This window comes from Guyparkeria sp. WRN-7 (assembly GCF_001641825.1).
GTDB lineage: Bacteria > Pseudomonadota > Gammaproteobacteria > Halothiobacillales > Halothiobacillaceae > Guyparkeria.
Genome location: NZ_LRFH01000003.1, coordinates 1 through 115,343 on the forward strand (window position 1 = coordinate 1; position 115,343 = coordinate 115,343).

General features: G+C 65.4%; 96 protein-coding genes (1 of these 96 running past the window's edge). 39 read left to right on the forward strand and 57 right to left on the reverse strand.

The window, feature by feature from the left end; all coding sequences use genetic code 11:
• Nucleotides 1-175: 175 nt before the first annotated feature.
• The gene (locus AWR35_RS01460; RefSeq protein ID WP_058574197.1) at nucleotides 176-2,182 is read right to left on the reverse strand and encodes a protein-L-isoaspartate(D-aspartate) O-methyltransferase; all 2,007 of its coding nucleotides are present in this window, start codon (nucleotides 2,180-2,182) and stop codon (nucleotides 176-178) included.
• Between the two features lie 225 nt (nucleotides 2,183-2,407).
• Here AWR35_RS01460 and AWR35_RS01465 point away from each other — a divergent pair, with 225 nt between their 5' ends.
• Nucleotides 2,408-3,604 carry an ammonium transporter gene (locus AWR35_RS01465; protein WP_058574198.1) on the forward strand — a complete coding sequence of 399 codons (1,197 nt, stop codon included), beginning with the start codon at nucleotides 2,408-2,410 and terminating at the stop codon, nucleotides 3,602-3,604.
• A gap of 147 nt (nucleotides 3,605-3,751) precedes the next feature.
• Nucleotides 3,752-6,457 (forward strand): cation-transporting P-type ATPase, encoded by a 2,706-nt coding sequence (locus AWR35_RS01470; RefSeq protein ID WP_058574199.1) that lies wholly within the window; start codon nucleotides 3,752-3,754, stop codon nucleotides 6,455-6,457.
• On the opposite strand, the gene AWR35_RS01475 is transcribed toward AWR35_RS01470, so the two are convergent.
• The 4 genes from AWR35_RS01475 to AWR35_RS10980 all read right to left on the reverse strand — a co-directional run bounded on the left by AWR35_RS01475 (nucleotide 6,454) and on the right by AWR35_RS10980 (nucleotide 13,754).
• Nucleotides 6,454-8,490, reverse strand: coding sequence for a CocE/NonD family hydrolase (locus AWR35_RS01475; RefSeq protein ID WP_058574200.1), 2,037 nt, complete (start codon nucleotides 8,488-8,490; stop codon nucleotides 6,454-6,456). The two genes, AWR35_RS01470 and AWR35_RS01475, sit on opposite strands and share 4 nt — an antisense overlap.
• Nucleotides 8,491-8,536: 46 nt before the next feature.
• Nucleotides 8,537-9,826 carry an ATP-grasp domain-containing protein gene (locus AWR35_RS01480; protein ID WP_058574201.1) on the reverse strand — a complete coding sequence of 430 codons (1,290 nt, stop codon included), beginning with the start codon at nucleotides 9,824-9,826 and terminating at the stop codon, nucleotides 8,537-8,539.
• Between the two features lie 108 nt (nucleotides 9,827-9,934).
• The gene (locus tag AWR35_RS01485; RefSeq protein WP_058574202.1) at nucleotides 9,935-12,298 is read right to left on the reverse strand and encodes a diguanylate cyclase; all 2,364 of its coding nucleotides are present in this window, start codon (nucleotides 12,296-12,298) and stop codon (nucleotides 9,935-9,937) included.
• Nucleotides 12,299-12,452: 154 nt separating this feature from the next.
• Nucleotides 12,453-13,754, reverse strand: a complete 1,302-nt coding sequence (locus AWR35_RS10980; RefSeq protein WP_082663835.1) for a methyl-accepting chemotaxis protein — start codon at nucleotides 13,752-13,754, stop codon at nucleotides 12,453-12,455.
• Nucleotides 13,755-13,971: 217 nt separating this feature from the next.
• On the opposite strand from AWR35_RS10980, the gene trpB reads away from it, so the two are divergent.
• From trpB to AWR35_RS01505, 3 genes are read left to right on the forward strand one after another with little or no spacing between them, the layout of a single operon-like run.
• Nucleotides 13,972-15,165, forward strand: a complete 1,194-nt coding sequence (gene trpB / locus AWR35_RS01495; protein ID WP_058574203.1) for a tryptophan synthase subunit beta — start codon at nucleotides 13,972-13,974, stop codon at nucleotides 15,163-15,165.
• Entirely contained in the window at nucleotides 15,158-16,369 is a 1,212-nt protein-coding gene (gene purT, locus AWR35_RS01500) for a formate-dependent phosphoribosylglycinamide formyltransferase (protein ID WP_058574204.1), read from the forward strand. The genes trpB and purT overlap by 8 nt, the downstream gene beginning before the upstream one ends.
• A gap of 58 nt (nucleotides 16,370-16,427) precedes the next feature.
• Nucleotides 16,428-17,366, forward strand: a complete 939-nt coding sequence (locus AWR35_RS01505; protein WP_058574205.1) for a zinc transporter ZntB — start codon at nucleotides 16,428-16,430, stop codon at nucleotides 17,364-17,366.
• 9 nt (nucleotides 17,367-17,375) lie between these two features.
• Here AWR35_RS01505 and AWR35_RS01510 read toward each other — a convergent pair whose 3' ends face one another.
• A complete protein-coding gene (locus AWR35_RS01510; RefSeq protein WP_058574206.1) occupies nucleotides 17,376-18,209 on the reverse strand; it encodes a ZIP family metal transporter in 834 nt (277 codons plus the stop codon).
• A 243-nt stretch (nucleotides 18,210-18,452) separates the two neighbouring features.
• Between AWR35_RS01510 and AWR35_RS01515 the strand changes: the two genes are divergently transcribed.
• Together AWR35_RS01515 and AWR35_RS01520 are read left to right on the forward strand one after the other, a co-directional pair.
• Nucleotides 18,453-20,651, forward strand: a complete 2,199-nt coding sequence (locus tag AWR35_RS01515) for an EAL domain-containing protein (protein WP_058574207.1) — start codon at nucleotides 18,453-18,455, stop codon at nucleotides 20,649-20,651.
• A 116-nt stretch (nucleotides 20,652-20,767) separates the two neighbouring features.
• Nucleotides 20,768-20,974 carry a dodecin family protein gene (locus tag AWR35_RS01520; protein WP_058574406.1) on the forward strand — a complete coding sequence of 69 codons (207 nt, stop codon included), beginning with the start codon at nucleotides 20,768-20,770 and terminating at the stop codon, nucleotides 20,972-20,974.
• 99 nt (nucleotides 20,975-21,073) lie between these two features.
• On the opposite strand, the gene AWR35_RS01525 is transcribed toward AWR35_RS01520, so the two are convergent.
• The 5 genes from AWR35_RS01525 to AWR35_RS01545 all read right to left on the reverse strand — a co-directional run bounded on the left by AWR35_RS01525 (nucleotide 21,074) and on the right by AWR35_RS01545 (nucleotide 26,034).
• Nucleotides 21,074-21,421, reverse strand: a complete 348-nt coding sequence (locus AWR35_RS01525) for a 4a-hydroxytetrahydrobiopterin dehydratase (protein ID WP_058574208.1) — start codon at nucleotides 21,419-21,421, stop codon at nucleotides 21,074-21,076.
• 288 nt (nucleotides 21,422-21,709) lie between these two features.
• Nucleotides 21,710-22,756, reverse strand: coding sequence for a class I fructose-bisphosphate aldolase (locus tag AWR35_RS01530; RefSeq protein ID WP_058574209.1), 1,047 nt, complete (start codon nucleotides 22,754-22,756; stop codon nucleotides 21,710-21,712).
• Nucleotides 22,757-22,951: 195 nt separating this feature from the next.
• The gene (locus tag AWR35_RS01535) at nucleotides 22,952-23,404 is read right to left on the reverse strand and encodes a CopD family protein (RefSeq protein WP_058574210.1); all 453 of its coding nucleotides are present in this window, start codon (nucleotides 23,402-23,404) and stop codon (nucleotides 22,952-22,954) included.
• Nucleotides 23,405-23,425: 21 nt separating this feature from the next.
• Nucleotides 23,426-24,208 (reverse strand): co-chaperone DjlA, encoded by a 783-nt coding sequence (djlA, locus tag AWR35_RS01540; RefSeq protein WP_058574211.1) that lies wholly within the window; start codon nucleotides 24,206-24,208, stop codon nucleotides 23,426-23,428.
• 65 nt (nucleotides 24,209-24,273) lie between these two features.
• The gene (locus AWR35_RS01545) at nucleotides 24,274-26,034 is read right to left on the reverse strand and encodes an L-lactate permease (RefSeq protein WP_058574212.1); all 1,761 of its coding nucleotides are present in this window, start codon (nucleotides 26,032-26,034) and stop codon (nucleotides 24,274-24,276) included.
• Between the two features lie 123 nt (nucleotides 26,035-26,157).
• Here AWR35_RS01545 and AWR35_RS01550 point away from each other — a divergent pair, with 123 nt between their 5' ends.
• Entirely contained in the window at nucleotides 26,158-27,474 is a 1,317-nt protein-coding gene (locus tag AWR35_RS01550) for an APC family permease (RefSeq protein WP_058574213.1), read from the forward strand.
• Between the two features lie 64 nt (nucleotides 27,475-27,538).
• Here AWR35_RS01550 and AWR35_RS01555 read toward each other — a convergent pair whose 3' ends face one another.
• From AWR35_RS01555 to AWR35_RS01575, 5 genes are all read right to left on the reverse strand, one after another.
• Nucleotides 27,539-28,489 carry a hypothetical protein gene (locus AWR35_RS01555; RefSeq protein WP_058574214.1) on the reverse strand — a complete coding sequence of 317 codons (951 nt, stop codon included), beginning with the start codon at nucleotides 28,487-28,489 and terminating at the stop codon, nucleotides 27,539-27,541.
• 310 nt (nucleotides 28,490-28,799) lie between these two features.
• Nucleotides 28,800-29,972 (reverse strand): hypothetical protein, encoded by a 1,173-nt coding sequence (locus tag AWR35_RS01560; RefSeq protein ID WP_058574215.1) that lies wholly within the window; start codon nucleotides 29,970-29,972, stop codon nucleotides 28,800-28,802.
• Between the two features lie 243 nt (nucleotides 29,973-30,215).
• The gene (locus AWR35_RS01565; RefSeq protein WP_058574216.1) at nucleotides 30,216-32,888 is read right to left on the reverse strand and encodes an outer membrane beta-barrel protein; all 2,673 of its coding nucleotides are present in this window, start codon (nucleotides 32,886-32,888) and stop codon (nucleotides 30,216-30,218) included.
• 156 nt (nucleotides 32,889-33,044) lie between these two features.
• Nucleotides 33,045-33,347 (reverse strand): hypothetical protein, encoded by a 303-nt coding sequence (locus AWR35_RS01570; RefSeq protein ID WP_156413896.1) that lies wholly within the window; start codon nucleotides 33,345-33,347, stop codon nucleotides 33,045-33,047.
• Entirely contained in the window at nucleotides 33,344-34,705 is a 1,362-nt protein-coding gene (locus tag AWR35_RS01575; protein WP_058574218.1) for a sodium:alanine symporter family protein, read from the reverse strand. Before AWR35_RS01575 ends, AWR35_RS01570 begins: the two co-directional genes overlap by 4 nt.
• 171 nt (nucleotides 34,706-34,876) lie before the next feature.
• Between AWR35_RS01575 and AWR35_RS01580 the strand changes: the two genes are divergently transcribed.
• Together AWR35_RS01580 and AWR35_RS01585 are read left to right on the forward strand one after the other, a co-directional pair.
• Nucleotides 34,877-37,267 carry an ATP-binding protein gene (locus AWR35_RS01580; protein ID WP_058574219.1) on the forward strand — a complete coding sequence of 797 codons (2,391 nt, stop codon included), beginning with the start codon at nucleotides 34,877-34,879 and terminating at the stop codon, nucleotides 37,265-37,267.
• Nucleotides 37,251-38,090 carry a universal stress protein gene (locus AWR35_RS01585; RefSeq protein ID WP_197408100.1) on the forward strand — a complete coding sequence of 280 codons (840 nt, stop codon included), beginning with the start codon at nucleotides 37,251-37,253 and terminating at the stop codon, nucleotides 38,088-38,090. The genes AWR35_RS01580 and AWR35_RS01585 overlap by 17 nt, the downstream gene beginning before the upstream one ends.
• Nucleotides 38,091-38,130: 40 nt before the next feature.
• Here AWR35_RS01585 and AWR35_RS01590 read toward each other — a convergent pair whose 3' ends face one another.
• From AWR35_RS01590 to AWR35_RS01615, 6 genes are all read right to left on the reverse strand, one after another.
• Complete coding sequence (locus AWR35_RS01590; RefSeq protein ID WP_058574221.1) at nucleotides 38,131-38,469, reverse strand: DUF2173 family protein; 339 nt, start codon at nucleotides 38,467-38,469, stop codon at nucleotides 38,131-38,133.
• 10 nt (nucleotides 38,470-38,479) lie between these two features.
• Nucleotides 38,480-38,818, reverse strand: a complete 339-nt coding sequence (locus tag AWR35_RS01595; RefSeq protein WP_058574222.1) for a DUF2173 family protein — start codon at nucleotides 38,816-38,818, stop codon at nucleotides 38,480-38,482.
• A gap of 40 nt (nucleotides 38,819-38,858) precedes the next feature.
• A complete protein-coding gene (locus AWR35_RS01600; protein WP_058574223.1) occupies nucleotides 38,859-39,236 on the reverse strand; it encodes a DUF2173 family protein in 378 nt (125 codons plus the stop codon).
• Between the two features lie 347 nt (nucleotides 39,237-39,583).
• Complete coding sequence (locus AWR35_RS01605; RefSeq protein WP_058574224.1) at nucleotides 39,584-40,024, reverse strand: DsrE family protein; 441 nt, start codon at nucleotides 40,022-40,024, stop codon at nucleotides 39,584-39,586.
• Between the two features lie 61 nt (nucleotides 40,025-40,085).
• Nucleotides 40,086-41,840 (reverse strand): diguanylate cyclase, encoded by a 1,755-nt coding sequence (locus AWR35_RS01610; protein WP_066185021.1) that lies wholly within the window; start codon nucleotides 41,838-41,840, stop codon nucleotides 40,086-40,088.
• 121 nt (nucleotides 41,841-41,961) lie between these two features.
• Complete coding sequence (locus AWR35_RS01615) at nucleotides 41,962-42,684, reverse strand: DUF72 domain-containing protein (protein ID WP_058574225.1); 723 nt, start codon at nucleotides 42,682-42,684, stop codon at nucleotides 41,962-41,964.
• Between the two features lie 158 nt (nucleotides 42,685-42,842).
• On the opposite strand from AWR35_RS01615, the gene AWR35_RS01620 reads away from it, so the two are divergent.
• On the forward strand, nucleotides 42,843-43,385 hold the full coding sequence (locus AWR35_RS01620; RefSeq protein WP_066185022.1) for a phosphate-starvation-inducible PsiE family protein: 543 nt from the start codon (nucleotides 42,843-42,845) through the stop codon (nucleotides 43,383-43,385).
• A gap of 19 nt (nucleotides 43,386-43,404) precedes the next feature.
• Here the strand turns inward: AWR35_RS01620 and AWR35_RS01625 are convergent, their stop codons facing one another.
• The 5 genes from AWR35_RS01625 to AWR35_RS01645 all read right to left on the reverse strand — a co-directional run bounded on the left by AWR35_RS01625 (nucleotide 43,405) and on the right by AWR35_RS01645 (nucleotide 51,220).
• Nucleotides 43,405-44,784 (reverse strand): diguanylate cyclase, encoded by a 1,380-nt coding sequence (locus tag AWR35_RS01625; RefSeq protein ID WP_058574226.1) that lies wholly within the window; start codon nucleotides 44,782-44,784, stop codon nucleotides 43,405-43,407.
• Nucleotides 44,785-44,963: 179 nt separating this feature from the next.
• Complete coding sequence (locus AWR35_RS01630; RefSeq protein ID WP_058574227.1) at nucleotides 44,964-47,015, reverse strand: CocE/NonD family hydrolase; 2,052 nt, start codon at nucleotides 47,013-47,015, stop codon at nucleotides 44,964-44,966.
• On the reverse strand, nucleotides 47,015-48,340 hold the full coding sequence (locus AWR35_RS01635; protein WP_058574228.1) for an ATP-grasp domain-containing protein: 1,326 nt from the start codon (nucleotides 48,338-48,340) through the stop codon (nucleotides 47,015-47,017). Before AWR35_RS01635 ends, AWR35_RS01630 begins: the two co-directional genes overlap by 1 nt.
• Nucleotides 48,341-48,807: 467 nt before the next feature.
• The gene (locus AWR35_RS01640) at nucleotides 48,808-50,181 is read right to left on the reverse strand and encodes a sodium:alanine symporter family protein (RefSeq protein ID WP_058574229.1); all 1,374 of its coding nucleotides are present in this window, start codon (nucleotides 50,179-50,181) and stop codon (nucleotides 48,808-48,810) included.
• Between the two features lie 31 nt (nucleotides 50,182-50,212).
• Nucleotides 50,213-51,220 (reverse strand): nitroreductase family protein, encoded by a 1,008-nt coding sequence (locus AWR35_RS01645; protein WP_058574230.1) that lies wholly within the window; start codon nucleotides 51,218-51,220, stop codon nucleotides 50,213-50,215.
• 144 nt (nucleotides 51,221-51,364) lie between these two features.
• On the opposite strand from AWR35_RS01645, the gene wrbA reads away from it, so the two are divergent.
• Nucleotides 51,365-51,964 (forward strand): NAD(P)H:quinone oxidoreductase, encoded by a 600-nt coding sequence (gene wrbA, locus AWR35_RS01650; protein WP_058574231.1) that lies wholly within the window; start codon nucleotides 51,365-51,367, stop codon nucleotides 51,962-51,964.
• 10 nt (nucleotides 51,965-51,974) lie between these two features.
• Here wrbA and AWR35_RS01655 read toward each other — a convergent pair whose 3' ends face one another.
• Nucleotides 51,975-52,682, reverse strand: a complete 708-nt coding sequence (locus AWR35_RS01655) for a hypothetical protein (RefSeq protein ID WP_058574232.1) — start codon at nucleotides 52,680-52,682, stop codon at nucleotides 51,975-51,977.
• Nucleotides 52,683-52,825: 143 nt separating this feature from the next.
• On the opposite strand from AWR35_RS01655, the gene AWR35_RS01660 reads away from it, so the two are divergent.
• Nucleotides 52,826-53,911 (forward strand): CapA family protein, encoded by a 1,086-nt coding sequence (locus AWR35_RS01660; protein ID WP_282096945.1) that lies wholly within the window; start codon nucleotides 52,826-52,828, stop codon nucleotides 53,909-53,911.
• Between the two features lie 7 nt (nucleotides 53,912-53,918).
• Here the strand turns inward: AWR35_RS01660 and AWR35_RS01665 are convergent, their stop codons facing one another.
• The 3 genes from AWR35_RS01665 to AWR35_RS01675 are packed head-to-tail and all read right to left on the reverse strand — an operon-like array spanning nucleotide 53,919 to nucleotide 57,022.
• Nucleotides 53,919-55,727: an adenosylcobalamin-dependent ribonucleoside-diphosphate reductase gene (locus AWR35_RS01665; protein WP_058574234.1), complete on the reverse strand. Its 1,809-nt coding sequence runs from the start codon at nucleotides 55,725-55,727 to the stop codon at nucleotides 53,919-53,921.
• A gap of 7 nt (nucleotides 55,728-55,734) precedes the next feature.
• The gene (locus AWR35_RS01670; RefSeq protein ID WP_058574407.1) at nucleotides 55,735-56,379 is read right to left on the reverse strand and encodes an alpha/beta family hydrolase; all 645 of its coding nucleotides are present in this window, start codon (nucleotides 56,377-56,379) and stop codon (nucleotides 55,735-55,737) included.
• A 4-nt stretch (nucleotides 56,380-56,383) separates the two neighbouring features.
• Entirely contained in the window at nucleotides 56,384-57,022 is a 639-nt protein-coding gene (locus AWR35_RS01675) for a phosphoribosyltransferase family protein (protein WP_058574235.1), read from the reverse strand.
• Nucleotides 57,023-57,303: 281 nt separating this feature from the next.
• Here AWR35_RS01675 and AWR35_RS01680 point away from each other — a divergent pair, with 281 nt between their 5' ends.
• Entirely contained in the window at nucleotides 57,304-57,945 is a 642-nt protein-coding gene (locus AWR35_RS01680; protein WP_058574236.1) for a periplasmic heavy metal sensor, read from the forward strand.
• A gap of 133 nt (nucleotides 57,946-58,078) precedes the next feature.
• Here AWR35_RS01680 and AWR35_RS01685 read toward each other — a convergent pair whose 3' ends face one another.
• From AWR35_RS01685 to AWR35_RS01690, 3 genes are all read right to left on the reverse strand, one after another.
• A complete protein-coding gene (locus tag AWR35_RS01685; RefSeq protein ID WP_058574237.1) occupies nucleotides 58,079-58,348 on the reverse strand; it encodes an SHOCT domain-containing protein in 270 nt (89 codons plus the stop codon).
• Between the two features lie 121 nt (nucleotides 58,349-58,469).
• Nucleotides 58,470-58,613: a DUF3096 domain-containing protein gene (locus AWR35_RS10555; protein ID WP_082663842.1), complete on the reverse strand. Its 144-nt coding sequence runs from the start codon at nucleotides 58,611-58,613 to the stop codon at nucleotides 58,470-58,472.
• 97 nt (nucleotides 58,614-58,710) lie between these two features.
• Entirely contained in the window at nucleotides 58,711-59,334 is a 624-nt protein-coding gene (locus tag AWR35_RS01690) for an arylesterase (protein WP_058574238.1), read from the reverse strand.
• A gap of 320 nt (nucleotides 59,335-59,654) precedes the next feature.
• Here AWR35_RS01690 and AWR35_RS01695 point away from each other — a divergent pair, with 320 nt between their 5' ends.
• The 6 genes from AWR35_RS01695 to AWR35_RS01720 all read left to right on the forward strand — a co-directional run bounded on the left by AWR35_RS01695 (nucleotide 59,655) and on the right by AWR35_RS01720 (nucleotide 69,161).
• A complete protein-coding gene (locus tag AWR35_RS01695; protein WP_058574239.1) occupies nucleotides 59,655-60,269 on the forward strand; it encodes a BMC domain-containing protein in 615 nt (204 codons plus the stop codon).
• Nucleotides 60,270-60,273: 4 nt separating this feature from the next.
• Nucleotides 60,274-60,825 carry an NUDIX hydrolase gene (locus tag AWR35_RS01700; RefSeq protein WP_058574240.1) on the forward strand — a complete coding sequence of 184 codons (552 nt, stop codon included), beginning with the start codon at nucleotides 60,274-60,276 and terminating at the stop codon, nucleotides 60,823-60,825.
• A 158-nt stretch (nucleotides 60,826-60,983) separates the two neighbouring features.
• Nucleotides 60,984-61,772 carry a gamma-glutamylcyclotransferase family protein gene (locus AWR35_RS01705; RefSeq protein WP_058574241.1) on the forward strand — a complete coding sequence of 263 codons (789 nt, stop codon included), beginning with the start codon at nucleotides 60,984-60,986 and terminating at the stop codon, nucleotides 61,770-61,772.
• A gap of 32 nt (nucleotides 61,773-61,804) precedes the next feature.
• Nucleotides 61,805-62,548: a hypothetical protein gene (locus AWR35_RS01710; protein WP_058574242.1), complete on the forward strand. Its 744-nt coding sequence runs from the start codon at nucleotides 61,805-61,807 to the stop codon at nucleotides 62,546-62,548.
• Nucleotides 62,549-62,664: 116 nt separating this feature from the next.
• Nucleotides 62,665-67,758 (forward strand): diguanylate cyclase, encoded by a 5,094-nt coding sequence (locus AWR35_RS01715; RefSeq protein ID WP_058574243.1) that lies wholly within the window; start codon nucleotides 62,665-62,667, stop codon nucleotides 67,756-67,758.
• A 47-nt stretch (nucleotides 67,759-67,805) separates the two neighbouring features.
• Nucleotides 67,806-69,161, forward strand: coding sequence for a hypothetical protein (locus tag AWR35_RS01720; protein WP_231723534.1), 1,356 nt, complete (start codon nucleotides 67,806-67,808; stop codon nucleotides 69,159-69,161).
• A 26-nt stretch (nucleotides 69,162-69,187) separates the two neighbouring features.
• Here AWR35_RS01720 and AWR35_RS01725 read toward each other — a convergent pair whose 3' ends face one another.
• The 6 genes from AWR35_RS01725 to AWR35_RS01750 all read right to left on the reverse strand — a co-directional run bounded on the left by AWR35_RS01725 (nucleotide 69,188) and on the right by AWR35_RS01750 (nucleotide 75,334).
• Nucleotides 69,188-71,200 carry an alkaline phosphatase family protein gene (locus AWR35_RS01725; RefSeq protein WP_231723535.1) on the reverse strand — a complete coding sequence of 671 codons (2,013 nt, stop codon included), beginning with the start codon at nucleotides 71,198-71,200 and terminating at the stop codon, nucleotides 69,188-69,190.
• 398 nt (nucleotides 71,201-71,598) lie between these two features.
• Nucleotides 71,599-71,823 (reverse strand): hypothetical protein, encoded by a 225-nt coding sequence (locus tag AWR35_RS01730; RefSeq protein WP_156413897.1) that lies wholly within the window; start codon nucleotides 71,821-71,823, stop codon nucleotides 71,599-71,601.
• Between the two features lie 262 nt (nucleotides 71,824-72,085).
• Nucleotides 72,086-73,012, reverse strand: coding sequence for a DUF808 domain-containing protein (locus AWR35_RS01735; protein ID WP_058574246.1), 927 nt, complete (start codon nucleotides 73,010-73,012; stop codon nucleotides 72,086-72,088).
• Between the two features lie 308 nt (nucleotides 73,013-73,320).
• On the reverse strand, nucleotides 73,321-74,517 hold the full coding sequence (locus tag AWR35_RS01740) for a PqqD family peptide modification chaperone (protein ID WP_058574247.1): 1,197 nt from the start codon (nucleotides 74,515-74,517) through the stop codon (nucleotides 73,321-73,323).
• Nucleotides 74,517-74,831, reverse strand: coding sequence for a hypothetical protein (locus tag AWR35_RS01745; protein WP_058574248.1), 315 nt, complete (start codon nucleotides 74,829-74,831; stop codon nucleotides 74,517-74,519). Before AWR35_RS01745 ends, AWR35_RS01740 begins: the two co-directional genes overlap by 1 nt.
• A 185-nt stretch (nucleotides 74,832-75,016) precedes the next feature.
• Entirely contained in the window at nucleotides 75,017-75,334 is a 318-nt protein-coding gene (locus tag AWR35_RS01750) for a cupin domain-containing protein (RefSeq protein WP_058574249.1), read from the reverse strand.
• A gap of 573 nt (nucleotides 75,335-75,907) precedes the next feature.
• On the opposite strand from AWR35_RS01750, the gene coxB reads away from it, so the two are divergent.
• From coxB to AWR35_RS01790, 8 genes are read left to right on the forward strand one after another with little or no spacing between them, the layout of a single operon-like run.
• Nucleotides 75,908-77,047, forward strand: coding sequence for a cytochrome c oxidase subunit II (gene coxB, locus AWR35_RS01755; protein ID WP_231723536.1), 1,140 nt, complete (start codon nucleotides 75,908-75,910; stop codon nucleotides 77,045-77,047).
• Nucleotides 77,044-78,675: a cytochrome c oxidase subunit I gene (gene ctaD, locus AWR35_RS01760; protein ID WP_058574250.1), complete on the forward strand. Its 1,632-nt coding sequence runs from the start codon at nucleotides 77,044-77,046 to the stop codon at nucleotides 78,673-78,675. The genes coxB and ctaD overlap by 4 nt, the downstream gene beginning before the upstream one ends.
• Nucleotides 78,676-78,728: 53 nt before the next feature.
• On the forward strand, nucleotides 78,729-79,565 hold the full coding sequence (locus AWR35_RS01765) for an SURF1 family protein (protein WP_082663843.1): 837 nt from the start codon (nucleotides 78,729-78,731) through the stop codon (nucleotides 79,563-79,565).
• A complete protein-coding gene (locus AWR35_RS01770) occupies nucleotides 79,553-80,125 on the forward strand; it encodes a hypothetical protein (RefSeq protein WP_156413898.1) in 573 nt (190 codons plus the stop codon). Before AWR35_RS01765 ends, AWR35_RS01770 begins: the two co-directional genes overlap by 13 nt.
• Before the next feature lie 4 nt (nucleotides 80,126-80,129).
• Nucleotides 80,130-81,182 (forward strand): COX15/CtaA family protein, encoded by a 1,053-nt coding sequence (locus AWR35_RS01775; RefSeq protein ID WP_058574253.1) that lies wholly within the window; start codon nucleotides 80,130-80,132, stop codon nucleotides 81,180-81,182.
• Nucleotides 81,179-82,105: a heme o synthase gene (cyoE, locus tag AWR35_RS01780; RefSeq protein WP_058574254.1), complete on the forward strand. Its 927-nt coding sequence runs from the start codon at nucleotides 81,179-81,181 to the stop codon at nucleotides 82,103-82,105. The genes AWR35_RS01775 and cyoE overlap by 4 nt, the downstream gene beginning before the upstream one ends.
• Before the next feature lie 26 nt (nucleotides 82,106-82,131).
• Nucleotides 82,132-82,995 (forward strand): cytochrome c oxidase assembly protein, encoded by an 864-nt coding sequence (locus tag AWR35_RS01785; RefSeq protein ID WP_058574255.1) that lies wholly within the window; start codon nucleotides 82,132-82,134, stop codon nucleotides 82,993-82,995.
• Nucleotides 82,996-82,999: 4 nt separating this feature from the next.
• Complete coding sequence (locus AWR35_RS01790) at nucleotides 83,000-83,596, forward strand: SCO family protein (RefSeq protein ID WP_231723537.1); 597 nt, start codon at nucleotides 83,000-83,002, stop codon at nucleotides 83,594-83,596.
• Between the two features lie 81 nt (nucleotides 83,597-83,677).
• Here AWR35_RS01790 and AWR35_RS01795 read toward each other — a convergent pair whose 3' ends face one another.
• The 3 genes from AWR35_RS01795 to AWR35_RS01805 form a co-directional block, all read right to left on the reverse strand.
• The gene (locus AWR35_RS01795; RefSeq protein WP_156413899.1) at nucleotides 83,678-84,424 is read right to left on the reverse strand and encodes a hypothetical protein; all 747 of its coding nucleotides are present in this window, start codon (nucleotides 84,422-84,424) and stop codon (nucleotides 83,678-83,680) included.
• A gap of 266 nt (nucleotides 84,425-84,690) precedes the next feature.
• Nucleotides 84,691-86,403 (reverse strand): SulP family inorganic anion transporter, encoded by a 1,713-nt coding sequence (locus AWR35_RS01800; protein WP_058574257.1) that lies wholly within the window; start codon nucleotides 86,401-86,403, stop codon nucleotides 84,691-84,693.
• Nucleotides 86,404-86,627: 224 nt separating this feature from the next.
• Nucleotides 86,628-87,278 (reverse strand): hypothetical protein, encoded by a 651-nt coding sequence (locus AWR35_RS01805; RefSeq protein WP_058574258.1) that lies wholly within the window; start codon nucleotides 87,276-87,278, stop codon nucleotides 86,628-86,630.
• A 243-nt stretch (nucleotides 87,279-87,521) separates the two neighbouring features.
• Between AWR35_RS01805 and AWR35_RS01810 the strand changes: the two genes are divergently transcribed.
• The 3 genes from AWR35_RS01810 to AWR35_RS01820 all read left to right on the forward strand — a co-directional run bounded on the left by AWR35_RS01810 (nucleotide 87,522) and on the right by AWR35_RS01820 (nucleotide 90,253).
• Nucleotides 87,522-88,577, forward strand: a complete 1,056-nt coding sequence (locus AWR35_RS01810) for a mechanosensitive ion channel family protein (protein ID WP_058574259.1) — start codon at nucleotides 87,522-87,524, stop codon at nucleotides 88,575-88,577.
• 43 nt (nucleotides 88,578-88,620) lie between these two features.
• Nucleotides 88,621-89,907 carry an MFS transporter gene (locus AWR35_RS01815; RefSeq protein WP_058574260.1) on the forward strand — a complete coding sequence of 429 codons (1,287 nt, stop codon included), beginning with the start codon at nucleotides 88,621-88,623 and terminating at the stop codon, nucleotides 89,905-89,907.
• A gap of 148 nt (nucleotides 89,908-90,055) precedes the next feature.
• The gene (locus tag AWR35_RS01820; RefSeq protein ID WP_058574261.1) at nucleotides 90,056-90,253 is read left to right on the forward strand and encodes a CsbD family protein; all 198 of its coding nucleotides are present in this window, start codon (nucleotides 90,056-90,058) and stop codon (nucleotides 90,251-90,253) included.
• A gap of 23 nt (nucleotides 90,254-90,276) precedes the next feature.
• Here the strand turns inward: AWR35_RS01820 and AWR35_RS01825 are convergent, their stop codons facing one another.
• The 7 genes from AWR35_RS01825 to prfB form a co-directional block, all read right to left on the reverse strand.
• On the reverse strand, nucleotides 90,277-90,798 hold the full coding sequence (locus AWR35_RS01825) for an N-acetyltransferase (protein WP_058574262.1): 522 nt from the start codon (nucleotides 90,796-90,798) through the stop codon (nucleotides 90,277-90,279).
• A gap of 27 nt (nucleotides 90,799-90,825) precedes the next feature.
• Complete coding sequence (locus AWR35_RS01830) at nucleotides 90,826-92,124, reverse strand: VTT domain-containing protein (RefSeq protein WP_058574263.1); 1,299 nt, start codon at nucleotides 92,122-92,124, stop codon at nucleotides 90,826-90,828.
• A 302-nt stretch (nucleotides 92,125-92,426) separates the two neighbouring features.
• The gene (locus tag AWR35_RS01835; protein WP_058574264.1) at nucleotides 92,427-93,185 is read right to left on the reverse strand and encodes an ATP-binding protein; all 759 of its coding nucleotides are present in this window, start codon (nucleotides 93,183-93,185) and stop codon (nucleotides 92,427-92,429) included.
• A gap of 101 nt (nucleotides 93,186-93,286) precedes the next feature.
• Complete coding sequence (locus tag AWR35_RS01840; RefSeq protein ID WP_058574265.1) at nucleotides 93,287-94,198, reverse strand: M23 family metallopeptidase; 912 nt, start codon at nucleotides 94,196-94,198, stop codon at nucleotides 93,287-93,289.
• A gap of 611 nt (nucleotides 94,199-94,809) precedes the next feature.
• Complete coding sequence (locus AWR35_RS10560; RefSeq protein ID WP_082663844.1) at nucleotides 94,810-95,835, reverse strand: hypothetical protein; 1,026 nt, start codon at nucleotides 95,833-95,835, stop codon at nucleotides 94,810-94,812.
• A gap of 100 nt (nucleotides 95,836-95,935) precedes the next feature.
• Complete coding sequence (gene lysS, locus AWR35_RS01850) at nucleotides 95,936-97,432, reverse strand: lysine--tRNA ligase (RefSeq protein WP_058574267.1); 1,497 nt, start codon at nucleotides 97,430-97,432, stop codon at nucleotides 95,936-95,938.
• Nucleotides 97,433-97,505: 73 nt separating this feature from the next.
• Nucleotides 97,506-98,604 (reverse strand): peptide chain release factor 2 gene (prfB, locus tag AWR35_RS01855; RefSeq protein ID WP_156413901.1). Its coding sequence is split into 2 segments (ribosomal slippage): nucleotides 97,506-98,528 and nucleotides 98,530-98,604, totalling 1,098 coding nucleotides; the frame shifts between segments, so codons are not numbered across the junction.
• A gap of 295 nt (nucleotides 98,605-98,899) precedes the next feature.
• Between prfB and dacB the strand changes: the two genes are divergently transcribed.
• Both dacB and AWR35_RS01865 read left to right on the forward strand, forming a co-directional pair.
• The gene (dacB, locus tag AWR35_RS01860; RefSeq protein WP_058574269.1) at nucleotides 98,900-100,363 is read left to right on the forward strand and encodes a D-alanyl-D-alanine carboxypeptidase/D-alanyl-D-alanine-endopeptidase; all 1,464 of its coding nucleotides are present in this window, start codon (nucleotides 98,900-98,902) and stop codon (nucleotides 100,361-100,363) included.
• Between the two features lie 115 nt (nucleotides 100,364-100,478).
• Nucleotides 100,479-100,976, forward strand: coding sequence for an Hsp20/alpha crystallin family protein (locus AWR35_RS01865; RefSeq protein ID WP_058574270.1), 498 nt, complete (start codon nucleotides 100,479-100,481; stop codon nucleotides 100,974-100,976).
• Nucleotides 100,977-100,997: 21 nt separating this feature from the next.
• Here the strand turns inward: AWR35_RS01865 and tilS are convergent, their stop codons facing one another.
• The 6 genes from tilS to pcnB all read right to left on the reverse strand — a co-directional run bounded on the left by tilS (nucleotide 100,998) and on the right by pcnB (nucleotide 107,116).
• Nucleotides 100,998-102,320, reverse strand: coding sequence for a tRNA lysidine(34) synthetase TilS (gene tilS, locus AWR35_RS01870; protein WP_058574271.1), 1,323 nt, complete (start codon nucleotides 102,318-102,320; stop codon nucleotides 100,998-101,000).
• A 67-nt stretch (nucleotides 102,321-102,387) separates the two neighbouring features.
• Nucleotides 102,388-103,347 (reverse strand): acetyl-CoA carboxylase carboxyltransferase subunit alpha, encoded by a 960-nt coding sequence (locus AWR35_RS01875; RefSeq protein WP_058574272.1) that lies wholly within the window; start codon nucleotides 103,345-103,347, stop codon nucleotides 102,388-102,390.
• A gap of 158 nt (nucleotides 103,348-103,505) precedes the next feature.
• The gene (panC, locus tag AWR35_RS01880) at nucleotides 103,506-104,381 is read right to left on the reverse strand and encodes a pantoate--beta-alanine ligase (protein WP_058574273.1); all 876 of its coding nucleotides are present in this window, start codon (nucleotides 104,379-104,381) and stop codon (nucleotides 103,506-103,508) included.
• Complete coding sequence (gene panB, locus AWR35_RS01885) at nucleotides 104,381-105,163, reverse strand: 3-methyl-2-oxobutanoate hydroxymethyltransferase (protein ID WP_058574274.1); 783 nt, start codon at nucleotides 105,161-105,163, stop codon at nucleotides 104,381-104,383. Before panB ends, panC begins: the two co-directional genes overlap by 1 nt.
• Nucleotides 105,160-105,753: a 2-amino-4-hydroxy-6-hydroxymethyldihydropteridine diphosphokinase gene (gene folK / locus AWR35_RS01890; protein WP_066185024.1), complete on the reverse strand. Its 594-nt coding sequence runs from the start codon at nucleotides 105,751-105,753 to the stop codon at nucleotides 105,160-105,162. The genes panB and folK overlap by 4 nt, the downstream gene beginning before the upstream one ends.
• A 25-nt stretch (nucleotides 105,754-105,778) precedes the next feature.
• Nucleotides 105,779-107,116 carry a polynucleotide adenylyltransferase PcnB gene (gene pcnB, locus AWR35_RS01895; RefSeq protein ID WP_058574275.1) on the reverse strand — a complete coding sequence of 446 codons (1,338 nt, stop codon included), beginning with the start codon at nucleotides 107,114-107,116 and terminating at the stop codon, nucleotides 105,779-105,781.
• A 411-nt stretch (nucleotides 107,117-107,527) separates the two neighbouring features.
• Here pcnB and AWR35_RS01900 point away from each other — a divergent pair, with 411 nt between their 5' ends.
• Genes AWR35_RS01900 through AWR35_RS01925 form a run of 6 tightly spaced genes read left to right on the forward strand, consistent with a single transcriptional unit; the run spans nucleotide 107,528 to nucleotide 113,520 of the window.
• Complete coding sequence (locus tag AWR35_RS01900; protein WP_231723539.1) at nucleotides 107,528-110,407, forward strand: monovalent cation/H+ antiporter subunit A; 2,880 nt, start codon at nucleotides 107,528-107,530, stop codon at nucleotides 110,405-110,407.
• Nucleotides 110,404-110,775, forward strand: coding sequence for a Na+/H+ antiporter subunit C (locus AWR35_RS01905; RefSeq protein WP_058574277.1), 372 nt, complete (start codon nucleotides 110,404-110,406; stop codon nucleotides 110,773-110,775). The genes AWR35_RS01900 and AWR35_RS01905 overlap by 4 nt, the downstream gene beginning before the upstream one ends.
• Entirely contained in the window at nucleotides 110,772-112,382 is a 1,611-nt protein-coding gene (locus tag AWR35_RS01910; protein ID WP_066185026.1) for a monovalent cation/H+ antiporter subunit D, read from the forward strand. The genes AWR35_RS01905 and AWR35_RS01910 overlap by 4 nt, the downstream gene beginning before the upstream one ends.
• A gap of 1 nt (nucleotide 112,383) precedes the next feature.
• Nucleotides 112,384-112,920 (forward strand): Na+/H+ antiporter subunit E, encoded by a 537-nt coding sequence (locus AWR35_RS01915; RefSeq protein WP_058574278.1) that lies wholly within the window; start codon nucleotides 112,384-112,386, stop codon nucleotides 112,918-112,920.
• Nucleotides 112,917-113,186, forward strand: coding sequence for a K+/H+ antiporter subunit F (locus AWR35_RS01920; RefSeq protein ID WP_058574279.1), 270 nt, complete (start codon nucleotides 112,917-112,919; stop codon nucleotides 113,184-113,186). The genes AWR35_RS01915 and AWR35_RS01920 overlap by 4 nt, the downstream gene beginning before the upstream one ends.
• 13 nt (nucleotides 113,187-113,199) lie before the next feature.
• On the forward strand, nucleotides 113,200-113,520 hold the full coding sequence (locus AWR35_RS01925) for a Na+/H+ antiporter subunit G (RefSeq protein ID WP_058574280.1): 321 nt from the start codon (nucleotides 113,200-113,202) through the stop codon (nucleotides 113,518-113,520).
• A 65-nt stretch (nucleotides 113,521-113,585) separates the two neighbouring features.
• Here the strand turns inward: AWR35_RS01925 and AWR35_RS01930 are convergent, their stop codons facing one another.
• Nucleotides 113,586-115,343, reverse strand: the 3' portion of a protein-coding gene (locus AWR35_RS01930) for a PAS domain-containing protein (RefSeq protein ID WP_058574281.1). It continues 375 nt past the right edge of the window; 1,758 of the gene's 2,133 nt are visible here — the last part of the coding sequence; its start codon lies off the right edge, out of view; the stop codon is at nucleotides 113,586-113,588.

Consider the following 115,343-nt stretch of genomic DNA (forward strand, 5'->3'; position numbering starts at 1 on the left):
CCGGCCGGCCACCCGGCACTGGCGGCGGCAACCGACTACTTCACCCTGCGCTGGGGCAACGGTCACGGCGAGCGCCACAGCCTCCCCTTCGCCGAATACGCCGACGATTCCTGGTGGCGCTACTGGCGCTACCGGCTGATGGAGGCCACCGGCCTGTCGACGTTCTGATCGGGCCTCACAACCCGAAGGGATAGGTATCGGCCGCCCCCGCCAGTGCCCGGCTGTCCAGTGGCGTCACCGCCCGGCTGCGATCAACCCAGATGTACTCGTCGAACTGGCGCGGCAACTCGGCGTGGAAGTAGTGGCTGACCCGCTCGGTCTCCGGGCGGTAGATGACGCCGACAGCGCGCTCCAGGCGCTGCTCGCTCAGCCCGGTACGCACCTCCGGATCGGCAGTCGCCGCGTTCAGCGGCAGGAGGAAGCCGGCCCGACCGGTCTCGTGGCAGAGGCGCTCGTAGCTGTCGGGCAGCGCCGGACGCAGGTTCTTGACCTCCATCGGCTCGTCCCAGTTCGAAGCGGCCGCCACCGTGCCGGTATCCGTGCCGAAACCGATCGAATAGACGGCCTCGCCAAAGCGCGCCCGGCACAGCTGGCCGATATTGAACTCGCCGCGTCGCGACATGTCGGTCGCCCGCGCGTCACCGACGTGCGAATTGTGCGCCCAGATCACGCCGCGACTTCCCTCGCCGTGGTGGCCCAGCAGCGCCTCGAGGGTCTCGAACATGTGCGTGTCGCGCAGGTTCCAGGAGCTGCGCGAGCCGTAGAACATCGAGCGGTAATACTCCTCGGCATTGGCGACCAGGCGGGCGTTCTGCACCGCATCAAGGAAGCGGTCGCCGTCCTTCTCGGCGTAGACGCGGTGGCGCTGCTGCAGGTCGCGCAGCATCTCGACCACCGGCGCCTCGCAACCGGCATAGCCCGGACTCAGGGCCATGCGGGCGTAGGTCGCCGGGTCAGGCTCGAACGGGGTCAGACAGCTGTAGCGCTCACGGGCGACGGCCGCCGCCTCGGGGTCGACCTCGTCGAGGTACTCGAGCACCGCCGCGATCGAGTTGTAGAGGCTGTACAGATCCAACCCGTGAAAGGCGACACGATCGGCCGCCGCCCGCTCGGCGTTGTGCCCGCGCAGCCAGTCGACGAAACCGCGCACCTCCTCGTTGCGCCACATCCAGGTGGGAAACCGCGCGAAGGCCGTCCACTCCGAGGGCGGATACTCGGCATGCCGCACGTAGTGATCGATACGCGCGGCATCCGGCCAGTCCCCCTCGATGGCGACGAAATCGAAGCCCTTCTCCTCGATCAGGGCGCGCGTGATGCGCTGGCGGGCGCGGTAGAACTCCGAGGTGCCGTGAGAGGCCTCGCCGATCAGCACCAGGCGCGCATCGCCGATGCGCTCGAGCAGGCCGTCCAACGGGAGATCGTCGACCGAATCGAACGGCTCGGACACCGTGGCGATGCGTTCGATCAGGCGCTGATCCGCCTCGGATACGGTCCGGCGACCGAAACCCCGCCGCGGCCGCGGACGGCCCTCGGCCCACCCCGCCTCACCGACCAGCGGCACGAAGCGGACATCGGCAATGTCCTCGGTGCGGAAGTCGTTCTCGCCCACCCGGGTGATGCGCACCAGTTCCTGGACCTCGTCCTCCGAGCCGACCGGCACCACCAGACGCCCGCCGATCGCCAGCTGGTGCTTGAGCGCCTCGGGCACGGCCGGCGCGCCGGCCGCCACCATGATCGCATCGAAGGGCGCGGCCTCCGGCCAGCCGAGCGAACCGTCACCGGTACGCACCTCGACATTGTGGAAACCGCCCGAAGCCAGGGCCTGCCCGGCCAGATCCGCCAACTCGCCGATGCGCTCGATGGAATAGACCCGTTCGGCAATGCAGGCCAGCACCGCGGCGGCATAGCCCGACCCCGTACCCACGTCGAGCACCCGCTCGCCCCCCTCGAGGGCAAGCGCCTCGACCATCATCGCGACGATCGCCGGCTGGGTGATGGTCTGTCCGGCGGCGATCGGCAGCGCCGTGTCCTCGTAGGCAAACTCGCGCATGTCGACCGGCACGAACATCTCTCGTGGCACGCGCCGCATCGCGTCGAGCACTCGTGGGGCGCGCACGCCCCGCGCCTGCACCTGGTAGTCCACCATCGCCTCGCGACGGCTGGCCTGATCCCGATCGGGCATGGATCACCTCCCGATGTGCTCCTTCTCCAGTGGCCTCTGGTCGAAGCATAGCCGTTCGGTGGCCACGAGTCGGACAAGCGACGAAAGCACATCTATAGTGCAGTTGATACACCAAATGCACCTTTGTGGGGCGCCCAAGGGCCGTTTCATGCCCTCAGATGCGGCACTCAGGCATGGAACGATTCCTGCTTTTGGTGCAGCCAGCAATTCAGACAGGAGACTTCGATGGAAACCTTTCAGGATGGTGCAAACACCTTCTTCCTCTTGATCGGCGCGGCCATGGTGCTGGCCATGCACGCCGGCTTCGCCTTTCTCGAGGTGGGCACCGTGCGCGAGAAGAACCAGGTGAATGCCCTGGTAAAGATCATCGGTGACTTTGCGGTGGCGACGATCGCCTACTTCTTCATCGGCTACTCGATCGCCTACGGCATGGACTTCTACGCCGCAGCCGCCGAGCTCAGCGTCGGCAACGGTTACGAGCTGGTCAAGTTCTTCTTCCTGCTGACCTTCGCGGCGGCCATCCCGGCCATCGTGTCCGGTGGCATTGCCGAGCGGGCCAAGTTCTACCCGGTACTCGCCGCCACCTTCCTGCTGGTCGCCTTCGTCTACCCGGTCTACGAAGGGATGATCTGGAACGGTCGTTTCGGCCTGCAGGGCTGGCTGGAGTCGACGTTCGGCGCCGGTTTCCACGACTTCGCCGGCTCGATGGTGGTGCATGGCATGGGTGGATGGATCGCGCTGGCCGCCGTACTGCTGCTCGGCGCCCGTCGCGGTCGCTACAACAAGAACGGCATGGCCGCGCACCCGCCGTCGAGCATCCCGTTCCTCGCGCTGGGCGCCTGGATCCTCACTGTCGGCTGGTTCGGCTTCAACGTCATGTCCGCCCAGTCGGTCGAAGCCGTCTCCGGCCTCGTGGCCCTCAACTCGCTGATGGCGATGGTCGGCGGGGTACTCGCGGCACTGTTCGTCGGTCGCAATGACCCGGGCTTCGTGCACAACGGCCCGCTGGCCGGCCTGGTGGCCATCTGTGCCGGTTCGGACATCGTGCACCCGCTCGGTGCGCTCGCCATCGGTGCAGCCGGCGGCGCCCTGTTCGTGGGCACCTTCATCCTGACCCAGAACCGCTGGAAGATCGACGACGTACTCGGTGTCTGGCCGCTGCACGGCCTGTGCGGTGCCTGGGGCGCAATCGCCGCGGGCATCTTCGGCCTCGAGGCGCTCGGCGGCATGGGCGGCGTCAGCCTGCTCTCGCAGCTGGTGGGCACCCTGGTCGGTATCGGCATCGCCCTGATCGGCGGCTTCGTCATCTACTGGGCGCTCAAGAGCACCGTCGGTATCCGCCTGACCGAGGAACAGGAATTCGAGGGCGCCGACCTCTCGATCCACCGCATCACGGCCACGCCGACTACCGGCGACCGGTAAGGGCCTCCCGCCCCGGCAACCAAGCCACCGCCTTCGCGGTGGCTTTTTTCGTTCCGGGACTCTATCCGGTCGGTCAACCCGTGCTCGCGGGTGCTAAGGTCGGAACGTCGGCAGCCCGGCCGACAGGATGAAACGCGAGACCGACCGATGCCTCGACACGACGGCCATCCGGATGCAGTGAAGCCCGCTCATCGGCAGCCTGTCGATGCGGTGCTCGCCCAGCAGGCCACTTCGCTCGAGAACGGCTTGACGGCCGGCGAGGTCCGCGCGCGCCGGCATCGGCATGGTCCCAACCGCCTCCCCGAGGCTCGGGGCCCCAGCGTGTGGCGGTTACTGCTCAACCAGGTCGAAAGCCTGGTGGTGATCCTGCTGTTCAGTGCCGCCGTCGCGGCCGCGGCCTTCGGCAGCACCATCGAGGCGATCGCGATTCTGGCGGCCCTCGTGGTCAACACCGTTGTCGGCTTTGCCATGGAATGGCGCGCCAGCCGAGCCATGGAGGCGCTGCAGCGCATGAGCACCGCCCAGGTCCACGTCCGACGGGACGGCAAGACGCACCGGATCGGCGCCGACCAGCTGGTACCGGGCGATATCGTGCTGCTGGAAGCCGGCGACGTGATCATGGCCGACCTGCGGCTGGTCGAGTCCAATCGGCTGCAATGCAACGAATCGGCACTGACCGGCGAGTCGACCGCGGTCGACAAGATCACCGAACCGCTGCCGGAGGGCAACCCGCCCATCGCCGACCGACGCAACATGGGCTATGCCGGCACCGCGGTCACGCAGGGATCCGGCACTGGCGTGGTCGTGGCGACAGGACTGGCGACCGAGCTCGGCGCGATCGCCCGGCTGGTGGCGGAGTCGGGGAAATCGATTACGCCGCTGGAAAAACGCCTCGACCGACTCGGCCAGCGGCTGATCTGGCTAACCCTGGTGGTTGCCGCGCTGGTCGCCGGGGCGGGCATGCTCGCCGGCACCGATCTGCGCCTGATGGTGGAGACCGCGATTGCCATGGCGATTGCCGCTGTCCCGGAGGGGCTGCCGGTGGTGGCGACGCTCGCCCTTGCCCAGGGCATGCTCCGCATGGCCAGCCGCAACGCGCTGGTCAAGCGCCTCTCGGCCGTGGAGACCCTGGGCGCGGCGAACGTCATCTTCACCGACAAGACCGGCACACTGACCCAGAACCACATGACGCTCAGCCGACTGGCGCTCGATCGGGGCGTCATAGAGCTTCACGACGACGAGCCACGCCTGGGTGACACGCCTCTTGATCCCCAGGGCACGCCCGACCTCGCCGCCTTGCTGGAAACAGCAACGCTTTGCAACAACGCCAGCCTGGAATCGCACGGGGCAGTCGGCGACCCTACCGAGGTCGCGCTGCTGGAGGCCGCGAACCGAACCGGGATCACGCGCTCGGAGCTGCTTGACGCACTGCCCGAGACCCGCGAGGTGAGTTTCGACCCGGCGGTCAACATGATGGCCACCTACCATGCCGCGGCCGACGGATTCCGGGTGGCTGTCAAGGGCGCACCGGAATCGGTCATCGAGGCCTGTACCCGCGTACTGACCGCCGATGGCGAACGGAACCTGGACGAGTCGGACCGTCGCGACTGGATGCAGCGGAGCGAGTCACTCGCCGCCGACGGCCTGCGCACCCTGATGCTGGCGCAGAAGAGCGTCGACGACGAATCGGGCAATCCCTACGAGGGGCTGACGCTGCTGGGGGTCGCCGGGCTGTATGACCCGCCGCGCAAAGGCATCCGCGAGACGATCGCGGCCTGCCAGGAGGCCGGCATCCGACTGGTCATGGTAACGGGCGACCACGACGCCACGGCCCGGGCGGTGGCCCGCGAGGTCGGCATCGCCGACGCCGACGCGCCGCCCGCAGACCCGGCCACCCTCGACCGCCTCGGCGCTCTAACAACCGCCGAACGCGAGGCCCTGCTCGCCCAGGGGGTATTCGCGCGCATCTCGCCGCAACAGAAACTCGAGCTGATCCAGCTCTACCAGGAAGCCGGCTGGGTCGTGGGCATGATCGGTGACGGCGTGAATGATGCACCGGGACTGAAGAAGGCCGACATCGGCATCGCCATGGGCCAGCGCGGTACCGAAGTCGCCCGCGAGGCGGCCGACATGGTGCTCAAGGACGATGCCTTCGCGACCATCGTCGACGCCGTGCGCCACGGGCGGACGATATTCCAGAACATCCGCCGCTTCATCGTTTATCTGCTCTCGGGCAACCTCGGCGAGATCCTGGCCATCTCCGCCGCCGCCATGGTCGCGGCACCGCTGCCGATGCTGCCGCTGCAGATCCTCTACATCAATTTCGTCTCGGACGTGATGCCCGCGCTGGCGCTGGGATTGAACCGCAGCGAGGCCGGCATCATGGATCGCCCGCCGCGCGACCCGGCCGAACCCATCCTGATGCGACGCCACTGGTCGGCCATCGGTGGCTATGCCGTCATCATCGCGGCCACGGCCCTGGCGGCCTTCGCCGTCGCCCTGCTCGTTCTGGAACTGGACACGGCCATGGCGGTCACCATTTCGTTTCTGACGTTCGGCTTCGCCCGGCTATGGCACGTGTTCAACATGCGCAGCAGTCGCTCGCCACTGCTGCTCAACGAGGTGACAAGCAACGGCTTTGTCTGGGCCGCCATCGGCGTCGGCGTGCTTCTGCTCCTGGTTGCCACGTATCTCGCCCCACTGGCCGATATTCTCGGGGTCACGCCGCCGGGCGCCCGTGAGTGGCTGCTGATCCTGGGCTTCTCCGTGCTGCCCCTGCTGATCGTCCAGTCGCTCAAGCACGCCGGACTATGGTGGGAGCGCCCACCTCACCCGGACACGAGGGACGACTAGTTGAGATCACGCGGGATCTCGTAGTCCCAGTTCTTGGAGAACACGCGCTTCTCGGCCTCTCCTTCACCCTCGTAGGCGTCGAGTTCGGCGTGAAGCAGAAAGTGGGTGGAATTGGCGGTCAGCACCGTGCGGGTGACGGTGCGCACGGCCCAGCCATCGCGACGGTAGCCTCGTTCCCAGAGGGTCTCGCCGCGGGGCGACTGGTAGTCGTAGCCGCGGTAGCTGTAACACTCCAGGGCCTTGCGCTGCATTTCCAGATCGACGGGCTCGAGGTAGACCGTGCCATCATCGTTGATTACCTCGAGGGTGGATTCGTCGGTCTCCAGGTCACGGATCACGCGCCACTTGTGCTGCCCCGCCTCGAGTCGTCGAGTCGGCGTGGGTGACGCACCCTCCGGCTCGGCGAATTCGATCAGCCGATCCTCGGCATCACGCCGAGGACGCTCGGGCAGCACCAGCTCGCTCGCGCCGGTGTGGATGGTCACCCGGGCCGGTTGCGGGGCGGGCCAGGCCAGCGGCCAGTAGGATGTCGAAATCGACACCCGCACCCGGCTGCCGGCCGGAAACACATGGCCGATGTGGTTGAGCGTGACCTCGACGCGGTAACGCTTGCCCGGTTCGAGCGCCTCCGGCTCTTCCGAGCCGTTGCGATGGGTAAGATTGAGCAACCCGTAGGTCACCCGCGTCGCCTTGTCGTCGGGGGCGACGTCCGAAAGTCGCACGGCGACCATTGCCACCGGCTGATCGACGGACAGATCCAGCGCCAGCCTGGGCGCACCCAAAATCTCCAGCGGCTCGTCGAGGCTCGCGGTGTCGAACACCAGCGCACCGCCGTCTTCCTCGCGCTGGTCGTGCGGCAGGTCGGGGGTGGCGGCATACGAGCACCACTTGCCGGCGAAACGGCCCACCGACAGAGGCGACTGGATGGACATGGGCACGTCGTCGACCGTGGCACCCTCCGGTTCGAGCAATGCCGGCCAGGCCAACGTGAGCCGCCGCGACCGGATCCGCGGCGAGGGCCAGCTGGCCTCGCCGACCCAGCGCCCGGGGCGCTCCTGGTAGAAAGTGGTCGGCGGCATGTAGTCCTGCATCCAGGCCCGCAACATGGGCTCTTCCATGATTCCGGTCTCCTCGCCCTTGAGCCACTGGTCCCACCAGCGCAGGCATTCCTGCAGGAAACCGATGGCGGGCCCCGGCACCCCCTGATGCGGATACTTGTGACTCCAGGGGCCGACCAGCCCCAGGCGCGGCACCTGCAACCCGGCGAGCAGACGGAACACCGAGTTGGTATAGCCATCCGCCCAGCCGGACACGGCCATCACCGGACACTGGATGGCGCTCCAGTCCTCGCACACCGAGCCGTGACGCCAATAGGCATCGCGACGCTGGTGGCGAAGCCACTTCTCGAGCCAGAGCCCACTGCCATCCAGGCGCTCGTGCCACATCTCGCGCCAGCGCTCGCCGACGATCTCCGGGTCGGGCGGCAAGGAATTGAAGGCGAACATGGTGGACGCCCAGGACAGGTTGTCGCCCAAAAGACAGCCGCCCATGTGATGGACATCATCGCCATAGCGGTCGTCGGTCGAGGCCACCGTTACGATGCCCTTGAGCTCCGGCGGGCGAAGCGCGGCGATCTGCAGACCGTTGAAGCCACCCCAGGAGATGCCGATCATGCCGACCGAGCCGGAGCACCAGCTCTGCGAGGCGATCCAGCGGATCACCTCGACGCCGTCGTCGAGCTCCTGCTGCAGGTACTCGTCGAGCAACACCCCTTCGGAGTCGCCACTGCCACGCAGGTCGACTCGCACGCAGGCGTAGCCGTGCCCGGCGAAGTAAGGGTGCATCACGTCGTCGCGGGCCCGGGTGTTGTCACGACGGCGATACGGGATGTACTCGAGAATGGCCGGAACCGGCTCGGCCTCGGCATTTTCCGGCAGCCAGATCCGGGCGGCCAGTCGGGTCCCGTCACTCAAGGGAATCCAGACATGCTCGATCTCGCGTACCGCCTGCGGGAAGGCGTCAACAGTCTTCACTCGGCACCTCCAGTGCGAACGGGTTGGCAGCCTCGTCGGTCTCGCTTCATTCGATCCCCCGGAACTCGAGCGGCAGACGCTCGAGCAGTTCGTCGTACCGGGCATGCACCTCGTCGTGGCTCGCGCCTCCAAGGAAGATCACCGCCACCTCGTAGCTGTAGGCATCCTGGCCACGCATCTCGGAGAGCCGGTCGCCCTCCTCGACCTCGATCTGGATCTCCGCGCCGGGGAATGCTTCCTCGAGTTCGCGCAGCTCTTCCTCGGTCGGCACCCGGCTGACGATGGCGTCTTCGTAGCGACGCACCATGTACTTGATCGCCACGTGGTGCCGACCCTCCCAGCGCGGGAACGAAGGCCGCCGGCCGAGCGCGATATCGATGGCCACCTCGTGGTGGGACGCACCGGCCACCTTGATGAACAGCGGCGAGTGGGATTTCGACATCCGGGTATTCACCTCGAGCAACCAGATCTGGTCGCCCTCCTCGTCCCAGAAGAACTCGATGTTGAACGGCGTGTCATCGAGATCCATCGCAGGGACCGCTCGGCGGGTGATCTCCAGCAGGCGGTTCTCCACCGATTCGGGTAGCTGCGAGGGGAATTCGTAGCGGGCGAACGAGGAGTTCATCTCCCCTTCGCGTACGGAATCGACCACTCCGTAAACCACCACCTTGCCGTGACGGACATACCCCTCCACCGTGCATTGCCAGCCGTCGATGGGCTTTTCGATCGTGCAGTGATACGCATCAAGCTCCGTGGGGATGTCGTCGGGCAGCGAAGCTCGCTCGATGAAACTGGCGAACGGCTCGCCGAAGCGGCGGATGCCGGCACGCAGCCCCTCGATCGCCTCTTCCAGCATCTCCGGGCCATCTACCCGGTAGACCATCTGCGAGGAGAAACCGATATTCGGCTTGATCCAGAACGGGTAGTCGAGGGTGACCTGCGACACCGCATGCTCGTCAAAGGGGTCAAAGCTCTGGAACGCCGGGACGTGTTCGGGAATGGCCATGGCCTGGCGCAGGCGCGACCAGTACTTGTGCTCCGCGATCAGGATACTCTCGAGGCTCGGGCCGGACAGCCCGTACGCCTGGCGAAAAATCACGCGCAGGGCGGTGGTGGGGAAATCCCAGTGGCCGATGACGGCATCGGGTCGCACGCCGGCGCCTTCGATCTGCCGACACCCCTCGTCGATCATCTCCTCGATCGGGTAGGAATCCGGGTTGACCACCATGTCGTAGTGCAGCAACCCGTGAAAGGCGTAGTCGTGCGCGTGCCGAACGGTATTCAGCTGCCTGAGGTGAAAGTCGTCCAGCCCGATAACGAACACGTGCCTGGTCATGCGGCCTCCTCGCACAGTCTGCTCGCAGCCAGCCAAGGCCGGCTGCCTGTCCGTGCGGATCGTCGAGGAGAAGATAGCAGTCGGACGAGTCCACTGCCGGTCGGAGGGTTACGCGCCGTCTCGAGGCGGCGGATCGTCCGGTTCGTGCTTGTGGGACTGTTTCTGCTGGTACATCGACTCGTCGGCCACCGCGATCAGTGCCTCGACGCTGTCACCGGAATCGGGGAAGACCGCCCGACCGATGCTGGCCCGCGGATGTAGGGTCACATCCCCCACCTGAAGCGGCTTCTCAATCGCCTTCAGGATCTTCTTCGCCACTCGATCGACCGCCGTCACCGTGGCCGGGCGGGCTACCAGCACGGCGAATTCGTCACCACCCTGGCGACTCACCGTGTCCTCGTCCCGCGTCACCTTCTCCATGCGCCGCGCCAGCGCAATCAACAGCTCGTCACCCACGTCGTGGCCATAGGTATCGTTGATCGGCTTGAAGCCATCGAGATCGACATACAGCACGCCCACCAGCTCGCCATGCCGCTCGGCCGAGGACAGCGCCCGCTCGAGTCGCTCGTGGAACAGGGTGCGGTTGGCCAGCCCGGTGAGCGCATCGTGGTGGGCCTGGTGCCACATGGCCCACTCGCGCGCCTTGGCCTCTGAGATGTCCGAGAACATCACCACGAATCGCTGTTCGCCGAGATCGCTGGTGATCGCGGTAAACGAGGCGAGCGTCGGGAAGAAGTTGGTGCCGTTGCCGAAGCGGCGCAGCCACAGCTCGCCTTCCCAGGCGCCGCTGGCGCGCAACTGTTCGCGCACCAGGTTGAACGGCGTGGTTTCCTCGCGCTCGAACACCAGCTCGTCGACGAAGCGATCCAGCAGTTCGGCCTGATCAATGCCCAGCAGGTGCTCGACCGCCGGGTTGGCCGAGAGGATGCGCCCCTCCTCGTTGGCGATGACCACCCCTTCGTGCGTGGATCGGAGAATGGTCGCCGCCTGACGGGATTCCTCGTTGGCGACGATCCGGTCGGTGATGTCCTGCACGGTACCCTGCATGCGGATGGCCCGGCCTCGACCATCCAGTTCCACCGTACCGCGCTCGTGTACGTAACGGATCTTGTCGTCCGGCCGCACGATACGGTGATCGATCTCGTACGACTCGCCGCTGATAAGCGAGTCCTCGACCGCGTGCTTGATGCGCTCGCGATCGTCCGGATGCGTCATCTCCAGGAACCGCTCGTAGGTCGGGGTGAAGCTCCGCGGGGCGTGACCGAAGATGCGATAGACCTCGTCGGACCAGTTCAGCTCGCCGCTGGTGACATCGAAGGTCCAGCTGCCCACCCGGGCGATCCGCTGTGCCTCGTTCAGGCTGCGCAACCAGTGTTCGCGCTCGCGGTGACGACCCGATTCGCGCAGGTTCAGGTGGATGAGCGAACCGATGGTCAGCAGCACGAGAATCGCGGTCAGCCCCACCTTGATCCACAACCAGGACCATGCCTGGGCAACCGATGGCACCGCCGCATAACGCACCAGGTAGGCCCCCTTGAGGCCGGTCGTCGTCTCGATGGGGAGAAAGGAAGCCACCACCGGCTCGGGCTGGCGCGTCACCACCGAGAAGGCCTGCCAGTCATCCATGCGGTCGCGCACCCGGGGGGCGATCACGCGGCCGATTGCCCTCAGCCGCTCCTGGCTCCATTCACGCGCCATGGGAAACGAGTAGCCGAGCTGGGTCAGGTCCGCATGTCGATCGATGACGAACCCCGGATGAACAGGTGAGTCCATGTAGTTTTTCTGTCGCTCGTCATCCCAGACCTTCTTCACCACCAGATCACGCGAAACCAGCAGGCGATAGGCGCCCAGATAGCGATCGGCGTGCGAAAGGAGGAAGGAGCGGAACGAGTAGGACGTTTCCACCGAGCCGACGAACCTGCCGTCGTGAAACATCGGGAAGATGTAGCGAAACCCGTTGAAGATCCGCCCTTCCTCGAAGCCGCTGACCGGCTCGCGCTCGGCGTTCACCCGCGCAATGCCGGCGCGCGCCTTCCAGAGGTTGTCACCGAACCGTTCCGGGCGATGAAAGCGCAGGAAACTGATCGCGCCGGGCAGGTGGAAATGCAGCTGGCGAAAGCCCTTTTCGCGCATCCTTTCATAGAGGGGGGTCAGCCGTTCGAGCAGTTCCTGACGCAGCTCGGCCAACCGCTGCTCGTCCTGCGTATGCGCCGCCTCGAACATCAGGCGGCGGATCGCCGGCTCGTTGATCTTGTCTTCGAACACCTGATGGGCAAGGGCTGCCTGGTGCTGATTCAGCGCGCGATACTCGACCGTCAGATGCTCGATGGATTTCTCACGCGTGGTGTCGATGAGATTGCGGTAGGAATCCAGGTACGACCAGACCAGGAGCAGGAACACCAGCGCCCCGAAAACGGCGATGACGGTATTCCGGCGTACGATCCGATCATGGTGACCGTCGGTCGACGACATTGCGGGGCCCCTGCTTTCCGACACGCTCGAGAACGACTCCTGCTCGACTTATAGACCCCTAGCATATCGCGTGCCGCCGCTGCCGCACCAACCGGCCACCCTTTCTGCGCTTGCCTGCCCGCCCGACGGCGGGCCGTCGCCGCCTGATCCGAGGCTACTCCCGGGGAATCGCCGAGACCGAATCGAGCACATGATCGGCGCCCTGACGGATCTCGTCGACGATCGCCTCGACCGAACGCACCTGCTCCCGGCCACGCTGGGCAACCTGACTCGCGCTCTCGATGCGATGGACGATGTCCCCCGTGTGCTCGAGGTTGCCGCGAATCACCTCCGCGATCTCGGTGGTGGCCGTGCTGGTACGCGCGGCCAACTGGCGCACTTCGTCGGCCACCACGGCAAACCCGCGCCCCTGCTCTCCGGCGCGAGCGGCCTCGATCGCCGCATTCAGCGCAAGCAGATTGGTCTGGTCGGCGACCGCCGAAATGGTCGCAACGATGGTCGCGATGTTCTTCGACTCGGCATCGAGGTTGCCGATCACGGCCTTTGCCTCCGCGATCAGGTTGGTGATCCGATCGGAGGTCTTGATGGAGGTCCGCAGGGAATCGGCACCGCGCGCGGCGATATCCGCGGTCTGCTGGGCGGTCGAATAGGCGACCGAGGAGGCATCCCGGGTCTGCTCGGCGGCCTGCACGGCCGCGGTGATGTCGGTGGCGAACTTGATCACCTTCTCCACGTTGCCATCAGGACCGATGACCGGGTTGTAGGTGGCTTCGAGCCATAGCTCGTCGCCGTTCGCGCGCAGGCGGCGAAACCGTCCCGAGCGGAATTCCCCGTTGGCGAGTCTCTCCCAGAAATCGGGATTGTCCCGGTAGAAGGCCTCGTCGCAGAAAAGGCGATGATGGCGGCCGACGACCTCGCCCAATGGATAACCGACCGCATCAAGGAAATTGTGATTGGCATCGAGAATCTCGCCATTCGGCGTAAACGAGATCACCGCCATCGACCGATCGAGCGCTTCGAACACCGCTTCGTGATCCCGGAGCTCGCGACTGCGTTCGGTCACGTCGGCGGCAACCTTGATCACCCGGTCCACCGCACCATCCTCGCCCCGCACCGGGAAATAGGTCGCCTCGAGCCACAGGCGCTCGCCATCGAACCGACGGCGCGGAAAGGTGCCGCCGTGCGACTCGCCCCGGCGCAGCTTGTCCCAGAAAGACCGATACGCCGAGGAGGCGGCGTAATCCGGGTCGCAGAAAATGCGATGGTGCGCCCCGATCACCTCGTCGTAGGGAAAGCCGACCGCATCGAGGAAATGATCGTTGACGTCCCGGACGGTGCCATCAGGCGAGAACTCGATAAAGGCAACCGAGTCGCGAACGGCCTCGATCACCGCCCGGGTCTGCCGCAGCTCGCGACGGCAATCGACCAACTCCTCACGCGTCCGACGATTAAACATCCTGACTCCTCCGGCCGGTTGCCAAAACCTGTCGTCTCGACGCAGCCAATAACGTTTGTGTAGCGCCAGTGTACAACTCCTGTATCAGTTCTGCACAAGTATGTGCTCGCCGATGAGCTTGCCGGGCTTGGCAAGCAGGGTTTGGCATTGGATCATGCAGGCAGCGATGGCCTGTGATCACCATCTCCGAAATGCAACCGACTGGCAGGGAGTCTGAATGTCTTACCTCAAGGATTTTCCGAACAAAGACGGCTACTTTGGTGAATTTGGGGGCGCTTTTCTGCCGCCGGAGCTCGAACCGCACTTTGCCGAGATCGAACGCGCCTACCTGCGCCTGATGCGGTCGGCCGACTTCCTCAACGAACTCCGCTACATCCGCAAGCACTACCAGGGCCGTCCCACGCCGGTGTACTACGCCCACAACCTGAGCGAAGCGGTCGGTGCACACATCTACTTCAAGCGCGAAGACCTCAATCACTCCGGCGCGCACAAGCTCAACCACTGCATGGGCGAGGCGCTGCTGGCCAAGCACATGGGCAAGAAGAAGCTGATCGCCGAGACCGGCGCCGGCCAGCACGGCGTGGCGCTGGCCACCGCCGCGGCCTACTTCGGCATGGAATGCGAGATCCACATGGGCGAGATCGACATCGCCAAGGAGGCGCCCAACGTCACCCGCATGAAGCTGCTGGGCGCGAACGTGGTGCCGGTGGACTTCGGTGGCCGCAGCCTCAAGGAAGCGGTCGACTCGGCCTTCAAGAGCTACCTGTCGCAGGCCGACGAGGCGATCTTCGCCATCGGCTCGGTGGTCGGCCCGCACCCGTTCCCGAAGATGGTGCGCAACTTCCAGTCGGTAATGGGCCTGGAGGCGCGTGAGCAGTACATCGAGATGACCGGCGAGTTGCCCGACCACGTCTCCGCCTGCGTCGGCGGCGGCTCGAACGCCCTGGGCCTGTTCTCCGGCTTCATCGACGATGCGGACGTGCAGCTGCATGGCGTCGAGCCACTCGGCAAGGGCACCGAGCTCGGGCAGCACTCGGCCACCATGACCTTCGGCAAGCCAGGCATGATCCACGGCTTCAAGTGCATGCTGCTGAGTGATGAGGAAGGCAATCCGGCACCGGTGCATTCGATCGCCTCGGGCCTAGACTACCCCGGTGTGGGCCCCGAGCACTCCTACCTGAAGACCTCCGGCCGGGTGAACTACCATGCCGTGACGGACGACGAAACGCTCGAGGCCTTCTACACGCTCTCGCGCAAGGAAGGCATCATCCCGGCACTCGAATCGGCCCACGCGATTGCCTGGGCAATGAAGTTCGGCCGGGAAAACCCGGGTGCCACCATCCTCGCCAACCTCTCCGGACGTGGCGACAAGGACATCGACTACGTCACGGAGAACTTCGGTCATGGCTGATCACGAAACCATCGAGACCCGCGCGGCGACCATCGGCGCGCCCGGCTCGCCGGACGCCCTGCGACTGATGCTGCTGGGCTCGGGCGAGCTGGGCAAGGAAGTCGCCATCGAGGGACAGCGACTCGGCCTGGAGATCATTGCCGTCGATCGCTACGCGAACGCCCCGGCGATGCAGGTGGCCCACCGCTCGCACGTGATCGACATGCTCGACGGGACGGCACTCAGGAGCGTGATCACGCAGGAGATGCCCGCGCTGATCGTTCCGGAAATCGAGGCGATCGCCACGCCCACCCTGCTCGAGCTGGAAGCCCAGGGCTTCGTGGTTACGCCCACGGCCCGTGCCGCCCGACTGACCATGGACCGCGAAGGCATCCGGCGGCTTGCCGCCGAGACGCTCTCGCTGCCGACCAGCCGCTTTGCGTTCGCCGAAACCGAAGAGCAGTTCCTCGATGCGATCGATGCCATCGGTACGCCCTGCGTGGTCAAACCGGTGATGAGCTCCTCTGGCAAGGGCCAGTCGCTGATCAAAGCGGAACGGGACGCATTGCGGGCCTGGGAATTCGCCCAGTCGGGTGGACGTGCCGGGCGCGGCCGGGTAATCGTCGAGTCGTTCATCGACTTCGACTACGAGATCACCCTGCTCACCGTCCGCCACCGTGACGGCATCACCCTCTGCCCACCGATCGGTCACACCCAGGTCGACGGTGACTACCGCGAGAGCTGGCAGCCACACCCGATGAGCGAAACGGCCATGGAACGCGCCGGCAAGATCGCCCGGGCAGTCGTCGAGGAACTGGGCGGCTACGGCATCTTCGGCGTGGAGTTGTTCGTCAAGGGCGACGAGGTCTGGTTCAGCGAGGTCTCGCCGCGACCGCATGACACGGGTCTGGTGACACTGACCTCGCAGGATTTGTCTGAGTTCGCCCTGCACCTGCGCGCCATGCTGGGTCTGCCGATCCACGAAATCGTTCAGCGCGGCCCCTCCGCCTCCTGCGCGATCGTGCGCGAGGGCGACACCGGCCACCCGAAGCTCACCGGTGCGGCGGCGGCACTGGCCGAACCCGGCACCGAACTGCGCCTGTTTGGCAAGCCGACCCTCCACGGCAAGCGCCGGCTCGGGGTGGCGCTTGCCCGCGGGGAGTCTGTCGACCAGGCGCGCGAGCGCGCCCGTCGCGCTGCGGGATCGGTACAGCTCAAGCACTGATCGACCAAGGCCGTTGAGCCATACTCCGACGGACGAACGCAAACGGAGCATCCTCAGCATGAGCACGCGCCAGATCATCCGGCTTGACGGCAGTGGCGGCCGAACCGAACCGCACCGGAATCCGGTCGGCACCTGGATCCAGTTGAACTGGGAGGACCGGGACGACCGGGCCTGGCTGGAGGACGAGTCCGGCGTGGACGAGCTGGCAGCCGACAGCCTTCTTGCCGAGGACACGCGCCCGCGGGTGGTCGAACACGAGATTGGCCTGCTGCTGATCCTGCGCGGCGTGAACCTCAACGCCGGCCGGCGCCCGGAGGACATGATCTCGCTGCGTCTGTGGTTCGACGGCGAGCGGCTGATCAGCACCTCGCGCTACCCGCTACGCACTGTCGCGGGCATCGTCGAACGACTCGACGAGGGCACCGGACCGGCCTCGCTTGCCGAACTGCTGCTGGAACTGATCGAGGGCCTGACCGACCGGATCGACGAGCTGATCGAGTCGATCGAGGAGGAAATCGACGAACTCGAGGCCACGCTGCTCGAGGGAGCGGACCGCGAACTGCGCAGCCAGATCGGCCAGGTGCGTCGCACCATCATCGTGATCCGCCGCTATCTCGCCCCCGAACGGGACGCCCTGGTCCGGCTGACCAGCATCAACCGCCCCCTGCTGGCCGAACTGGACCGGGGACGCATCCGCGAGCAGGCCGATGCGCTCACCCGGCTGGTCGAGGATCTCGACATGGCCCGCGAGCGCGGCGCGATGATCCACGAGCAACTGCTCACACGTCTTTCCGACCAGCTCAATACCCGCATGTACCTGCTGTCGATCGTCGCGGCGATCTTCCTGCCGCTCGGGTTCATCACCGGCCTGTTCGGCATCAATGTCGGCGGCATGCCGTGGGTGGAGACGGAGCTCGGCTTCTGGTGGGTCACCCTGCTTGTCGCGGCGCTCGCCTTCGGCCTCGGCATCTGGCTCAAGCGCCGCCGCTGGTTCTAGCGATCGCCCTCATCCCAGGGCAACGTCGAGGACCATCATCAGGGTAAAACCGCCGATCACGCCAAGCGTGGCGGCATCGGCGTGACCGCTGCGTTGTGCCTCCGGGATCACCTCCTCGACCACGACGAAGATCATCGCCCCGGCGGCGAAAGCGAGCGCGTACGGTAGCACCGGCTCCCAGAACAGCACCGCCGCTGCGCCGACCACCCCGGCGATCGGTTCGACCGCGCCGGACAGCTGTCCGTACCAGAAGCTCTTGAAACGCCCCACCCCCTCGCGGCGCAACGGCATCGCCACGGCCATGCCCTCGGGAAAGTTCTGGATGCCGATGCCGACGGCCAGCGCAATCGCCGCGCCGAGGCTGGCATTGTCGAAGCCGTAGGCCAGCGCGCCGAAGGCCACCCCGATCGCCAACCCCTCGGGAATGTTGTGCAGCGTGATAGCCAGCACCAGCAGCGTGGTGCGCCGCCAGGTGGTCGAGATGCCCTCGGCCTCGGCCATCGGCGCGTTCAGATGCAGGTGCGGCAGGATCATGTCGGTCCCGCGCAGGAACAACGCACCAAGCATGAAACCCACCGCGGCCGGAAACCAGGCCGGCACCGCAAGGTCTTCCGCCATCTCGATGGATGGCGCCAGCAACGACCAGAAACTCGCCGCGATCATCACCCCGCCGGTGAAGCCCAGCAGGATGTCGAGCAGGCGCCGATTCTCCCGGTCGGTAAAGAAGACGGGCAACGCGCCCGCCGCTGTCATGCCCCAGGTGAACAGCGTGGCGATCAGTGCCTGCATGACCGGCGAGGCATGCAGGAATGCATCGACCGGGCTCGTCAGGAAGTCTGGCATCGAGTCTCCTTTCCCAAGCGTCGCGGAACGTGCCTTGCACGTGGCCAGCGTGCCCCTGATCAGCATAGCCGCTCGACCGGGACAGGGGGGCGGCCTCGACATCCGTGCAATTACCTCCCGCCGTAGTACCTTATGTAAACAACCAGTTATTACGATGGAGGCCGCGTAACGGACATGACGCGTGCCCATAGCCTTTCTCACCCGGGATGGATGGCAACGAGATTGCCGTGCCTCCGACGACAGATGGCCAGGACGGTCGTCGGCCTTTGCATGCTGATCGGCGGGCCACTGGCCCCGCCCGTCGCATCGTCGGCCGACACGGATGCGGCGATACCTACCCTCGAACGCGAGTCGATCGTCTTTGCCGGCTCGCGAGGCTACCCGCCCTTCGAATGGCAGCCCCCGGACGGCGAGCCACGAGGCTTTCTCATCGACCTCGAGGATGCCCTCGCCGAGCAGGCGGGTATCACCGCCCGACACCAGCAGATGGAATGGCGCCTTGCCCTTTACGCGCTCGAACACGGCGAAGTCGACGTGGTGCCGATGTTCATTTCCGAGGAGCGCCGCAGGCGATTTCGTTTTACCGACCCGTTCTACTACGTCACGCACGCGATTTACGGCCACCCACAAGGACCGACCGCCGGCGAGGTCATTGATCTGACCGGCCACTCCGTCGCCGTGGTGGGCAATGGCTATGCGGCCGAGCGATTGCGCGCACTCGACCGTCCCATCGACCGCATGGAGATGGAGGACATCGCCGCTGCCCTGCGGGCGGTCGACACCGGCAAGGCCGACTTCGCCCTCCTGGCCACCCACACCACTCGCCGTCTGATCGCCGACATGGGCCTGATGATCGACCAGGTCAGTCCGCCCATCTGGCCACGCGCCTACGCGTTTGGCGTCAACAAGGATCAACCCGAGCTGTTCGACTGGCTGCAGTATCACCTGCAGGTCAGCCACGCCAACGGCGGCTACTACCGCATCTACAGCGACTGGGAGGATCAGCTGGAGTGGCACCGCCAGACGCTTTCCGACGTGCTGCGCAACTACAGCTGGCTGATCGCACCGATCCTGACAATGCTGGTGCTGATCAGTCTCTGGTCAGGCCTGTTGCAGCGCCGTGTCGAGACGCGTACGGCCGCGTTGCGCCGCGCGCTCCGGCGCCGCCGTGCCGCGGAGCGACGCCTGGCGCACGCCGCCATGCATCACCCGCAGACGGGGTTGCCCAACCGCGCCAACTTCCTGCGTCGGGTGACCCAGATCCGCAAGCAACAGCCACACGGCGACCTGACGGTCGTCGGCATTCGACTCAACCGGATCGAAGACGTCGTGCTCACCTTCGGCGACACGGTAGCCACCGAGCTGCTCCAGGCGTTCGGTGATCGCCTTGCCGAGTACGGCTTCGAGGCGATCGGCTACCTGGGCTCGGGGTCATTCGCAGTCGCCAGCCAGCACCCGGTGGACCCGGAACACGTTGTCGACGTGATCACGAGCCCCGTCCAGCTCGAGGAGATGGAGATCGACCCGCAACTCTCGCTCGGGCTGGTGAATGACCGGGGCGACGACCCACCCGAGGAACTGTTGCGCAAGGCCCGCACCGCGGTTTCCGCCGCTACCGAGTGCCGGCGTTGCTGGCAGGCCTATCACCCCGGCCTGGAGCCGGACCAGCACGCCGTCCTGCTGCTGCGCGACTACTGGCACCACGGCACGACCGACATGCTCGCCTACCTCCAGCCCCAGTTCGACCCGATTACCGGACGGGTAACCGGCGCCGAGGCGCTGGTGCGCTGGCAGCATCCGCAGCACGGCATGCTCTTGCCTGGTGTGTTCATTCCCATCCTGGAGAAATCGGGGGTGATCTATCGCGTTACGCAATGGATGATCGATGAGGCCGTACAGCTGGCAAAACAGTTCCGGGTCGTGGGACACCCCTGCCCCATCTCGGTGAACATCGCCGCAGACGACATCCTCGAGCACGACCTGATCGGCATGATCGAGGCCACCCTGAATCGACATCAGGGCCGCGCCGACGATCTGCGCCTGGAAATCACGGAGACGGGGCTGATCACCGAGCCCGACCGCGTCCGCCAAGCACTCGAGCGACTGCGCCAGATCGGGGTCGAATGCGCGGTCGACGACTTCGGCACGGGCTATTCCTCCCTGTCCTACCTGAGCGACTTTCCCGTCAGCACGGTCAAGATCGACCGCAGCTTCGTCGGGAAGATGGGCTCACACCAGCGGCAACACACCATCGTGCGTGCAACCGTGCAGCTGGCACACGAGCTGGGCCTGCGCGTGGTGGCCGAGGGGGCCGAGGACTGGGACACGGTCGACACGCTCAGGGCCATCGGCTGTGAGGTGGTTCAGGGGTTCGTGTATGCCCGCCCGATGCCGGTCGCCGAGTTCACCGCCTACCTCGAACGACAACTCCAGGAGTCGTGACCTCGCCGGATCGCCGATCCTCGCGGCGATCGATCCGGGAAAGACATCCCTGGCCGGGCATCTACACTCTCAGTGGCAACCCGTCCATTCACGATCGTATGGAGGAGGGAGACGACATGAGTAATGACATGCTCAAGGTGATCGAAGTACTGGCCGAGTCGGAAACGTCCTGGGAGGACGCGGCCAATCAGGCCATCGCCAAGGCCAGCGAAAGCGTGCACGGCATCAAGTCGATCTACATCAAGGACTTCGAGGCCAAGGTGGAGAACGACCGCATCACGCGTTACCGCATCAATGCGAAGGTCAGCTTCGCGCTCGACTGATCCGCTCGAGCGTCCGCTAACGCAGCCGGCCCGGGTTTCCCGGGCCGGCTTTTGTTTAAGCGACGCAATCGCTCCTCCGAGCATCGACGCGGGCGGCCGCTAGAATGCCGTGGCCTCCTTGTCGGTGCGCGCCGCCATCACGAAGTCGTTGCGATGAAGCCCGCGGATCTTGTGGCTCCACCAGGTGACGGTGACCCGCCCCCACTCGGTCAACAGGGCCGGATGATGCCCCTCGCGCTCGGCGATCTCACCGACGGCATTGGTGAATGCCAGCGCCCGGGCGAAATTATCGAAGCGAAACACCCGCTCGAGCTGACGCACCCCGTCGCGGGTGACCACCTCCCAGCCCTCGCCCAGTTCCTTTTGCAGGCGGGCAATCTCGTCGTCACCCAGCGTCGGCGCGTCAGCGCGACATGCCTCGCAATGGGCGGCACTCAGTTCGGTCATGGTGATCTCCTCGACAAGGCTCCTGATCTGGCGAAAGGGAAATCCGCACACGGCGGATAGCCAGGGGACAGTCCGGAAGGTAGGCGCTGGACCGCCGGAGTTCAACGCCGCCCCCGCCACGCCTGCGCCCCGGCGCTGGACGGACCGGGCAGCGATCGCCTTCATGGGCGCCTTCGTCGGCTCGGCCCGCTCGTCTTCGCCGAATGACCGACGTGCACCGCGGGGGCGCACAAAAAAATCCCGCCAAATGGGCGGGATCTCCTGTGTCGATCTGACTGAACGCCTCGATCAGGCGCTTTCCATGTCCGGGCTGTACTCGCCCTGGCTTGCCAGCCCGTTGAAGTGGGCCCGCTTGAGCGCGCGCTTCTGGGCCTCCTCCACGTGGCCCGGCTCGCCCTTCCAGTATTCGAGCGCCGGCCCCTGAATGGCGCGGGCATACGAGAAGGTCAGTGCCCACGGCAGCCGGTCACCATGACGCTCGTGCATGGCATTGAGGTGCGCGGTGGACTCTTCCACGCCCTGGCCGCCGGAGAGGAACACCACGCCGCCGAGTGCGGCCGGCACCGTGCGCAGCAGGGTCTCGACGGTGCGATCGGCGACTTCCTCGACGCCGGCACGATTGGAGGCGCCCTTGGCCGAAATCACCATGCTGGTCTTGAGGATCACGCCCTCGAGCATGACGTTCTGATGATAGAGCTGACGGAAGACCTCGTTGAGCTCCTCCTCGGTCACACGCTCGCAGGTAGCGATGTCGTGATCACCGTCGATCAGCACTTCCGGCTCGATGATCGGCACCAGACCAGCCTCCTGACACAGGGCCGCATAGCGTGCCAGCGCATGGGCGTTCGCCTCGATGCAGCCACGGGTCGGTAGCCCCTTGGCGGTGTCGATCGCGATCACCGCGCGCCACTTGGCAAAGCGCGCACCCATGTCGTAGTACTCGTTGAGGCGTTCGCGCAGGCCGTCGAGACCCTCGGTGACCTTCTCGCCATCGGAGCCGGCCAGCGGCTTGGCACCGGTGTCGACCTTGATGCCGACCACCTGGCCGCGGTCGCGCATCACGTCGATGAACGACTTGCCGTCAGCGGTGGACTGGCGAATGGTCTCGTCGTAAAGGATCGCGCCGCTGACGTACTTCTCCAGGTCCGGCGTGGTCAAGAGCAGCTCGCGGTACTCGCGACGCTTCTGCTCGGTCGGCTCGATGCCTTGCGCCTCGAAACGCTTGTTGCAGGTGCCGTTGCTCTCGTCGATGGCCAGGATGCCCTTGCCGGGCGCGACCATCGCCTTGGCAGTCTGAATCAGTTCGTCGGCCTTCTCGGGACGATACGTAGTCATGCGCGATCTCCTTGATTCAATGAATGAAATCGTGTGATGGAATCGGCGAAAGAAACGACCACGACCATAGTCCCTCGATGGGGCGTTTTTCAAACCCGAGGCACCCCGAAAGCCGTCGCAAGCAAGTTCGAGGCGCCAAGCGAACGGGCATTGGGGCGACAATCAGACGACGCCTCGGGTTACTCGGGGCACCCCTCAGAGATAGGCACCACCCCCACCAATGATGATGCTGATCAGGCCCAACCAGAGGATGATGTGCACCAGTCGGCGGATGCGCGGGATCATCTCGCCCGCCCGGGGCCAATCCTCGGCCGCCACTGCGGCATGCAGCTGGCGATACGGGCCAAAGGCCAGAACGACGAAGGCGATGATCGTCAGCCAGCCGAACAGCTGCATGCCGTGCAGGTATCCCGCCGAGGCAAAGCCGCCGAAGGCGGTGAACAGCATCCCGTAGCCGCTGATCAGTAGCGCGGCGATCAGCACCCACACCCAGCGGAAGAAGCGGGTGAACACCCGGTCCCAGAGCGTCACCCGGTCCGGGCCGGACAGATAGCCCACCGACGGGCGCAGGATCACGTAGGCATAGAACACACCGCCGATCCACAACACGGCGGCGAGCAGATGAATCACCTTGAGCAAACCGGTCATCTCGACCTCCTTTCCGTTCGATTAGCTGCGCGCCTCGCGTGAGCGGCGCACGGTCTCGTAGGCATTCTGGATTTCCTGGCTGCGCTCCTTGGCCAGTTCGATCATGGAATCGGGCAGCCCCTTGGCGATCAGCTTGTCCGGGTGATGCTCGCTCATCAGCTTGCGATAGGCACGTTTGACCTCGGCATCGCTGGCCTGCTTGTCCACCCCGAGGGCCTGATAGGCGTTGTCGAGCGCGGCGGCGGTGGTCGGCGCACCGGGGCCCTGCTGGTAGTGGCCCGCCAGCAGGGCCTCGAGCCGGGCAAATTCCGCATCCGAGAGGCCCAGCGCATGCGCGATGCGCAGCAGTGCCTCGCGCTCGGCCGATTCGATCCGGCCATCGGCGAACGCCGCCTGGATCTGGATTTCCAGGAACACCCGCAACAGGGTCGGCTGGCTGCCGCAGACGCGGACGAACCGCTCGATCACCGGCTCGGGGTCGAACTCGGCCGCCTTGCCACGATTGAACGCCGCAATCGCGTCGCGCCGTCGCGGCTTGGTCAGCCGCATCTGGGTCATGATCTGCTCGGCGGCACGGATCTCGGCCTGCGTCACCTGGCCATCGGCCTTGCAGACGTAGCCGAGCACCGTGAACGTGGTGTCGAAGAACGTCTGCTGCACCTCAAGCAGTTGCCCGCCGACCTGCTTGATGCGGCCGAGGAACCGATCCACGAAGTGCCCCAGCAACAGGCCGATGCCGGCCCCGACCCAGCCGAAGATCCAGAAGCCGAGCCCGGCACCCAGCGCTTTTCCAATCCAGGACATGCGTGTCCCCGTCTATGAACCTGCCGTGCAGTTTGCCAAAAACCGGGGCACGGCAGTGGATCGAATCAGCGACGCGACCGCGCGAGCCACATCCCCAGCAGCATGACCAGGAGCACCAGCAACCATGCGCCGAACCACGGATTGAGGCCACCGACGATCAGCGCCATCCCGAGCGTGCCGGCCGTCAGGACGTAGTACGCCAGCGGTATCAGGGCCTTGCGAATCAGGTCCCCTTCCCGACCGACCAGCCCCACCGTCGCCGAGGCGGCCACGACGTTGTGCACGCAAACCATGTTGCCCGCCGCCCCGCCGACCACCTGCAGGGCGACTACCCAGGCCGCCCCGGCGGCATCGAGACCGATCGAATCGGCGGAGGCGAACTGGAACAACGAGAACATCATGTTGCTGATGGTCGCCGAACCGGCCATGAACGAACCGATGGCACCGATCAGCGGACCGAACAGCGGCCAGAACGGACCGGCCAGCCACGACACGCCTTCGGCCAGGACAAGCGGCATGCTGGCGTAGGGCGAGGCCTGCCCCGAATGGATGAACACCTGGACCATCGGCACTGCAAACGCCAACGCCAGGGCCGCGCCGAACAGTACCCCCCCCGACTGGCGCCATGCGCGGACATAGCTGCGGGGACGTCGGTACATCCGGTGGAGAACGAAGGTCAGCAGCGATGCCACCGCCAGGATGAAACCGGGCAGGTAGAACGGCTGCGCCGACGTCCCGACTTCGGTGCCGAAGATGCCGGGCCAGGACAATGTGAGTGTCGGCGACTGCAGCCAGTCACGCACTGGCGTCAGCGTGCGGCTGGCAACCAGCATCAGCACGACCAGGACATAGGGAAGCCAGGCCTGCCAGAGGGGCATGCGCACACCGGGCGTCGCGGCCGAAAGCTCGTCCTGCAACGTGCTGACCCAGTCCGGCTGCCACCGATCCCGCGGCTCGAAATCGAACACCTGCGACGGCACAAGAAACCCTTGCCGCGCGGCTGTCACCACGATCAGCAGCCCGACCATGCCGCCCACCAGCGACGGAAACTCGGGCCCCAGCCAGGCGGCGACCGCCAGATGCGGCAAGGTGAAGGCCAGGCCGGCGAACAGGGCGAACGGCCAGGCGGCCAATCCCTCGCGAAACGACCGTGACGCGCCGAAGTAGCGCGTCAGCACGGCGACCATGATCAACGGCATCAGCACGCCCACCAGCGTGTTGATCAACGCGGCATACAGCGTGATGCGCTCGAGGTAGTCGGCCTGCAAGGGCCCGCCCATCAGCCCCTCGACTGCCGGGTGGCCGGCCAGTCCGGCATTCACGCCCACCAGCACCGGGGTGCCGACAGCGCCGAAGGAGACCGGGGTCGACTGCACGATCAGCGCCGACAGGACCGCCGCCATGGCCGGAAAGCCGATCGCCACCAGCAAGGGTGCGGCAATCGCCGCCGGCGTGCCGAACCCGGCCGCCCCCTCGAGCAAACCGCCGAAGAGCCAGGCCACGATGATCGCCTGGACCCGCCGATCGGGAGAGATGTTCGTGAACCCCGCCCGGATCGACTCGATCGCGCCGGACTCGCGCAAGGTATAGAGCAGCAGGATCGCGCCGAAGACGATGGTGAGGATATTCAGCGCGGTCACCAGTCCATGCACCGTCGCCGCCGCCGCGACGGCCGGCTCGGTCCGCCAGATCGCGAGCGCGAGGATCACCGTGACCATCCAGGCCACCGGCATGGCGCGCGAGGCCGGCCATCGCCAGATGACCAGCAACGCAAACACGGCTGCCAGCGGCAACAGGGCCAGTACGAACAGTGCTCCCAGAGGCATTCCGGCTACTCCCCTCCCTGTCGGCCGCCCCGTGGCGATGTCAGGCGCCTCTCCGACGTCTAGGGTCTGTATAGCAATCCGAAGCCGGATTTACCGGCGTTCATTCGACCATCGAGGTAACGCATGGCAGATCACGACGATCGGACACCACAATACCGCGAGAACAGCCTCAGCCTGGTGGGAGCCATCGCGCTGGGCACCGGCGTGATGATCGGCGCCGGCATCTTCGCCCTCACCGGCCAGATGGCAGAAGTGGCCGGCCCACTATTCCCGCTGGCGTTCATTGCCGCGGCCGTGATCGTCGGTTTCAGCGCCTACAGCTACGTGAAGATGTCGAACGCCTATCCCTCGGCCGGCGGCATCGCCATGTACCTCGAGAAGGCCTACGGCAAGGGACTCTCCACCGCCTTCCACGCGCTGCTGATGTACTTCTCGATGGTGATCGCGCAGAGTTTCCTCGCGCGCACCTTCGGCTCGTATACCGTGCAGCTGTTCGATGCATCGGGCCTGTCGCTGCTGGTCCCGACCCTGGGCATCGGGCTGCTGCTGTTCGCCTTTGTGATCAACCTCTCCGGCAACCGGCTGATCGAGGAATTCGCCTCGTGGCTCGGTCTGATCAAGATCGGCGGCATCATCCTGTTCGGCATCGTGGGCATCCTTGCCGCCGATACCCTGACACCGCCCGACGGTGGCGGCAGCGCTCCCGAGGCAAGCTTCAGCGGCTTTCTGGCCGCCACCGCACTCGGCATCCTCGCCTTCAAGGGCTTTACCACCATCACCAACAGCGGCTCGGAGATCACCGACCCTCACCGCAACGTCGGGCGGGCGATCGTGATCTCGATCCTGCTGTGCGTCGGCATCTATGCGCTGGTCGGCACGGCCGTGTCGATCAACCTCTCGCTGCCGGAGATCATCGAGGCCCGCGACTACTCGCTCGCGGCCGCCGCCCGGCCCGTTGCCGGCGAATGGGGCCTCTGGTTCACGGTCATCCTGGCCATCATCGCCACGGCCGGGGGGATCGTCGCCAGCATCTTCGCCGTCTCGCGGATGCTCGCCATGCTCACCGAGATGAAGCTGGTGCCGCACAGCCACTTCGGCATGCCCGGCAGCATCCAGAAGCACACGCTGGTCTACACGGTGGCACTGGGGCTGATCCTGACCGCCTTCTTCGACCTCTCGCGCATCGCGTCGCTCGGCATCATCTTCTACCTGGTCATGGACATGGCCATCCACTGGGGCGTGTTCCGCCACCTGCATCGCGACGTCAAGGCCAATCGCGGCATACTCGCCACCGCCATCGGCCTCGACCTGCTGGCCCTGGGAGGCTTTCTCTGGGTGAAAATCCAGAACGACCCGCTGGTCGTCGGCGTCGCCGCGGCCGGCATGTTCGCCATCCTGGTCGGCGAGATGCTGTTCCTGCGCCGGCGCACGGCCAGCTGACCTCTCGATCCGCCGGGCAATAAAAAGGCCCCACAAGGGGCCTTTTCACGGCGAGGGGGACCGTCTAGTGGATCGGCTCGTGGACGAACTCGATCACCGCACGGGCATCGTCGGCGGCGGTGGCGAACGCGTCGGCTCCCGAACCACTGTAGTCCTGGGACTCGAACACCACGTCCATGATCGGAAGCGTCACCTCGGTGTAGACACCGTCCCCGTCCGGATCCGACAGGTAGGTGACCGTACCGGGATATCGCGACGCCCGGTCGTAGCTGAACCCGCTCAGGTCGTAATAGCCGTCATCCGGGTTGTTGATGCCGAGGATGCTGTTGAGATAGACGACGGTATCGACCGTGATCTCCTTGGTCTTCGACGACGCCGCACCGAGGAAGGCGGCCGCGTCAGCCAGTGTCCACTCACCTGATTCGAGCGCCTCCTGATAGAGCGACAGGTTCTCCAGCGGCGAGTCAATGGTGTAGCTGACCCCGTCGGCATCCACGATGATCAGGCGGCCGGCGGCGTCTCGCTCGAGCACGCCGTCGGCATCCAGGCCGATGATCCGCTCCGCCTCGGCCAGCGCGTGAGCCAGCACGGAAGCCGGTGCCCGGCCGACGTTGAGCCGCTCAAACTCGACCTCCTGCAGGGCGGCCTCGTCCGTGACCTCGCCGAAGCCCTCGTCATCCGGGTCGTCGGACTGGTAGGGAATTACGTTCCCCTCGGCATCGACGAACTGCACCCGGCCGAACTCGTCCAGATCGGGCGAGCCGTCGGGTTCACGCAGAATCACGTACAGATCGCCGTACAGGCTGCCCTTGCCGGCCGATCCTCCCTGCATGGTGTCGAGGTTATCCCGACCCTTGCCGCGGAACACGCTGTCGACCAGGTGCTGACTGCCGCTGCCGGCATGGCCACCACCCCGGCTGACCGAACCGCCGTGATAGCCCGGCCCCTTCTTGCCGTGATCGCTGTCGGCGTGACTGTCGTCATCGTGATCATCCGTGAGGCCGTCGGTGTGCATACTTCCGGAATCGTGCCCGCCAGCACCGCCACGACCACCCGATGAGTGGCCGCCCTCATCGGCGTAAGCGGCCGACAGGCCCACAAGCGCTGTCGGGGCGACCATCGGAAGCGCCAGCAGGCCGGCCACTGCCATACCGACCATCAGCGCACGAGGCGAGAAAATAGGTTTTATTTGGACTGGTTCCGTCATCGGATACCTCCCTCTTCTAAACCAAAGCCCGGGCGATACATGTTCCTTGCCCGAACAAAAAAGACCCCTCGGCGAGGGGTCTTTGATGACTAGCCTTGCCGTTGCATGACGGCGTTCATCAGTGGATCGGCTCGTGGATGAACTCGATCACCTGCAGGGCGTCGTCCGTGGACAGGGCGTAGCCAGTGGCCCCGTCGCCCGCGGCGGTTTCACCGCCGAAAACCGCGTCGATTACGGATTCGGTGACGGTGATGTAGGTGCCATCCCCTTCCGGGTCGGTCAAATACGTCACCATGATCGGGTTGCCGTCTGAGTCCGTATAGGCCGCCGTGCGGTCATAGCTGTAGGCGGCCAGATCGACGTAGTCCACCGTGCCGTCATCGGCGGTCGTATTCAGACCCAGGATGGTGTTCAGGTAAACCACCATGTCGAGGCTCACGTTGCCGAACTTGCTCGCGGCCGCCGCCAGCAGGGAGTCGGTCTGCTCGAGCGTGAACGTCTCGTTACCGTCGACGTCATCGTTCAGCCGTGCAACGGCGTCCTGGTACAGCGCCAGATTCTCCAGCGGCGAGTCGATGGTGTAGATCACACCATCGGCGTCCTCGACCACCACGCGACCGCCCGCGTCGAACTGGAGCACACCGTCGGCATCCAGCGCAATCGTGTCGAGCGCCGTATCCAGCGCGTGGCTGAGCACCGCCTGGGGCGAACGGGCCAGGTTCAGGCGATCGAACTCGACCTCCTGCAACAGCGCTTCGTTTTCCGGGCTGAACTCGGTGAAGCCCTCGTCATCCGGGTCATCGGAGAGGTAGGGAATCACGTTGCCATCCGCATCGAGCATCTGCAGGCGACCCAGGTCATCCAGGATCGGTTCGCCGGTAAGCGGATCGCGCTTGACGACATAAAGGTCGCCGTAGAGGTCACCCATCCGGTCGCCGGCATTGGGGTTGCCGCCGCCCATGCCGGTCGACGGACCGTCCCCTTCCGGCGGTCCCTTGTCGTCCGGACGGCCATCACCACCGCGGTCTGCCGGCGGGCCGCCACGCAGGATGTCATCGACGCTCATGCTGTGCATGCCACCGGAAACACCGCCGGAACCACCCGGACCGCCCTGTCCCTTCATTTCGCCGCCGCCATGACCCGCGTGCTCCGCGGCCTGGGCCGACCCGATCGGCATCAGGTTGTGCGTGTAGGTGCCTTCCAGCATCGGGGCCGCCAGCACACCGGCCACGGCCAGACTGCCGGCCAGCGCCGTGCGGCGAGCGGTTTGTTTGATATGACGACGGTTCATTGGTCACCTCCTTTTAGCCTCAACTGACCTAACCTTTTTATACGAGCATAAGCGGGAGCTAACAAGGCTAGAGCCATCAAACTTTTCCTCGCCCTGCCTTTCCGGCTTATGCCCGCATCAAACGTGATGTTTTTGCTCTTCTGTCGCGACCTTAGGCAATGGGCGAGCGGTTTTGAAGGCTGTCTCGGGAAATAAAAAAAACCCGCCTCGGCGGCGGGTTCTCGGACGGTGAGAGTTAGCGGTTCAGAATCGATAACCGATCCCGAGCCGAAACTGGTCGGTCTGGTTTTCGAGGCTGACGCTATCGGTATTGCCGTGGGTCGTTTCAAAGGCAATCTCACCGTAATCGGTACGGTTGTAGTCGAAGCGCACGAAGGTATTCGGGGTGACCGGCACCTCGGCGCCCAGGCCAAAGCGATTGCCGACCTCTATCTCGTCGCGGTTGATGTCGTTGCGACGATCGCCGCCCTTCACGTAGCGGTAGTTGAACTGGCGGCGCGCCTTGCCCAGCCGGGCATACAGCAGCGTGCCGTTGTCCAGCTGGTAGCCCATGCGCGCCGACAGCGACTGGCCGCCCTTCTGCTCGACCGAGAAATTGCGCCCGGTGGGTTCACGGACGTGATCCCACTCGGCCGCGCTGTTTTCCGCTCCAGCCTCGACACCGAAATACACGCGATCCCACTGCCAGCCATAGCCGGCGAACAGGCCGGCACTGGTGCCGGCATCACCGAAATCGGCCTGCAATCGATAGGTCCCGGGGTTGGAACCACCATCGTTATGAATGGCATCGAGATCGGTGCGCAGCTGAGTGCGTCCCATTTGGGCGCCGGCGTAAAAGCCGCTGACATCGCCATCGGTCGGATCGACGGCCTGGTAGTCGTTGCCACCGAAGCGCCAACCCAGGCCGATACGGAACAGCCCTTCGCGGGAATCGAAGCTCTCGATCGAGTCGCGCGTGGTGTCGTAGACCACCGAATAGTCGTCGTACCCGGTCACGCTGTAGTCCATGCGCCAGAAGAGGTGTTCGCCGGCCGGCACGTCGATACCGACGCCGTAACGCTTGCCGGTCTCGCGATCCGACTCGTCGGCGGCGTTCTCGGGCGCGTCGTTGGCCTGAAAATAGGTATCGAACTCGCTGCGCACCAGGCCAGCCCGGGCATACAGCAATGAGCCATTCGCGAGGACACGGCCGCCACGCAGGCTCGCGCCCCAGCTGTCGTTCATGTCCAACGAGAACATGCGGCTGGTCGACTTGTCCTTGGCATGATTCCAGTCGGCATCGCTGCGAGCGCCATCGAGCTCGATGCCGCCATACCAGTGATTCCGGCTGGTGACCCCCCAGCCGCCGAACAGCCCGGAAGTCCAGCCCCAGCCGGCGTTGTCACCCGAGTCCGTGCCCTGGTTGCCGCGCGGGCCACTGGTCTCCGTCGACAGGGTGCTGATGCCGCTCTGCGCGCCGAGGTAGAAGCCATCACCGACCCCGTCACTCTGACGGCCATCTGCGAGTCCCGAGAAGGTGCCGGCGACCACCGGCGTGTCGCGCACCGGGTGCAGCAAGGCCTTGAGGCGCAGGTAGACCTGGTCGCGCTGGTAGTTGCCGGCCATCAGGTCGATATTCGTCCGCCCGGCCTTTTCGTTGTCGAGGTAGCGGTAGTCCGAATCACGCTGGTAGTGCCGGTAGTCGAACTGCAACAGCAGGTTCTTCGTCAGCCTGTGCTCCACGCCAAAGCCCGCCCCAATAAGGTCGTCGGTACGGTTGATGTCCTGGTAATCGGCCTGCCCGTAGGAGGCCACGGCCGAAAGCGTCGTCCGCGGCGTCAGGCGATGCTCGGCCAGCACTTCGGCACGGCTGTAAAGATAGCTGGAGGCGAAGTCCGGCACCCCGTCTTCGAACTGCCAGTAGGTGGTTTCCTCGAGCGAGCGGTCCAGCGTGCCTCGCACGCGGGTATAGGGGGTCGCCTGCCAGGTCAGGCGAGCGCCAAAGTCGGGCCGGGTGATCGAATCGAAGCGCGGATCGTCGAATGACTGGTGCAGCACCCCGCCATAGACCTCGCCATCGAGCGTCGAGCCATAGTCGAATTCGATGCCGGCGGCCGCCCGATAGCCGTCGGAGTCTCGCTGGAAGCCGAAATCGTCACGGTCCTGCCGATAGCGACGCACTTCCGTGGACACCTGGCCGAATGGACGGATCTGCGGGGTCTTGAGGTAGGTAAGGCGCGCGCCGAGCGCGTAGATGTCCCGGTCGCGGTCGTCGTGGTTGATGACGGCACCGTCGGCGTCGACGCCGTTCTCGTAGTCGAGCCGCTGGGCCGTGCCACCCAGACGCAGCACCGTCTGGCCGATCCGGCGGGCATAGCCGCCATGGGCGTCCAGGCTGTCGTACTGGACCGGCTCGACCCCGGCGGCGCCTTCCGGCGAGGTGCGGTCCTCGTGATCGCGAGTGATGCCGAGCCCGCCGAACACGTTCGAACGCGCATTGATGTCATACCGACCGTCGGCATTGAGCCAGTAATCCTGGTAGTCCTCGTCGCCGTTGTCGCGGTAACGCGCCAGGTTCGCACCGGCATTGACGTTCAGCTCGTGGCGCTCCCAGTCCGAGCGCACGGCAAGGCTCGGCGTCAGGATGCCCACGGTGTCGCTGGTCTCTTCCTCGATCTCGCCGCTGGCGTTGGGCACCGAACCGTTCACGCCATAGATGTTGGAATCGTAGAGCGTGGTGACGCTGACCTGGGGAAAGAAGCGAAACCCGCCGGTAGCCAGACCGCTGGAGGAGTCGACATCGTCCGCGGTGACGGCCTCGCCGGGCGATGGCGCCGCACCACCTTCCTTGGTCGACGCGTCCTGTGCCCCGGCCGACCCGGCCGTCGCGACTCCGAGCGCCAGTGCGATCTGCACGGCCAGCCTGCGTTTATCCATGGGAACGATCCTCCTTGGCTCCGCGGACACGGGGGAAGAAACCGATACCCCGACTTCTCCCCGGTTATCTAACCGTCATAGATAGCGCCGAACGTTCGCCTTGTCGAGCGCTACGACAACGACTCGTTGCCCCACGGCAACACGGAGGTAGCCACATCAGCCGCGCACCAGCACCGCCCCGGGCGGCACTTGCCTGCGCAACTCATCGCAGTCACCCGGACCGGGCTGTTGATCGACCGCTCGGTTCGGATACCAGATCCTGCATTCTCCCGCTGGCGGCAGTTCGCTTGCCGGCAGGATCACCGGATCAAGCGAGGTGTCGCCCCCCGGATAGACGATCACGGTGCGCTGGTCCCCGTCCGGACCGCCGAACATGGCACAACCGCCCAGTGACAGCACGACCGCGCCAAGGAGCACCGCACGCCCCCATGATCCGACGGAATGCCGGGGAATCGTCATTGCTGCCCTCCCACATTGTTTTCGCGGGCAAAGTATTCGCGCGTGATGGCGAACACGGTACCGGAGAGTGCGATCAGGGCAATCAGGTTGGGCACGGCCATCAGGGCATTGAGGATGTCGGCGATCAGCCAGATCAGCTCGAGGTTGGCGATCGCGCCGACGAACAGGGCCCCGACCCAGAGGTAGCGGTACGGCAGGATCACCTTGACGCCGAAAAGGTACTCGGCGGCCCGCTCGCCGTAATAGCTCCAGGCGACGATGGTGGTGAAGGCGAACAGCACCAGGCCCGCGGTGACCACCCAGTTGCCGCCACCCAGGCTTTCGGCAAACGCCGCCGAGGTGAGTGCCGCCCCGCTCTCGCCCGTGGTCCAGACCCCGGAAAGCACGATCACCAGGGCGGTCATGGTGCAGATGATGATGGTGTCGATGAAGGTGCCCAGCATGGCGATGGTGCCCTGCCGGACCGGATCGTTGGTGCGCGCCGCGGCGTGCGCGATCGGCGCCGAACCCAGGCCCGCCTCGTTGGAGAAGATACCGCGGGCCACGCCGAAGCGGATTGCCGCCCAGACGGCCGCACCGGCAAAGCCACCGGTCGCCGCGGTGCCGGTGAAGGCATCGCTGACGATCTGGGCCAGGGCCGCCGGCACATCGGTGATGTTCATCAGGATGATCACCAGCGCGACGATGACGTAGAGGATCGCCATGGTCGGCACGAGATATTCGGCCAGATGGGCGATGCGACGGATGCCACCGATGATCACGACGAACACCAGCACCGCCAGCACCACGCCGGTCAGCCAGGCGGGGATGGCGAGGTTGGTCTCGAGCACGTCGGCCACGGAATTGGCCTGCACGGTATTGCCGATGCCGAAAGCGGCGATCATGGCGAACAGGGCGAAGGCCGCGCCCAGCCACTTCCACTTCGCGCCCATGCCGTTCTTGATGTAGTACATCGGCCCGCCGACGAAGCGGCCGCGCTCGTCGACCTCGCGATAGCGGACCGCCAGCACCGCCTCGGCGTACTTGGTCGCCATGCCCACCAAGGCGGTGAGCCACATCCAGAAGATCGCCCCCGGGCCACCCAGGGCAATCGCCGTGGCCACCCCGGCGATGTTGCCGGTGCCGATGGTCGCGGAAAGCGCGGTCGCCAGCGCCTGGAACGGCGTGATGTCACCCCGATCCTCGGCACCGGCATGACGTCCCCGGACCAGCTGGCGGAAACCGTAGCCGAGCCGACGGATCGGCATGCCGCGCAGCCCGGCGGTCAGATACACCCCGGTGCCAAGCAACAGGGCCAGCATGACCGGCCCCCAGACGAATCCACTGATGCTGCCGAGAAACTCCGTCAATGCGTCCATCGTATCTGCAAACTCCCTCTGAGATTTACGGCCGGGCGACCGCCGCGGCATGGCACAACAAGAGCAAACCCTACCCCGTTTGGCCGCCGCAAGGCCAGAGCCGAACGGACCTGCCGGCGCGTGCTAGTCTCGAATCAACACCTCCCGCAAACCCGACCCGTGAGGACACCGATGGCAGATGCGCCCGCCCGGCTGGATGCCGATCTGCTCTACCGCCCCTGCCACGCCGGCTCGTTGCCGTTCCGGAGCACGGCGGATCTCGAACCGCCTGACGCCGCACCCGGCCAGGAGCGGGCACTCGAGGCCCTCGAGTTCGGCACCGAGATCGAAGACGGCGGCTTCAATCTCTACGCGCTGGGTTCAGAGGGTCTGGGCAAGTACGAGGTGGTTCGGGACTTTCTCGAGAAACGCGCCCGCGCACACGAACCGCCGCCAAGCTGGGCTTACGTGTTCAACTTCGAGCACCCCGACCGCCCCCGGCTGCTGGAACTGCCTGCCAAGGCCGGCCGCGAGCTGAAGAAGGATCTCGAGACGCTGGTGAGCGAATTCGGCACCGCGATCCCGGCGGTATTCGAGAGCGACGAGTACCACAACCGCATCCAGGAGCTGCGCGAGGCCTTCAAGCGCCGCCAGCGCGAGGCCATCGAGGCGATCAGCAAGGAGGCGGAAGAGCGCCACGTCGCCATGGTGAGCACCCCGTCGGGCTTCACCCTCGGCCCCTATCGTGACGGCAAGATCCTCGACCCGGAGGCCTTCCACGAGCTGCCGGAAGAAGAGCAGGAGGAATGGCAGGCCGCCATCAACGAGCTCGAGGAAAAGCTCAAGCAGACGCTGCAACAGATCCCGAAATGGCAGAAGGAAGCGAGCGAACAGCTGCAACAACTGAACGAGGAAATGCTCGGCGTGGCGGTCGGCCAGCAGCTGGAAACGCTCGAGCGCCGATGGGTGACGCTGCCGGCGGTCACCGAGTACCTCGGCGCGATCCGCGACGACATCATCTCGCACGTCAATGATCTCGACGACGAGGGCAGCACGGTACCCGAGGAGATCCTCAACCAGTACCAGCTCAACCTGATCGTCGACAACGCCGATCTCGACGGTGCCCCGGTGATCTACGAGGATCTGCCCACGCACGCCCGCCTGATCGGCCGGATAGAGCATTATTTCCGTGAAGGGGCCCTGCTGACCGACTTCCGGCTGATTCGCTCAGGCGCCCTGCATCGTGCCAACGGCGGCTACCTGATCCTGCACGCCCGCCACATCCTGATGCAGCCATTCGCCTGGGAGACGCTCAAGCGGGCACTGTACGGCCGACAGGTGCGCATCGAGTCGCTCGAGCAGCTCTACGCGGTATTCACCACGACCACACTGGAACCCGACCCGCTGCCGCTAGAGGTCAAGGTGGTGCTGGTCGGCGACCGCCTGCTCTACTACCTGCTGTCCGAATACGATCCGGACTTCGCCCGGCTGTTCAAGGTGCAGGCGGACTTCGAGGACAGCCTCGCCCGCCAGCCGGAAAACGAGATGGACTACGCCCGCACGCTGGCCGCGATCACCCGGCGCGACGGTCTGCGTGCTCTCGATCGCGGCGCGGTCGCCCGGGCCATCGAGCATGCCAGCCGCCTGGCCGGCGACCGGGAGAAACTGGCCGCCGGCACCCGCCCGCTATCGGACCTGCTCGCCGAGGCCAACCATCTCGCCGGATCGAGCCACGCCGAGCAGATTGGCGCCCGCCACATCGAGGCGGCGATCCGCCGGCATGAGAAACGCGCCGAGCGGCTGCGCGAGCGAGCGGTGGAAGCCATCCTCCGCGAGACGATCAACCTCCCGACCCACGGCGAGCGCATCGCGGCGGTCAACGGTCTGGCGGTCTCGCAGCTGGGCGACTTCACCTTCGGCCTGCCGACGCGCATCACGGCCACCGCCCGCCCCGGCCGCGACCAGGTGGTCGATATCGAACGCCAGGCCAAGCTCGGCGGAAATATCCACGCCAAGGCGGTGATGATCCTGTCGCGGTATCTCGCCAGCCGCTATGCCCCGGATGGCGAACTGTCCCTTTCGGCCAGCCTTGCCTTCGAGCAGTTGTACGGTTCGATCGAGGGGGACTCGGCCTCTGTGGCCGAACTCTGCGCCCTGGTCTCGGCGATCGCGCGGGTGCCCATCCGACAGTCCTTCGCCGTCACCGGCTCGATGAACCAGCTGGGCGAAGTGCAGGCGATCGGCGGGGTCAACGAGAAGATCGAAGGCTTCTTCCGCATCTGTCGGGAGCGCGGCCTCGACGGCCAGCATGGCGTGATCATCCCGCGTACCAACCTGCCTCATCTGATGCTCGACCAGGAGGTGCGCGGCGAGGTGGCCGCGGGCCGATTCCAGATATACGCCATCAGCCACGTCGACGAGGCGCTGCAATTACTGACCGGGATGGAGCCCGGCGAGGCCGATGCCGACGGGCATTTCCCGGCCGACAGCCTCAATCGGCGTGTCGTCGACCGACTGGCCCGTTTCGAACGCGCCACCCGGCACGACCACGACCGTCACGGGTCGCATGACGAGCATGGCTGACCCGTACGTCCTGGTGCTGCTGGACACCTCGCCCGCCAGCGAGGCGGCCCTCGATAGCGCCGCGCGGCTGGCCCGCCAGCAACAGCAGGAACTGATCGCCCTGTTCGTCGAGGATCAGGACCTGATCGCCTCGGCCGGCCACGTGTTCGCGCGCGAGATCAGCCTGCTCTCCGGCCAGGCCCGCCCGTTCGACCGCGAGATCCTGCTCGCCCGCCTGGCACGGCAACGTCAACGGATCGAGACCCGCCTGGCCTCGCTTGAGCAGCAGCCGCCGCTGCGCTGGCGACTCGACGTGGTCACCGGACCCGTGATCGACAATATCCGTCAGGCCGCCATCGGCGCGGACTGGGTGGTCCTCGGCAAGGCCGGCTGGTCCGCCGAGCGCGGAGCACGACTGGGCACCACGGCCCGCCAACTGGTCGAAACCACACGCTGCCGGCTCCTGCTGTGGGAGGAGCGGACGGCTTCCCGCGAGGCGGCAATTGTCGCGTTGATCGGCGAGCCGCAGACGAGCGGGACGATTATCGAAACCGCCCGACTGCTCGCCCGCGCCAGCGACCGCGGCGTCCGTGCGCTGCTGTTGCCAGGGGCCGATCCGGCCGAGCTGCCGGTCCTGAGCTCGGCACCACCAGCCGACTGCCCTGCAATGACGGTCGAACGACTGGCCGGCCGCGGGCTGGAGGCCCTGCGCCGCGCCCTGCGAAAACAACCCGCCGCGGCACTGGTCCTGGACGATCAGGCGGCCCTTGCGTTCGGGATACCGATGGCCGACCTGATCGCCGATCTCGATACGCCCATCATCCGCATTCCCGCATCCATCTGAACCCGTACCGACAAAAAAGCCCACGCCAGACGGGACCCAATCAGCTGAAGAACGCTTCGTTTGCCAGTGCCTTCATCACTTCGGTGAGATTGGCCTCGTGACTGTCGATCACGGCCACGAAGCTGGCGACCCCGCAGACCGTGCGGGTGTCGCCGTGAATCATCCAGCCGTTGGCCGGCGTCCACCCCGGCTGATGGACGTACAGGGCCAACTGGTCGGCATGCCCCTGCATCATTTTCTTGAAGTCGACGGCCAGTCGCGTCAGCCGGCGGGCGTCCTGGTCAGAGAGTTCTCCCTCCACCCGCCATGGCTCGCCGGATTCCTCGCGGAAATGCGCGATTGCCTGGACACCCTTGAGATCGAGCAGCTGCTTGAGCATGACTCCCTCCTCACTCGCCAAGGGCCTTGTAGGCGGCGTCGTAATCGGCCAGCTGGTTCTTCAGCACCAGTCCCTGGTGCCCGCGGGCCACTGCCGACCAGTCGAGACCAATGAAGGTGAACCCCTCGACCGGGTAGAAGCCCTTGACCTCGCTCACTCCCTCCCAACCGCGCGCCTGCATCGCTCCGATGGCCATGTTGGCAACGCTGAGGTGGCCGAGCAGGTCGAGCGTCTCCCGGTCGATAACGCTGTCGTCCGGAATGACGGCATCCTCGAGACGGCCATCTTCATCGAAGCGGAAGGCCGCCACGACGCCCGGCATCGAACTGAGTGCATTGAGATCAGACATGATCGTTCCTCCTTGATGGAAATCGGGTCGTTCGCCCGCGTCATGCAGTGGCGGACGACTGGCCATGGCGCTCGCGCAGCATCCGCAGCACCTGTGTGAGTGAGGCCTGTTGATTGTCGAGCACGCAGTACACGTTCGACATCACGCAGATGCTTTTGGATTGGCCGTGAACCACCCAGCCATCGAAGGGCTCGAACCCGCAGCCCCCCGCCCCGGGTTGGCAGACCCGCGAGAACATGCTCAGCATGTCGCCCTCCATGCCGACGGCCTCGGTGTTCGCTCGGCAGAGCGTGGCGATCAGCCGTGTCTCGTTCTCGGAAAGATCACCCTCATGGTGATAGTGATGGCCGCCCCGATAGGCGAAATCGCCGACTGCGATCACTCCGGGGAGCTCCATCAGGTGGGATACCAGACTCATGGTGCCGTCCTCTTGCATTCCATCCCATGGGTTATAGACCCGGGACCGGCCCACGTCCTCGACTTAACCCATTGAATATTTTTGATTTTCCAGCCGCTAATTTATCGACCGCGTCAGCATGGGGCGGGAAGCCAAAGTGGCGTGCCCCGCGAGGCGGATCCGCCGCGACGTTAGTCCTGCATGGTCGGCACGCCCTACCCCCCTTCTGCCGATTGCTGACCAGATTGCCAGCCTCGATAGGCCCGTTACCCGCATTCCCTACCAACCACTCGACGAGTTGACCGACAAAGAAAAAGCGGCCGCCCCGCAAGGGACGACCGCTTTTCAGGCCCGACGAGAAACGCCGGTCAGTAGCTCAACGCCACGACCTCGTCCCGCGAGAGCAGCTCGAACAGCATCTCCGGCTTGCCGAGTTCGACCCCATCGATCAGGTCGTCTGGCGACAGACCGCCCTGGCGCATGCACATCGGGCAGACGAGCACACGTGCACCGTTCTCGATCGCCATCTTGAGCGTCTCCTGGGCGGTTCGGCCGGTCGCACCCAGCGTGTCTTGCTGCCGATCCTTGGCAGCGAGATACACGCCGCGCACATTGAGGTAGGCGATCACGTCATGCCCCCGCTTGGCGGCGTTGTAGGCCTGGGCCGAGGCCATCCCCGCCGGCCAGACCTCGTCGGTGGTGATGTTGTAGAAGAACGTCTTGTCCTCATCGCCTGCGAGCACCTGCCCCGAGGTGAGCAGCGCGAAGGCGACGAACAATCCCGCCATCAGGCGTTTGACTACCGACATGGGCACCTCCTGTTCCTTAACGAATTGGAACGGGAGTGTAGGCAATGCCGACGGGGTCTTGTCAGGGTCGCCTCGGGAACCCCGGGTCGGGGGCTTCCCCCACCTCGGACGAGGCCGACCAGCCCGAATGGCAAACACGATTGCGTCCGGCCTCCTTGGCCTCGTAGAGATAGCGGTCCGCCTCGGAAATCAGCTGCTCGATGTTCTGGTGAGCCGTGCTCCGCGTCGAAACACCAAAGCTCGCGGTGACCTGGATACGTCCACCAAGACAGTCGATGCGGGCCGCCTCGATTTTTTCGCGCAAGCGTTCGGCCAGTTGCACCGCCTCGTCCAGTCCGGTTTCCGGCAGCAGCAGGATGATCTCCTCGCCACCCCAGCGGGCCACCTTGTCGTTCACGCGGACCGATCGCTTGAGTATCTGGGCGATGGCCTTGAGCACCTCATCGCCACAGGCGTGACCGTAGCGGTCGTTGATGCGCTTGAAATGATCCAGGTCCAGCAGTGCCACCGACAGGTTTCTCTCGTGGCGTTCGGCCAGTTGCCAGATCGGCGCGCTGGCCTCGTAGAAGGCTCGGCGATTGTCCAGATCGGTGAGCGGGTCATGATGGGCGAGCCGTTCCGCCGCCTGACGACGCACCTGCCCCATGCGGAACTGGTGACTCAGCGCCAGGGCCAGCAGGGTCGCATCGACCAGCATGCCCAGGTCGACGGCCCGGAAGGTCCAGATATTGAACGGAATGACACCCCATACGGCCAGCGCGGTGATGGCCGCGCCGACCATGGCCGACACCGCCGCGAGCAGGAAGTAGCGGGCCGCGGTCAGCCCCTTGGCCACCGAAAAAACCCCCAGGCCCAGCATGATCGCGGTGAACAGCGTCACGAAGGTGAAGGCCAGCAGCAATGCGACCGCCTGCCGGTCCAGCAGGATGGCCAGGCCCAGCAATGCCGCACCCACCCCGACATAGCCGAGCACCGCTCGATGAATGCGCGGAAAATGCTTCCGGGTATCGAGAAAGGTCAACGCGAAGGCCAGACCACTGCTGGCATAGAGCATCATCAGCACCGGCTGCGACCACTGCGCCCAGATTGGGCTCTCGCCCCACCACCAGGCGTAGGCATGCCCGGTGTAGGAAATGTTCATCACCAGGAAGAACGCCAGGTAGACCGAATAGAGCAGATACCGCCACTGGCGCATGCCGAAGAACAGCATCAGGTTGTAGATCGACAAGGCCACCAGAAAGCCGTAGAGAAAGCCGTAGCTGTATTCGGTCCAGAGGCTGCGTTCGGTCAGCTCGGCTTCGGTTTCCACGTATAGCGGCACAGCCATGGGATCGGGCGTCGCGATCCGCAGCAGCACATCGGTGGAGCCGGGAGGGAACGTCCAGTCCAGGCTGAAACCGGTACTGTCGCGCGGGCGTTCACCAAAGGGCAGACGGTCGCCGAGCTGCTGTTCCCCGACCCAGCGGCCGTCGTGACGAAAGTGAAAGCCGACCTCGTCGAGCCAGGCCGTCTCGACCGTCAGGATGCGCGCGGCCGGTGTCGGCGCCGGGTTCTCGATTCGCAGATGCATCCAGACCGGTGCCGCCCCGATCCCGAAGCCCAGCACCGGCGAGTCACTTGCCTCGAATCGGCCCATCTTGAGGGCTTGCCAGGCCTGCTCGCGCGACAACGATCCACCGGCATCGACGAAATAGCGAACCGATTCCCCTACCGGGTTGGCCAGCCCGTCGTCCAGCACGATCGCGTCATTCGCCGCCACGGGGGCCGAGGCAACGACGAGAGAAAGAAACAGCAGGGCGATCAGCCGGCGGAACATTCGTGGTCACCAGTCCGTTTGGTGGCGCGTGGAAGCGGTGGATGGGACGAGTATCGCACGAAGCGCGGCCGTCCCCTGCGGCTTCGAACAAGCGTGGCCCGGGCGAGCGCCGTTGCCGCGACTAACTCTCGAGACGATTTAACAGCCGATCGGCATCCTGGGGAGCCTGCGCCTGGGCATCATTGTCGAAATAGCCGAACACCTCGCGACCATCACGTGTCCAGCGGCGGATGCGTCCGGCCCAGTCGTCGAGGACGGTATCCGGGTATCGGCCCTGATATCGACCGTCGCTGCCATGCCAGCGCAGATAGACGAAATCGGCGGTTGTCCAGGCCGGCGTGGTCTGTCCCTCGAGATCGAACAGGCAGAAGGCGGCACCGTGTTCGGCGAGCAGATCGGTCACCGGCTCGGTCCACCAGCTTTCATCCCGGAACTCGAAGGCATAGCGATACCCGGGGGGCAGCGCCTCGAGGAACGCCGCAAGCCGTTCGACATTGACGTGCCACCGTGGCGGCAACTGGAACAGGATCGGACCCAGCCGGTCGCCGAGTCGGTCGACCTTGTCGAAGAACGCCTGGATGCTCTCGGCCGGATCCTTGAGCTTCTTCATGTGGGTGATGTAGCGACTGGCCTTGACGGCGAAGCGAAAGTCCGCCGGCACGCTCTCTCGCCAGGTATCCAGCGATTCGTCGCTCGGCAGGCGATAGAACGTGGCATTGATCTCGACGCTGGCAAACCGCTCGGCATAGAAGGACAGCCACTCGGAAGCCGACAACGAGGACGGATAGAACGCCTCGCGCCAGTGGCGGTAGTTCCAGCCGGACGTGCCCAGATAGCACTGCATGATGCCTCCGGCGGCAAGGGGGACGGATACCGCTAGGCTAGCAGGTAGCAGAGGGCTTGAAGCGGCGTCGAGCGACCCCAAGCCATTGACTGAACGACGATTCCCGTCCGGAGGGATTCTCGACCCGATCGCGAGCCGCCAGCATGGAGGGATTGGGCATGTGGCACATCCATCAACGTCGAACCCAACGCCAGTCGGATCTGCGACGCTACTGGAAGGTGATGAGCCTCTCCGAGCGCTTCGAGCAGGTCATTGCCGCGGTGCTTGGGGTGATCATCGCGGTGGTCATCCTGCTCGCGCTTTGGGAGCTGATCCGACTGGTGGTCGAAACGCTCGTTCTGCAACACCAGAACGTGCTGGCGCACAGCGTGTTCCAGAAACTGTTTGGCGCCATCCTGACGTTGCTGATCGCAATGGAGTTTCAGCACTCCATAATCAAGGTGATCGAACGCCGCGAACATATCATCCAGACCAAGATCGTGGTCCTGATCGCCCTGCTCGCCCTGGCGCGAAAGTTCATCATCCTTGACACCGCCTCGACGACCCCCCTGATGATCCTCGCCCTGTCGTTCGGCGTGCTGGTGCTTGGCGGCGTCTACTGGCTGATCGAGCAACGGGACGCGGCACGCCGGGCCCAGGAATCCCATACGCGAACGACGCAAACCGAGCCTGCCAAACCGGGAGGGACAGAAGACACCTAGGCCGGCGATCGGGTGTCGCTCAGCTCGCCAGCGCCTCGCCTGCCCCATCGGCGATCACCCGATCCCGGCCACCCGACTTGGCGGCGTACAAACGCGCGTCGGCAAGACGCATCAGAGGCTCGGCGGCCGTCAGCCGATCGTTGGAGGAGCAGGCCACGCCGATACTCGCGGTCACCGTGAGGCTGTGCCCCGTGATCTCGACCGAACTCTGGGCGATGGCAAAACGGATCCGCTCGGCCACCTCGCGGGCATCCTCGACATCGGACCCCGGCAGAATGGCGATGAACTCCTCGCCGCCGTAGCGCATCACCACGTCGCCCTTGCGCAGCATGTCGCGGATCACGCCGGCCGCACGCACCAGCACCTTGTCACCGGCCAGATGGCCGTAGGTGTCGTTCAGACGCTTGAAGTGATCGAGATCGACGATGATCAGCGACAGCGGGGTCTGGCTGCGCTGGATGCGAGCCAGTTCTTCCTCGAGACGCTTCATGCCGAAGCGACGGTTGTACAGGCCGGTAAGCGGGTCGAGGGCGGCGACCCGTTGCAGGTCGTCGTGCAGCAGCGCATTGTTCAGCGCCAGACCCAGCCCCTGGATCATCAGGGGCAGCAGTCGCAGCGTGCGCTCGGTAAATGGCTGGGCCGCCGCGAGGACAACCCAGCCGAGCAGCAGGCCGTGATGGCTGATCGGCAGCAGGAGCACGTCGCTGGGCGTGAAGTGCGAAAGCACGGCGTCGACCTTGACCGCCGCCGGCAGGTCGAAACGACGCACGGTTGCCTGCTCGTGGGCGGCCTGCAGGGCGGGGCTCCGCAAAATGGCATCCGGCTCGATCAGCCCCTTGGACGCCGGGATGGTCCAGTCGCCCTGCTTTTCCAGAATGATCGCGCCGCCATCGGCGTCCGAATGCTCCATCAGCAGCGTCAGCGCCTGGTCACTGAGATCGCTGAGATCCAGCTGACTGGACAGCGTGTTGTTGAAGTTCTGGATGCGCTCCTCGACCCGGTGCGCCGAGTGCAGCGCCTGCAGCAGCGCGTTGTAGCTGTTGGCCACCTCGCCCAGCTCGTCCTGGGCCTGCTCCTGGAGGCGACAGACCGCCGGGTCACATTCCGACCAGTCCCCCGAGTAGGTTGCCTGGTCCATCGCCGAGCGCACCTTGCGCATGCGGCCGCTGAGGCGACGCAGACGGGGACGGACGATACGGCTGGCGAGCGCGAAATTGAGCCCGCCGACGATCAGCCCGGCGGCCAGTGTCGTTCCGATGAAGGTCGGGGAGAGAGCCAGATCGGCGGACACCCCCATCTGAAGGGCGGCGAGCGGAAAGATCGCCCCCATGAGCACACCCATGGCCACCATGCTCCAGGCCAGCGTACGGAAGACGTGCCTCGATCCGAGCAAACTCATCCCTGACTCCTTTCTAGCTTTCCATCCGATGCATCCTGCATCGAGCTCGGACATTAGCACGTCATGAATTGTTTATCCCCCTGTTTTTAGTGGGGGAATTGATCCACTATGCTCAGCCATCGGCCAAGCGTTCGCACGTCCTCGGAAACGATCTATCCACTTCCAGCACAAGTTCCACTTCAAAGCAGGTTCCGGCGTATGCGCCGATTCCAGTTCTTGGAGAATACCCGCATCTCACCCTCCCAGGCGTCCAGTTCCGCTCGAAGAATGAAGTGGGTCGGTGTGGAGCTTAAGGAGGTCGAGGTCCGGATCGTGGCCCGCCAGTCGCCACGCAAGAACTCCTTGCGCGTCGAGGTCTCGCCGGAGACGGACTCGAATTCGCCTCCCTGGCTGCGGTACCACTCGTTAGTCAGTGTGCTGACGGTGAGGTCGAGATCATCGATCCGCCAGCGACCGTCATCCTTGATCACCTCAAGCTCGGACGTGTCGGCTGCGAGATCCCGATGTACCAGCCAATTGTGGTGGCCCGGTTCGATAAGCGTCTTGCTCATGGCCGGTGTGCCCTCGGGGGGACCAAACTCGCACAATCGTTCGTCGTCGAACTTATCGCCTCGACAAGGCAGGATCAGGGCGCTCTCGGTGGGGACCACCGCCAGTTCCACCGGCTCCGGTGGTGGCCATGCCAGCGGCCAGTACGACGTGCTGATGGCCAAACGAATACGATGTCCAGCGGGAAACGACTGCGCCACATAATTTATGGGCACTTCCACGGTGTACCGCTTGCCAACCTCCAGCGGCTCTGGCGCCTCGTCTCCATTGCGATGCGTCAGATTAAGCAGGCCATAGGCAACCCGTGTCGCCCTGCCGTCCGGGAGAACATCCTCCAAGCGAACGCAGACCTGTGCTATCGGCCGGTTGGCCGACAGCGTAAGTTCCACACGCGGCGCGCCAAGGATGTTAATGGGCTCAGGGAGGGGCTCGGAGGTATAGAGCAGCGCACCGCCATCTTCTTCACGCTGGTCATGAGGCAGGTCGGGTGCCGAGGCGTAGGAACACCACTTCCCGGCGAACAGGCCGAGGCTCAATGGCGACTGCATGCGATCCACTACCGGTTCAAAGTCATCCGCATTTTCATGGGGCATCAGGAGGCGGTGTCGCGCCAAGGGAAACACCTGCTCTCGGACATTGGGCGACGGCCAGGCGTCCTCAATCACCCACCGCCCCGGACGAAGTTTGTACTGAGTCGACGGCGGCACACTGTCTTGCAGCCAGGCTCTCAGCAGGGGATCGTTCTCCACGCCGTTGTCCACTCCCTTGAGCCAACGGTCGAACCAGCGCCGCACGTGCTGCAGGAAACCAATCGCCGGGCCCGGCTCCCCCATATGCGGGTATTTATGTCCCCAGGGGCCCACCAACCCTTGGCGAGGAACGCTGAGGTGCTCGAGCAGACGGAATACGGCATTGGTGTAACCATCAGTCCATCCGCTGACTGCCATGACCGGGCAACGGATGGCCGAATAGTCCTCGCAGACGGACGCTCGTCTCCAGAATTCGTCGCGCTGCTGATGGCGCAGCCAAATGTCCAACCACACGCCGCTCTCGTCTAGGCGCCGCAGCCACATCTCCCGCCAGTCGTCGCCGACGATGGCCGGATCGGGAGGACAACTCGTGTGGCCGAACATGGTCGTCGACTCGGACAGGTTGTCCGCCAGCAGGCAGCCCCCCATGTAATGCATGTTGTCGGCATACAGATCATCAGTGGCACAGGCAGCCACGATAGCCTTGAGGGCCGGCGGCTGCCGGGCGGCGATCTGCAGGGCATTGAACCCTCCCCAGGAAATGCCAAACATGCCGACATTGCCGTCGCACCACGACTGAGCTGCCGCCCAGGCAATGGCCGCCACGCCGTCATCCTGCTCCTGGTCGAGATACTGGTCGCGCAGCACGCCGTCCGAATCGCCACTGCCGCGCAGGTCCACGCGCAGGCAGGCATAACCATGCCCGGCGAGATACGGATGATTGATCTCGTCACGCTCTCGCGTGATGTCGCGCTTGCGGTACGGAATGTACTCGATCAGCGCGGGAACAGGGGCATCACCGGCATCCACGGGCAACCAGAGACGCGCCGCCAGATGGTCGCCATCCGGCAACGGAATCCAGACGTTCTCGATATGACGCACGGCGCAAGGCAGCTGATCGGGGTCGACGTGATGTAGGGGTTGAGCTGTCATTAGTCTTGACCTCCCTGCCGTTGTTGGCGGGAAATGGAGTCAATGGGCTCAAAATGAAACGGCAACAAGGACTTGGCCTGCTCGAACTGACGATTAAGATCGGAGACGTCCTCGCCACCGATGACCAAGTCGGCCAGCACCCAACTGTAGGCGTCCTGGTCGACCGTCTCACTCAGTCGCATGCCTGGGTGAATCTTGAGCGAGACCCGCGTGTCCGGCTGGACTTCGGCCAGCCGCGCGAGATCAGCCTCCTCGGGAGCCGAGATGCAAAACGCGTCGCCAACGTCGAAACGGCGATAGAGATACTTGGCGGCCATTGGGTAAGGCCCTCCCCCATGCTCGAAGGACGGCTCGTCGCCGAGGGCGACATGAATGGCCACTTCGTAATTGGACATGCCGTCGACCATTGCCATCATGGTGCTGTGGGACTGGGAGATACGAGCGTTGAACTCGATCAGATGCAACTCGTCCCTGTCCTGATCCCAGAAAAACTCGACGTTGAAACAACCGTTGTCATATCCAATGGCGCGAGCGAATCGTTCAACGAGCTTACCGGTCTGCTCCTGGACCCGCCGGGGCTGAATCGAGGGATAGCGGTAATCTTTGAAGCTCTTGTGGTTCGGGGCTCGGACCATATCGATCACCCCATGGACGACAACCTTCCCTTGGCGGATGGAGCCTTCCGGCGCAAGCTCCACGCCGCCCATCATCGCCTCGGCGATCATGTGATTCCCGCCCACGCCCTCCAGATCCGACGTGTCGACACGCTTTAATACCGCATTGAACGGGTCACCGAAGCGAGGAAGCCGCTCGCGCGCGAGGCCTATGGCCTCGTGAAAGCCACGCTCGTCGTTGATACGAAAGCCGAGCGTCGACGAATAACCGCATACCGGTTTGAGCCAGAAGGGAAAATCAATGCTGACCTCGGCAAGCGGATCATCCGAAAAGGGATTTACGGCGCAAAACCTCGGCGTGCACTCTGGCATCACACGCCACTGCTCGAGACGTGCCCAGTACTTGTGTGCGCAGCGAAGCACCGCCTCGAGAGAGGGCGACGGAAGCCCGAAGCGCCGGCAGAGAATGGCAGCAACCGCCGTGACCGGGAAATCCCAGTAGCCGATGATCGCGTCGATTGGCCCGTCAAACGCATTCAGGACCGCCTGAGCCTTGTCGATCATGACGTCCACATCGCGATCGACACTTACCTCTTCACGATCTAGCAAACCATGAAAGCGAAACCGGTCTCGATCCGGGATATTCTCGAGATCCCGGAGGTGCTCCTCGTCAAGCCCGAGGACGAAAATATTACGGCAACGACCATTCATGACATCGGCCTTGCCGCTCGGAGATCAAATCGATAATCCATCCCGAGCCCCCACCGGCCTGTTTTAAACAGCGTAGGCCGGGGTCAGCCAACCTGCAAAGCACACCGGCATACCTACCCGGCAACCCATGCCGCCTGGCAAAGTGTGGAAGCGAGCACTGCCGTGGTCTTTAGCTCGATTTTCCGGCCATGGAACGCGGTGTCGCCGAAATACACCAAATCAGCGACCGGGATATATCTACCGCCAATATCGTTTCGTGCCGACCGATCGCCGTAATCAACCCAATCGCATGGATTCGGCCCGACATCCGTGGCATACGGAGCATTTGAGGGTACCGCCGGCGTCGACTGGGGGGGAATGCCGCTTAGCGGCCATTCACCGCAAGTTCACCCACCCATATAACGACTCCCGTCAAAGCCCTTTCCCGACGGCTCTCCGGACAGCGGTCTTCCGACCACTCGGCAGACTCAGCTCTTATCTCCCCGGAAATACTGGCGGGTGATGCGAACCACAAGTGGCGAGAGCAATAGAATGGCGATCAGATTGGGAATGGCGAGCAGGCCGTTCGCGATGTCGCAAAGCGCCCAGACCAGTTCCAGATTCATCACCGCACCAAGTGGGAGCAATAGGCTGAACACCCGCCGATAGCGAGCGATCGAGCGGCTACCGAACAGGTATTCGGTGCCCTTTTCCCCGTAGTAACTCCAGCCAATCACGCTGGAGACCGAGAAAAAGATCAGCGTGAGCGTAACCGCAAGCTTTCCCAGATCGGGAACCGCGGCATTGAAGGCCATGGTCGTGAGCTCCGATCCGCTCTTGCCGGTTTCCCAGACGCCTGTGGTCAGGATGACCAGCGCCGTGAGCGTGCAGACGATCAGCGTATCGAACAGCGGGGAGTTCATTGCCACCAAACCTGCCTTGGCGGGATGATCGCCGCGGCTGGCGGCCAGGGCGATCGGGGTGGTTCCCAGTCCCGCCTCGTTGCTGAATATGCCGCGAGCCACACCAAACTGGATCACGGCCATTACGCCAGCCCCAGCAAAACCGCCCACCGCGGCGGTCCCCGTGAACGCGTCCTGAACAATAGTGGCGAACGCGGCGGGAATCGCCTCGGCGTTGATCCCCAGCACTACCAGCGCACTACCCACGTAGATCAGGAACATCGTCGGCACCAACCGGGCGACCACATGGCCGATCCGCCGGATTCCCCCCACTATCACCAGCCAGATCATCGCCGCGTAGACCACGCCGATCAGGAGCTTAACTCCGAAGATGTGCTCAGGATCGGGCGAGTACCCCACCAGATCGCGCAGGGAAAATTCGAGGGTATCCGCCACCGAGTTGGCCTCGACCATGTTGCCAGTGCCCAAGGTGGCGATCACCAGACAAATGGCGAAGAAGCGGGCCATTGGCTTCCAGCGAGGCCCCAGCCCTTGTTCGATGTAATACATAGGGCCGCCGGCGTATTCTCCCGTCTCGTTACGAAACACACGGAATTGCAGCGACAGCACGGTGGATGCATAGACAGTCGCCATGCCAACGATGGCTGTTAACCACATCCAAAGAATGGCTCCAGGTCCACCCATCGCGATGGCGGTTGCGACGCCGGCGATATTGCCGTTTCCGATCGCTGCGGATAGCGCCACGGTCAGCGATCGAAAATAACTGATATCACCCTCACCCACCGCCTCGCGACGACCAAGAAGGCGGAGGGACAATGTCAGACGGAACACCTGGATCAGGCGGAGCCGAACCGTGAAGTACAGCCCCGTTCCCACCAGCAACAGGATCGTGACCGGCCCCCAGACAAAAGCATTGACCGCGTGAACGGCTTCTTCCATCAGCTCGCTCCTTCCTGGGCCGGTCGGTTGTTCAAATGAACGACGAGCGAATCAGCCCCGGGACCGGCTCGACCAGCTCCGCGACCCGACGTCGCGGTGAGGCTACCGGTTCCCGCTGCGGGTAACCGAGCCGCAGCAGAATCTGGGGGTGACCACGCACACCAAGTGCGTCGCACAAGCGCGGACGCAAGGAGGCGACCTGGACCGGCTGATTGAGGTAGGAGGCTTGCAATCCGAGCTGGCTCGCCGCGAGCAGCACGCGCTCCAGCGCCTGCCCCGCATGTAGCCAGTCAATACGCTCATCGCCGTTCGTTGATAGCACCATCAGCCGTGGCGCATCCTCGGCGAGTTGGGCGTCATGGCGACCAACTCGTTGCCCCATGTCGAAGGTCCTCACCACCATACGCGCGAATGGAGCGACCGGTCCGGGCACCGCCAGCCCATCCCGAAGACGCCGCGGCCGAATCCAGCCGGCAAGTTCGCGGCGCCAGCTAGGATCCCGCCACTGGACCGCATCGCCCTGGGCAACCAGTCGCGCCGCCTCGCGTCGCGGTTTGCCCTGTTCGATTTCCTGCAGGCGTGCGCCCTCCTGCTCGGCCATCGCCGCAAGCGCTTCCACTACCTCACTCGACACGGAAATCGGCGCAAAACGCTCACGCCAGGTGTGCCGTGTCTCGATGGCCGAAGCAAGGCTCGCGTCCTCGGCATCGGGGGCACCGTCCTGCCACGTCATGCGAGCGAGGCTCGAGGAACGTTCTCCCTCCGGCAACAGGTCCAGCCGATAGGCGCGACCTGCCGCCGCCGTCGCGACACGCAGGTTCATCAACGCACAGCCGCAACTGATCGTCAGCTCCCGGTCCGCGGGGTCATTGACCGGCAGACGTCGTTCCCGATCCGCGAGAACGGACACGCCGCCGCGTTCCGGACGAAAGCGCCACGGCTGGGTGTTGTGACTGGACGGTGCCCGAATCGTGCGGGCAATCAGTTCCTGCAACGCCCCGTCTGCCATCGTCATCGAATCGACTCGTCCTTCTGCCATGCGCTCTTCCTCGCTGGTCGATCTCGCCTGAACTGTTTCAGAGTATGGCTCATACGGTCACGCCCGCCGCGTATCCGGCAATCCCTTTGCGGTCGTCTACGCTTGCTCTACCCGAACTCCCTCAGGCGACCAAGGAGGCACCGCATGAGCAAGATCCTCGTTCTCTACTATTCCATGTATGGCCACATCGAGACGATGGCGGAAAGCGTCGCCGAAGGCGCGCAGGGAGTCGATGGTGCCGAGGTGACAATCAAGCGCGTGCCCGAACTGATGGATGAGGAGACGGCGAAGAAGGCGGGCGCCAAGCTCGACCAGGCCGCACCCATCGCCGCCCCCAAGGAACTCGGCGAGTATGATGCGGTGATCATCGGCACCCCGACCCGCTTCGGCAACATGGCCGCGCAGATGCGCAATTTCCTCGACCAGACCGGCAGCCTGTGGGCCGAGGGCAAGCTGATCGGCAAGGTCGGCAGCGTGTTCACCTCCACCGGCACCGGCGCCGGCAACGAGACCACCATCACCTCCACCTGGAACACACTGGCACACCTGGGCATGGTGATCGTCGGCACGCCTTACGGTATCCCCGAACTGTTCGACATCTCCGAACCGCGCGGCGGCGGCCCCTACGGTGCCGGGACACTGGCCGGAGGCGACGGCAGTCGTCAGCCCAGCCCGACCGAGCACACCATCGCCCGCTATCAGGGCCAGCACGTCGCGGAGATCACGAACAAGCTCTGCCGCTGATCCGCTTGCATCAGTGGATGAGCATCGCGCCGATCAGCCCGAGCAAAAAGCCGGCCACCGACCCCATTGCTGGCAGGGTCTCGCGCGTCATGTGCGCGCCCGGCGCGATGTCCTCGAAGATCAGGTAGAGAATCCCGCCACTGCAGAACAGCATCAGCAGGGCCAGCATCTGGTCTTCGGCCGACAGGAAGGCAAACCCAAGCCATGCGGCGATCGGGCCCACCAGTGGGGCAAGCAGGAACACCATCCAGAGCCGCCCGAGCCGCATCCCGCCCCGACGCATTTCGTGAAAGGAGGCGAACCCCTCCGGCATGTTCTGCAGGGCGATCAGGAGAGCCAGCAGATAGGCAACGTGCGAACCGGTCGCCAGCGCCGCACCCAGGGCAATGCCTTCGGGTATGAAATCGAGCAACATCCCGAGGAACTGGGACGCGGTGGAGCCCCGGCGTTTCAGCCAGGTGCTTACCTGCCAGAACACCAGGCCGCCGAGCAGAAAGGCCGCTGCTGCCGCAGCGACATGGCTGTGCGCCATGCCGAATGGCACCAGCACCAGCGCCACGGCGGCCAGCAAGGCCCCACCACCGAAATACGACACGAAGCTGTCGATCTCGTGCTCGAGACAGAACGTCCGCAAGCGGGGGTTTGCCGACACCAGCGCGCCGGCGGGAATCGCCAGACCGGCCATCAGGGCCAGACCAAGCGTGGTTTCCAGTGTCATGGTGATGCGCCTCCGACCGAGGGCGATGCGATTGCCGTGCCGTTTGCTTTAATCGGAGCATAGGCCAGACCAACCGACGCCACCGGCAGGGTGCGCAATCATGATCCTCTCTTGGGAGTCCAGGCATCGATACTCACCTCAACCTGTTATTCGGCGGTGACGTGATGCTCGGTCGCGGCATCGACCAGATCCTGCCCTCGCCCTCCGATCCCATCCTCTACGAGGACTACATCAAGGACGCCCGCGGTTACGTGCGTCTGGCCGAGCGGGTCAACGGGCCGGTGCCGCGTGCCGTAGACCCCGGTTATATCTGGGGTGCAGCCCGCGAGACGCTCGCCGATCCGGCCTGCCGGCGCATTCTCAACCTCGAGACGGCGATCACCACCAGCGACACGCCATGGCCGGACAAGGGCATCAACTACCGCATGTATCCGGGCAATATCGCCTACCTGGCGGCCATTGCCCCCGACTGCCTGGTGCTGGCCAACAACCACCTGCTCGACTGGGGGCGTGCCGGGCTGATCGAGACCCTCGAGGCGCTCGAGGCCGCCGGCATTCCGACCGTCGGTGCCGGGCGCGATCGAGAGGCGGCCGAACGCCCGGTGGTGCTGCCGGGGGCTGACGGCAAGCGGTTGCTGGTCTTCGCCGCCGGCCACCGCGACAGCGGCATCCCTTCCGACTGGGCCGCCACGGAATCGCGTCCCGGCGTTCACTACCTGCCCGATCTGGACGAGGTGACGATCCGGCGGTTGGCCGGCCAGATCGAATCCCAGCGTCAACCGGGCGATACGGTGGTGTTCTCGATTCACTGGGGCAGCAACTGGGGCTACCAGATCCCCGAGGCCCACCGGCGTTTCGCCCACGACCTGATCGACGAGACCGGCGTCGACGTGGTTCACGGCCACTCATCGCACCACCCGCGCGCTTTCGAGGTGCACAACGAGCGGCTGATCCTCTACGGCTGCGGCGATCTGCTCAACGACTACGAGGGCATCGGTGGCACCACACCGTACCGGTCCGACCTGGCGCTGCTGTACCGCCCCACCCTGGACGGCGGGCGGCTGTCTCGACTCGAACTCGATCCGTTCGTGATCCGCCGACTGCAATTGCAGTCCTGCTCGGGACCGGACCGGGAATGGCTGGTGGGCATGCTCGACCGGCAGGCACAACGCTTCGGTGGCCACGTCAGCGATGCCGGCAGCCACTTGATCTGTCACTGGATCGACTGACGGCCAGTCAGTCCGATTCGCGATCAATCCCGCAGCAAGGCGTGGCCGTGTCGACACCCTGCAACACCGCGCCGGTCACCGGGTTGGGGCGATAGGTGGTGCAGCCCTTCAACCCCAGCTCGAAGGCACGCTGATAGATCGCCTCGAAGGAGGCGAACGGCATCGATTCGGGCACGTTGATGGTCTTGGAGATCGCGCTATCGACGTGTGGCTGCAGCGCCGCCTGCATGGCCAGGTGGGCCTCGGGAGGCAATTCCTCCGCCTCGACGAACGCCGGTGGCAGCGACTCCTCCCCGTGATCAGCCTGCCAGCGACGCCAGGCAGCATCCTGCATGCGGAAGCTCTCGCGTTGCCCCTCGGTGGTGAGCACCGGGCGACACAACTCGCGCCGGAATACCGGCTCGACCCCCGAGGAGACATTCCCCGCCAGGAGACTGATGGTGCCGGTGGGCGCGATTGCGGTCAGATGACTGTTGCGGATGCCATCGCGCGCGATCCCGGCGCGGATGTCGCCGGGCAGCGCATGGACGAAGGGTCGATCGAGAAACTGAGCCTTGTCGAACAACGGAAACGGCCGCTTTTCCCGAGCCAGCGCGATCGATGCCCGATAGGCCGCCTGGGTGATGGTCGCCATCGCCTGCCCGGCCTGTTCGCGGGCGACCTCGCTGTCGTAGTGCAATCCCAGCATGATCAGCGCATCGGCCAGTCCGGTGACGCCCAGTCCGAGACGACGACTGTCGCGGGCCTGCTCGGTCTGGGCGGGTAACGGGAAGTGCGAGGCGTCGATGACGTTGTCGAGGAAACGCACCGCCAGCGCGGCGGTCTGCCCGAGCCCCTCATGATCGAGCCGCGCGCCGTCCCGGAATGGCTCGACCACGAAGCGCGTCAGGTTGATCGAGCCCAGATCGCAGGCGCCGTAGGGTGGCAGCGGGATCTCGCCACAGGGATTGGTGGCGCTGATGTGCTCGCGGTCACCGAGGTTGTTCCACTGGTTGATCCGGTCGATGAACAACACACCCGGTTCGGCGTGACTGTAGGTCGCGCGCATGATCCGCTCCCACAGGTCGCGGGCGCGCACCCGGCGGATTACCCGACAGGCGACCGGCTCGTCGAAGCCCGGCCAAGCGCGCCGCACCAGCTCGCCCTCGCCCTCCTCCCGAGCCTCACCGAGAGCCGCGGAGGGAAACACCAGCGACCAGTCGGCATCGGCGTGCACCGCTGCCATGAAGGCATCGGTGACCAGCACAGAACAGTTGAAATGCGTCAGCTCGCCGGCCTGGTGCTTGGCATCGATGAAGGCCTCGATATCGGGGTGATCGACGCGCAGGGTCGCCATCATCGCGCCGCGCCGTGCGCCGGTGGAGAGGATGGTCGCGCACATGCTGTCCCAGATGCGCATGAACGACACCGGCCCCGAGGCGATGGTGCCGGCATGGCGTGCCGCCGTCCCGGCCGGGCGCAGCGTGGAGAAGTCGTAGCCAACCCCGCCGCCCTGCTGCATGGTCAGCGCGCCTTCCTTGAGCGCCTCGAAGATGCCGTCCATGGAATCCTCGATCCGCCCCATCACGAAGCAGTTGAACAGCGTCACCTGTCGATCGGTGCCGGCACCCGCCAGGATGCGGCCACCGGGCAGGAAGCGAAAATCGGCCAACAGGTCGCGAAAGCGCCGCGCCCAGACCGCCGGCTCAGCCTCGACCTTGGCGATGGCCGCGGCCACCCGGTGCCAGCTCGCCTCGATATCCGGCTCGGCACCGTATCGATAGCGGGTCGCCCAGATGTGGCGAGAGATAGGCGTGTCCAGAAACGGGGCAGCCATGGAGCACCTAGGCAGGCACCAGCCAGCGGGTGAACCAGTCCGCGGCCAGCTGCGCGGCCTGGAACAGCGTCCCCGGCTCTTCGAACAGGTGGGTCGCCCCCGGCACGATCGCCATCTCGCTGGTGGCCCGCATGCGTTCTCTTGCCCAGCTGTTGAGTTCGATCACCTGGGTGTCCGCCCCACCGACGATCAGCAGGGTCGGGGCTTTCACCTGTGGCAGCGCCTCGCCGGCGAGGTCCGGCCGCCCGCCTCGCGACACCACGGCCCGAACCGAGTCGGGCAGCCGGGCGGCGGCCTTGAGCGCCGCCGCCGCACCGGTGCTCGCGCCAAAGTAACCGCGCGGCAGATCGGCCAGCTCCGGCTGATCGGCCACCCAGCCGGAGGCCTGGACAAGCCGCTCGGCAAGCCGGTCGATGTCGAACCGGTTCTCGTAGACGCGGTCCTCCTCTTCGCTCAACAGATCGAACAGCAGGGTGCCCATGCCCACCTCGTGCAACTGGCGGGCGACGAACTGGTTTCTGGCGCTGTGGCGGCTACTGCCGCTGCCGTGGGCAAATACCACCAGTCCCCTCGGTTGTCGCGGCATCCCGAGAATGCCCTCGTGGAGGCCGCCTCCCAGTCGCATCTGCACGGCACGCTCCGCATCGGACATCATCTCACCCCTCCCGGTCGGCGGCCTGTTCAAGCATCCTGATCACTTCCTCGTCGGACACCTGCGGGAAGCTGTAGTAGTACGCCCCGACGGCCCCGAGGTAGTGGTCGGTGATCTCCAGCGCGACCAGCTCGTCGGCCTCGGTCTCCAGCGTGGCCGCGGTGGAGGACGGCACCACCGGGATGGCGACCACCACGTGCACCGGCTCGCGAGCGTCGGCGTCGCGTATCGCCGCCCGCATCGTCAGCCCCGTGGCGATCCCGTCGTCGACGATGATTGCGATCTTTCCGGCCACCGACGGCGCATCCGCCCTGCCATACAGCGCACGACGGCGGCGTGATTCGGCCCGCTCGCGCGCCTCGGCCTCGGCCAGCCACTGCGGGTCGACCGCCGCCTCTTCACGCGGATTGCAGACTCGCTGACCGTGCTCCGGCACCGCGCAGATGGCGTACTCGGGCTGCATCGGATGACCGATCTTGCGCGGGATCAGGATGTCCAGCGGCATCTCAAGACGCCGGGCGACCTCCTCACCCAACGGCACCCCCCCTCGTGGCAGCGCGTAGACCACGCCGGCCTGCCCGCGAAAGCTCTCTAGTGCCTCTGCCAGCTGACGACCGGCTTCGCGTCGGTTCGTGAATCGCATCGCGCCCTCCTGAGATGACCGTTCCCTGCACTGACTATAGCCATTCCTCGACAGGCTGCGTGCCTGCCGGACAGGCCGTGTTTAACGCCCCCAAATCAATTGCTTGGAGGAACGAAAACCCTCCATCCACCTGCTACCTTGTGAGTACGTGCCTCCCCAGCGCGGGCGCGCATGCCGGCTTAGTCAGCCGGGCTACCTCGGATTCAGGACGGGTGACCGGGCGCGATTGATGCCTGGGTCGTCCCCGTCGGCCTTCATTCCAGCTAAGGAGGAGAAGCGCCATGAAACAGATCAGACTCGTTCGCAACCTGACCGCCTGTTCGCTTGCGGTGGCACTGCTCGGCTCGGCACCGATGATGGCCGTGGCCGATGACGACCAACCGCGTCGCGGCATGATGGGCCCGGGCATGATGGACGGTTATGGCCCTTACGGACCCGGGTACGGCATGCAGGGGGCGGGCCCCTGCGCCCCGGGCGGCGGATATGGCTCGGGAATGATGGGGCCGGGGATGATGCACGGTTACGGCCCCGGCATGATGCAGGGCTATGGACCGGGGTACGGCCAGGGCATGATGCAAGGCTACGGACCGATGCACGGATACGGCGGCGGGATGATGCAGGGCTACGGCCCCGGCATGATGGCGCCGGGCTACGGCATGGGCTCGAGCAATCTCGGCCGCCTGACCGAGAAACAGCGTGAACGCATGCGGGAGCTCCAGCAGGAGGAGAAGAAGGAGCACTGGGAGCGGATGCAGAAGATGCAGCAACACCAGCGAGAGCTCTACCGCATGCAGCTCGCCGACGAACCGAATTACGACGCGATCAAGGAGAAATCGCGCGAGCTTGGCAAGCTCCAGCAGGAGATGGCCGAAGAGCGCATCGAGATGCACCGGAAGATGCGCGACGTCCTCGAGAAGGACTGAACGGAACAACCATCCCAGCAAGCAAAAGGCCGCCCGAACGAACCGGGCGGCCTTCTTTTTTGCGACAGGCAAACCGATCAAGGCGCCCGATTGACGAGCACCGGCTTACCCCACAGGAATACGTGGCGACGGATCAGTCCTCGAGTCGCCGGCGACGCTCCTCAAACTCCTCGTGATCGATCTCACCCCGCGCATAGCGCTCGCGCAGGATATCGAGTGCCCGGTTCGATCGCCGCTCGCTGGTCGACTCACCCTCCGATCCCGGCCGCGGGCTGACCAGCCACTTGATCAACAGCGCGATCGCCGCGATCAGCAGGGCCCAGAAAAGAATCATCAGGATCCAGCCGCCGAAACCGAATCCCATACCCGTGTGCGGCATGACACCGTAACCCCAGTCGTACATGTGTCTGTCTCCTCGTTGTCAAAACCAAAAAACGGCAGGCACCTCACGGTGGCCTGCCGTCAGCCTAGACCCCTTGACCGGGTGACTGCTGTCTCGACGCGATTCGCGACGAACCGTCAGATCAGAAGCCGTAGCCGAGCAGCCCCAGCACGCCGAGTGTGATCAGGTAGATCGCGACGATGTAGTTCAACAGTTTCGGGAACACCAGGATCAGGATGCCGGCAAGCAGGGAGATCAACGGGGCGAGTTCGATGTGGAAGGTCATGAGTCACTCCTTGAGGTCGTGGCGAAATATCCGGTCCAGGCGGCCTTCACCGCCCGTGGCCCAATCCTGCGCCAGCGTCGCGGCGCTTGTCCAATCGTCAAAGGGCGCCCGACTCGCGCAGCACCTCGTCGAGACGCTCGGCCATGGCCCGATAGCCGGCGGCGTTCAGGTGCACGGCATCGGACTTGTAACCGGGGCGGCGCAGCAGGTCCGCGACCAGGTCGTCTACCAGCACCACGTGGTAGAAATCGGCCAGCTCCCGGTAGAGCGGCGCCGAGTTGGAGAACAGCGACTTCCTGGGCACTCCCACCAGGACCACCTGGACGCCGCGGCCACGTGCCAGCTCGATCATGCGGGCGATGTTGGCCTTGGCCCGTATCGGGTTCCGGTTCTGCAGCACGTCGTTGCCGCCGGTCAGGAGGATCATCAGGGCCGGCTCGTGACGATCGAGCACCGCGGGCAGACGCGTCACGGCCTCGGCCGTGGTCTCACCCGAAACGCCGGCATTGATCACGGCATGCCCTGTCAGGGCCTCGAGCTGTGCGGGATAGGCAGCGCCGTCCGGTGCACCCACGCCTTCGGTGAGGCTGTCACCGAAAGCCAGAATGCGATCCCCCGCCGAAAGCCGATCGAGCGGGGCCTCGCCACAACCTGCCAGCACCAGCAGGGCCGGAACGGCCAGCCACATCCACCAGCACCGGACCGACAATCTATCGATCATCGCCACACCTCGCCCGCTTCTCGACCCGGATGTCCCGACCGGCCGACTCGAAGTCGGCGGGCGGGACAGGCTTCGGCATCGGTATCGTCATGACTCCTCCCACCGTTCGTGGCATGTCGCTTGCCCGGCCCCCGGGCAACTTCCGCTGCTCCGCCCCACTATAGGCACTCTGCGCGGCCGTGACTCGTTCCGTCGTTTCGCATCGGATCGTATGGCAACCATAAGGGATCGCAATTCCTCCCGAGTGCGCCTGATGGTAGACTCCGCGGCACTCGACCTTTGCTGATACATCAATCGCCCTGCGGGAAGGCCCCCTCTCGATGATCGAACTCCGGACGTACGTCTTTATCGACTCGCTCCAGCCCCAGGTGGCGGAGTACATGGCGACGGCGTCCCAGGGCTTTCTGCCGGTGCCGGGTGATGCCTGCCTGTGGGTCGAGGTCTCGCCGGGCATGGCCGTTCACCGCCTGACCGACATCGCGCTGAAATCCTCCAGCGTGCGCCTCGCGCAGCAGGTGGTCGAGCGGGCCTTCGGCTCGATGGTCATCCACCATCGCGTGCAGAGCGACGTGGTCCAGGCCGGCGATACGATCCTCGACTACCTCGGCCGCCAGCAGACCGAGCGCCAGCCCTGCGAGATCGCCTGGCAGGAGATCATCCGCGGCATGACACCGGACCACACGGTCCTGATCAACCGTCAGAACCGCCGCGGCAACATGATCCTGCCGGACCAGAGCATGTTCATCCTCGAGGTCGAGCCGGCCGGTTACGTCGTCTACGCCGCCAACCAGGCGGAAAAGGCGGCCAACATCTCGCTGATCGACGTGCGCGCCGTGGGCAAGTACGGCCGCCTGACGATCGCCGGCACGGAAGGCAACGTCGACGAGGCCGCGCGCGCCGCGATCGCCGCGGTGAAGAACCCGGCCTTTACCTGATCCCATGCATCGCTGCGACCTGCTGGAACAACTGGCCCGCTACCAGACCCGCTATCTCGACGAAGCGGCATTCGTCGAGCGGGCCCGCCAGTTCGTCGCCACGCATCCGGACACCTTCTACCGGCACCATCTGCCGGCGCACGTCTCGGCTTCCACCTGGGTGGTCAACCCGTCGCGCACCGCCGTGCTGCTGATGCACCATCGCAAGCTCGACCGCTGGCTGCAGCCGGGCGGGCACGCCGACGGCGACACCGACATGCGCATGGTCGCGCTCAAGGAATGCGCCGAGGAGACCGGCGTCTCGCCCGAGCACATCCGGCTAGTCGGTGACGGCATCTTCGACGTCGACATCCATGCGACGCAGGAGCCGCACCCGGATTCCCAAGAACATCACCACATTGATATCCGCTACCTGGTGGAGATCGACGACCGCGTTCCCGTCCCGGGCAACGAGGAGTCCTTCGAACTGCGCTGGGTGGAGATTCCCATGGTCGCCCGCCTGAGCAACAGCCGCTCGACCCTGCGCATGCTCGACAAGACGCGCAAGATGCGCTGATCGCAGCGCCACCCCTGCCCGGACCGGCACCCGCCTCCCTCGAAAACCGATCACCGCCCGACGAACCGCTGCCTGCGTGCAGGCCGAGCCGACGTTGACGTCGTCACCGGCCCGCGGGACACTCGCCGACTGGTTCACTTGCGCAGGGAAATCAGGGAATGATCAGGTACTTCGGCTTCGGATCGAATCTGGACATGACTTCGCTCCGGGCCAAGGGCGTCGAACCGATTTCCTCGCAACGCGCGACACTGCCTGGCTGGTACCTGCGGTTCAACGTCCGACACTTCTTCCGGCACGAGGGCGGCGTAGGCAATATCGAGCAGACGGGTAACCTGCACGACCGCGTGCTGGGGGTGATTCACGAATGCCCGGACGACAGCCTGCCGGCACTCGACCGGGCCGAAGCGCGCGGCGTCGGCTACGACCGCATCATGGTCGATGTGGAGACCGACGAGGGCATCGTGCCTGCCTTCGCCTACGTCGGTCGCCCCGACTTCATCGACGACAGCTGCCTGCCGAGCCGCCGCTATCTCAACATCCTGCTGCGCGGCGCCCGACTGGCGGAGCTGGACCCGGCCTACATCGAGCAGCTCGAACGTCAGCCGACCCTGCCCGTCACCGAGGCGCCGCCATTCGAACACCCTCCCGGCCCCCATTCGCGTTTCGACGCCGAGTCGCTGCGCGCCCATCCCGACTACACCGCACTCTACGGTGCCGTCTTCGACATGAGGGCCGCCCGCCCGAGCCATGAGTTTCTCAAGGGCCTGTTCGGCGGGCGCGACATGACCCTGTTCCACCTGCAGCGCATGGACTCGAGCGACGGCAGCGAGACGCTCGACGACATCCGCGACGATCGGCTCGACGACGCCCAACGACGCTACCTGAACACCTACCTGCAGGAATATAAACGGGAATACCGATATATCGGCCGCTTCGAGTACTATTGAGCGTTGGCGACCGTTTCCAAGGAGGACCCCAGATGACCGCGCTTCCCGACGCCCTTTCGCACGGCCCCATCCAGGAAATCTTTCCGGACGTGTTCTTCGTCTCCGGTGCGATGGAGACCTGTCTGCTGGACATGGACTGGAAATTCAGCCGCAACATGACCGTCGTCCGTGACGGCGACCGGCTGGTGGTGATCAACAGCGTGCGACTCGACGACGAGGGACTCGCCGCACTGGACCAGCTGGGACGGGTGACCGACGTGGTCCGTCTGGGCTCCCTGCATGGCCGTGACGACCCGTTCTACGTCCGGCACTACGGCGCCCGCTACTGGATGATGCCCGGCATGGAGCACGAGACCGGTCTGCAGGCCGACGAGACACTCTCGCCCGGCGGACCACTGCCGCTGGCCGACGCCGAGCTGTTCACCTTCGAGACCACCGCGATCCCCGAAGGCATCCTCCACATCGACCGGGCCGGCGGCATTCTGGTTGCCTGCGACGCCCTGCAGAACTGGGAGGCTCCGGACGAATTCTTCTCCGACGATTCCCGCGCGATGATGCAGGAAATGGGGTTCTTCACCCCGGCCAATGTCGGCCCGCTGTGGATGCAGAAGGCCGAGCCGCAGGCCGGAGACTTCCACCGACTGATGGAGCGGGATTTCCGTCACGCCCTCTGCGGCCACGGCTCGCCGCTCTGCGATACCGCCCGCGACGACTTCTCCGCCACCGTCGAAAGGCTGTTCGCCGACTCCGAAAACACCTCGGCGAACAACGGATGAACCCTGTCGACGTGTTTCACAGCCGTCGACAACAGCCCGTCCTTCGCACGCCGGCCTGGAGCACCGCGGTGCGCGACCGCGCGTTCGCTCAGCCGGCAGCCCCATAGGCATCCGACATGCACGGCAACGAACCGGACCTGCCAGGCTACGAGATCGGCCCCGTCCTTCGGCGGGGCCGCGAGCGGATCGTCTATCAGGCCCGCCAATCGGAGTGGGGTCACCCCGTCGTCGTCGAGACACTCGCGACCCCGTTCCCCTCTCGCCGACAGGTTGCCGACATACGGCGCGACGGCCACCTGTCACGCCGACTGGCCGATGTTGCCGGCGTACTGAAGGTTCATGCGGTCCTCGCGCAGGGAAGCGGCAATGTCGCCCTGATCACCGAACCGGTCGTCCACACCGCCGCCGACCGGCTGGCCGGCCGCGACGGACGCGGGCTCCCCCTCACCGAGGCGCTCTCGATCGGAAAACGGCTTGCCGAGATCCTCGACACGCTCCATGCCAGGCGCATCGTTCACAAGTCGGTCACCCCGGAGAACGTGCGCCTGGACCCCGTCGACGACTCGTTGCGCCTCGCCGGCTTCGGCATCGCCTCCGAACTCGAGCGCGAACGACAGGCAGGGCTGGAACGTGGGCTGGAGGCCCAGCTTCCCTACCTCTCTCCCGAGCAGACCGGGCGGATGAACCGCGAACTCGACTACCGGAGCGATTACTACTCGCTGGGCGTGACGCTGTTCGAACTGCTCACTGGCAAGCTGCCGTTCCAGGCCGACAGCGCCCTGGAATGGGTTCACCAGCACATCAGCCGCAAACCACTGCCCCCGGAATCGCTCGCTCCGGACATCCCCGCCGCCGTGTCGGCCATCGTCCTCAAGCTGCTGGCCAAGAACCCGGACGAGCGCTACCAGAGCGGCCATGGGCTCGGCCAAGACCTGCAACACTGCATCGAGGCGATCGACGCCGGCGACACGCTGCAGAATTTCGTGGCCGGCGCGGACGACCAGACTCTCCGATTCACCTTCCCTCAGGCGCTGTACGGACGCGAACGAGAGCTCGATGTGCTGGGAGAACTCTTCGAGTCCGCCGCCGACGGCGGAAACGAGCTTTGCCTGGTGCACGGCTTTTCCGGCGTCGGCAAGTCCGCACTGGTAAACGAAATCGATCGCCCCCTCGTGCGCCAGCGCGGTTTTTTCGCCCAGGGAAAGTTCGATCAGTTCCACACCGCCAGCTACGGGGCCCTTGTCGATACGCTTCGCAGCCTCGTGCGGCAGCTGCTGGCCGAGTCGGAAACCCGACTGGGCGAATGGCGCGAGCGCCTCAACCACGCCCTGGCCCCGAACGCGAGCCTGGTTACCGAGCTGGTTCCGGAACTCGAGCTGATCATCGGGCCGCAACCGGCTGTGGCCGATCTGCCGCCAGCAGAGGCACGTAATCGCCGGCAGATCGTGCTGGTCAACTTCATTCGCGAGTTCGCCTCGGCAGACCACCCCCTGGTGCTATTCCTCGACGACCTGCAGTGGAGCGACGGTCCCACCCGGGATCTGATTGCGCAACTCGCCCTCTCGCGCGACCTCAACCACATCCTCCTGATCGGTGCGTATCGCAGTAACGAGGTCGGCCCCGGCCATCCGTTGCGACTGATGCTGGACCGGATACGCGCCTCCCGGTCCGTGCGTGACCTGCCGGTCCGCCCCCTGACTCGCGAGCCCGTCCATCGCCTGGTGGCCGACACCCTGAGCGCCGACGACGACCGGGTTCGTCCGCTAAGCGACCTGATCTACAGCAAGGCCCAGGGCAACCCGTTCTTCACCAACGAGTTGCTGCAGACGCTTCACGAAGAAGGGATCATTCATCCCGCCCCGAACGGAGAGAGCTGGCACTGGGATCTCGATGCCGCCATCTGGTCCGGCTTCAGCGACGACATCGTCGCTTTCATGGTCACGACGCTGGGAAAGCTGCCCGGGGAGACCCGACATGCACTCCAGCTGGCCGCATGCATCGGCAGTACGTTTGATCTCCAGACGCTGGCAATCATCTCCGAACGCACGCCCGACGAGGTGGCCAATGCCCTGATGCCCGCGTTGCGACAGCACATGGTCGTTCCGCTGCACTCGGAGTACCGGCTCGTGGGCCGCACCGGCGGCTCGACGGAAGGCACCCCGGCAAACTCCGACTGGAATCCCGCCTATCGGTTCGTGCACGACCGCGTCCAGCAGGCGGCCTACGCCCTTTCCGATACCCGCCATATGGAAGGGGTACACCTCTCGATCGGTCGGTTGATGCGGCATCACGCCGGTGAGAATCCCGACGGTGACCGCCTGATGGAGATCGTCCGCCACCTGAACGCCGGGCAGGCACTGATCACCGTTCCGGACGAGCAACTTTCCCTGGCGCGATTGAATCTTCGCGCCGGGCGGCGCGCCCACCGGGTGGCGGCTTACGAAACAGCGCTGGAACTGCTCGAGACGGGCTGGCAGCTGTTGCCGGCACAGGCCTGGTCCACACATACCGACCTGGCCATCGACCTGGGCCGTGAAATCCAGCAATGCGCCTACCTCACCGGCCGCCAGGACGACGCCGAGAAATGGACGGACACACTACTGCGAGCAGCGAGAAACGATCTCGAGCGGGTCGAGTTCCTGTCCACCCGTACGCGGCAATACGCGACGCTCGGACGCATGGACGACTCCATCCAAACAGCCGTCGAGGGACTGTCGCTGCTCGGCATGCCGGTAGACGGCGACCCAAGCGATGCCATGGTTGCCGACGAGCGCGACCGGATCATCACCAATCGCGCCGGGCGTGACCCGGTCGAACTGGTCGAGGCACCTGCGGTGGCGGATCGCTCCGTGCTGCTCGCCATGCGCCTGCTGATGGAAATCTTTCCGGCAGCGTTCCTCTCGGGCAGCGGCAACCTGTTCCCGTTCCTGGTCCTCCGGGCGGTGAACCTCTCGTTGCGTCACGGCAACTGTCCCGAATCGGCGTTTGCCTACGCCGCCTACGGCATGCTGCTCTGCGGGCAACTTGACGAACCCGCCGTCGGTCACGAATACGGCCGGATCGGTCTGGCCATCAACGAACGGTTCGACGACATCGCCCTGCGCGCGCGGGTGATCTACGTCTACGCGATGTTCGTCCATCACTGGAACGAGCACTGGTCAACGCTAACCCCCTGGTTCCAGCGTGGCATCGAGGCCGGCTACCAGTCGGGGGATCTGCTCTACCTGGCCTATAGCGCTCAGGACTGCGTGATCTGGGACCCGACCCTCGACCTGCCGGAGGCCACGCGCCGACACGAGGAGAACCTCGAGATCGTTCGCGAATGCGATTACCGCGACTCGCTCGACTCCGCGACACTGTTCCTGCAGATGCAGTACGCCCTGCAGGGCGACACCGTCGACACCTGCGCGCTGAGCGACGAGCGGTTCGACGAGAGTGCCTGCCTGGCCGGCATGCACGACCGCCAGTTCATGACCGGAGTGGCCAACTACCACATCTACAAGGCCGAGATATGCTTCCTCCACGGGCAGGCCGAACGCGCGCTCGAGCACCTGGAGGATCAGTCCCGGCTGATTCGTTCGGCAATGTCGCTACCCCAACTGGTGCGCTTCTACCTGATCGACTTCCTGGCCAACATCAGCGTCTTCCCCGAGAGGGCCTTGCGGCCGAACGACGCCGTTCATCAACGGGTGCACCGTGATCATGAGCGGATTCGCCGATGGGCGGACAACTGCCCGGAGAACTTCCGTCACCTGCAATACCTGATGGAAGCCGAGCTGTCCGTCGTCGCCGACCGACAGCCGGATGCGGTGATGGAGGGCTTCGACAAGGCCATCGCCACTGCCGGAGAAAACGGCTTTCGCCGCGACGAGGCGATGGCCTGCGAGCGGGCTGGCGCGTATCTGACCCGCCGGGGCCGTGACCGGGCCGCCGAGGGCTACCTCCGCGCCGCGCACCGCCTCTATGCACGCTGGGGTGCGAAGCGAAAGACCGCACAACTGGAGACGACCTATCCCGTACTGCGGGAAATCACCACAACTGTCAGCCGTGGCGGCCTGGACCACTTTGACCTTGATCTCGCCTCGATCATGAAGGCTTCACGAGCGATTTCCGGCGAAATACACACGGAAAGCCTGCTCCGGACCACCATGGACATCCTGCTGGAGAACGCCGCTGGGCAGTGGGCCTGCCTGGTTCGACACGAAGACGGCCAGCCATACGTGGAGACCGTGGGCGGAGACCTTCCCGAGCCGACCGACGACCTCCCTCACCACGCTTGCACGGTCGATGCCACCGGACGCACCGTGCCCCTGCCGCTCACCCTTCTCAGCCACGTGCTGGCCAGCGGCGAGACCGTGGTACTGGATGATGCCGGGGCCGCAGGTCCCTATACGGAAGATCCGTGCATCCGGGCCCGGCGTCCCCTGTCGGTGCTGTGCGTGCCGATACGTCGCGAGCGCCAGTTCGGCGCACTCTACATGGAGAACAACCTCACGACCGGCGCATTCACCCGGGACCGTGCCGAGGTGGTCCGCCTGCTGGCCGCCCAGGCGGCGGTTGCCCTGGAGAACGCGCGGCTCTACGAACAGATCCAGGAGTACTCGCACACGCTGGAGGCCCGGGTTGCCGAACGGACCGAGCGGCTCGAACAGCTCAACAGCAAGCTGCAGAACCTCGCCGAACATGACGAACTCACGGGCCTGGCAAACCGCCGACGCGGCAGCGAATACCTGCGGGAAACCTGGAACGCGCTGCGAAGAGAGCGGAGTCCGCTTTCCGTCATCCTGTTCGATGTCGACCACTTCAAGCTCTATAACGACAACTACGGCCATCCGATGGGCGATCGGTGTCTCAAGGTCATTGCCGAAACGGTCCAGTCCACCCTCAAGCGCCCCGCCGATCTGGCGATCCGCTACGGCGGCGAGGAGTTCATGCTGGTCCTTCCCCGGACCGATGCCCGAGGTGCCGCGACCGTTGCCGAACATCTCCGTCGGGCCGTCGAGGAAAGGAAGTTGCCGCACGCGCACTCCCCCACGGAGACCATGGTCACCATCAGTGTGGGCGTCACCACCTGCATTCCCACGGAAGAAGATGGCGAGAACCGGCTGATCGACACGGCCGATGTCGCCCTCTATCAGGCCAAACGCAACGGACGGAACCGGGTGGCAGCCGGCCCGGCATTGCGTGACGATCTGCACGCCCCGTCCTGATTCGGTTTTCCCTACCCGCCACCCGAGACACCCGCCAGGAGATTCACATGACGACCCCGCCGCACATCATTGGGCTCCGCTCGCCGGCGGCCCTTTGCATCCTGGTAATGACGGCTGTCCTCGGTTCGCCCCAGGCACACGCGACAACCACCGAAGGCGTGGTCTACACGCTCGGCTCCGAATCGACCCTGCGCAACCTCTACCCGGACGCTTCCTGGCTGCCTTCGGCCTATGCCGACAGCTACACGAACCTGGCCGAAACAATCGAGCACTACACCGAGCAATCGCTGCGCCGGGACGGGGTGGAGGCTCCGCGGGTCGACGTCCGATTCATCGAGGAAAACGAGACACGAAACGTCGAGGTGACGATCCACCCCGACAACGAGATCACTCGCCGCTACGCCGACATCCATCCGGCCTTTTTCGACTCGGACCATGCCGGTCAGGCACGGGCGGGAGTCTCGGCCTGCAAGGCCACGAAAGGCTGCTGGGATCCGAAGCCTCGCGCCGACCAGCCTTGGGCGATGTTCCTGCCGCTCGGCCTTCCGCTCGCGACCCAGCAGACTGTTCTCTTTCTCGACTACCCACCCATTCCCGCGCTGACCGGCCGTGATTACCTGAACAACTACACCATGTGTCGTTGGGGGCGCCTCATGGGCGCGGCAGGCGCGGCTACGCCCACGGCATTCGAAACCATCGTCGACGCCCGCCCGATCGCCGCACCGGGCAGCGGCGAGTCCCAGTATCTCCCCGACCCGATCACGCATTTCAACACCGATACGGCCGCCGGTGGCGACTATCTCGCGCCGATGCTGCAGCTCCTGACGGAGAGCGACGGGACCTCCCGCCCGATCGCGGTGTTCGGCTCCGATGCCCGCGATGCCTGGGCCAACATGGTGGGGCGCAAGTCGGTGGACGTGCTCGATGCCGGCACCACACACCTGGCAAAGAGCGCCCCGGCCACGCCCTGGATTGCCACCAACCATCCCGACGTCACTTCATACAACTGCTGCCCCGGCGATCCGGCCTCTCGCTGCGGCAACAGCCACAACCTGATCGGCGACGAGAAGAAGGACTTCGTCGCCGCCTGCTGGCTGATCACCATGAGCGAGACGCCGGGACAGTCACCGGAAACCGTCCGGCAGCAATGCGAAAAGCGCTGGATGAGCGCCCCGAACGCTCAGGCGCAGCAGGCGCTGTGCGTGCAGGCGAAACTCGACAACAACAACCCGGCTGCCACCTGCAGCTCCTACACCGAGGCCTGGAAGTACTGCGCGGCACACGGGGCCAATGCCTGCGCCAGCCACGACTGCCAGTACGACGCCGACAAGGTTTCGGGGCCCGTAGCCGTACCGTCGGAAAGGCCGGCGGGCTGGGGCCGGACCTGCAACTCGTATCGGTAAGTTGGCGAGCAAGCGCCCGACGTCAGTCAGCTGCCTTGCGGAAACGATTTGTCGTAAGGCGGCGTGAAGCGCGGCGTGGTCGTTCGCGGCTGAGCGGCCTGAAACACCGTCTCGAAGGTTGGAGCGACCGCCATGCGGTCACCCAGCCCCCATTGCGGGCGAGGCACGCCGAACCAGTCCAGGAGGGTGGCAGCAAAGGAGGTCGAATCGAACGGCACCTCGCCATCCGCCCGAACGACCGTCCCCTCGCGAATCCAGGGCGAGACCATGATCGCTGGCACGCGTGGCCCCATCAGGTCGTAGGCGAAACCATCATGGCAATCATTCGGCCAGGGTTTGCGCGCGTAGGGAGGAGCGACGTGGTCATACACCCCGCCATTCTTGTCGAAGGTGACCACCAACAGGGTGTGCTCCCAACCGGGCCCGTTACTGATCGCCTCGTAGATCTCGTTCAGGGCGCGCTCGCCGGGAATCGGATCCGTCCCCGGGTGATATGAGGTGGTGTCCGACGGGGCGTACCAGATCGGCTCGAGGTAGCTGAACGACGGCAGCTTGCCGTCCTTCGCATCCTGCTTGAACTGGTCGAGGCCGGCGATGAATCGCGACGGATCGGCATCGACCGTCGGAATCTGCCCCTGCAGATACAGCTGGTAGGTAAAGACGTGCTTTTTCCAGAGCACCGCATCGTAGATCTTCCAGTCCGTGATGCCCTGGCTCCACAGCACCTTCCAGATCGACTGACGGTGGCGCGACTTGGGCCAGTATTCGTAGGCGTTCCCGCCCTCCCAGGTACCCAGCCGGTCAAATGCCGAACCGGTGACCGAGAAGCCGCGATTGACGTCGGTGCCACCGGGAATGGAGGAAAACCATCGATCCGAGACGGCGAACTCGCCGGCGAGGCCATTGAGCACCGGCAATTGTGCCGGGCTGAACGTTTCCATGACCTGGTCGTTGGCGTTATTGAGAACGAAGCCCCCCATGTCCGGGGTGGCACGTTCCCAGTAGTCCGCCGGGTTGGCGAACATCTGCTGCAGAACGTCGGTGGTGTCGTGAAACGGGTCCTGGTCGAGCGCCTTGAGGTCCCACTTGTCACTCAGCTGACCGTCCTTGAACTGGCTGACGTGGACCTTGCGACCCTCATGCCAGTTGTAGTCATCCGTGCTTGCCCCCTCGAAATCCCCGGCTGGCCCGATGACATGGTTCGGTTCGCCCTTCTGGTACAACCAGCCGCAGACGTTGTCGAACGAGCGACTCTCGAGCATGTAATAGACGACATGCCGGATCTTCGAGCGCATGAAGTCGAGGGTGCCGGGTGTCCCGGCACGAAGGGAATCGACAGGCCGCCGCGACTGGAACCCGATCAGGCGCGCATCCGGGCCGATACCCTCGGGCAGCGAGCCTTCGCGGACCGGCCCGATGAGCACCTCGGGACGCTGGGGATCGAAGCCCCACAGACGAAAGCGCCCGTCCTCGGGACGCCAGTCGAGCACATGGTCGCCGAGCGCGACCAGTTCGTGGCTGGCATCGATCTCGTCCCACCGCCCCGACTGCACCGTAGGCAGCGAAAGCGGCACCTCCTGCTGGGGGTCGAAACTCCATAGCCGGAAGCGACTGCCGTCGGGAAGGCGTTCGAGAACGTAATTGCCCAGCGGAATCAGTGCATAACCCCGCCTGATCAGCGGGAAGCCACCCTGCCGGGTGTAGGGTTCCGGCATCGGATCGGCATTTCCCGGGTCGTCCGGCTTCGGATCGAAGTTCCACAGCTCGAAGGTGCCGCGGCCCCTGGCCGGGATCAGGCTGAAGACGAAGCTCGACACGGGCAGCAGGTCGAGATGCCTGTCCTCGTCCGGATCGTCGCTGTAGTAGTCACGATGTCCCCAGAATTTCGTCTTCTTCCAGAAACCGCTCTGTACCAAGGTGCCATTGAGTGGGTCGGCGGCATGCGGATCGAACGCCCGTAACGCGAACCGGTACCCCGGCGTCCCATCGTTATCGCACAACGGGCTCCACTGCAGCAGGTAGCCACCCGTCTGAGCCATGCCATACGAATGATCGAAGCTCCCCTGCCCCCCTGTTTCCATCGGGACAAAGACCTCCGCTGCCTGCGGGTCCACCCGGTACAACCGATACGAATCATCCTGCCGCTGCCGGCAGATCAGAAAATCGTTGCGGCTCGACGCCAAGGGTGCCACGGACATGAAAACTCTCTCCCTGTGTTGATTCGAGGACACCGACCCCCGCGTCGTCCCTTTTGTTGAGCCAACCGATCGGCGGATCGGCGCCCATGGGGCATTCTCGGCGGACCGACATATGGAGCACAAGCACCACCGCCTCGTCGGGGAAACTTCCCGACCGATCGACCGGACACAAAAAAGCCCGGATCCGCTGGATCCGGGCTTTCTCGTCACGGGGCCGCTCCAAGCGGCCCACAAGGCCGTCAGCTTGCCTTGGCCAGGTCGCGGGCACGGTCGACCGCATCGTCGAACACCGTGGTCTCGTAGAGCGTTTCCATATCACCCGGCACTGCCATACGCCCGTTGGTCGAGCCCTTGCGGGGACGCCTCGAGGGGCGCTGCACGAGGTACATGCCGTCGGCGGCCTGTTCAACCAGGATGTTGCCGTTGCGGTAGAAACCGCGTTCCGCGTCCATCTTCTCTGCCATGAGCATCACACCTTTGTCGTGATTACGAGCCGTGCCGCGAGACGGCGGTCGGCTCAGGTGAGTGGCGATCCCCGCCGAATCCGCCGGGGCATTCCACCGGTCCACCTTAGGTCAGATGTCATTGCGCTGTCATGGAAAAAATTCGAAGCAAGCCGGCGCAAGCAAAAACCGGGACTTGCCGATCCATGTGCTCGCGGGAATCGGGGCCGAACGGCTGCGTCGTCATTTCGACATGTTCGAAAAACGCCCACGATTACCCAGCTCAGAGCGCCTTGCGGGCGCGTTGGAACCCGGTCACTCCCGCCAGTACGATCGCCCCGGCGACCAGCCCGACCGCCCCGTTGATCAGCATGGGCACCAGCCACTGACTCACCGCACCCAGCCCGTGCGTGACCGCCTCGACCAGATGATGCAGGAACGGCAGGCCATGGACGAGGATGCCGCCGCCGACCAGAAACATCGCCACCATGCCGACGATCGACAACCCGCGCATGAATCTCGGCGCGGCGGCGAGAATGCCGCGCCCCAGCGCCTGCCTGAATCGCCCCCAGGCATCCGCGCCGGCGCCCTTCAGCAGGGCGAGCCCCCAATCATCGAACCGCACGATCCCGGCCACCAGCCCGTAGACACCGACCGTGGCCACCAGGGCGACCAGCGACACCACCACCGTCTGCGTCCAGATGCCCGCGTCACTCGCCGCACCCAACGCGATCACGATGATCTCCGCCGAGAGGATGAAGTCGGTACGGATCGCACCCCGAATCTGGTCACGCTCCGCCTGCTTCATCGCCTTGCCGCCTTGACCGGCAGCCTCTCGCAGTTCCTTCTCGTGCGCCTCGTCCTCCTCGGCACTGTGCAGCCATTTGTGCGCGATCTTCTCCGCACCCTCGAAGCACAGGAACAGCCCGCCAAGCATCAGCAACGGCGTGATCAGCCACGGGAGGAAGGCGCTGATCAGGAGCGCGGCCGGGACGATGATCAGCTTGTTGAGAAACGAGCCCTTCGCGACGGCCCAGACCACCGGCAGTTCGCGCTTCGCTCCCACGCCCGTGACCTGCTGGGCGTTGAGCGCCAGGTCGTCACCCAGCACCCCGGCGGTGTTCTTCGCGGCAACCTTGGAATAGACGCTGACATCGTCGAGCAGCGTGGCAATGTCGTCGAGCAGGGCGAGCAGACCGGCTGAGGCCATGGGGTGAATCCTTCCGTTGGCGGATCAGTGAATGACCATCCAGTCTGGCATACCGCATCAACACCCCCTCACGGGTCGGCTCGGATCGCCTACCGCGGCCACGCACCACATTCCGTGACCCCGACCGCGCCGCCACTGAAACCGTTGCCGTGGGACAAGCCGTTCAGCAGGGCGAGGCCGCGGCGATCACCGCGGAAAACGGAGCATGGGACTGCGTCAGGACTTCGAGGGAAACGATGACGGAACTGCAGCCGTGCCGATGGGCCGACGACGGCATGGCGCCGCGCGCGCGTGGGCAACGGCCGGAATCAGTCCGGCACGACCAGGCCGGCTGCGTGCAGCCCTCCCAGAAGCGCGCGAACGTCCGCGTCGATGCGCTCGGCCGGCACATCGTTGAAGTGCCCGGCAAGCAACTCGACTATCTCGCGTGCCGTCATCGGTTCCGAGCGCAGCAGCCCCCAGATCAGCTGGCCGGTCGCGTTGAGCCGATGGATGGCTCCGCTGGGCTGAAGGATCAGGAAGCGTTCGTCCTCGAGGGTGTACTCGCGCACATGGGTAGTGGCTCGCCAGGGCTCGTCGATGGCCACTGGGGCGTGACGGGTCTCGGCCGCCGGCTCCGCAAGTGTCTCGTCGGCGCACTCGCCCGGGCCGTCGATGACACCGGGAAGCAGATCGCCCAGGCAGCGGGCCGCCTGGAGTGGCTCCGAGTAGCGAAGCAGGCGGCAGGGCAACGACTGCATCAATGGCAGAAAGCGGGTCATCAGCGCCTCGCTGGACAGGTCGTGGGCGAAATGCTGTCGCAGCAGGCGGGTCAGCCCCTCGCTCGGGGCCAACGGAATCAGCTCCGGCGTTTCCAGGCGTTCGTCGCGCTCCAGCAGGACCACTGCACCCAGCGGCAGGCTTTCGTCATGACGCGCCAGCTGCCCGGCCGGAAGCGCCAGGAAACGATAGCGCTGATCCTCCGGCCCGGCATGCGCCGCGGTATAGGTGTGCAGGGCCACGTCAACGGACGCTGGCAGCGGCAGGCGCAATCGGGGCGCTATTCCGAGCGCCATCCCCTGCCCTTCGCGATCCAGCACCAACACGTCATCGCCGAATATCCGCTGACCGGCACCGGCCAGGGCCGCGGTCAGCGTGCTCTTGCCCGAGCGGTGACATTCCGGGAAGAGCACCAGCCGACCGTTCACCTCGACAGTGGCACAGTGAAGCCCGACCCACTCCGGGTGCTGGTCCAGGAACTGCTCGATCAGGTCGACAATCACGTTACCGGCGACTTCGACCGGTGATTCCAGCGCCACGCCCTCGGGGAACGCGTCCGAAACCAGCCGATACGCGCCGACCTCGCCATCGACCCGGATGGGTGGCGCCGGGCCGCCGGCACTCACCGCACGAAGCGGCCACCCCGGCAACGCGGCCTCGAGCACCTTCGGAAACACCCGGCACCCGGTCACGCGAAGCGCCGAACCGATGCCCGGCAGCATCAGATCCTGTGCGCCGGCCACCATCACCAGCGGCTGGGATGCAGAAGGATATTGAAGTGCATGCCGTCGTCGTGGTGATCGTGGTAATGCCGCCGGTGATCATCCCGATAGTAGCGACGCTCACGGTAGTGATGCTCGTGGTGCCTGCCACTGGGCCGGCTATAGCTCGGACGGGAATAGCTGGGATGACTGCCGCCGTGGTGCGGATGCGCCTGGGCGACGTTGACCACCGTCGGTGCGACATAGGCCCCGGCAATGCCCGCGCCCAGTGTCACGAGCAGGCGCCGCCGACGGTCGATCTGCCGGCGGTCGATCTGTTTGGAGTCATGATTGCTCATAAGCACTCCCCCCTTCCGGTTCGAGGTGATCCGGGCCCACGCGTTCAGGGCCGATTCACTCCTCGGACAGGGGAAGCCCCGGAAAGTGCCGGGAGGGTTGCTGCCTTCGACAACCAGGCGGCGACGGGCAATTCATCGGCACCGGCCTCCCGGTTCCCCCGATGTGTGAGCAGCCGAACCCCGAGTCAGTCGTAATGCACCGCCAGCCACACGGTGTCCTCGTCCGGGTCGGTCCAGGCCACCCGGTGGCGACGATGGGCCGCAATCGTCAGGTGATCCCCCGGGCCCAGCCTCACCTCGTCACCCCCGTCGAAGGCCACCACGGCGCAGCCTTTGAGCACCACCACCCACTCGTGCCGTGGCTGGTCGTACCAGCCGGATGCGGGCGAAGCATGCCCCCGTGAAACGATCCGCTCGACCGTCACGTGGTCCGCCTCGACCAGGGCCTCGAACCATTCCTCTGCGGCTGGCGCGGGCAGATTCTCGAACAGATTGGCGTTCATGCTCTTCTCCTGTGCTCTTTTCCGGCCAAGGATGACCATCCTGCCTCACGCGGTCACCGGGATTAGATAGCGCACTCACTCCCACTTCCTGCCGGAAAAACCGGGGCACTGCCTGAAATGCCACAAAAACCGAAGGGTCATTTCACCCCTCTGAAGCCACCCGAGAGTGCGCCCACAATAACCACTAAAATCGCGCGGTTTTGTGGAATAAAAAATAGTGATAAATGGCCCAAAAAACCATTTTAGGACCAACCATAATCGCCAAACTGGACACAACCAGAATGGCCTAATGGCGGTCGTTACGGCGGAACCGGCGCAAACAAACCCTGCTGATCAGTCACTTGAGATGCGACGCACGCACGGCACGATTTTTCCCGACACGTCACCCCGGCGTTTCTGGAAAAACAATCGGGGGTTGTACCGGACACCGGCAAATATGCTAAGAAGAAACGAAACAAATCATCCGAACATCACTGAATATTAAGTAGATAACCTTTTTCTAATTAACCAGACAACGGCTTCCGATTCCGTCCACCCGCATTCCGAGAGCTTTACAAGCCAAGGAGGGCCACAATGATGTGGAAAAGACTGCTACTGGCGCTGACCACCCTGTTTACGGCGGTGGGAGCCGCCGCGCAGGAAGGAGCGAGCGCCTTCAACATGACCCGAGGGGTCACCGAGATCAGCCGCGACGCCTTCGACATGCACATGCTGCTGCTCTGGATATGCGTCGCCATCGGCGTCGTCGTCTTCGGCATCATGACCTGGTCGCTGATCCGGCATCGCAAGTCCCGCGGCGCCAAGGCAGCCAAGTTCTCGGAAAACACCGCTGTCGAGATCATCTGGACCGTTATCCCGGTCCTGATTCTCGTCGGGGTGGCCGTTCCCGCCACAGCAGTCCTACTGAAGACCAACGCGGCAGCACCCGAGCCCGACGTCGTGGTCGATGTCCACGGTTCCCAGTGGAAATGGGAATACGTCTATCCCGAAGAAAACATTTCCTTCGTGAGCAACCTGGCCTCGGCCAGCCGCGATGCCAGCCAGCTCAACGCCGAGGACAACCCGGCGGACAACCCCAACTACCTGCTGGACGTCGACAATCCCCTCGTCGTGCCGACAGGCAAGGACGTTCGCCTGCGCATTACCAGTGACGACGTGATCCACTCCTGGTGGGTCAAGGAGCTGGGCTTCAAGCGGGACGCCGTTCCCGGCCAGTTCAACAACGCCGACATCCGTATCGACGAACCGGGGACCTACCGCGGTCAATGCGCCGAGCTCTGCGGGTCGGGGCATGCCTACATGCCCGTCGTCGTGGAAGCGGTAACGCCCGAGGCCTACGAAGAGTGGGTAGCCCAGAAACAGCAGGCCGCGGCAAAGGCAGCGGAGCAGGCTTCGGCTCCCTACAACTTCGAGGTGGCCATGAAGCAGGGCAAGAATGTCTACGAATCGGCCTGCGCCTCCTGCCACCAGACGAACGGCAAGGGCATCGAGGGCACCTTCCCCGCCCTGGAAGGCGGCAAGATCACCACCGGTCCGGTGGAAGGCCACATGAAAATCGTGATCCACGGTAGTGAGAAGAACCCGGTCATGCAGGCCTACGGCGACAAGCTGAGCAATCGGGAGCTCGCGGCCGTGATCACCTATGAGCGCAATGCCTGGAGCAATGACACCGGTGACCTGGTCACCCCGCAAGCAGTGGAGGCGGCACGATGAGTCAAACAGCGGATTCTGTAGTCGATCACATCGAACACGAACACAGTCATCACGGGCCGCGTAAAGGCCTGCTGCGCTGGCTGCTGACCGTCAACCACAAGGACGTCGGCACCATGTACATGGTGCTGGCCCTGGTCGCGCTGCTGGTCGGCGGTGTCATGGCACTGGTGATCCGGGCCGAGCTGTTCCAGCCGGGCCTGCAACTGACACAGCCTCAGTTCTTCAACTCGCTGACCACCATGCACGGCCTCACCATGATCTTCCTGGCGATCATGCCGGGGCTCACCGGCCTGGCCAACTGGATGGTGCCGCTACAGGTCGGCGCGGACGACATGTACTGGCCGCGGGTCAACAACTGGGCGTTCTGGATGCTACCGCCGGCGGCGATCATGCTGTGGATCGGCTTCTTCATGCCGCAGGGCGCGCCCGGCGGGGGCTGGACCCTGTATGCGCCGCTCTCGTCCACCTACGCCCCGCCATCGATCGACTGGGTGATCATGGCGATCCACATCATGGGCATCTCCTCGATCCTGGGCGCACTGAACATCATCCTCACGATCCTCAAGATGCGCACCAAGGACATGCGCCTCTGGGACATGCCGCTGTTCACCTGGACCTGGCTGATCACCGGCTTCCTCCTGCTGCTGGCGATGCCGGTGCTGGCGATCGCGGTCACCATGCTGCTGACCGACCGGCACCTGGGGACCAACTTCTTCGAGGCCGCGGCCGGCGGGGACCCCGTGTTGTTCCAGCACATCTTCTGGTTCTTCGGTCACCCCGAGGTGTACATCATGATCCTGCCGGCCTTCGGCATCGTCTCGGAGATCGTGCCGGCCTTCAGCCGCAAGCCGCTGTTCGGTCGCACCTCGATGATCTGGGCCGTGATCGCGATCACCTTCCTGTCGGCGATCGTCTGGGCGCACCACATGTTCACGGTGGGCCTGCCGGTCGAGGCACAGGTGCTGTTCATGTACACCACGATGCTGATCGCGATCCCGACGGGGATAAAGATCTTCAACTGGGTCGCCACCATGTGGCGCGGGTCGATGACGTTCGAGGCGCCCATGCTCTGGGCACTCGCCTTCATCTTCCTGTTCACGATCGGCGGCTTCTCCGGGCTGATGCTGGCCGACGTGCCGGCTGACTACCAGTACCACGACACCTACTTCGTCGTGGCGCACCTGCACTACGTCGTGGTGACCGGCTCGCTGTTCGCGATCATCGCCGGGATCTACTACTGGCTGCCCAAGTGGACCGGCCACATGTACAACAGCGCGCTCGCCAAGTGGCATTTCTGGCTGTCGGTGATCTCGGTGAACGTCACGTTCTTCCCGATGCACTTCGCCGGTCTGGCGGGCATGCCTCGCCGGATTCCCGACTACCCGCTGCAGTTCATGGACTTCAACATGATCTCGACGGTGGGCTCGTTCGTCTTCGGCCTGTCCCAACTGCTGTTCATCTGGCTGGTGATCCAGACCATCCGTGGCGGCAAGAAGGTCGGCAACCGCCCCTGGGACGGGGCAAAGGGCCTGGAGTGGACGCTGCCCTCGCCGCCGCCGTACCACACCTTCACGACGCCGCCGTCTCGCCAGACGGTGCATGAAGAAGGCCCGCACGGCTACCACTGACGCGAACCCGGAACCACTCGGCAACAGGCGCAGTGAACGGACTCTCGACGCCAATGAGTGACATCCGCGGCAGCGCCGCTTGGCAAGAGGCGAACATGGCAATGGCCAGGGACAACCGAACGGCTGACCTTCCCGGTGGGACCGCGTCGACGACGCAGACCAGCCGCGGGGGGCGTCGTTTCCGTCCTGCCCTGGTGCAGACCCTCGGGACGCTGATTCTGCTGCCGGTCTTTCTTGGCCTGAGCTTCTGGCAGATGGAGCGTGCCGCGGAAAAGGATCACCTGCTCGAGGCCGAATCGGCAGCCCGGCATGCCTCGCCGGTGCCCGTCGACTCGCTCGGTCCGACCGACGTGCCGTTGCATGCGCGGGCCAGCGGCCGGTACGACGAGCACCTGTTCCTGCTCGACAACCGGGTCCGGGACCGGCGCGCGGGCTACGAGGTGCTGGCCCCGTTGCGCCTTGCCGACGGGGCTGCCGTGCTGGTCAACCTGGGCTGGGTGGCCCAGGGGGCGAGCCGCGAGCAGCTGCCGACCGTCGAGGCGCCGTCGGGCACCGTGGAAGTCACCGGCCTGGCCATGACGCCCGAGCCGCCACCGTTCGCGCTGTCCGATCGCGAGACCTTCGCCCCGGGCTGGCCCAAGGTGGTGCAGACCGCAGTGCCCGCCACGCTGGAGCAGGAACTGGGCTATCGACTACGCCCGGTCGTGCTCTACCCCGACGGGTCGGACGTGGCGGCACACAAGGTCAAGGTCATGCATGACTTCGGTCCGTCGCGGCACCACGGCTACGCGGCGCAGTGGTTCGGATTCGCAGTGGTACTGGTGATTGTTTACCTGTGGCACGGCCTGCACCGGGGCCGTCAAAGGAGAAACGAGGAATGGAAGCAGTAATGACGAATGGAAACCGGCGGCAATGGATGATCCCGCTGGCCCTGGCGGCGGTATTCATTCTGCCGCTGGCAGCCTCATGGACCATGTACAGCCTTCAACCATTCGAGAAACGGGGCGGGCTCGAACACGGGGAATTGCTCACCCCTGTCGAGCGGGTACCCGTGTCGGGGTTGAGAACGCTCGATGGCGAGCGCGTTGATGTGAGCCGGTTCCAGGGGAAATGGACGTTGCTCTATCACGTGCCGGGCGGCGAAAACACCGTGGGCTGCGACGCCGACTGCCGTTCGCTGATGGACACCCTCCGCCGGGTACGCCTTGCCCAGGACGAGGGAATGCGTGCCGTGCAACGCGTGCTGCTCGAGCCTGCCGGGTCCGCTCGCCCCGCTGCATTCGACGACGGACTGCAGGTGCTCGAAAGCCAGCAATGGCCCAAGGCAAAAGGCGCCGTCTACATCGTCGATCGGCAGGGATTCCTGGCATTGCGCTACGACGCCGGGTTCGATCCGCAGGGATTGCTGGACGATCTGGACCGCCTGCTGCGCCTGGCCGGGGAGGGTTGATGTGATGGATCACCAGTCCGCCCGACAGCGCAAGGCAACCCACGGCGATGGCCGCGTCTATCGCCGGCTGACCTATCTCGCCACGGCATTGGCCCTGGTGGTGGTCGTGCTCGGCGCCTGGGTCCGCCTGACCGACGCCGGTCTGGGCTGTCCCGACTGGCCCGGCTGCTACGGCCACCTGACGGTGGGCGCGGCCCAGGCCAACGAAAGTCAGGTCAACGCCATGTACCCCGACCAGCCGCTGGAGGCCGGCAAGGCCCTCAACGAGATGGTGCATCGTTATGCCGCCGGCACGCTGGGCCTGCTGATCCTGATGCTGGTCGGGATCGGCTGGTGGTACAAGCGCCATCGCGCCCTGTTGTCCACCCTCGCCGCCCTGGTCGTGTTCCAGGCCCTGCTCGGCATGTGGACCGTGACCATGCTGCTCAAGCCCCTGGTGGTGACGGCCCACCTGCTCGGCGGCATGACCGTGCTGTCCATGCTCTGGTGGATATGGCTCGACAATCGCCACCGATGCCTGCGCACGGCCGGGGCGCTCCAACTCCCGAAATCATCGGTGACACCGGGCATGCGCTGGTTCGCCCTGGTCGGCCTCGTCTTGCTGATCGCCCAGATATTCCTCGGCGGCTGGACCTCCACCAACTACGCCGGTCTGGCCTGCAGCGGCTTTCCCACCTGCAACGGGCAATGGTGGCCGGATGCCGACTACAGCTCCGTCTTCGGGCTGCACGAAGTAAATGACCTCCACGGCCCGGGCCTGATCGCCACCCAGTGGCTGCATCGGCTGGGCGCGCTGGTGGTATTCGTCGCCCTGTTGGCGCTGACGATCAAGGTCAGCCGCATCGCGCCACGGTTGGCGCTGGCCATCGGCACCCTGCTGGGCGTGCAGATCTCGCTTGGTATCGGCAACGTCCTGTTCGGCCTGCCGCTGGCGATGGCCGACGCCCACAACGCGGTCGCGGCACTGCTGCTGCTCGCGGTCCTCGCGCTCAATCATCACCTCAATCATCCGCTGACCCCCGCGATGGGTCAGGCACCGAAGGGAGTGTGCACATGAATGTTCGAGCCCAGACGGTTGCTGCTATCGGCGCCTTCCCGTGGCGCAGCTACGTAAAGCTGTGCAAGCCCAAGGTCGTCTCGCTGGTGGTGTTCACGGCACTGGTCGCCATGCTGCTGGCCGCGCCGCCGGGGGATCTGCCTTGGACGCTGCTCCTGGCCGGCACCATCGGCATCACCCTTGCCGGCTTTTCGGCGGCGGCGTTCAACCACGTCGCCGACCGGGAGATCGACGCGGCGATGGGCCGAACCAAGGCGCGGCCGCTGCCCACCGGTGATGTCTCGAGAACCGCAGCCACAATATTCGCCGCCCTGCTGGCGACGGCATCGCTGGGGCTGCTGTGGTTCGCGGTCAACCCGCTCACCGCGGTACTGACCCTGCTCACCCTGATCGGCTACGCCGTGGTCTACACCCGTTACCTCAAGTGGATCGGGCCGCAGAACATCGTGCTCGGCGGCGCCTCGGGCGCGGCACCCGCCCTGCTGGGCTGGACGGCCGTCACCGGCGCCGTCGGCTGGGAGGCCATCGCCCTGTTCCTGATCATCTTCGTCTGGACGCCGCCGCACTTCTGGCCGCTGGCCATCGCCCGACGCGCGGAGTACGCCGCCGCCAAGGTGCCGATGATGCCGGTCACCAACGGGGTGGCGCACACCAAGCGTCAGACCCTGTACTACGCGATCGCCCTGCTGCCGGTCAGCCTGTTGCCGGTGGCAGTAGGCATGAGCGGCCCGGTTTACCTGGTCGGCGCGACGCTCCTGAGCGGCAGCTTCATCCTGCGCGCCTGGCGGCTGCTGCACGTCGACAGCGATCAGCAGGCGATGAAGCTGTTCGGCTTCTCGATCACCTACCTGACCGCCCTGTTCGCCCTGATGCTTGCGGATCACTACCTGCCGCTCGGTTCCGTGCCGGCGGTGATTGGCTAGGCTGACGGGCTGAAGGGGCACCGACCATGACGCTGCCCACCGTACTCGAGGAAGCCGTCGCCTTCCTCCAGCCGTACGAGTTCTCGCCCACGGTACTGCTGGCCTGCCTCGGTGCCGCCCTGCTCTACCAGCGCGGCTGGCGTCGGGCCGGTGGCGGTTTCGGCCAGGCACTGATGTTCTGGATCGGGCTGCTGGGCATGTACGTCATGCTCCAGACCCAGTTCGAGTACTACGCCCAGCACAGCTTCTTCATGCACCGCCTGCAGCATCTGGTGCTGCATCACGTCGCCCCGTTCCTGATCGCCGTCTCGGCGCCGGCCGCGATCCTCGGGGCCGGCCTGCCGGAGGGCATCCGCCGCCTTGTCGTGGCACCGCTGCGACGCAACCAGGTCCTGCAGTGGCTGTATGCCGCCATCCAGGAACCGATGGTGGCCGGCGCCATCTTCGTCGGCCTGATCTACTTCTGGCTGATCCCGTCGGTGCACTTCTACGCCATGCTCAACGTGCCCCTCTACAACACGATGAACTGGGGCATGGCGATCGACGGGCTGTTGTTCTGGTGGATGATCTTCAACCTGCGCGTGCCCGGCAGCAGCGACATGCGCCACTACGGCTATCGCCTGCTGGTGCTGTTCCTGGTGATGTTCCCGCAGATCGCCCTGGGCGCATTCATCGCCCTGAGCGACCACGACCTGTTCGGCATCTACGCCGCCTGCGGGCGCATCCTGCCGATCACCCCGCTGGTGGACCAGGCGATCGGCGGGCTGCTCACCTGGGTACCCGCGGCCATGATGAGCTTTGTCGGCGGACTGGTGCTGATTTATCGCTGGAACCGCCAGAGCCGGCAGGGCGAAAACCCCGTCTCCCCCACCCTTGGCTGCGCGAGGTAAAAGCGTGTCGCGACTCAAGAACCTTCTGACCATTTGCCTGCTCCCGCTGGTGCTGCTCGGCTGCAGCGAGGAGCCACCGGGCGGCTGGCACGGCCACGACATCACCGGCGTCATGCCGGATCTCGAGTTCGAACTGACCGACCACACCGGCCAGCAGGTCACCGAGGAGGAGTACCGCGGCAAGGTCACCATGATGTTCTTCGGCTACACCAGCTGCCCGCACGTCTGCCCGGTCGCGCTGCGCAAACTGGCCGCGGCGACCCGGGAGCTGGGCGAGCAGGCCGACCGGGTCGAAATCCTGTTCGTGGCCGTGGACCCGGCGCGCGACAAGAAGGTGCTCGACGAGTACGTCGCCGGCTTCAACCCCAATCTCGTCGGCCTGACCGGTACGCAGAAGCAATTGAAAGAAGTCGCCAAGCGTTACCGCGTCGCCTTCAGCTACGAGGAGCCGCAGGAAGACGGGTTCTACATCGTCAATCACAGTGGTGCGGTATTCGTCTTCGGCCCGCATGGCAAGACCCGCCTGCTGGTCGACGAGGAAACCAAGGTCGCCAATATCACCGAAGACCTCCGGCATCTGCTCGAGGAATCGAGCGGCTGAGTTGGCGTCGGCCCCGGCGAGATACAAGCTTTAATAAAGCGAAAAGCAGGCGGCCACCGATTGACCCGGTTCGCCGTTGAGTCAGGGCTCGTGGCGCGGGTCGATGGAGAATTGCGGCTTCTGGATGCGGATGTCTGGCTTGCGCACGGGTATGTCGGGCCGACGGAGTTTCGGTTGAGGCGCGGCATCGCGTACCAGCCAGTGATGGTAACCGCGGATGTCCTTCAACGAGGCCGACGTCTGAACGTCCACGTGGGCCCGGATGAGGGGCGCGGACGATCCGCCGCAGAAGCCCGTCCCGACAGTGCAGGAACCGAGCTTGGGAAAGCCGATGCCCTCGGGCGCTTGAGTCAGCCCTTGGGTCCGCCAGCCGCCGGCATTCATATGCGGGGGACGGGCTTGCGTGAGCGTATAGCCGATCATCGTCTGGAGATTGCGGACGGCGGTCACGACGGCACTGTCGTTGGTCTGGTAGGTGCCGATGTTGTGACCCTGCTCGTCAAAACCGTAAAAGAAGGCCGACTCGGGGATTCCCGCATTGATCCACAACTGCTTGACCTCCTCTAGGGTCGCGTAGCGGAACCCGGCAAACGCCCCGCCAGGCGCGAATTCGTTGCTTCCATCCGCGCCGATCATGTCGTTGTAGGACTTCGTCCCCGACAAGGGCAGTTTCAACCATGACAACCCGCTAACCGTGTCGTAGACGATCGCATCAGCTCCGAACGTCGAGTCGTTCTTCGGTTGCAGTTCGGCCAGCGCCGAACGGCCCGCCATGCTCGCCAACACCACGCCCAGTGCCACCATGACAATCCTGTTCTTGAGACTCATGTCCGTCTCCTCCCTTGACGTCCCCATTTTTCGCCAGGAACGCTGACCACTCGTGCCCGTTCCCTGGCGACGACTACCGGCTGGAGACTGGAAGCCCGCTCCATACCGGCGCAAGAACACTCATCGGGAGTCTAGACCCTTGTCGGCAGCGCTCTCACCCAATTATCGAGGGTACGAACAGCCACCTGCACCGTTCGGGTTGCCCGGACGGGAAACGTGCGACAACGCTGTGTTTTCTGCGGGTCCGCAACGGTGTCGACGAACAATCACCCCTCCGCCGGCTGCCCGATATCGCCCGGCGAGGTAGCATGGTCGCCACAAGCACGGCGTACCGCCTCGGCGCGGGTGGCCACCCAGTCCTCGGCATGCACTTCCTTGGCCACGCCCAATTGTTCGAGGCGGCCGCGCGGCTGTTCCTGGATACCCGAGATGATCACCCGCGCACCGCGCTGGGCGGCATCGTGCATGATGCGCTCCAGGATAAGGGCGGCGCTCACGCCCAGGTGGGGGACGCCCGAGAGGTCGATCACCAGGGTGTCGGCGTGATCAAGACGGTTCTGCTGCCTGGTGAGGGTCTGGGCAGCACCGAAGATCAGCGGACCGCTGAGGTCGAGCAACGCGACGCGGCTGCCGGCGTCGCTGAGCAGACGTTTCTCGTCGGCATCCAGGCCCTCGTAGTCACTTTCGTAGCCTTCCTCCGCCTTGCCCAGCACACGGACGTGCTCCGACTGCAGGTCGGACAGGCGACGAATGGTCAGGATGTTGGCGACGAACAGGCCGATACCCACGGCGGTGATCAGGTCGACGAACACGGTCATGGCGATCACGCCGTACATGATCAGCGCACCGCGGATCGACAGGCGGTGGGCGCGGCGCAGGAAGCCCCAGTCGATGATGTCGATGCCCACCTTGATGGCGATACCGGCGAGGATGGCCTTGGGGATGTTCTCCACCAACCCGCTGGCACCGAAGACCACCACCCCGAGCACCCCGGCGCGCACCAGACCGGACAGGGCAGAACGTGCCCCGGTCTGGATATTGACCACCGTGCCCATGGTCGCACCAGCGCCCGGCAGGCCGCCGAACATGCCCGAGGCAAGGTTGCCCAGGCCCTGGCCGACCAGTTCCTTGTCGGAGTTGTGTTCCTTGCGCGTCAGGCTATCGGAGATCACCGAGGTCAGCAGCGCGTCGATGGAGCCCAGCATGGCGAGCACCAGCGCGTTGATCACCATGGTCATCCAGTCCTCGGCGGAGAAACTCGGCATCACCAGCGAGGGCAGGCCCGAGGGGATCTCGCCGATCGCGCGGTAGTCACCGCTGCCGATGAACCACACTGCCAGTAGCGTGCCCACCACCAGAGCCAGCAGCTGGGGCGGCATGAAGCGCCGCCACGCCTTCGGCATCAGGAACAGAATGGCCAGGGCGACCACGCCGAGGATCAGCTCGCCCGCGTTCACCTCGGCGAACAGGCCCGGCAGCGCCTCCAGCGAGCCGAGCACCCCGCCACCGGGTGATGCGTGCCCCAACAGCCCGGGCAGCTGGATGATGATCAGGATCAGGCCGATGCCGGACATGAACCCCGAGATCACCGTGTAGGGCATCAGCGTGACGTAGCGCCCCAGCTTGAGCACCCCGAACACCACCTGGAATATGCCGGCGAGCATGACCGTGGTGAAGGCCATCGCCATGGCGTTCTCGGGTATCACCCCCGTGGCGGGGTCGGGGACCATCAGGGCAACGACGACCGCGGTGAACACGACGGTCATCGGCCCGGTGGGCTCGGAAATCAGGGTCGGCGTGCCACCGAACAGGGCAGCGAACAGCCCCACGAGCACTGCACCGTAGAGACCCGCTTCGGCGCCGGCACCCGACGCCACACCAAAGGCCAGGGCCATCGGCAGGGCCACGATCGCGGCCGTGACGCCGCCGAAGACGTCCCCTTTTACGTTACCGAAACCGATCTGGTTGAAAACCTGCATTCGTCCGCCCTTCTCGAACCGTCAGAAATATCGGCCGACACCATAGCAAGCCCAAACGCGTCCATAGATTGGATTTATCGCTGGGCGCCATAGACTCCGCCCTATGTTAGAAGGGCCTTACGGCCGTTGCAGTTAGCGGAAACGCGCTCCGAGGCGGGCCTTGTCGAACCATGGGAATCGGTCGTCGGGCATGGCGCTCGAGCCGGCAAGCAGGGAGACGGTCGCTAGCGAAGGATGGCCTGCTCGCTGACGTCCCCCGCTTGCAGGTCCTCGACCCGCCTCACGCGCCACAAGGCCCAGAAAGCGCTTCCCTCGATGGCACACCCCAACTGCCGCAGCCACTGCGCGACCTTGTGGTTGGAATTGTTCCAGAAGGCATACGGCTCGGGGTGCTCGACGAAGGTCAGACCGTAGACGGCGTTGTGCTTCGCGCTGGCGACGTGCGCCCGGTGTCGGGCATCGAGCGAGGAGCGCAATGTGGCGACGCGGTCGGTCGCCACCGGCACTTCGTGAATGTCCTGGATACCGACACGGAGCCCGCCGCGCACCCCCTCTCGCGTGGCCGGCTCGTGGGTGAGGCTGCGCCCCAGGCCCGCCCGGGTCGGCCAGAGCACGGCCCGGCTCGCTTCCACCCTTCCCGTGTCCACCTCGGCGTACCAGCCCCAGTCACCGAAGGCGTAGCGGACGAACCCCTCGGGATGCGGGAGCACCAGGCTGGAATGGCGGCCATGGTCCAGCACGAACACAGCCTGCGGGCGATCCACCGACGCCGGCGGCACGATGGTGGTAGCGCAGGCCCCCAACAACGAGACCGCCCCGCCGGCCACGATAATGTGCAAGAGCATCCGCGATACGCGCTGGAAAAATTCAGCCATGGCAGCTCGGCGACGCGGCCCTGCTCGTCAGGCAACGCGAGCGTCGGGGAAACAATGGGTTCGCCTCCATCGTAGGTCAGCGTCGGTCGAAAGGCGTTCCCGCTGCCTGTCTCGTCTCGCAGCAGGTGTCTATAGTTCGAGTGAACCGATCCCTGTTGCCAATCGCGTCGCCGGTGTCGCGGGATGCCCACCCAGGCCAGCCTGGAAGCGGCCTCCCGCACCGCGACCTCGAGGAATGCCGTCATGAACACCCTGGAATGGACCATCGGACCGGTCAATCTCGTCGACGCCCTGATCGCCTCGGGTATCGCGCTGGGCATCTTTGCCCTGCTCGTCCTCGCACAGCGGGTGCTGCTCAATCGTTGGGCAAGGTTCGCCGAAGGCACGAGCAACTCCATCGATGACGACCTGGTGATCGTATTGCGGCGTACCCAGTGGTGGTTCCTGCTCGTCGTCGGGGTCTCGATCGGCACGCTCTACTTCGACCTGCCCGCCCAGGGCGACCAACTCATCCGGTCGGCAACCGTGCTGGCTCTTCTGCTGCAAGCCGGCCTGTGGTCCAGCACGTTTCTCGTCCAGCGACTGGAGCGCTACCGGCTGAAACGACGCGAGACCGATCCCGGCAGCGAAATGACGCTCAGCGCGGTCGGTTTTCTCGGCCGCATCGCGCTGTGGTCGTTCATCCTGCTGCTCGCCCTGGACAACCTCGGCGTCAACGTCACCGCCCTGATCGCCGGGCTGGGCGTGGGCGGCATCGCCGTCGCCCTGGCGGTGCAGAACATCCTCGGCGACCTGTTCGCCTCCCTGTCGATCGTGCTGGACAAGCCGTTCACCGTCGGGGACTTCCTGATCATCGACGACCTGCTCGGCAAGGTGGAGCACGTTGGCCTAAAGACCACCCGCCTGCGCAGCCTGTCGGGCGAACAGCTGGTGTTTTCCAACTCCGATCTGCTGCAGAGCCGCATTCGCAACTACGGGCGGATGTACGAACGACGCGTGGTCTTCGAGATCGGCGTGACCTACCAGACCCCGCGGGACAAGCTGGAAATCATCCCCGCCATCATGCGCGAGGCGGTCGAGGCTTGCGAGGAAACCCGCTTCGACCGCTCCCACTTCAAGGCCTACGGCAATTTTTCGCTCAATTTCGAGACGGTCTACTTCGTGCTCACGGCGGACTACAACCGCTACATGGACGTCCAGCAGGCGGTGAACCTGCATATCCATCAGCGGTTCGAGGAGGAAGGCATCGAGTTCGCCTATCCCACCCAGACGCTGTTCATCGAATCACCCGCCAGCTGAGTCGCTCCCCGAGAGCCGAATCCCGAATGAGCCCGACACCGGAATGCCTCGTTCCATGTGGAAAGTTCTGACCGACAAGAAAGTGCTCTCCTGGGCCCTGTACGACTGGGCCAACTCGGCGTTTGCCGCGGTCATGCTGGCGAGCATCTTCCCGGTGTTCTTCAAGGAGTACCTGAGTGCCGGGCAGCCGGTCACCACCAGCACGTTCCATCTCGGGGTGGCCAATTCCATCGCCGGCGTGGTGATCGTGCTGCTCGCCCCGATCCTCGGCGCCATCGCGGATGCCGGCGAGGCAAGAAAACGCATGCTGCTCTCGTTTGCCGCCCTGGGGATGATCATGACCGCCTCGCTCTACGGCGTGGCACAAGGCGCCTGGTTCGCCGCGGCAACGCTGTACGTACTGGGCGTAATCGGCTTTATGGGCAGCGCGATCTTTTACGATGCCCTGATCGTCAAGGCGGCACGGCCGGAGCATTACGACCTGGTCTCCGGCTACGGCTATGCGCTCGGCTACCTGGGCGGCGGGATCCTGCTGAGCGTCGACATCCTGATGACGCTCTACCCGAGCTGGTTCGGCTTTGCCGACCGCATCGAGGCCGTGCGTTTCGCCTTTGTCAGCGTCGCCATCTGGTGGGCGGTGTTCACCCTGCCGCTGCTTTTCTACCTCCCGGCCGATCGGGCCGGCACGCGCATCGGCCTGAAGGATGCCGTCACGGGGGGCTTTCGCGATCTCTACGCCACCTACCGCGATATCCGGCAATACAGGGTGGTCTGGTTGTTCCTGGTCTCCTACTGGCTGTATATCGACGGCGTCGATACGGTGGTGCGCATGGCGGTCGACTTCGGCCTGTCCATCGGCTTCGACAGCCAGGACCTGATCGTGGCGATCCTGATCACCCAGTTTGTCGGCTTTCCCGCCGCCCTGCTGTTCGGGCTGCTCGGCGAGCGAATCGGCCCCAAGGCGGGGATACTGATTGCCCTGGGCGTCTATTTGCTGGTCACCGTCTGGGCCTACTTCATGCACCAGGTCCAGGAGTTCTACATGCTGGCCGTCGTCATCGGCCTCGTGCAGGGCGGGGTGCAGTCGCTGAGCCGCTCGCTGTACGCACGCATCATCCCGACCGACAAGGCCGGCCAGTTCTTCGGCTTCTACAACATGATGGGCAAGTTCGCCGCCGTGATCGGCCCGGGGCTGATCGGCACGGTGGCTTTCCTGACGGACAGCTCGCGCCTGGGGATCCTGTCGGTGATTGTCCTGTTCGTGGCCGGCGCCCTGTTGCTGTGGCGGGTCGACGTCAAGGAAGGCGAGCGCATCGCCCGCCAGGCATGAGATAACGGCGACACGCTTCGCTTAGCCCGTTCTGCCCTGCGCCGCTTCCCCCGGCTTTGAAAGCCGGGAACGTCGGAACTAATCTCGCCGAACGGCTCACGCTGAAAGCGCACTGAGCCGCCTTCCCTACCAGCCGGAGGAAACCGCGATGGACGCAGAGCAGATCAAGGCCAACTGGAACAAGGTCAAGGGCGACTTCAAGAAGCAATGGGGCAAACTGACCGACGACGACCTCGCCGAGGCCGAGGGCCATCGTGACTACCTGATCGGCAAGATCCAGGAACGTTACGGCATCGCCAAGGACGAGGCTCGCCAGCAACTGGACGAATTCGAGAAGAACCTCTGACGACCTCCGCGCCGGTCCGCCGACTAGTCGGCCGGCCCGCTCGCGCGGAACGCCTCGTGGAACCGGACCGTGCCCTGCGGGACGGCGCCGTCGAACGGCAGGACGAAAAAGGCCTCCGGCGGCACGCCCTCGACGACGAGACCGGTCGGGTGCTCGAAGCCGAAGCGCGGGTAGTAGTCCGGGTGGCCGACCAGGCAGCAGCCGCGAGCCTCCAGACCCCTTAATTCAGCCAACCCCTCGCGGATCAGCGCCGCGCCGATGCCCTGGCGCTGGTGTTCGGGCAGCACCGAGACCGGCCCCAGCCCGTACCAGCCGGGCGTGCCGTCGGAAACCGTCACCGGCGAAAAGGCGATGTGGCCGACCACCCGCCCCGCTCTCACCGCCACCAGCGAGACGCTCAGCGCCCCGGCGGCGCGCAGGGCCGCGACGATGTACTGCTCGGTGTGATCGCTGATCTCGAGTGTGGCGAAGGCGGCCTCGGTGACCGCGGCGATTGCCTCGCGGTCGGCCGGCGTCTCGGCACGAATGCTGACCGGCGCGTTCATCGCTCACTTACCCGGCGCGTTCATCGCTCACTTACCCGGCTCACGCACCGGCGAGGCGGCCGGCGCCCGCAGGGCATCCACAAGCAGTTCCACCACGGTGGCCCAGGCGATCCCCAACGCCACCCCCAACACGACGCCCGAGGGGGCCGCCCAGCCGGCCACGAGGGTGCCCAGCCCCACGGTGCCCAGCACGAAGGTGCCGAGTGCGGCGCAGGCCACCGCGGGCCGCCAGTTCGAGATCCGGAACGTGAACGCGGTGGTTTGAACCAGCAGTGCTGCCACGGCCGTGACCGCCACCGAAGGAAACTCCGCGTTGGGCACCAGCCCCACCAGCGCGAAGTGATCGAGAACATAGGCGCCGCCGGCCGCGGAGAGCAGCCCGACACCGATCCGAAGCGCCGCGCCCCACCCCGCTCGCCAGGAAACGAAGGCCATTACCGGGATCGCCACCCCGAGGATGCCCGGCCAGTAAAACGCCTGCAGGGCACCGCGCGCGATGGCGACGGACTGGTCGGTTCTCACCTCAGCGATCCATTCGAGAACCGGAAAGTCGATCAGCGCCAGGCCATCCACCGCCCAGGTGTGGCTGAGCACCAGGCCGACCGCGCCGGCGGCGCCGAACAGCGCGAGAAAGCTGAGCGTCAGGCTCAAGCCGTGGGCCAGGCTGGGGCTGAATCGCCGCGCCAGCCAGCGAAGACCGGGGGCGAGCGCCCGAACGACGCCCTCGGTGCCGGTCACCCGCAGGGCGACGAGGAATGCCTGCTCCACCCGCTGCCGGTTGACCGCGATGCGCGCGGCCACCCAGCGAATGACCAGCGCCATGATGAACAGGATCAGCACCAGGAAGGCGGCGGTCCCGGTGACCTCCTGCAGCACGTCCCAGGATGCCCCGAGCACCACGCCGAGCGTACTGAACGTGACCGCCCAGACCACGCTGGCCGGCACGTCGAACAACAGGAACCGGCGGTAGGGCACCTGCGAGGCCCCCGCGAGAAACGGCACGATGATCCGGGTGGGCGTGGACACCCGACCCAGCACGATCGCCCACTCCCCCCGGCGCTGCATGAAGGCCTGCACCCGCCGGATCGACGGGCCGAAGAAACGCTCCAACGGCCCCCACTGCAGCATTCGAGTGCCCCAGCGACGCCCGATATAGAAGCCGGTCGCGTTGCCCAGGAGCGTGGCCGAGATCACCACCCCCAGCAGCGGTCCCATCTCGACCTGACCGCGGGAGGCAAGGATTCCGCCGATCACCACGGCCAGCTCTCCGGGCGTGAAGAAGCCGAGGAAGAAGGCGGCTTCCGCCCAGCACAACACCCCCAGCACGACATAGACCGTCAGGGGCGAGAGCTCCAGGAACGACTGAAGAATCCTGTCGATGGGTCCACCCGTGTCCGGTTGAAGGGAAGCAAAAAAGTATAGCCAGTACCCACGGCGACGGCGGTCAACGAGTTACCGCGACCGGGGGGCACGTGAGAGCTACCTGTCTTGCCTGTGGGAGACTCGATCTGCCCGAAATGGTTTCCCTGGATGGTTTTGCGGGATGCCCCCTGAATCCAGTCGCAACCAGATGCCACGGCGCAAGTATCCGCCTGAGCCCGATGTGCCGGCGACTCAACCGAAGGCCCTCAACCGAAAGCGTTAAAGAACTGCCGCGCGACCCGGCCGCTGCGCACGCCGCGGGTCTGGGCGAACTTGATGGCCTCCGCGTGCAGCTCGTCACAGTCGCCCTGCCAGTCGCGGAAGTAGAAATCGACGATCTCGAGGTAGTCGGGCTGGCTGATCGGGTAGAACGACAGCCACAGGCCGAAGCGGTCGGAGAGCGAAATCTTCTCCTCGACGGCATCCGTGTGGTGCAGCTCGGTATCGACCAGCCGCGCGCCGTCGTTGTCGCTTGCCTGCTCGGGCAGCAGGTGCCGGCGGTTGGAGCTGGCGTAGACCACCACGTTCTCCGGTGGCAGCTCCAGCGAGCCTTCCAGCACGCGCTTGAGGCCCTTGTAGCGGCTATCGCCCTGCTCGAAGGACAGATCGTCACAGAAAATAACGAAGCGCTGTGGCAGGTCGAGCAACGGGTCGATGATCTCCGGCAGATCGCCCAGGTCATCGGCGTCCACCTCGATCATCCGCAACCCCTGATCGCCGTAGGCATTGAGCATCGCCTTGATCAAGGAGGACTTGCCCGTGCCGCGCGACCCCCACAGCAGCGCATTGTTCGCGCCGCGACCATGAAGAAAGCGCCTGGTGTTCTCCATCAACGCCGCCTTCTGGCGCTTGACGCCCAGCAACTGCTCGGGGACGACGGGATCGATCCGGTGCACCGGGCGCAGTCGTTGCGAACCGGCGCGCCAGATGGCCGCATGGGTGTTGTGCCAATCAATATCCGACATCAGCTAGCAGGATCGGTGGGAGTGAGACCTGAAATATACATGGCATAGAGCCCTCGAGCTGGGGACTCCCCTTCGCATTGCCAAGCGGCAGGGTGAGCGCCCTAGTTAGGCACCACTTCCCCTCGGCGGATCACGCTGTTGATCGACAACGTCCGGCCATTGAATCGAAGCCCGATCTCCCTGCCGTTTTCCGTCCCACTGATATGAAGATGCGGCTCGAGGCTGTTTCCCGAGTTGCCGATCTCGGCCAACGGTTGCCCCGCCGTAACGACCTCCCCCGGCGCCACCTTGATGCTGCCTCGCTTCAAGTGCGCCATGAAGACATCCGCCTCGGCACACTTCAACACGATGTAATTGCCCTCCGAACGCTCGGTGTCCGGGTGCCCCGGCGGGTTGTCCGGCCGGCCGTCGCGCACCCGGTCGATGCGTCCCCGGCACGGGCTATGAACCGTCTCGCCGTAGATCTCGTAGCCGCCCAATGCACGCGGGGCGATACCGTCCGCCCGGTTGCCAAAGCGGTTGAGCTTGACGATGTCGACAGCCTTCTTGTCGCCACTCAGGGTGTGGAACGGGTTGGTGACGGCACTGGCCCCGCCTTGGAGCACGTAGTAAGTGCCAGAGCCGAGCGGAAAATCGAGATCAAGCGTCTTGCCCGATGGGTAATGCGACGCGATCGCCAGCACGTTCAGCACCGAGAACAAGAGAAATATCGCAGCACGTAGGACAGTGATCCCGCTGCCGCGCGGCCGACCATGGGAGTTACCGCACCCGGTCCGGAAGTACAGGAACATCGAGACAACGGCGAATAGCCCAAGGAAAACGTACCGAAGGAAATAGCTTGTAAAGGCCCAGCTACCCGCGAGGAACGCGAAAGCCATGATGCTGCCACAAGCCAACACCAGCACTGCCCAAGTGAGCTTGTCCTGGCCTCCAAGGCAAATCAGCCAAATGAGAGCCGCACCTGAGAGGAGCAATGGGTAAGCCGCGAACACGATAGGAAGACTTTCACTCACGACGCTGACTCAATAGGTGCGTAACAGTGTGGTGAGGAATAGCTGACACACAGCGTAGGCCCGCCCGTATTCAGCCGCCTCTACCTCGGTCATCCGCCATCAGCTACCCGGAACGGAGAGCGGTGCTCGGATAAATATACATGGCAGGGAGTCATCGGGTTGGAGAGCCCCCTTCGCCTTGCCGAGCGGCCGGGGTGTCGCAGGGTCGGCGCAACAAGGACGTTGCGCCGAGGTTCGGCCGCGACAGGGAAGTCGCGTCGAACCGACCCGTCCGCGGCACCCCGGACGGGAGGGAAGCCCGCAGGGCCAAGGCGAGGGGTGCCGTTCTCTTTGGGTACTTTCTCTTGGGCAAGCAAGAGAAAGTGCCTCGCGCGCTGGACTGGGAACGATGAAGCAGCCGTACCAAGTAAAGAGCGTGCGAAACCGTTCCCACGTCTTTAAGCGTTCTGCCCGCCTCCTTCCTGCCGCTTATACCGCCGGTTTCGCTCCCGAAAAAATCCCTCTAAGGGAACACCAGCCGGGCCAAAAGCAATAGCCCCTCACCTTTCCAGTGACTTAGATAGGTCCGACCCCGCCCACGTGCAGCTGCTTCCACTGGCTGCGAACAAACCTTAGACGTCGTTACTCTGAAGAAAACAATTCAACTGATGCGCCAAGTCCTCGGCTTCATCGCTATTCAAATATGGAACCTTAATTGTTCTTGCCCAATAAAAATTCTTTCCAGTTATCTCTCTGACCTTACTAAAGGGCATGCCAACTATCGCGGAACCTCTTTTGGGAACTGGCGTAATAAATTCAACATCTCGATACAATGTATCGTACGCAGGTGACCTAACAGGACCATTCCTGACTCTTGCCGCGGCAACAATACCGGACCACCTATGCGAGAAAAACACGATATCTCCGGGGTGAACGTGTCTAACAAATCTTTTGGCATCACCAAAAGCGGCTACCCGATCCTGCTCCACCATGTACCAAATAGACTCCTCATCCCAGCTTCTATTTGTATCAAACAGAACCCCTTTGGCATCAGCCGGGTTTTTGTGTTTATCGTACGGCGGAGCAAAAAACTCAAAATAATACTCTCCGGCTAAATCGTATATCCTGTAGGGAAGGAAATTTATAGAAACCCCTTGCCGCCTCCAATAGTCCACGCCGTTTATGAGCCTTTCATCAGCAGCGCTACCAATAACCACAAGGTGCTGTTTCACGTTGATTGATCGTGGCTCTAATGCATGCTCGAGATCGAATGCTTCTTGATGCGCCTTGTGAAGTTCTACGTCTTGGCCGGAATACTTATGATATTTACTTTCCAACTGAGCATACGTCCATTGACCCGCTTCCTGGGCATACCTAAGAGCCTGATGCAAAGCCTCTTCACCTGCCAGCCCACGCTTGAGCTCAAATATTGTTAGATCACCCTCTTCGTTAAGAGCATAAATATCAGCTTCAGCCTGATACTTACGCTCTTGGAACACTGGCATCAGGCCGGCATCTTCAAAAAGAACGTCGAGAACGCTTCTAGCAACGAGGTCTTCCAAATCCTTCTCAAGCCTCCCAAGTGCCGAAAAATCTTTAAATGCGACGGGCGTGAGCTTGTCTAGATCATCGTTATCTGTGTTGAATTTATAAAGCATTTAAAGACCAACAACTCCCTTTTGGTTAAAACACATCCATTATAAAATACAAAAGCCCGCTATTCGCGGGCTTTTTAACATTATTATCAAGACCTTGTAGTCACTCCGGCCGCATATGCGGAAACAGCAACACATCCCGAATCGACGCCGAATCGGTCAACAGCATGATCAACCGATCGATACCGATCCCCTCCCCCGCCGTCGGCGGCATGCCGTGCTCCAGGGCGCGGATGTAGTCGGCGTCGAAGTGCATGGCCTCCTCGTCGCCGGCTTCCTTCTCGTTGACCTGCTGGGCGAAGCGCTCGGCCTGGTCCTCGGCATCATTCAGCTCGGAGAAGCCGTTGGCGATCTCGCGACCGCCGACGAAGAACTCGAAGCGCTCGGTGACGAACGGGTCGTCGTCCTTGCGGCGCGCCAGCGGCGAGACCTCGGCCGGGTACTCGGTGATGAAGGTCGGGTCGTGCAGCTTGTGCTCGGCGGTCTTCTCGAAGATCTCGATCTGCACCTTGCCAAGCCCGTAAGAGTCCTTGAGCGGGATACCCAGCTTCTCGGCCACGACACGCGCCTTGTCCTCGTCGTCGATATCCGCGGCGGTCAGGTCCGGGTTGTGGCGCAGGATCGCCTCGCGGACGGTCAGACGCTCGAACGGCTTGCCGAACTCGAAGGTGTCGCCCTGGTACTCGATCGAGGTGCCGCCGTGGACTTCCTCGGTGCAGCGGCGCAGCAGGTCCTCGGTGAGGTTCATCAGGTCGTTGTAGTCGGCGTAGGCCTGGTAGAACTCGACCATGGTGAACTCGGGGTTGTGCCGCGTGGACAGGCCCTCGTTGCGGAAGTTGCGGTTGATCTCGTAGACCCGCTCGAAGCCGCCGACCACGAGGCGCTTGAGGAACAGCTCCGGCGCGATGCGCAGGTACAGCGGCATGTCGAGCGCGTTGTGGTGGGTGACGAACGGCTTGGCCGACGCGCCGCCCGGGATGGCCTGCATCATCGGCGTCTCGACTTCCAAAAAGCCGTGGCCGTCGAGGTAGTCGCGGATGAAGCGGATCACGCGGGTGCGCAGGCGGAAGGTCTCGCGCGCCGACTCGTTCATGACGAGATCGAGGTAGCGCTGCCGGTAGCGGGCCTCGGTGTCGGACAGGCCGTGGTACTTGTCCGGCAGCGGGCGCAGGCTCTTGGTGAGCATGCGGATGGAATCCACCCGCACGGAGAGCTCGCCCTTGTTGGTCTTGAAGAGCACGCCCTCGCCGCCGACGATGTCGCCGATGTCCCAGGTCTTGAAGTCCTGGTAGGCATCGGGGCCGACGTCGTCACGGGCGACGTAGAACTGGATGCGGCCGGACTGGTCGAGGATGGAGAGGAAGCTCGCCTTGCCCATCACCCGCTTGGCCATGACGCGGCCGGCGACCGCAACACGCACGGTGTTTTCCTCGAACCACGGCTTGTCGTGCTCGCCGTACTCGGCCTGCAGTTCCCCGGCCATGTTCTCGCGGTCGAAGTCGTTGGGGAACGGGTTGCCGGTCTCGCGCAGCTTTTTCAGCTTCTCGCGGCGCTCGGCAATCAGTTGGTTCTCGTCGAGTTCGGGCTTTTGCTCGGCCATGGTTCGTGTCTGCCTTGGGGAAAAGGAAAAACGGCCGGGCGATCCCGGCCGGTCTGTATTCGGTCGGCCCCGATCAGAGGCCGCTCTTGAGGCTGGCCTCGATGAACGGGTCGAGATCGCCGTCGAGCACCGCCTGCGTGTTGCCGGTCTCGTGGCTGGTGCGCAGGTCCTTGATGCGGCTCTGGTCGAGCACGTAGGAGCGGATCTGGCTACCCCAGCCGACGTCGGACTTGGTGTCCTCGACCGCCTGGGCCTCCTCGCGGCGCTTCTGCATCTCCAGCTCGTAGAGCTTCGCCTTGAGCTGCTTCATCGCACGGTCGCGGTTCTGGATCTGCGAGCGCTCGGACTGGCAGGCCACCACCACGCCGGTGGGGATGTGCGTGAAGCGCACCGCGGATTCGGTCCGGTTGACGTGCTGACCGCCGGCCCCGGAGGCGCGGTAGACGTCGGTGCGGATGTCCGCCGGGTTGATCTCGATCTCGATGTTGTCGTCGACCTCGGGGGAGACGAACACCGAGGCGAAGGACGTGTGGCGACGGTTGTCCGAGTCGAACGGCGACTTGCGCACCAGGCGGTGCACGCCGGTCTCGGTGCGCAGCCAGCCGAAGGCGAACTCGCCCTCGAAGCGGATGGTGGCCGACTTGATGCCGGCGACCTCGCCGTCGGAGATCTCGGTGATCTCGGTCTTGAAGCCGTGCTTCTCGCCCCAGCGCAGGTACATGCGCAGCAGGATGGAGGCCCAGTCCTGCGCCTCGGTACCGCCGGCGCCGGCCTGGATGTCCATGAAGGCGTTGGACTCGTCCATCTCGCCGGAGAACATGCGGCGGAACTCGAGATCCTCGATCTGGCTTTCGAACTCCTGGACGTCGGACTCGACCGAGGCGATGGTGTCCTCGTCGTCTTCCTCGCCGGCCATCTCGAGCAGGTCGCGCGAGTCGGTCAGGCCGTCGCGCATCGCGGAGAGCGTGTCGACGATGCGCACCAGCGAGGCACGCTCCTTGTTCAGCGACTGGGCGCGATCCGGGTCGTTCCAGACCTCGGGCACCTCCAGCTCGCGGTCGACTTCTTCCAGGCGTTCTTTCTTTTCATCGTAGTTAAAGATACCCCCGGAGCGACTCGGAGCGCTCGGTGAGGTTGTCGATACGGTTCAATATCGGGTTGATTTCGGCCATGTAAGTGCGGTTTCGCCTGTCGTCGATGAAAGGTGGCGTGGAACAAAAGGCCCACGGATCGAGTCCGAACGCGGCGCTGCCGGCCCAAAAGCGGCGCGCCGGAAATGGCGTTCGGTCTCGATCGGGAGGCCCGTAGTTTACTGAATGCCAACGGTTACCTCAAAGCGCTATCAGGCGCGGTATCGGGGCCATCGAAATGCTCCATGCCCAGCCCCGATTTGCTGTGGCATGATGGCCCTCGCCCGGCTGGCCGGAGCCGGTGAAATAGTCGTCACAGGGGAGACTCGACGCGACCATGGATTTGATGCGAAACGCCCGCCATAACGCCTTCGGCCAACTGCTCGGGATGGGGCTTTCCTGCCTGCTGGCCCTCCCGCTGACCGGCACCGCTGCGGCCGCCGAGCTGCCCTCGTCGGTCAGGGCCGAGCTGGCCGAGCAGAAGCTGGATGCCGACAACCTCGGCCTGTGGGTGCAGGCGGTCGACAGCGACAGCCCGCTGATCGCCCACCAGGGCGACCAGCTGTTCAACCCGGCCTCGGTGATGAAGCTGGTCACGACGGTCGCCGCCCTGGACACGCTGGGCCCCTCCTTCCGCTGGAAGACCGAGATCTACGCCGATGCCATGCCGGTCGACGGCGTGATCGACGGCGACCTCTACATCAAGGGCTACGGCGACCCGTGGTTCCGCAGCGAGGACCTGTGGAACGTGACGCTGCGCCTGCAGGAGCTGGGCGTGCGCGAGGTGCGCGGCGACGTGGTCCTCGACGATTCCTACTTCGGGCCCATCGAGGACGACCCGGGCGACTTCGACAATCGCCCCGACCGGGTCTACAACGCGATCCCCAACGCCCTGCTGCTGGACAACCGCGCCGTGCGCATCAGCATCGCCCCGCACGGCACGGGCGAGAGCGCGGTAAGCACCTGGCCGCCCAACCCGCGCATGGCGCTGGAAAACGAACTCACCCTGGTCAACAAGCCGTGCCGCAACAGCACCAACCGGCCGGTGATCGACATCCGCAACCCCACCGAGGCCGCCGCCGAGATCCAGGTGCGCGGCACCGTGTCGCGCCAGTGCGCGCCGCATCTGTACTACCGGGTGGCCGGCGATCCGCACGATGCCTTCTTCCATGCCTTCGAGCGACTGTTCGAGTCCGCCGGCGGCACCATCGACGGCCACTGGCGCGAGGGGCTGGTGCAGGCCGGATCACCCAAGCTGCTGACCCACGATTCCCGGCCGCTGTCCTACTACCTGTGGCTGATGAACAAGTGGTCCAACAACGTGATGGCCCGCCACATCATGCTGACCATGGGCGCGGAGGTGAAAGGCCCGCCGGCCACCGAGCTCAAGTCGGTAGAGCTGATCGACCGCTGGGCCAAGAAGCGCGGACTGGACTGGAAGAACGCGGTGGTCGACAACGGCTCGGGCCTGTCGCGTCTCGCCCGACTCACGCCCCGCCAGCTGGGCGACATGCTGATGTCGGTGTGGAACAGCCCGTACATGCCCGAGGTGATGGCCACCCTGCCGATCGCGGGCATCGACGGCACCATGAGAAAGCGCCTCGACAAGGGCTCGATCCGCGGCCGTGCCCACATCAAGACCGGCACCCTGCGCGACGTGCGCGCCGGTGCGGGGTTCCTGCTGGCCAAATCCGGGCGTCGTTACGTGGTGGTGATGCTGCACAACGAGCAGGGCGTGCAGTACGGCGGCGGCACCCGCGTGCAGGATGCCCTGCTCACCTGGCTGTACGAGAACGGCTGAGGGACCACCGCGCCGACACCGAGGGCACCGCTTCAACACCCCGCCGCAACCACTTGAATCCCGGCCAATCGCGTCCAATCCTTCCGGTAGGCAAACGCATGACCGGAGGTGAACCATGGCCGCAATCGATCGCATTCGGGACCGTTTCGAGCAGATCGGCACGTCCATTTCGGAGGGCTGGCACCGGCTGACCGACGCCGCCGGCCAGGCCGTCACCCGCTTCACGCCCGGCCACCGGGAATCGGTCGAACAGGGCCATGACCTGGACCGGCGCAATGTCGGCTGGGGGCTGCTGCCGGTGGAGGTTTTCGACCAGGGTGACGGAATCGAGGTCCGACTCGAGGCGCCGGGCCTGGAGCGCGAGGATTTCGACGTCGAGGTCGAGGACGACCAGTTGCGGATCGGCGGCGAGAAGCGCGTCGAGCGCTCGCACCAGGAGGGGCAATACCACGTCGCCGAGTGTGCCTACGGCCGTTTCGCCCGCCTGATCCCCCTGCCCGCCCCGGTGGAGGCCGACTCGGCCAGCGCGGCCTATCGCAATGGCGTACTCACCGTGACGCTGAAGAAGACCGGCGGCGCGAAGCGCAAGCGCATCGACGTGCAGGCCCGCTGACGCCGCACCCCTGCTTCGAGCCTACGCGCCGACGGGCCGACCGGCCTGGATCAGCCGCCACGCCGGCTCGTCGGGTTGCGGCTGGAAGGTCACATCCACGAGCCAGGCATCACCGGCAACCACCGCGGCCAGCGCGCCGCCGATTTCCAGCCCGATGGCCGCGGGGCGCTCCCATGGCGGGATGGCCTGGTCCTGAAACCACTGCTTGAGCGGCACGCTCGGCCGCCCCTCGGCCGGGCGCAGTCGTTCGCTGCCACCGACCGGGCGCAGTCGCCACTCGTCGACCGAATCCAGCAGCAACCCGGTCGCGGCCGGCGTCGCCCGTTCCCGGCGGCGGCAGAATTCCCCGCCGCCGTCGAGCGCGACGCAGTCGCGATCGCCGGGCCAGTCGACCGGTCGTGTCGGTTCCGGCAACGAGCGCAGCCAGTGGATCCGGTCGCGGTAGCGGCGCAGCTGCCCGCCCGGCCATTCGAGCAACGGCTGGCGATCGGCGCCCGCCGTGCGCAGCTGGGTGAGCCACTCGCTGAGCCGTTCGGGTGGCGGGGGCAGGCAGCCGAGGCGCGCCAGCCACTGGCGCAGCAGGTTGCATTGCCTTAGCGGCTCGAGATCCATTGCCTCGCGCCAGTCGAGTACCGGCCGATCGAGCGACTGGCCGGCATCCATTTCCGCCAGCTGGCCGAGCAACTGCTGTTCCATCGACAGCCGCTGGGCGCTGGTACGGATGCGACCGACCGCGTCGGGCCAGAAGCCCTGCAGGTCGGGCACGACGTGGTGGCGCAGGTGGTTACGGGCAAAGCCGGGGTCGTCGTTGGCCGGGTCGTCCACCCAGCCCAGACCGGTCTGGCGCGCGGTGGCCTCGAGTTGCCCCCGCGGCGTTTCCAGGAACGGCCGCCAGTGCGCCCACGGCCCGCGTGGCCGCCATGCCCGCATGCCGGAGAGCCCCTGGCCGCCGGAAGCGCGCATCAATGCCAGCAGCACGGTCTCGGCCTGGTCCTCGGCGTGATGGGCGGTGACCAGTACCGGCGAGTGGTCGCTGTCGGCAGCGGCCGCGTCGGTCAGTGCGGCCTCCAGGGCCTGGTAGCGCGCCTCGCGTGCCGCCGCCTCGGTGGAGCCGCGCCCGGCGCCGACGCCTGCCCGTCGCACGGTCACGCGACGGGTCTGGAACGGGCATTGGTGGGCCGCGGCCTGCTGGCGTGCGATCTCGGCCCAGTCGGCCGACTCGGGGTGAATGCCGTGGTCGACGTGAACCACCGACAGGCGCGCAATGTGCCCCTGATCGCGCCACTGCGACAGCAGGGCGAGCGCACCCAGCGAATCACGCCCGCCGGAGCTGGCGAGCAGCACGTGGGATTCGGCAGGAGGGATCGCGGGCAGCGCCGACCAGTCCGGGCCGGTGCGCCGTCGGCGGGGCTCAGCGTTCGGTGAATTCACCGTAGGCCATCAGCCGCTCGTAACGGCTCTCGAGCAGGGTCTGCGTGGAACGGTCGATCTGGCCGAGCACGGCCTTTTTCAGGCTGGCCTTGAGCGAGCGGGCCATGGCCGGCACGTCGCGGTGGGCGCCACCACAGGGCTCGGGGATGATCTCGTCGATCAGCCCCAGGCTCTTGAGCCGCTCGGCGGTCACGCCCAGCGCCTCGGCCGCCTCGGGGGCCTTGGCGGCGCTTTTGTACAGGATCGAGGCGCAGCCCTCGGGGGAGATGACCGAGTAGGTGCTGTACTGCAGCATCATGACGTGGTCGCCCACGCCGATGGCCAGTGCACCGCCGGAACCGCCCTCGCCGATCACGGTGACGATGATCGGGGTCTTGAGCTCGGCCATGACGTAGAGGTTGCGGGCGATCGCCTCGCTCTGGCCGCGCGCCTCGGCGTCGATGCCCGGGTAGGCGCCCGGGGTGTCGATGAAGGTCAGCACCGGCAGGCCGAACTTCTCGGCCAGCTCCATGAGGCGCTTGGCCTTGCGGTAGCCCTCCGGGCGCGGCATGCCGAAGTTGCGGCGGATCTTCTCCTTGGTGTCGCGGCCCTTCTGCTGGCCGATCACCATCACCGGCAGGCCGTCGAGGCGGGCCATGCCGCCGATGATCGCCGGGTCGTCGGCGAAGGCGCGATCGCCGTGGAGTTCGCGGAAGTCGGTGAACACCCGGTCGAGGTAGTCGGCGAGATAGGGGCGCTGCGGGTGGCGCGCCAGCTGGTTGACCTGCCAGGCACCGAGATTGGCGAAGATCGAGCGCGTCAGGTCCTGCGACTTGTTGCGCAGCCGATCGATTTCCTCGTCGATCTCCAGCCCGCGATCGTCGTCCATCAGCTGCAGTTCGCGGATCTTCGCCTCGAGTTCGGCGATGGGCTGTTCAAAGTCGAGATAGTTCGGATTCATGGTGGCTGCGCTTTTTGTAGTCGTATTTGAGTAGACGGTCTCGTCGCGCGTCGGGCTTCTTATTCGTCCCGATCGGCGGCAAGACAGACGGGTATTGTGCCGAAATTGCCGGCCGAGCGTAAATTCGCCGCACCACATGGAGGCGCGGGGCGCCGGCGTCAGCGTTCGCTCTCGTGCATCGCCGGCGACGGGCTGTGAACCGCGAGATTGTCGATCAGGCGCACCTCGCCAAGGCGAGCGGCAACCACCAGCCGGCCGTGCTTGACCAGGCGGTGCTGCTCCTCGAAACGGGCATCGTCGACATAGGCGAGGTAGTCGACCTCGAAGCCCTGCTGACCGAGCCAGTGGCGCGCCCCCGCAAGGGTCGCGGCGACGGTGTGCCCGCCGGCGAGCGACTCGGCGGCCCGCTTGAGCGCGCGGTGGACGGCCGGGGCCTGGCGGCGCTGCTCGTCGCTCAAGAAACGGTTGCGCGAGCTGATCGCCAGCCCGTCGGGCTCGCGGTGGGTGGGCTCGATGGCCAGTTCCACCGGGAAGTCGAGGTCGGTCACCAGCCGGCGGATCACTGCCACCTGCTGGGCATCCTTTTCGCCGAACACGGCCACGTCCGGGCGCACCAGGTTGAACAGCTTGGTGACCACGGTGGCCACGCCGGTGAAGTGCCCCGGGCGCGCCGCGCCCTCGAGACGCTCGCCCAGCGGGCCGGCATCGACGCGGACAAGATCGTCCTGGCCGTGCGGGTAGAGCACCGCCTCGGTGGGCAGAAAGACCGCGGCCACGCCGGCACGTTCCAGCTGCTCGAGGTCGCGCTCCTCGGTGCGCGGGTAGCGGGCGAGATCGTCCGGGTCCTCGAACTGCAGCGGGTTGACGAAGATGCTGACGATCACCGACTCGGAGCGACGCCGGGCATGCTCGATCAGGGCCATGTGGCCGGCGTGCAGGTTGCCCATGGTGGGGACGAAACCGACCCGCAGGGCATCGAAGCCGGTATCCGCCCGCCACTCGCGCAGCTCGTCGATGTCTCGCAGCACCTGCATCAGAAGCTTTCCTCCTCCGTGGGGAATCGCCGGCTGTGCACGGCCTCGACGTAGGCGGCGAATGCGCCCCGGATCGAGTCCGCGCCGTCCATGAAATTGCGTACGAATCGCGGCGCCCGCTCGGTCAGGCCGAGCATGTCATGCATCACCAGCACCTGGCCGTCGGTATCCGCGCCGGCGCCGATGCCGATCACCGGGACGGGCACCGCCTCGGCAAGCTGGCGACCCAGTGCGCGCGGCACGCACTCGACCACCAGCAGGTCGATGCCGGCCTCCACCAGCGCCTGCGCGTCGTCGAGGATGCGCCGGGCATCCTCCTCGCCGCGCCCCTGCACCCGGTAGCCACCGAGCTTGCGCACCCGTTGCGGCAGCAGGCCGACGTGGCCGCACACCGGCACGCCGCTCTCGGTCAGCGCGCGAACGATCTCGGCCTTCTCGGCACCACCTTCGAGCTTGACCATGTCGGCACCGCCCTCGCCCATCAGCACACCGGCGGCATCCAGGGCCCGCTCGACGGTCGCGTCGCTCAGAAACGGCATGTCGGCGACCACCGGCACGTCGCCGGCGCCGCGGCGGACCATCGCGCTGTGGTAGGCGACCTCGTCGACCGTGACGGCGAGGGTGTCGCGCTGGCCCTGCACCACCATGCCGAGCGAATCGCCGACGAGAAAGGCATCCACCCCGGCCGCCGCGGCCGTCCGCGCCAGCCCCGCCTCGTAGGCGGTCAGCATGGCGATCGGCTGGCCGTCGGCCTTGGCCTGGTGCAGTCGGGCAAGGGTCATGACGACCTCCTCGAGTTGGACGGGGGCTCTTCCACCGGGCGCGTACCGGGGTGGTCGACGCGCCCACCTTCGGCAGGCTGTTCGGCATGCCGCTGCCAGCGCAGCGGACGCAGAAAGCGCAACGGGTGATCACTGACCGCCGCAAGCGAGGCGGTCAGGCGCGACCCGTCCGGCAGGCGCGCCTCGGGCCGGATCTCCAGCCAGGGGGCGAGCACGAAATGCCGCCGGGTAACCTCCGGGTGCGGGATGGTCAGCTCGGCGGTCGACAACTCACGGTCGCCGAAGGCGAGGATGTCCAGGTCGAGCATCCGCTCGCCCCAGTGACGCGTGTACGAACGCCCCGCCGCGCGCTCCAGCCCCTTCAGCGCCCGCAGCAGGGCTTCCGGGGCGAGCGCGGTCTCGATCTCGGCGACGGCGTTGATGTAGTCGGGCTGGTCCTGCGGGCCGATGGGCGGGTTGGCGTACAGGCCCGACACGGCCCGAACGCGGCAGAGCGGCAGGCTGTCGATCGCCTCGACGGCGCGTTCGATCTGGTCGACCGGGTCGCCGAGGTTGGCGCCCAGGCCGATGGTCGCGATTTCCCGAACCATCACTCCCTCCGGCTCTCGGGCGCCCTCAGGCCCCAGTCTTCTGCCGGTTGCCGCCGGAGCGGCGACGCCGGCGACGGCGACGCTTCTTGCCGAAGTCCGAGGGCTTGAGGGCCTCGACCGGCTGTTCCTCTTCACGGCCGCGCTCCGGGGCGTGCTTGCGCCAGAACTCGCACACCGACTGGTCGACTTCGTGGGTGCGCGAACGCAGGCAGAGAAAATCGACCGCGGCGCGGAACCACGGCGCTTCGGTCAGCGCCCGCTGCTCGTCGGTCAGTTCCTTGGGCGCCTTGCCGCCCGGAGACGGCGCTGCGCGCTCCAGATCCGGCTGCAGCGACCAGATGGTACGGATGATCTCGGCCAGGCGGCGCGGGATCATCAGTCGACGCGCGGCGACCGCGAGCACCTCGTCGGCGGCAAGCACCAGGGCGTCGTCGGCCGGCACGCGCTGGTGCAGCCAGTGGATGCGATGACGGCCCAGCATGCGCCAGAACAGACCGGCGAACAGGAAGGCCGGGTTGACCGGCAGGTCCTTGGCGACGCGGTCGTCGGTCGCCTCGAGGACCGCCTCGATCAGGTCCCAGTCGCTGGCCGGATCGTTCGGCTCGATCCAGGTCGACAGGTCGTCGAACAGGTACTCGAGCAGGCCGAGGCGCTTGAGCTCGAGCACGGTCTGACGGCCGGCACCGCCCTGCAAAAGCTTGACGGTCTCGTCGAACAGGCGTGCCGGCGAGATGTCGGCGAGCGTCTCGCGGCAGTGGGCGACCGCGCGCTCGCTGTCCTGGGTGAGGTGGAAGCCGAGCTTGGCGGCGAAGCGCGCCGCGCGCAGCATGCGTACCGGGTCCTCGCGGTAGCGCGACTCCGGCTCGCCGATCACGCGCAGCCGGCCGCTCTGGATGTCGGTCAGGCCCTCGACGTAGTCCACCAGTTCGCCGGAGGCGAAATCCAGGTAGAGGGCGTTGCAGGCGAAGTCGCGCCGCCAGACGTCCTCGTCGATGGTGCCGAAGACGTTGTCGCGGGTGATCATCCCGCCGTCGGCACGCTTCACCTCGGCGGCGTCGCCGCCGCGGAAGGTGGTGACCTCGATCAGCTCGTCGCGGAAGACGACATGGACGATCTTGAAACGCCGGCCGATGATCCGGGCCCGCTTGAACAGGCGCTTGACCTGCTCGGGGCGCGCGTCGGTGACCACGTCGAAATCCTTCGGGCTGCGGCCGCGCAGCAGGTCGCGCACGCAACCGCCAACGGCGTAGGCCTCGAAGCCGCCCTCGTGCAGGCGCTCGAGGACGAACCGGGCGTTGTCGCTCAGGTCATTCAGCGAGATGCCATGGGTCTCGGCGGGGATTCGGGTCTGGGTTGGTGTCACGTTTTCTGACAAAACAGTCTGCCGTTATTGGTCGACGATTACCGCCATGGCCGTCGCCTGCCTGCGCCTCGCCGGCGTACGGCACCGGGGCGCGGGGACGGGCCATGGGTGATGTGGCGGATTCCGGTACCCGGCGCACGGTTCTCTCGGGGCGCTCGCGGGCCGGTAATCCGAAAAATTACGCTCGGCAGTCTATCACTATGCCGCCTGCGGCGAAGTGCGCGGCATTCTCGCGTCCGCGCCTGCGCGCGGGTTTAACTCGTCAGGCCGTGCGCAAACGCGATGCTGTTGCGCCTTGGGCGGGCGGCATTGTCGGGTTCTGTGCTAGGATTTTTCGCCAATCGTGCCGTTTTGGCGCCCGGGTTCCGTCCGCGGTCCCGACCCGCTTTCCCTGCTCCAAGGACAGTGTCCGTGCAAGCGATCGAACTCCTGGCCATCGTCGTCCTGCTGCCGTTTTTCGCCGCGCCACTCGCGGCGTGGAGCGCGCGTTTCAACCGATACGCGGCCGCCTGGGTCGCCGGCGGGGCGACCCTGGTGGCGCTCGCCCTGTTCGCCTGGCTGGTGTATGGCCACATCGATCTGATGCCGGTGGCCACCTCGCATGCCTGGATCGAGGCGGCCGGCCTGAGCTTCGGCTTCCGCCTCGACGGGCTGTCGATGATGTTCACCGGGCTGATCCTGGTGATCGGGCTGTTGATCGTGATCTACGCCCGCTACTACCTCTCACCCGGCGATTCGATGGGGCGTTTCTTCGCCTACCTGCTGATGTTCATGGGGGCGATGCTCGGGGTGGTGCTCTCCGAGAACCTGATCAACCTGGTGATCTTCTGGGAGCTGACCTCGCTGGCCTCCTTCCTGCTGATCAGCTACTGGCAGCACCGCAAGGAGGCACGCTACGGCGCGCGTCTGGCGCTGGCGATCACCGGGGCCGGCGGGCTGGCGCTGCTGGGCGGGGTACTGATCCTCGGCCACATCGTCGGCTCCTACGAGCTCACCGACGTACTGGCCGCGGGTGAGCTGATCAAGAATCACGACCTCTACGCGCCGGCGCTGATCCTGATCCTGCTGGGCGTGTTCACCAAGTCGGCCCAGTTCCCGTTCCATTTCTGGCTGCCCAACGCGATGGCCGCCCCGACGCCGGTCTCCGCCTACCTGCACTCGGCCACGATGGTGAAGGCCGGCATCTTCCTGCTGGCGCGCTTCTTCCCGGCGCTGGCCGGCACTGACCTGTGGGTGATCATCGTCTCCAGCGCCGGCCTGGCCACCTTCCTGCTGGGCGCCTACACCGCGCTGTTCCGGCATGACCTCAAGGGGCTTCTGGCCTACTCGACCATCAGCCACCTGGGCCTGATCACGCTGCTGTTCGGCTTCGGCACCCAGCTGGCCGCGGTGGCGGGCATCTTCCATATCCTCAACCACGCCACCTTCAAGGCGAGCCTGTTCATGGTCGCCGGCATCGTCGACCACGAGACCGGCACGCGCGACATGCGCCGCCTGGGCGGACTGATCCGGTTCATGCCGCACACCGCGGCACTGGGCATGATCGCGGCGATGGCGATGGCCGGCGTGCCGCTGTTCAACGGCTTTCTCTCCAAGGAGATGTTCTTCACCGAGTCGGTGCGCGTGGCCGGCTCCATGGGACCGGTGTGGCTGCTGCCGCTGCTGGTGTCGCTGGGCGGCCTGCTCTCGGTGGCCTACTCGCTGCGCTTCGTCCACGACACCTTCTTCGGCCGGCCGGACGGCGACCTGCCGAAAAAGCCCCACGAGCCGCCCGGCATGATGAAGCGGCCGGTCGACCTGCTGGTGGTGCTGTGCCTCGCGGTCGGCATTCTGCCGGCCCTGGTGATCGGGCCGCTGCTGCACATCGCGGTGACCGGCGTGCTGCAGACCGAACCGCCCTACTACAGCCTGTCGCTGTGGCACGGCTTCAACATTCCGCTACTGATGAGCGCGGTGGCGCTGGCCGGCGGTGTGGCGCTCTACCTGATGCGTCGGCCGATCTTCCGCTGGCATGCCCTCTCGCTCGCCCACCTGGATGCGCGGGTGGTCTACAACCGGCTGATGGAGCTCTTGATGCGCACCGGCGCCGGCGTGACCGCCATGGTGGACACCGGTCGGCTGGGTCGCATCGTCCTGTTCACGCTCGCCTTCGCCTTCGGCGCCGGCATCCTGGGCTATCTGCTGCCGCTGGGGCTCGAGCCGGTCCGCAACGCCGTCGAGCGCGGAGCGACACCCGACAACGGAGACTGGGTGACCTGGCTCGGCATCGGCCTGATCATCCTGGCGGCGATGGTGACCACGGTCTGGCACCGCCAGCGCCTGTTCGCCCTGATCACGATGAGCGTGGTGGGTCTGGGCGTGGCAATGATCTTCGCCCGCTTCTCGGCACCGGACCTGGCCATGACGCAGCTGTCGGTCGAGGTGGTCACGATGATCCTTCTGCTGCTGGCGCTGTTCTACCTGCCGCAGCAGAGCCGCAAGCTTTCCACCCCGGCACGGCGCTGGCGTGATGCCGGCATCGCCACAGCGATCGGCGGCGGCATCTCGGCTCTCACCTACGCGATCATCAGCCGGCCGTTCGAGTCGATCTCGGGCTACTTCCTCGACCAGTCGGTGCCCGGCGGGGGCGGTACCAACGTGGTCAACGTGATCCTGGTCGACTTCCGTGGCTACGACACCTTCGGCGAGATCACCGTGCTGGCGCTGGCGGGACTGGGCATCTTCGCCATGCTCAAGGGCCTGTCGCTGCCGGCCTCCAAGCGCGATCCGTTCGGTCGCACCTGGACCGAGGACCCGCACCCGCTGATGCTGCGCACCTTCACGCAGATCCTGCTGCCGCTGACGCTGCTGTTCGGCGTGTACGTGTTCCTGCGTGGTCACAACGAACCGGGCGGCGGCTTCATTGCCGGCCTGATCGTCGCCAGCGCGCTGGTCGCGCAATACATGGCCAACGGCATCGAGACGGCCGAGCGCAAGCTGCATCTGCCGATCCACGGCATCCTTGGCGCCGGCCTACTGATCGCGCTGGGCACCGGGCTGGCCTCGATGGGCTTCGGCGTGCCGTTCCTGACCTCGGCCATGGCCCATTTCTCGCTGCCGCTGATCGGCGAGATCCATCTCGCCTCGGCGATCGCCTTCGATCTGGGCGTGTTCCTGGTGGTGGTCGGCTCGACCATGCTGATCCTGCTCAACCTCGGCCGGCTGACCGACCACGCCGTGGAACACCCGGACTACAGCGCGATCGAGACCAGCCCCGCCCCACGCTCCACCCGCCGGGGGAACGACGCATGACCAACCTCGCCCTCTCTCTGCTGATCGGCGTGCTCACCGGTGCCGGGGTCTACCTGGTACTGCGCGCCCAGACCTTCCCCGTGGTGCTGGGCCTGACGCTGATGTCCTACGGCGTCAACCTGTTCCTGTTCACCATGGGCCGGCTGCAGACGGCCGCACCGGCGGTGATCGGCGCGGTCGAGAACCCGACCGACCCGCTGCCGCAGGCCCTGGTGCTGACCGCGATCGTGATCGCCTTCGCCATGACCGCCTTCGTGATCGTGCTGGCACTGAAGGCCCGCGCCGCGCTGGGCAATGATCACGTCGACGGCATGCACATCCCGCAGGCCGACCGGGTCCTCGACCGCAAGGAGGAGCCGCGCGCATGACGGCGAACCTGATCTCCCTGCTGGTCCTGCTGCCGGTCGCCCTGGCGGCGATCCTGACGATGACCGGCCAGCGCCTGCCCACGCTGTCGCGCGGCCTCGACGTGGCCGGTGTCGCCGTTCTGCTGGCCGTCAGCGCCGGCCTCTTGCTCACCGGGGCCGGCGACACCCCGCAAGTAATCGAGCTGGGCAGCTGGGCCGCGCCGTTCGGCATCGTCTGGGTGTTCGACCGCCTGTCGGGGCTGATGCTGCTCCTGACCGCCACCGTCGCCCTGCTTGCCCTCGTCTACGCGATCCGCCGCGACGAGGACCAGGCCGGGCCGCACTTCCACGCCCTGTTCCAGGCGCAGTTGTTCGGCCTCAACGGCGCGTTCCTCACCGGCGACCTGTTCAACCTGTTCGTGTTCTTCGAGGTGCTGCTGCTGGCCTCATACGGTCTTTTGCTGCACGGCAACGGCCGCAAGCGCACCCGCGCCGGCTTCCACTACGTGGTAGTCAACCTGATCGGCTCGACGCTGTTCCTGTTCGCCGTCGGCGCGCTCTACGGCACGGTCGGCAGCCTCAACCTCGCGGACATCACCCTCAAGCTGCCCGACGTCGCGCCCGATGCGGTGCCGCTGGTGACCACCGCGATCTTCCTGCTGTTCACGGTGTTCCTGATCAAGGGCGCGGCGTTCCCGCTGTACCTGTGGCTGCCGGGCGCCTACGCGCATGCCTCGATCCCGGTCGCCGCGCTGTTCGCCATCATGACCAAGGTGGGGCTGTACTCGGTCCTGCGGGTCGACAGCGTCATGCTCTCGGACAACAGCATCGGCGGGCTGGTCGAGACGACCACCCTGATCGCGCCGTGGCTGCTGTGGCTGGGGCTGGTCACCCTGCTGCTGGCCGCGCTCGGCGTGGTCGCCGCACGCTTCGTCCGTCGCCAGGTCGCCTACCTGATCATCGCCTCGGTGGGCACCATCCTGATCGCCCTGGGGCTGGTCACCGGCAATGCAGGCGAGGCGGCGATCGGTGGCGCGCTCTACTACTGGATGCACACCACGGTGCTCAGCGCCGGCTTCTTCCTGCTGGCCGGCCTGATCCTGCACCACCGCCCCGAAGCGGGCGATGGCATCGAGAGCGCCCCGCCGATGCCGCACGCCATCCTGGTGGGCTCGCTGTTCTTCGCCTACGCGATCGCCATGGCCGGCCTGCCGCCGCTGACCGGCTTCTTCGGCAAGATCATGATCCTCGCCGCCGCGCTGGACAGCCCGCTGATGGCGCCGATCTTCGCCGTGATCCTGACCAGCGGACTGATCATGGTGATTGCCCTGGCGCGCGCCGGCAGCCGCCTGTTCTACCAGTCGCAGGCCACGCCGGGCCACCCGGCGCACGCCAGGCCGGCCGATGCCCGCGTCGCGCTGCCGGGGGTGGGCATGGCCGTGCTGCCGCTCGTTCTCGCGGGGGCCATGGTCGTCGGCGCGCAGCCCCTGTCCGGCTGGCTCGCCGGCACGGCCGCCCAGATCGCGGCATCGGACGGTTATCTCGACGCGGTGATGCCCGACGGCGTGCTCGATCCGGCCCACGCCCCCGGCAAGTTCGGCGCGGACCAAGACGGAGGCAGTCACTGAGATGAAACGCGTTCTTCCGCAACCCGTCCTGAGTCTCGTCCTTCTGATCAGCTGGCTGGTGCTCAACAACAGCATTGCGCCGGGATCGATCGTCATGGGAGCGATCGTCGCGCTGATCGTGCCCTGGATCACGCATCGCTTCTGGGAAATCGGTGCCGGCGTGAAGGATTTCACCGCCCTGATCGGCTACGTGGGCATCGTCCTGGTGGACATCATCCAGGCGAATTTTGTCGTCGCCCGCCAGGTACTGGGGGCAAACCGGTCGCTCAACTCGCAGCTGTTCGAACTGGAGCTGGACCTTGAAGGGGCCCTGCCGATCAGCATCCTCGCCGCGACCATCACCCTGACACCGGGCACGGTGTCCTGCCGGGTCAGCCCGGATCAGCGCAGCCTGTGGGTGCACGCCCTGCATGCCGACGATGCGCAGACGGAAATCACGACCATCAAGCAGCGCTACGAGGCGAGGCTGCAACGCATCTTCGGCCAGCCGGTCACGGCCGGGGCGACCGAATCCACCAGCCGGGGAGCCGAGTCATGATCCATGTCAGCCTGGGGATTGCCCTGGTCCTGATCGTTATCGCGATGGGACTGGCGACCTACCGCCTGCTCAAGGGGCCGGAAACGGCCGATCGCGTGCTGGCACTCGACACCATGTCGATCAATGCCATCGCGTTGCTGATTGCCCTGGGGATCTGGTTCGAGACCTCGATCAATTTCGAGGCCGCCCTGCTGATCGCGGTGCTGGGCTTCATCACCACGGTCGCGTTGAGCAAGTACCTGATTCGCGGCGATATCGTCGAATAGCCGGAGACCTGCCATGATTTTCGACCTGATCGTCAGCGCCCTGATCCTATTCGGCGCCGCATTCGTCCTGCTGGGCTCGCTGGGGCTGGCCAAGCTGCCCAGCTTCTTCATGCGCCTGCACGGCCCGACCAAGGCCTCGACCCTCGGGGTGGGCAGCATCCTGCTCGGTTCGGCGGTCTACTTCTCGGCGCAAGGCGGCCTGTCGGTGCACGAGATCCTGATACTGATCTTCCTGTTCCTCACCGCCCCCGTCAGCGCTCTGCTGATGGCGCGCGCCGGCATGCACCGCGGGCTGAAAGGGGACAATCCGTCCCACGAGGACAAGCGCGACTGAGGCAGTCAGCCACGACGACAAGGCATCGCGGCTCAGGGCGTTCCAGGTGAGCGTTCCCGGCGGCTTTACTGGCAGATGGCGTGCAGGCGCTCGATCGCCTCGAGCAGTTCGGGCGTCATCTCCCAGCGATCGCGGCTGATGTAGAGCCAGGCGGTGACCTCGCCGGCAGCCTGGGTGCCGGTCCTGGCCGGGAGGATCACGACCGAGTGCCCGGCCGCGTTGATCACCACCGGCGAGCCCTCGTTCTCGAGCCCGGGATCCGCCGGTTCGTTGTCGCTGTGAACCCAGCGCCCCTCCCCGCTGACGAGCACCCGGCCAAGTTCTTCGGCCAGCGCACGCAACAGCGCTCGATGCCGCCGCAGGGCGGGCGGCAGGCAGCGTTCGATGCGCCGGCGGAGCGCCTCGCGATCATGCACCTCGCTGATGTCGACGGTCACCGGGAGCACCTCGAGAAACGGGCTGGCATCGTGATCGGCCAGACGGTCCTGCATCCGCGCTCGTTCCGCCGCCGTGAGAGAGGCACAGAAGGCGGCCAGGTGGTCCACCTGCGCCATCACGGCACTGTTGTCCGTCTCACGCGCCGGGCGGAGCATGCCGATCATCCGCTCGGGATTGCCCTCCGCATCCCGCTGCACCCGCAGCTCCAGCCACATCGGCCCGGCCGCCGGCAAGTCCGGCACGCAGCCCTCGATCGCGACCCGGTCGACCGCCCCGCGGGCGAAATAGGCCGGCAACGCCGCCTCCGGGTCACCCGACAACGGCGAGGCCGGGTCGGTGGGACGGAACAGTTCGAACAGCGAACTGCCCACCAGCGAGTCGCGCGCCCGGCCGAGCCAGTTGGCGGCCTGGCGATTGGCGGCCACCACGTTCAGGCGCAGCGGGTCGATCTCGATCAGGCCCAGTGCCGGCATGTCCAGCCAGGCGCGATGCCAGAAGTCCCGTTCCAGCACGACGTTCCGGGTCTGCAGGCGGTAGCGTCCCCGCAGGAAGCGCCACAGGAAGAACAGCGCCGCCAGCGTACCCAGGGTGGAAAGGATCGCCGTCAGGCTGAGCCATTTCTCCATCTGTTCGACCGGGGCGAGCACCGCCCGCCGATCCTGAAGCACCAGCAGCCGCGCCTGCAGACGGTCGAGCGCGACCGTGGCATACACCCGGTCGCTGCCCTTGATGCGGGTCACGCCCTCGGCGGCTTCTGGATCGGGGGAATCCGACAGGCCGGCCTGCAGACGGTCGACGATCGGTGCCGGTGTCTCACCGACCTGGTTCGACTCCTCGCGCGGGTCGAGCGTGAGCATGGGCCAGAAGCTAGAGGCCGTCTCAGGCTCGGACGGCACGCGAATCAGCAGGATGCGCAACGCCTCGTCCGCCCGGACGCGGCGATTCTGTGACTCGGCGCCATCCACCAGCGCCCGGGTGTTCAGTCGCGTCCAGAACAGCAGGTACCAGGGGCCGCGGCTGACCGCCGTGCGGTCGTCGTAGACCGGCAGGATCCAGAACAGGTCGACCCCGCCGCGCCCGCGCGTGAAGCGGGTGACGGTCTGCACCTCGGTGGTAACGGCGGCCTGGTCGAAATGGCGCATGTCCGGCGGCACGACGGTCGAGGAGCCGGTCTGCAGGCGCGGGTTGCGGTCCGGATCCAGCAGCGTGATCGCCTGGAAGCGCGAGACGAGACCGCCCCGGCGCAGGTCGTCCGGGAACCCCTCGACGCGTCCCTCGTCGAGATCGCTTATCCACGCCTTGAGCCACTCACGTCGCTGGGCGAGGGCCTCGACCTGCTGGTCGCGCTGGTCGACCCAGTTGTCGACCTCGATCGCACGGATGGC

Coding starts and splice junctions, on each gene's coding strand:
- AWR35_RS01460 (WP_058574197.1), bottom strand. CDS start 2,182: ATGCCCGATCGGGATCAGGCCAGCCGTCGCGAGGCGATGGTGGACTAC.
- AWR35_RS01465 (WP_058574198.1), top strand. CDS start 2,408: ATGGAAACCTTTCAGGATGGTGCAAACACCTTCTTCCTCTTGATCGGC.
- AWR35_RS01470 (WP_058574199.1), top strand. CDS start 3,752: ATGCCTCGACACGACGGCCATCCGGATGCAGTGAAGCCCGCTCATCGG.
- AWR35_RS01480 (WP_058574201.1), bottom strand. CDS start 9,826: ATGACCAGGCACGTGTTCGTTATCGGGCTGGACGACTTTCACCTCAGG.
- AWR35_RS01485 (WP_058574202.1), bottom strand. CDS start 12,298: ATGTCGTCGACCGACGGTCACCATGATCGGATCGTACGCCGGAATACC.
- AWR35_RS10980 (WP_082663835.1), bottom strand. CDS start 13,754: ATGTTTAATCGTCGGACGCGTGAGGAGTTGGTCGATTGCCGTCGCGAG.
- trpB (WP_058574203.1), top strand. CDS start 13,972: ATGTCTTACCTCAAGGATTTTCCGAACAAAGACGGCTACTTTGGTGAA.
- purT (WP_058574204.1), top strand. CDS start 15,158: ATGGCTGATCACGAAACCATCGAGACCCGCGCGGCGACCATCGGCGCG.
- AWR35_RS01505 (WP_058574205.1), top strand. CDS start 16,428: ATGAGCACGCGCCAGATCATCCGGCTTGACGGCAGTGGCGGCCGAACC.
- AWR35_RS01510 (WP_058574206.1), bottom strand. CDS start 18,209: ATGCCAGACTTCCTGACGAGCCCGGTCGATGCATTCCTGCATGCCTCG.
- AWR35_RS01515 (WP_058574207.1), top strand. CDS start 18,453: ATGGCCAGGACGGTCGTCGGCCTTTGCATGCTGATCGGCGGGCCACTG.
- AWR35_RS01520 (WP_058574406.1), top strand. CDS start 20,768: ATGAGTAATGACATGCTCAAGGTGATCGAAGTACTGGCCGAGTCGGAA.
- AWR35_RS01525 (WP_058574208.1), bottom strand. CDS start 21,421: ATGACCGAACTGAGTGCCGCCCATTGCGAGGCATGTCGCGCTGACGCG.
- AWR35_RS01530 (WP_058574209.1), bottom strand. CDS start 22,756: ATGACTACGTATCGTCCCGAGAAGGCCGACGAACTGATTCAGACTGCC.
- AWR35_RS01535 (WP_058574210.1), bottom strand. CDS start 23,404: ATGACCGGTTTGCTCAAGGTGATTCATCTGCTCGCCGCCGTGTTGTGG.
- djlA (WP_058574211.1), bottom strand. CDS start 24,208: ATGTCCTGGATTGGAAAAGCGCTGGGTGCCGGGCTCGGCTTCTGGATC.
- AWR35_RS01545 (WP_058574212.1), bottom strand. CDS start 26,034: ATGCCTCTGGGAGCACTGTTCGTACTGGCCCTGTTGCCGCTGGCAGCC.
- AWR35_RS01550 (WP_058574213.1), top strand. CDS start 26,158: ATGGCAGATCACGACGATCGGACACCACAATACCGCGAGAACAGCCTC.
- AWR35_RS01555 (WP_058574214.1), bottom strand. CDS start 28,489: ATGCACACCGACGGCCTCACGGATGATCACGATGACGACAGTCACGCC.
- AWR35_RS01560 (WP_058574215.1), bottom strand. CDS start 29,972: ATGAACCGTCGTCATATCAAACAAACCGCTCGCCGCACGGCGCTGGCC.
- AWR35_RS01565 (WP_058574216.1), bottom strand. CDS start 32,888: ATGGATAAACGCAGGCTGGCCGTGCAGATCGCACTGGCGCTCGGAGTC.
- AWR35_RS01570 (WP_156413896.1), bottom strand. CDS start 33,347: ATGACGATTCCCCGGCATTCCGTCGGATCATGGGGGCGTGCGGTGCTC.
- AWR35_RS01575 (WP_058574218.1), bottom strand. CDS start 34,705: ATGGACGCATTGACGGAGTTTCTCGGCAGCATCAGTGGATTCGTCTGG.
- AWR35_RS01580 (WP_058574219.1), top strand. CDS start 34,877: ATGGCAGATGCGCCCGCCCGGCTGGATGCCGATCTGCTCTACCGCCCC.
- AWR35_RS01585 (WP_197408100.1), top strand. CDS start 37,251: ATGACGAGCATGGCTGACCCGTACGTCCTGGTGCTGCTGGACACCTCG.
- AWR35_RS01590 (WP_058574221.1), bottom strand. CDS start 38,469: ATGCTCAAGCAGCTGCTCGATCTCAAGGGTGTCCAGGCAATCGCGCAT.
- AWR35_RS01595 (WP_058574222.1), bottom strand. CDS start 38,818: ATGTCTGATCTCAATGCACTCAGTTCGATGCCGGGCGTCGTGGCGGCC.
- AWR35_RS01600 (WP_058574223.1), bottom strand. CDS start 39,236: ATGAGTCTGGTATCCCACCTGATGGAGCTCCCCGGAGTGATCGCAGTC.
- AWR35_RS01605 (WP_058574224.1), bottom strand. CDS start 40,024: ATGTCGGTAGTCAAACGCCTGATGGCGGGATTGTTCGTCGCCTTCGCG.
- AWR35_RS01610 (WP_066185021.1), bottom strand. CDS start 41,840: ATGTTCCGCCGGCTGATCGCCCTGCTGTTTCTTTCTCTCGTCGTTGCC.
- AWR35_RS01615 (WP_058574225.1), bottom strand. CDS start 42,684: ATGCAGTGCTATCTGGGCACGTCCGGCTGGAACTACCGCCACTGGCGC.
- AWR35_RS01620 (WP_066185022.1), top strand. CDS start 42,843: ATGTGGCACATCCATCAACGTCGAACCCAACGCCAGTCGGATCTGCGA.
- AWR35_RS01625 (WP_058574226.1), bottom strand. CDS start 44,784: ATGAGTTTGCTCGGATCGAGGCACGTCTTCCGTACGCTGGCCTGGAGC.
- AWR35_RS01630 (WP_058574227.1), bottom strand. CDS start 47,015: ATGACAGCTCAACCCCTACATCACGTCGACCCCGATCAGCTGCCTTGC.
- AWR35_RS01635 (WP_058574228.1), bottom strand. CDS start 48,340: ATGAATGGTCGTTGCCGTAATATTTTCGTCCTCGGGCTTGACGAGGAG.
- AWR35_RS01640 (WP_058574229.1), bottom strand. CDS start 50,181: ATGGAAGAAGCCGTTCACGCGGTCAATGCTTTTGTCTGGGGGCCGGTC.
- AWR35_RS01645 (WP_058574230.1), bottom strand. CDS start 51,220: ATGGCAGAAGGACGAGTCGATTCGATGACGATGGCAGACGGGGCGTTG.
- wrbA (WP_058574231.1), top strand. CDS start 51,365: ATGAGCAAGATCCTCGTTCTCTACTATTCCATGTATGGCCACATCGAG.
- AWR35_RS01655 (WP_058574232.1), bottom strand. CDS start 52,682: ATGACACTGGAAACCACGCTTGGTCTGGCCCTGATGGCCGGTCTGGCG.
- AWR35_RS01665 (WP_058574234.1), bottom strand. CDS start 55,727: ATGGCTGCCCCGTTTCTGGACACGCCTATCTCTCGCCACATCTGGGCG.
- AWR35_RS01670 (WP_058574407.1), bottom strand. CDS start 56,379: ATGTCCGATGCGGAGCGTGCCGTGCAGATGCGACTGGGAGGCGGCCTC.
- AWR35_RS01675 (WP_058574235.1), bottom strand. CDS start 57,022: ATGCGATTCACGAACCGACGCGAAGCCGGTCGTCAGCTGGCAGAGGCA.
- AWR35_RS01680 (WP_058574236.1), top strand. CDS start 57,304: ATGAAACAGATCAGACTCGTTCGCAACCTGACCGCCTGTTCGCTTGCG.
- AWR35_RS01685 (WP_058574237.1), bottom strand. CDS start 58,348: ATGTACGACTGGGGTTACGGTGTCATGCCGCACACGGGTATGGGATTC.
- AWR35_RS10555 (WP_082663842.1), bottom strand. CDS start 58,613: ATGACCTTCCACATCGAACTCGCCCCGTTGATCTCCCTGCTTGCCGGC.
- AWR35_RS01690 (WP_058574238.1), bottom strand. CDS start 59,334: ATGATCGATAGATTGTCGGTCCGGTGCTGGTGGATGTGGCTGGCCGTT.
- AWR35_RS01695 (WP_058574239.1), top strand. CDS start 59,655: ATGATCGAACTCCGGACGTACGTCTTTATCGACTCGCTCCAGCCCCAG.
- AWR35_RS01700 (WP_058574240.1), top strand. CDS start 60,274: ATGCATCGCTGCGACCTGCTGGAACAACTGGCCCGCTACCAGACCCGC.
- AWR35_RS01705 (WP_058574241.1), top strand. CDS start 60,984: ATGATCAGGTACTTCGGCTTCGGATCGAATCTGGACATGACTTCGCTC.
- AWR35_RS01710 (WP_058574242.1), top strand. CDS start 61,805: ATGACCGCGCTTCCCGACGCCCTTTCGCACGGCCCCATCCAGGAAATC.
- AWR35_RS01715 (WP_058574243.1), top strand. CDS start 62,665: ATGCACGGCAACGAACCGGACCTGCCAGGCTACGAGATCGGCCCCGTC.
- AWR35_RS01720 (WP_231723534.1), top strand. CDS start 67,806: ATGACGACCCCGCCGCACATCATTGGGCTCCGCTCGCCGGCGGCCCTT.
- AWR35_RS01725 (WP_231723535.1), bottom strand. CDS start 71,200: ATGGCTCAGACGGGTGGCTACCTGCTGCAGTGGAGCCCGTTGTGCGAT.
- AWR35_RS01730 (WP_156413897.1), bottom strand. CDS start 71,823: ATGGCAGAGAAGATGGACGCGGAACGCGGTTTCTACCGCAACGGCAAC.
- AWR35_RS01735 (WP_058574246.1), bottom strand. CDS start 73,012: ATGGCCTCAGCCGGTCTGCTCGCCCTGCTCGACGACATTGCCACGCTG.
- AWR35_RS01740 (WP_058574247.1), bottom strand. CDS start 74,517: ATGGTGGCCGGCGCACAGGATCTGATGCTGCCGGGCATCGGTTCGGCG.
- AWR35_RS01745 (WP_058574248.1), bottom strand. CDS start 74,831: ATGAGCAATCATGACTCCAAACAGATCGACCGCCGGCAGATCGACCGT.
- AWR35_RS01750 (WP_058574249.1), bottom strand. CDS start 75,334: ATGAACGCCAATCTGTTCGAGAATCTGCCCGCGCCAGCCGCAGAGGAA.
- coxB (WP_231723536.1), top strand. CDS start 75,908: ATGATGTGGAAAAGACTGCTACTGGCGCTGACCACCCTGTTTACGGCG.
- ctaD (WP_058574250.1), top strand. CDS start 77,044: ATGAGTCAAACAGCGGATTCTGTAGTCGATCACATCGAACACGAACAC.
- AWR35_RS01765 (WP_082663843.1), top strand. CDS start 78,729: ATGAGTGACATCCGCGGCAGCGCCGCTTGGCAAGAGGCGAACATGGCA.
- AWR35_RS01770 (WP_156413898.1), top strand. CDS start 79,553: ATGGAAGCAGTAATGACGAATGGAAACCGGCGGCAATGGATGATCCCG.
- AWR35_RS01775 (WP_058574253.1), top strand. CDS start 80,130: ATGGATCACCAGTCCGCCCGACAGCGCAAGGCAACCCACGGCGATGGC.
- cyoE (WP_058574254.1), top strand. CDS start 81,179: ATGAATGTTCGAGCCCAGACGGTTGCTGCTATCGGCGCCTTCCCGTGG.
- AWR35_RS01785 (WP_058574255.1), top strand. CDS start 82,132: ATGACGCTGCCCACCGTACTCGAGGAAGCCGTCGCCTTCCTCCAGCCG.
- AWR35_RS01795 (WP_156413899.1), bottom strand. CDS start 84,424: ATGAGTCTCAAGAACAGGATTGTCATGGTGGCACTGGGCGTGGTGTTG.
- AWR35_RS01800 (WP_058574257.1), bottom strand. CDS start 86,403: ATGCAGGTTTTCAACCAGATCGGTTTCGGTAACGTAAAAGGGGACGTC.
- AWR35_RS01805 (WP_058574258.1), bottom strand. CDS start 87,278: ATGGCTGAATTTTTCCAGCGCGTATCGCGGATGCTCTTGCACATTATC.
- AWR35_RS01810 (WP_058574259.1), top strand. CDS start 87,522: ATGAACACCCTGGAATGGACCATCGGACCGGTCAATCTCGTCGACGCC.
- AWR35_RS01815 (WP_058574260.1), top strand. CDS start 88,621: ATGCCTCGTTCCATGTGGAAAGTTCTGACCGACAAGAAAGTGCTCTCC.
- AWR35_RS01820 (WP_058574261.1), top strand. CDS start 90,056: ATGGACGCAGAGCAGATCAAGGCCAACTGGAACAAGGTCAAGGGCGAC.
- AWR35_RS01825 (WP_058574262.1), bottom strand. CDS start 90,798: ATGAACGCGCCGGTCAGCATTCGTGCCGAGACGCCGGCCGACCGCGAG.
- AWR35_RS01835 (WP_058574264.1), bottom strand. CDS start 93,185: ATGTCGGATATTGATTGGCACAACACCCATGCGGCCATCTGGCGCGCC.
- AWR35_RS10560 (WP_082663844.1), bottom strand. CDS start 95,835: ATGCTTTATAAATTCAACACAGATAACGATGATCTAGACAAGCTCACG.
- lysS (WP_058574267.1), bottom strand. CDS start 97,432: ATGGCCGAGCAAAAGCCCGAACTCGACGAGAACCAACTGATTGCCGAG.
- dacB (WP_058574269.1), top strand. CDS start 98,900: ATGGATTTGATGCGAAACGCCCGCCATAACGCCTTCGGCCAACTGCTC.
- AWR35_RS01865 (WP_058574270.1), top strand. CDS start 100,479: ATGGCCGCAATCGATCGCATTCGGGACCGTTTCGAGCAGATCGGCACG.
- AWR35_RS01875 (WP_058574272.1), bottom strand. CDS start 103,347: ATGAATCCGAACTATCTCGACTTTGAACAGCCCATCGCCGAACTCGAG.
- panC (WP_058574273.1), bottom strand. CDS start 104,381: ATGCAGGTGCTGCGAGACATCGACGAGCTGCGCGAGTGGCGGGCGGAT.
- panB (WP_058574274.1), bottom strand. CDS start 105,163: ATGACCCTTGCCCGACTGCACCAGGCCAAGGCCGACGGCCAGCCGATC.
- folK (WP_066185024.1), bottom strand. CDS start 105,753: ATGGTTCGGGAAATCGCGACCATCGGCCTGGGCGCCAACCTCGGCGAC.
- AWR35_RS01905 (WP_058574277.1), top strand. CDS start 110,404: ATGACCAACCTCGCCCTCTCTCTGCTGATCGGCGTGCTCACCGGTGCC.
- AWR35_RS01910 (WP_066185026.1), top strand. CDS start 110,772: ATGACGGCGAACCTGATCTCCCTGCTGGTCCTGCTGCCGGTCGCCCTG.
- AWR35_RS01915 (WP_058574278.1), top strand. CDS start 112,384: ATGAAACGCGTTCTTCCGCAACCCGTCCTGAGTCTCGTCCTTCTGATC.
- AWR35_RS01920 (WP_058574279.1), top strand. CDS start 112,917: ATGATCCATGTCAGCCTGGGGATTGCCCTGGTCCTGATCGTTATCGCG.
- AWR35_RS01925 (WP_058574280.1), top strand. CDS start 113,200: ATGATTTTCGACCTGATCGTCAGCGCCCTGATCCTATTCGGCGCCGCA.